107 protein-coding genes, 10 tRNA genes, 3 rRNA genes and 1 pseudogene (1 of these 121 cut by a window edge) are annotated in these 115,343 nt (G+C 47.1%); 69 read left to right on the top strand and 52 right to left on the bottom strand.

Annotated features, from left to right (window positions below; all coding sequences use genetic code 11):
- The 6 genes from TPET_RS04070 to TPET_RS04045 all read left to right on the top strand — a co-directional run.
- Window positions 1-240: the final stretch of an MFS transporter gene (locus tag TPET_RS04070; RefSeq protein ID WP_011943381.1), read on the top strand. 915 nt of this gene lie to the left of the window's left edge; the window shows 240 of its 1,155 coding nt (coding positions 916-1,155); the start codon falls outside the window, past its left edge; its stop codon occupies window positions 238-240.
- 216 nt (window positions 241-456) lie between these two features.
- A complete protein-coding gene (locus TPET_RS04065; protein ID WP_011943380.1) occupies window positions 457-1,233 on the top strand; it encodes a flagellin in 777 nt (258 codons plus the stop codon).
- 1 nt (window position 1,234) lies between these two features.
- On the top strand, window positions 1,235-1,819 hold the full coding sequence (locus TPET_RS04060; RefSeq protein ID WP_011943379.1) for an isochorismatase family protein: 585 nt from the start codon (window positions 1,235-1,237) through the stop codon (window positions 1,817-1,819).
- A complete protein-coding gene (locus TPET_RS04055) occupies window positions 1,780-2,574 on the top strand; it encodes an NAD(P)/FAD-dependent oxidoreductase (RefSeq protein WP_011943378.1) in 795 nt (264 codons plus the stop codon). The genes TPET_RS04060 and TPET_RS04055 overlap by 40 nt, the downstream gene beginning before the upstream one ends.
- The gene (locus tag TPET_RS04050; RefSeq protein ID WP_011943377.1) at window positions 2,571-3,143 is read left to right on the top strand and encodes an MBL fold metallo-hydrolase; all 573 of its coding nucleotides are present in this window, start codon (window positions 2,571-2,573) and stop codon (window positions 3,141-3,143) included. Before TPET_RS04055 ends, TPET_RS04050 begins: the two co-directional genes overlap by 4 nt.
- Before the next feature lie 5 nt (window positions 3,144-3,148).
- Window positions 3,149-4,084, top strand: a complete 936-nt coding sequence (locus TPET_RS04045; RefSeq protein WP_011943376.1) for a radical SAM protein — start codon at window positions 3,149-3,151, stop codon at window positions 4,082-4,084.
- 22 nt (window positions 4,085-4,106) lie between these two features.
- Here TPET_RS04045 and trpA read toward each other — a convergent pair whose 3' ends face one another.
- The 7 genes from trpA to TPET_RS04010 are packed head-to-tail and all read right to left on the bottom strand — an operon-like array spanning window position 4,107 to window position 11,724.
- Window positions 4,107-4,826, bottom strand: coding sequence for a tryptophan synthase subunit alpha (trpA, locus tag TPET_RS04040; protein WP_011943375.1), 720 nt, complete (start codon window positions 4,824-4,826; stop codon window positions 4,107-4,109).
- Window positions 4,823-5,992: a tryptophan synthase subunit beta gene (gene trpB, locus TPET_RS04035; protein ID WP_011943374.1), complete on the bottom strand. Its 1,170-nt coding sequence runs from the start codon at window positions 5,990-5,992 to the stop codon at window positions 4,823-4,825. Before trpB ends, trpA begins: the two co-directional genes overlap by 4 nt.
- Before the next feature lie 2 nt (window positions 5,993-5,994).
- Window positions 5,995-6,612, bottom strand: coding sequence for a phosphoribosylanthranilate isomerase (locus tag TPET_RS04030; protein WP_011943373.1), 618 nt, complete (start codon window positions 6,610-6,612; stop codon window positions 5,995-5,997).
- Window positions 6,600-7,358, bottom strand: coding sequence for an indole-3-glycerol-phosphate synthase (locus tag TPET_RS04025; RefSeq protein ID WP_012896140.1), 759 nt, complete (start codon window positions 7,356-7,358; stop codon window positions 6,600-6,602). The genes TPET_RS04030 and TPET_RS04025 overlap by 13 nt, the downstream gene beginning before the upstream one ends.
- Complete coding sequence (locus TPET_RS04020; RefSeq protein ID WP_238374331.1) at window positions 7,333-8,964, bottom strand: bifunctional anthranilate synthase component II/anthranilate phosphoribosyltransferase; 1,632 nt, start codon at window positions 8,962-8,964, stop codon at window positions 7,333-7,335. Before TPET_RS04020 ends, TPET_RS04025 begins: the two co-directional genes overlap by 26 nt.
- Window positions 8,965-8,969: 5 nt before the next feature.
- Window positions 8,970-10,343 (bottom strand): anthranilate synthase component I family protein, encoded by a 1,374-nt coding sequence (locus tag TPET_RS04015; RefSeq protein WP_011943370.1) that lies wholly within the window; start codon window positions 10,341-10,343, stop codon window positions 8,970-8,972.
- A gap of 28 nt (window positions 10,344-10,371) precedes the next feature.
- Window positions 10,372-11,724 (bottom strand): GGDEF domain-containing response regulator, encoded by a 1,353-nt coding sequence (locus TPET_RS04010; protein WP_011943369.1) that lies wholly within the window; start codon window positions 11,722-11,724, stop codon window positions 10,372-10,374.
- A 99-nt stretch (window positions 11,725-11,823) separates the two neighbouring features.
- Here TPET_RS04010 and TPET_RS04005 point away from each other — a divergent pair.
- Both TPET_RS04005 and TPET_RS04000 read left to right on the top strand, forming a co-directional pair.
- Window positions 11,824-11,900 (top strand) — tRNA-Pro (locus TPET_RS04005).
- Window positions 11,901-11,946: 46 nt separating this feature from the next.
- The gene (locus TPET_RS04000; protein WP_011943368.1) at window positions 11,947-12,174 is read left to right on the top strand and encodes an FmdB family zinc ribbon protein; all 228 of its coding nucleotides are present in this window, start codon (window positions 11,947-11,949) and stop codon (window positions 12,172-12,174) included.
- On the opposite strand, the gene tsaD is transcribed toward TPET_RS04000, so the two are convergent.
- The 7 genes from tsaD to TPET_RS03965 are packed head-to-tail and all read right to left on the bottom strand — an operon-like array spanning window position 12,171 to window position 18,249.
- Window positions 12,171-13,154, bottom strand: a complete 984-nt coding sequence (tsaD, locus tag TPET_RS03995; RefSeq protein WP_011943367.1) for a tRNA (adenosine(37)-N6)-threonylcarbamoyltransferase complex transferase subunit TsaD — start codon at window positions 13,152-13,154, stop codon at window positions 12,171-12,173. The genes TPET_RS04000 and tsaD overlap by 4 nt on opposite strands.
- A complete protein-coding gene (clpX, locus tag TPET_RS03990) occupies window positions 13,151-14,371 on the bottom strand; it encodes an ATP-dependent Clp protease ATP-binding subunit ClpX (RefSeq protein WP_011943366.1) in 1,221 nt (406 codons plus the stop codon). The genes tsaD and clpX overlap by 4 nt, the downstream gene beginning before the upstream one ends.
- A 13-nt stretch (window positions 14,372-14,384) precedes the next feature.
- The gene (gene rsfS / locus TPET_RS03985; protein WP_011943365.1) at window positions 14,385-14,717 is read right to left on the bottom strand and encodes a ribosome silencing factor; all 333 of its coding nucleotides are present in this window, start codon (window positions 14,715-14,717) and stop codon (window positions 14,385-14,387) included.
- Window positions 14,718-14,734: 17 nt separating this feature from the next.
- Complete coding sequence (gene glmS / locus TPET_RS03980; protein ID WP_011943364.1) at window positions 14,735-16,555, bottom strand: glutamine--fructose-6-phosphate transaminase (isomerizing); 1,821 nt, start codon at window positions 16,553-16,555, stop codon at window positions 14,735-14,737.
- A complete protein-coding gene (plsX, locus tag TPET_RS03975; protein WP_048810865.1) occupies window positions 16,527-17,510 on the bottom strand; it encodes a phosphate acyltransferase PlsX in 984 nt (327 codons plus the stop codon). The genes glmS and plsX overlap by 29 nt, the downstream gene beginning before the upstream one ends.
- Window positions 17,511-17,514: 4 nt before the next feature.
- On the bottom strand, window positions 17,515-17,697 hold the full coding sequence (gene rpmF, locus TPET_RS03970; RefSeq protein WP_004082761.1) for a 50S ribosomal protein L32: 183 nt from the start codon (window positions 17,695-17,697) through the stop codon (window positions 17,515-17,517).
- 3 nt (window positions 17,698-17,700) lie between these two features.
- Window positions 17,701-18,249 (bottom strand): YceD family protein, encoded by a 549-nt coding sequence (locus TPET_RS03965; RefSeq protein ID WP_011943362.1) that lies wholly within the window; start codon window positions 18,247-18,249, stop codon window positions 17,701-17,703.
- Window positions 18,250-18,806: 557 nt separating this feature from the next.
- On the opposite strand from TPET_RS03965, the gene TPET_RS03960 reads away from it, so the two are divergent.
- Window positions 18,807-19,454 (top strand): lactate utilization protein, encoded by a 648-nt coding sequence (locus tag TPET_RS03960; RefSeq protein WP_008193985.1) that lies wholly within the window; start codon window positions 18,807-18,809, stop codon window positions 19,452-19,454.
- Window positions 19,455-19,477: 23 nt separating this feature from the next.
- On the opposite strand, the gene TPET_RS03955 is transcribed toward TPET_RS03960, so the two are convergent.
- On the bottom strand, window positions 19,478-21,349 hold the full coding sequence (locus TPET_RS03955) for a DUF4914 family protein (protein ID WP_004082768.1): 1,872 nt from the start codon (window positions 21,347-21,349) through the stop codon (window positions 19,478-19,480).
- A 197-nt stretch (window positions 21,350-21,546) separates the two neighbouring features.
- Between TPET_RS03955 and pheA the strand changes: the two genes are divergently transcribed.
- Entirely contained in the window at window positions 21,547-23,205 is a 1,659-nt protein-coding gene (gene pheA / locus TPET_RS03950) for a prephenate dehydratase (protein ID WP_004082770.1), read from the top strand.
- A 16-nt stretch (window positions 23,206-23,221) separates the two neighbouring features.
- On the opposite strand, the gene TPET_RS03945 is transcribed toward pheA, so the two are convergent.
- Both TPET_RS03945 and TPET_RS03940 read right to left on the bottom strand, forming a co-directional pair.
- Entirely contained in the window at window positions 23,222-24,526 is a 1,305-nt protein-coding gene (locus TPET_RS03945) for an alkaline phosphatase (RefSeq protein WP_004082772.1), read from the bottom strand.
- Window positions 24,527-24,618: 92 nt separating this feature from the next.
- Complete coding sequence (locus tag TPET_RS03940) at window positions 24,619-25,068, bottom strand: flavin reductase family protein (RefSeq protein WP_004082774.1); 450 nt, start codon at window positions 25,066-25,068, stop codon at window positions 24,619-24,621.
- Window positions 25,069-25,119: 51 nt separating this feature from the next.
- Here TPET_RS03940 and TPET_RS03935 point away from each other — a divergent pair, with 51 nt between their 5' ends.
- Both TPET_RS03935 and lgt read left to right on the top strand, forming a co-directional pair.
- Window positions 25,120-25,365 (top strand): DUF370 domain-containing protein, encoded by a 246-nt coding sequence (locus TPET_RS03935; RefSeq protein WP_004082776.1) that lies wholly within the window; start codon window positions 25,120-25,122, stop codon window positions 25,363-25,365.
- On the top strand, window positions 25,362-26,243 hold the full coding sequence (lgt, locus tag TPET_RS03930; protein ID WP_011943360.1) for a prolipoprotein diacylglyceryl transferase: 882 nt from the start codon (window positions 25,362-25,364) through the stop codon (window positions 26,241-26,243). The genes TPET_RS03935 and lgt overlap by 4 nt, the downstream gene beginning before the upstream one ends.
- Here lgt and rdgB read toward each other — a convergent pair.
- The gene (gene rdgB, locus TPET_RS03925) at window positions 26,191-26,781 is read right to left on the bottom strand and encodes an RdgB/HAM1 family non-canonical purine NTP pyrophosphatase (protein ID WP_004082779.1); all 591 of its coding nucleotides are present in this window, start codon (window positions 26,779-26,781) and stop codon (window positions 26,191-26,193) included. The two genes, lgt and rdgB, sit on opposite strands and share 53 nt — an antisense overlap.
- A gap of 117 nt (window positions 26,782-26,898) precedes the next feature.
- On the opposite strand from rdgB, the gene TPET_RS03920 reads away from it, so the two are divergent.
- The 5 genes from TPET_RS03920 to TPET_RS03900 are packed head-to-tail and all read left to right on the top strand — an operon-like array spanning window position 26,899 to window position 32,161.
- A complete protein-coding gene (locus TPET_RS03920; protein WP_004082781.1) occupies window positions 26,899-27,444 on the top strand; it encodes a bifunctional nuclease family protein in 546 nt (181 codons plus the stop codon).
- The gene (locus TPET_RS03915; protein WP_011943359.1) at window positions 27,425-28,243 is read left to right on the top strand and encodes a polyprenyl synthetase family protein; all 819 of its coding nucleotides are present in this window, start codon (window positions 27,425-27,427) and stop codon (window positions 28,241-28,243) included. The genes TPET_RS03920 and TPET_RS03915 overlap by 20 nt, the downstream gene beginning before the upstream one ends.
- Window positions 28,240-30,555 carry an alpha/beta fold hydrolase gene (locus TPET_RS03910; RefSeq protein ID WP_011943358.1) on the top strand — a complete coding sequence of 772 codons (2,316 nt, stop codon included), beginning with the start codon at window positions 28,240-28,242 and terminating at the stop codon, window positions 30,553-30,555. Before TPET_RS03915 ends, TPET_RS03910 begins: the two co-directional genes overlap by 4 nt.
- Complete coding sequence (locus TPET_RS03905; RefSeq protein WP_011943357.1) at window positions 30,534-31,370, top strand: tetratricopeptide repeat protein; 837 nt, start codon at window positions 30,534-30,536, stop codon at window positions 31,368-31,370. The genes TPET_RS03910 and TPET_RS03905 overlap by 22 nt, the downstream gene beginning before the upstream one ends.
- 2 nt (window positions 31,371-31,372) lie before the next feature.
- On the top strand, window positions 31,373-32,161 hold the full coding sequence (locus TPET_RS03900) for a DUF368 domain-containing protein (RefSeq protein ID WP_012896146.1): 789 nt from the start codon (window positions 31,373-31,375) through the stop codon (window positions 32,159-32,161).
- On the opposite strand, the gene ruvA is transcribed toward TPET_RS03900, so the two are convergent.
- From ruvA to TPET_RS03885, 3 genes are read right to left on the bottom strand one after another with little or no spacing between them, the layout of a single operon-like run.
- Window positions 32,138-32,704 (bottom strand): Holliday junction branch migration protein RuvA, encoded by a 567-nt coding sequence (gene ruvA / locus TPET_RS03895; protein ID WP_011943355.1) that lies wholly within the window; start codon window positions 32,702-32,704, stop codon window positions 32,138-32,140. The two genes, TPET_RS03900 and ruvA, sit on opposite strands and share 24 nt — an antisense overlap.
- Window positions 32,701-33,993, bottom strand: coding sequence for a bifunctional folylpolyglutamate synthase/dihydrofolate synthase (locus tag TPET_RS03890; RefSeq protein ID WP_148186749.1), 1,293 nt, complete (start codon window positions 33,991-33,993; stop codon window positions 32,701-32,703). The genes ruvA and TPET_RS03890 overlap by 4 nt, the downstream gene beginning before the upstream one ends.
- Before the next feature lie 11 nt (window positions 33,994-34,004).
- Window positions 34,005-35,177, bottom strand: coding sequence for a phosphopentomutase (locus TPET_RS03885; protein WP_011943353.1), 1,173 nt, complete (start codon window positions 35,175-35,177; stop codon window positions 34,005-34,007).
- 91 nt (window positions 35,178-35,268) lie between these two features.
- On the opposite strand from TPET_RS03885, the gene leuS reads away from it, so the two are divergent.
- The 17 genes from leuS to TPET_RS03800 all read left to right on the top strand — a co-directional run bounded on the left by leuS (window position 35,269) and on the right by TPET_RS03800 (window position 56,261).
- Window positions 35,269-37,743 (top strand): leucine--tRNA ligase, encoded by a 2,475-nt coding sequence (leuS, locus tag TPET_RS03880; protein WP_011943352.1) that lies wholly within the window; start codon window positions 35,269-35,271, stop codon window positions 37,741-37,743.
- A gap of 9 nt (window positions 37,744-37,752) precedes the next feature.
- The gene (locus TPET_RS03875) at window positions 37,753-38,379 is read left to right on the top strand and encodes a redox-sensing transcriptional repressor Rex (RefSeq protein WP_011943351.1); all 627 of its coding nucleotides are present in this window, start codon (window positions 37,753-37,755) and stop codon (window positions 38,377-38,379) included.
- A gap of 1 nt (window position 38,380) precedes the next feature.
- Window positions 38,381-38,602 (top strand): DUF4911 domain-containing protein, encoded by a 222-nt coding sequence (locus TPET_RS03870; RefSeq protein WP_004082801.1) that lies wholly within the window; start codon window positions 38,381-38,383, stop codon window positions 38,600-38,602.
- Complete coding sequence (locus tag TPET_RS03865; RefSeq protein WP_011943350.1) at window positions 38,599-39,054, top strand: YqeG family HAD IIIA-type phosphatase; 456 nt, start codon at window positions 38,599-38,601, stop codon at window positions 39,052-39,054. Before TPET_RS03870 ends, TPET_RS03865 begins: the two co-directional genes overlap by 4 nt.
- Window positions 39,051-40,265: an adenosylhomocysteinase gene (locus tag TPET_RS03860; protein WP_011943349.1), complete on the top strand. Its 1,215-nt coding sequence runs from the start codon at window positions 39,051-39,053 to the stop codon at window positions 40,263-40,265. Before TPET_RS03865 ends, TPET_RS03860 begins: the two co-directional genes overlap by 4 nt.
- Window positions 40,262-43,570, top strand: a complete 3,309-nt coding sequence (gene rgy / locus TPET_RS03855) for a reverse gyrase (RefSeq protein ID WP_238374330.1) — start codon at window positions 40,262-40,264, stop codon at window positions 43,568-43,570. Before TPET_RS03860 ends, rgy begins: the two co-directional genes overlap by 4 nt.
- 3 nt (window positions 43,571-43,573) lie before the next feature.
- Window positions 43,574-45,745 (top strand): sodium-translocating pyrophosphatase, encoded by a 2,172-nt coding sequence (locus TPET_RS03850; protein WP_011943347.1) that lies wholly within the window; start codon window positions 43,574-43,576, stop codon window positions 45,743-45,745.
- 58 nt (window positions 45,746-45,803) lie between these two features.
- Window positions 45,804-46,070 (top strand): acyl carrier protein, encoded by a 267-nt coding sequence (locus tag TPET_RS03845; RefSeq protein ID WP_012896156.1) that lies wholly within the window; start codon window positions 45,804-45,806, stop codon window positions 46,068-46,070.
- A complete protein-coding gene (locus TPET_RS03840; RefSeq protein WP_011943345.1) occupies window positions 46,051-46,932 on the top strand; it encodes a damage-control phosphatase ARMT1 family protein in 882 nt (293 codons plus the stop codon). The genes TPET_RS03845 and TPET_RS03840 overlap by 20 nt, the downstream gene beginning before the upstream one ends.
- Before the next feature lie 24 nt (window positions 46,933-46,956).
- Window positions 46,957-47,808, top strand: a complete 852-nt coding sequence (locus TPET_RS03835) for a YitT family protein (protein ID WP_011943344.1) — start codon at window positions 46,957-46,959, stop codon at window positions 47,806-47,808.
- 1 nt (window position 47,809) lies between these two features.
- Complete coding sequence (gene priA / locus TPET_RS03830; RefSeq protein ID WP_011943343.1) at window positions 47,810-50,020, top strand: replication restart helicase PriA; 2,211 nt, start codon at window positions 47,810-47,812, stop codon at window positions 50,018-50,020.
- A 230-nt stretch (window positions 50,021-50,250) separates the two neighbouring features.
- A 16S ribosomal RNA gene (locus TPET_RS03825) occupies window positions 50,251-51,810 on the top strand.
- Window positions 51,811-51,852: 42 nt separating this feature from the next.
- A tRNA-Ile gene (locus TPET_RS03820) sits at window positions 51,853-51,929 on the top strand.
- Between the two features lie 5 nt (window positions 51,930-51,934).
- Window positions 51,935-52,010 (top strand) — tRNA-Ala (locus TPET_RS03815).
- Window positions 52,011-52,050: 40 nt separating this feature from the next.
- Window positions 52,051-55,768 (top strand): 23S ribosomal RNA (locus TPET_RS03810).
- Window positions 55,769-55,810: 42 nt separating this feature from the next.
- Window positions 55,811-55,927, top strand: a 5S ribosomal RNA gene (gene rrf / locus TPET_RS03805).
- Together the 16S, 23S and 5S rRNA genes with 2 tRNA genes alongside form the textbook arrangement of a ribosomal RNA operon.
- A 55-nt stretch (window positions 55,928-55,982) precedes the next feature.
- The gene (locus TPET_RS03800; RefSeq protein WP_008193941.1) at window positions 55,983-56,261 is read left to right on the top strand and encodes a CPF_0552 family protein; all 279 of its coding nucleotides are present in this window, start codon (window positions 55,983-55,985) and stop codon (window positions 56,259-56,261) included.
- A 27-nt stretch (window positions 56,262-56,288) separates the two neighbouring features.
- On the opposite strand, the gene TPET_RS03795 is transcribed toward TPET_RS03800, so the two are convergent.
- Complete coding sequence (locus TPET_RS03795) at window positions 56,289-56,858, bottom strand: hypothetical protein (RefSeq protein WP_008193938.1); 570 nt, start codon at window positions 56,856-56,858, stop codon at window positions 56,289-56,291.
- Window positions 56,859-56,940: 82 nt separating this feature from the next.
- Between TPET_RS03795 and holA the strand changes: the two genes are divergently transcribed.
- The 4 genes from holA to glmM are packed head-to-tail and all read left to right on the top strand — an operon-like array spanning window position 56,941 to window position 61,126.
- Entirely contained in the window at window positions 56,941-57,915 is a 975-nt protein-coding gene (gene holA / locus TPET_RS03790; protein WP_008193936.1) for a DNA polymerase III subunit delta, read from the top strand.
- A complete protein-coding gene (locus tag TPET_RS03785; protein ID WP_008193935.1) occupies window positions 57,884-59,077 on the top strand; it encodes a TIGR04013 family B12-binding domain/radical SAM domain-containing protein in 1,194 nt (397 codons plus the stop codon). The genes holA and TPET_RS03785 overlap by 32 nt, the downstream gene beginning before the upstream one ends.
- A complete protein-coding gene (locus TPET_RS03780) occupies window positions 59,058-59,840 on the top strand; it encodes a carbon-nitrogen hydrolase family protein (RefSeq protein WP_337998347.1) in 783 nt (260 codons plus the stop codon). The genes TPET_RS03785 and TPET_RS03780 overlap by 20 nt, the downstream gene beginning before the upstream one ends.
- On the top strand, window positions 59,837-61,126 hold the full coding sequence (glmM, locus tag TPET_RS03775; protein WP_011943340.1) for a phosphoglucosamine mutase: 1,290 nt from the start codon (window positions 59,837-59,839) through the stop codon (window positions 61,124-61,126). Before TPET_RS03780 ends, glmM begins: the two co-directional genes overlap by 4 nt.
- On the opposite strand, the gene TPET_RS03770 is transcribed toward glmM, so the two are convergent.
- Genes TPET_RS03770 through TPET_RS03760 form a run of 4 tightly spaced genes read right to left on the bottom strand, consistent with a single transcriptional unit; the run spans window position 61,106 to window position 63,977 of the window.
- Complete coding sequence (locus tag TPET_RS03770) at window positions 61,106-61,555, bottom strand: SRPBCC family protein (protein WP_048810864.1); 450 nt, start codon at window positions 61,553-61,555, stop codon at window positions 61,106-61,108. The two genes, glmM and TPET_RS03770, sit on opposite strands and share 21 nt — an antisense overlap.
- A complete protein-coding gene (locus TPET_RS03765) occupies window positions 61,482-62,588 on the bottom strand; it encodes a cyclic di-GMP phosphodiesterase (RefSeq protein ID WP_011943338.1) in 1,107 nt (368 codons plus the stop codon). Before TPET_RS03765 ends, TPET_RS03770 begins: the two co-directional genes overlap by 74 nt.
- Complete coding sequence (locus tag TPET_RS09595; RefSeq protein ID WP_238374320.1) at window positions 62,563-62,808, bottom strand: ATP-binding protein; 246 nt, start codon at window positions 62,806-62,808, stop codon at window positions 62,563-62,565. Before TPET_RS09595 ends, TPET_RS03765 begins: the two co-directional genes overlap by 26 nt.
- Entirely contained in the window at window positions 62,805-63,977 is a 1,173-nt protein-coding gene (locus TPET_RS03760) for an ATP-binding protein (protein WP_238374319.1), read from the bottom strand. The genes TPET_RS09595 and TPET_RS03760 overlap by 4 nt, the downstream gene beginning before the upstream one ends.
- Window positions 63,978-64,270: 293 nt before the next feature.
- Here TPET_RS03760 and TPET_RS03755 point away from each other — a divergent pair.
- The 5 genes from TPET_RS03755 (at window position 64,271) to TPET_RS03735 (ending at window position 67,724) form a co-directional block, all read left to right on the top strand.
- Window positions 64,271-64,346, top strand: a tRNA-Ala gene (locus TPET_RS03755).
- Window positions 64,347-64,401: 55 nt separating this feature from the next.
- A complete protein-coding gene (gene tsaA, locus TPET_RS03750) occupies window positions 64,402-64,833 on the top strand; it encodes a tRNA (N6-threonylcarbamoyladenosine(37)-N6)-methyltransferase TrmO (RefSeq protein WP_004082829.1) in 432 nt (143 codons plus the stop codon).
- A gap of 4 nt (window positions 64,834-64,837) precedes the next feature.
- The gene (locus TPET_RS03745) at window positions 64,838-65,914 is read left to right on the top strand and encodes an iron ABC transporter substrate-binding protein (protein ID WP_011943337.1); all 1,077 of its coding nucleotides are present in this window, start codon (window positions 64,838-64,840) and stop codon (window positions 65,912-65,914) included.
- The gene (locus tag TPET_RS03740; RefSeq protein ID WP_011943336.1) at window positions 65,908-66,942 is read left to right on the top strand and encodes a FecCD family ABC transporter permease; all 1,035 of its coding nucleotides are present in this window, start codon (window positions 65,908-65,910) and stop codon (window positions 66,940-66,942) included. Before TPET_RS03745 ends, TPET_RS03740 begins: the two co-directional genes overlap by 7 nt.
- A gap of 5 nt (window positions 66,943-66,947) precedes the next feature.
- Complete coding sequence (locus TPET_RS03735; protein WP_011943335.1) at window positions 66,948-67,724, top strand: ABC transporter ATP-binding protein; 777 nt, start codon at window positions 66,948-66,950, stop codon at window positions 67,722-67,724.
- A 54-nt stretch (window positions 67,725-67,778) separates the two neighbouring features.
- Here TPET_RS03735 and TPET_RS03730 read toward each other — a convergent pair whose 3' ends face one another.
- The 7 genes from TPET_RS03730 to TPET_RS03700 all read right to left on the bottom strand — a co-directional run bounded on the left by TPET_RS03730 (window position 67,779) and on the right by TPET_RS03700 (window position 69,941).
- The gene (locus TPET_RS03730) at window positions 67,779-68,042 is read right to left on the bottom strand and encodes a stage V sporulation protein S (protein WP_004082838.1); all 264 of its coding nucleotides are present in this window, start codon (window positions 68,040-68,042) and stop codon (window positions 67,779-67,781) included.
- 70 nt (window positions 68,043-68,112) lie between these two features.
- Window positions 68,113-68,189: transfer RNA gene (locus TPET_RS03725), tRNA-Arg, on the bottom strand.
- A 5-nt stretch (window positions 68,190-68,194) separates the two neighbouring features.
- Window positions 68,195-68,270: transfer RNA gene (locus tag TPET_RS03720), tRNA-His, on the bottom strand.
- A 10-nt stretch (window positions 68,271-68,280) separates the two neighbouring features.
- A tRNA-Arg gene (locus TPET_RS03715) sits at window positions 68,281-68,357 on the bottom strand.
- Window positions 68,358-68,368: 11 nt separating this feature from the next.
- A tRNA-Gly gene (locus TPET_RS03710) sits at window positions 68,369-68,444 on the bottom strand.
- Between the two features lie 88 nt (window positions 68,445-68,532).
- A complete protein-coding gene (locus TPET_RS03705) occupies window positions 68,533-69,321 on the bottom strand; it encodes an ABC transporter permease (protein WP_011943334.1) in 789 nt (262 codons plus the stop codon).
- Window positions 69,321-69,941: an ABC transporter ATP-binding protein gene (locus tag TPET_RS03700; RefSeq protein WP_011943333.1), complete on the bottom strand. Its 621-nt coding sequence runs from the start codon at window positions 69,939-69,941 to the stop codon at window positions 69,321-69,323. The genes TPET_RS03705 and TPET_RS03700 overlap by 1 nt, the downstream gene beginning before the upstream one ends.
- A gap of 54 nt (window positions 69,942-69,995) precedes the next feature.
- Here TPET_RS03700 and TPET_RS03695 point away from each other — a divergent pair.
- Both TPET_RS03695 and TPET_RS03690 read left to right on the top strand, forming a co-directional pair.
- Window positions 69,996-70,085, top strand: a tRNA-Ser gene (locus TPET_RS03695).
- A gap of 13 nt (window positions 70,086-70,098) precedes the next feature.
- Window positions 70,099-70,175: transfer RNA gene (locus TPET_RS03690), tRNA-Arg, on the top strand.
- Between the two features lie 15 nt (window positions 70,176-70,190).
- On the opposite strand, the pseudogene TPET_RS09700 reads toward TPET_RS03690, so the two are convergent.
- A pseudogene (locus TPET_RS09700) lies at window positions 70,191-70,958 on the bottom strand (Ppx/GppA phosphatase family protein); the annotation flags it as partial.
- Window positions 70,959-71,019: 61 nt separating this feature from the next.
- Between TPET_RS09700 and TPET_RS03680 the strand changes: the two are divergent.
- Window positions 71,020-71,511 (top strand): adenosine-specific kinase, encoded by a 492-nt coding sequence (locus TPET_RS03680; protein WP_011943331.1) that lies wholly within the window; start codon window positions 71,020-71,022, stop codon window positions 71,509-71,511.
- 8 nt (window positions 71,512-71,519) lie between these two features.
- Here TPET_RS03680 and ttuA read toward each other — a convergent pair whose 3' ends face one another.
- The gene (gene ttuA / locus TPET_RS03675) at window positions 71,520-72,434 is read right to left on the bottom strand and encodes a tRNA-5-methyluridine(54) 2-sulfurtransferase (RefSeq protein WP_011943330.1); all 915 of its coding nucleotides are present in this window, start codon (window positions 72,432-72,434) and stop codon (window positions 71,520-71,522) included.
- A gap of 214 nt (window positions 72,435-72,648) precedes the next feature.
- On the opposite strand from ttuA, the gene TPET_RS03670 reads away from it, so the two are divergent.
- The 7 genes from TPET_RS03670 to TPET_RS03640 all read left to right on the top strand — a co-directional run bounded on the left by TPET_RS03670 (window position 72,649) and on the right by TPET_RS03640 (window position 81,667).
- Window positions 72,649-75,111 carry an ATP-dependent Clp protease ATP-binding subunit gene (locus TPET_RS03670; protein WP_011943329.1) on the top strand — a complete coding sequence of 821 codons (2,463 nt, stop codon included), beginning with the start codon at window positions 72,649-72,651 and terminating at the stop codon, window positions 75,109-75,111.
- The gene (radA, locus tag TPET_RS03665) at window positions 75,108-76,433 is read left to right on the top strand and encodes a DNA repair protein RadA (RefSeq protein WP_011943328.1); all 1,326 of its coding nucleotides are present in this window, start codon (window positions 75,108-75,110) and stop codon (window positions 76,431-76,433) included. Before TPET_RS03670 ends, radA begins: the two co-directional genes overlap by 4 nt.
- Window positions 76,411-77,469, top strand: coding sequence for a DNA integrity scanning diadenylate cyclase DisA (disA, locus tag TPET_RS03660; protein ID WP_048810863.1), 1,059 nt, complete (start codon window positions 76,411-76,413; stop codon window positions 77,467-77,469). Before radA ends, disA begins: the two co-directional genes overlap by 23 nt.
- 97 nt (window positions 77,470-77,566) lie before the next feature.
- On the top strand, window positions 77,567-79,315 hold the full coding sequence (locus tag TPET_RS03655; RefSeq protein WP_011943326.1) for an NADH-dependent [FeFe] hydrogenase, group A6: 1,749 nt from the start codon (window positions 77,567-77,569) through the stop codon (window positions 79,313-79,315).
- Window positions 79,316-79,359: 44 nt separating this feature from the next.
- Window positions 79,360-80,262 (top strand): ABC transporter substrate-binding protein, encoded by a 903-nt coding sequence (locus TPET_RS03650; RefSeq protein ID WP_011943325.1) that lies wholly within the window; start codon window positions 79,360-79,362, stop codon window positions 80,260-80,262.
- Window positions 80,259-80,990: an ABC transporter permease gene (locus TPET_RS03645; protein ID WP_011943324.1), complete on the top strand. Its 732-nt coding sequence runs from the start codon at window positions 80,259-80,261 to the stop codon at window positions 80,988-80,990. The genes TPET_RS03650 and TPET_RS03645 overlap by 4 nt, the downstream gene beginning before the upstream one ends.
- Window positions 80,975-81,667, top strand: a complete 693-nt coding sequence (locus TPET_RS03640) for an ABC transporter ATP-binding protein (protein ID WP_011943323.1) — start codon at window positions 80,975-80,977, stop codon at window positions 81,665-81,667. Before TPET_RS03645 ends, TPET_RS03640 begins: the two co-directional genes overlap by 16 nt.
- Here TPET_RS03640 and recG read toward each other — a convergent pair.
- The 5 genes from recG to pfkA all read right to left on the bottom strand — a co-directional run bounded on the left by recG (window position 81,651) and on the right by pfkA (window position 87,565).
- The gene (gene recG / locus TPET_RS03635) at window positions 81,651-83,942 is read right to left on the bottom strand and encodes an ATP-dependent DNA helicase RecG (protein ID WP_048810862.1); all 2,292 of its coding nucleotides are present in this window, start codon (window positions 83,940-83,942) and stop codon (window positions 81,651-81,653) included. The two genes, TPET_RS03640 and recG, sit on opposite strands and share 17 nt — an antisense overlap.
- 98 nt (window positions 83,943-84,040) lie before the next feature.
- Entirely contained in the window at window positions 84,041-84,553 is a 513-nt protein-coding gene (gene hpt, locus TPET_RS03630) for a hypoxanthine phosphoribosyltransferase (protein ID WP_011943321.1), read from the bottom strand.
- Window positions 84,553-85,179, bottom strand: a complete 627-nt coding sequence (locus tag TPET_RS03625; RefSeq protein WP_011943320.1) for an MBL fold metallo-hydrolase — start codon at window positions 85,177-85,179, stop codon at window positions 84,553-84,555. The genes hpt and TPET_RS03625 overlap by 1 nt, the downstream gene beginning before the upstream one ends.
- A 12-nt stretch (window positions 85,180-85,191) precedes the next feature.
- Window positions 85,192-86,592 (bottom strand): pyruvate kinase, encoded by a 1,401-nt coding sequence (gene pyk, locus TPET_RS03620; protein ID WP_011943319.1) that lies wholly within the window; start codon window positions 86,590-86,592, stop codon window positions 85,192-85,194.
- A gap of 13 nt (window positions 86,593-86,605) precedes the next feature.
- A complete protein-coding gene (gene pfkA, locus TPET_RS03615) occupies window positions 86,606-87,565 on the bottom strand; it encodes a 6-phosphofructokinase (protein WP_011943318.1) in 960 nt (319 codons plus the stop codon).
- A gap of 155 nt (window positions 87,566-87,720) precedes the next feature.
- Here pfkA and TPET_RS03610 point away from each other — a divergent pair, with 155 nt between their 5' ends.
- Genes TPET_RS03610 through glyS form a run of 8 tightly spaced genes read left to right on the top strand, consistent with a single transcriptional unit; the run spans window position 87,721 to window position 95,406 of the window.
- Window positions 87,721-87,930, top strand: coding sequence for a putative signal transducing protein (locus tag TPET_RS03610; RefSeq protein WP_008193898.1), 210 nt, complete (start codon window positions 87,721-87,723; stop codon window positions 87,928-87,930).
- Window positions 87,927-89,021: a glycine cleavage system aminomethyltransferase GcvT gene (gene gcvT, locus TPET_RS03605; protein WP_011943317.1), complete on the top strand. Its 1,095-nt coding sequence runs from the start codon at window positions 87,927-87,929 to the stop codon at window positions 89,019-89,021. Before TPET_RS03610 ends, gcvT begins: the two co-directional genes overlap by 4 nt.
- Window positions 89,018-89,392, top strand: coding sequence for a glycine cleavage system protein GcvH (gene gcvH / locus TPET_RS03600; protein WP_128080917.1), 375 nt, complete (start codon window positions 89,018-89,020; stop codon window positions 89,390-89,392). Before gcvT ends, gcvH begins: the two co-directional genes overlap by 4 nt.
- Window positions 89,393-89,420: 28 nt before the next feature.
- Window positions 89,421-90,734, top strand: a complete 1,314-nt coding sequence (gcvPA, locus tag TPET_RS03595; protein ID WP_011943315.1) for an aminomethyl-transferring glycine dehydrogenase subunit GcvPA — start codon at window positions 89,421-89,423, stop codon at window positions 90,732-90,734.
- Entirely contained in the window at window positions 90,731-92,155 is a 1,425-nt protein-coding gene (gene gcvPB / locus TPET_RS03590) for an aminomethyl-transferring glycine dehydrogenase subunit GcvPB (protein WP_011943314.1), read from the top strand. The genes gcvPA and gcvPB overlap by 4 nt, the downstream gene beginning before the upstream one ends.
- Window position 92,156: 1 nt before the next feature.
- Complete coding sequence (locus TPET_RS03585) at window positions 92,157-92,543, top strand: RidA family protein (protein ID WP_011943313.1); 387 nt, start codon at window positions 92,157-92,159, stop codon at window positions 92,541-92,543.
- 3 nt (window positions 92,544-92,546) lie between these two features.
- Window positions 92,547-93,407: a glycine--tRNA ligase subunit alpha gene (locus tag TPET_RS03580; RefSeq protein ID WP_011943312.1), complete on the top strand. Its 861-nt coding sequence runs from the start codon at window positions 92,547-92,549 to the stop codon at window positions 93,405-93,407.
- Entirely contained in the window at window positions 93,388-95,406 is a 2,019-nt protein-coding gene (gene glyS, locus TPET_RS03575; protein ID WP_011943311.1) for a glycine--tRNA ligase subunit beta, read from the top strand. Before TPET_RS03580 ends, glyS begins: the two co-directional genes overlap by 20 nt.
- Here glyS and fliI read toward each other — a convergent pair.
- Genes fliI through fliF form a run of 4 tightly spaced genes read right to left on the bottom strand, consistent with a single transcriptional unit; the run spans window position 95,383 to window position 99,981 of the window.
- A complete protein-coding gene (fliI, locus tag TPET_RS03570) occupies window positions 95,383-96,699 on the bottom strand; it encodes a flagellar protein export ATPase FliI (protein ID WP_048810861.1) in 1,317 nt (438 codons plus the stop codon). The two genes, glyS and fliI, sit on opposite strands and share 24 nt — an antisense overlap.
- Window positions 96,659-97,369 (bottom strand): FliH/SctL family protein, encoded by a 711-nt coding sequence (locus TPET_RS03565; protein WP_011943309.1) that lies wholly within the window; start codon window positions 97,367-97,369, stop codon window positions 96,659-96,661. The genes fliI and TPET_RS03565 overlap by 41 nt, the downstream gene beginning before the upstream one ends.
- A gap of 1 nt (window position 97,370) precedes the next feature.
- The gene (gene fliG / locus TPET_RS03560) at window positions 97,371-98,378 is read right to left on the bottom strand and encodes a flagellar motor switch protein FliG (RefSeq protein WP_011943308.1); all 1,008 of its coding nucleotides are present in this window, start codon (window positions 98,376-98,378) and stop codon (window positions 97,371-97,373) included.
- Between the two features lie 4 nt (window positions 98,379-98,382).
- On the bottom strand, window positions 98,383-99,981 hold the full coding sequence (gene fliF / locus TPET_RS03555; protein WP_011943307.1) for a flagellar basal-body MS-ring/collar protein FliF: 1,599 nt from the start codon (window positions 99,979-99,981) through the stop codon (window positions 98,383-98,385).
- A 49-nt stretch (window positions 99,982-100,030) separates the two neighbouring features.
- On the opposite strand from fliF, the gene ecfA2 reads away from it, so the two are divergent.
- Together ecfA2 and TPET_RS03545 are read left to right on the top strand one after the other, a co-directional pair.
- A complete protein-coding gene (gene ecfA2 / locus TPET_RS03550) occupies window positions 100,031-100,831 on the top strand; it encodes an energy-coupling factor ABC transporter ATP-binding protein EcfA2 (RefSeq protein WP_011943306.1) in 801 nt (266 codons plus the stop codon).
- Window positions 100,828-101,061: an RNA-binding S4 domain-containing protein gene (locus TPET_RS03545; protein WP_011943305.1), complete on the top strand. Its 234-nt coding sequence runs from the start codon at window positions 100,828-100,830 to the stop codon at window positions 101,059-101,061. The genes ecfA2 and TPET_RS03545 overlap by 4 nt, the downstream gene beginning before the upstream one ends.
- Here TPET_RS03545 and TPET_RS03540 read toward each other — a convergent pair.
- Window positions 101,030-101,725 (bottom strand): biotin--[acetyl-CoA-carboxylase] ligase, encoded by a 696-nt coding sequence (locus tag TPET_RS03540; RefSeq protein ID WP_011943304.1) that lies wholly within the window; start codon window positions 101,723-101,725, stop codon window positions 101,030-101,032. The two genes, TPET_RS03545 and TPET_RS03540, sit on opposite strands and share 32 nt — an antisense overlap.
- Window positions 101,726-101,777: 52 nt before the next feature.
- Here TPET_RS03540 and TPET_RS03535 point away from each other — a divergent pair, with 52 nt between their 5' ends.
- The 6 genes from TPET_RS03535 to TPET_RS03510 all read left to right on the top strand — a co-directional run bounded on the left by TPET_RS03535 (window position 101,778) and on the right by TPET_RS03510 (window position 106,964).
- The gene (locus TPET_RS03535) at window positions 101,778-102,716 is read left to right on the top strand and encodes a pyridoxal-phosphate dependent enzyme (RefSeq protein ID WP_011943303.1); all 939 of its coding nucleotides are present in this window, start codon (window positions 101,778-101,780) and stop codon (window positions 102,714-102,716) included.
- Window positions 102,716-103,390 carry a DUF554 domain-containing protein gene (locus TPET_RS03530; RefSeq protein ID WP_011943302.1) on the top strand — a complete coding sequence of 225 codons (675 nt, stop codon included), beginning with the start codon at window positions 102,716-102,718 and terminating at the stop codon, window positions 103,388-103,390. Before TPET_RS03535 ends, TPET_RS03530 begins: the two co-directional genes overlap by 1 nt.
- A 67-nt stretch (window positions 103,391-103,457) precedes the next feature.
- Window positions 103,458-103,931 (top strand): NADH-quinone oxidoreductase subunit NuoE, encoded by a 474-nt coding sequence (gene nuoE, locus TPET_RS03525; RefSeq protein WP_011943301.1) that lies wholly within the window; start codon window positions 103,458-103,460, stop codon window positions 103,929-103,931.
- Entirely contained in the window at window positions 103,928-105,565 is a 1,638-nt protein-coding gene (nuoF, locus tag TPET_RS03520) for an NADH-quinone oxidoreductase subunit NuoF (RefSeq protein WP_011943300.1), read from the top strand. The genes nuoE and nuoF overlap by 4 nt, the downstream gene beginning before the upstream one ends.
- A 59-nt stretch (window positions 105,566-105,624) precedes the next feature.
- Window positions 105,625-106,482 carry an AEC family transporter gene (locus tag TPET_RS03515; protein WP_011943299.1) on the top strand — a complete coding sequence of 286 codons (858 nt, stop codon included), beginning with the start codon at window positions 105,625-105,627 and terminating at the stop codon, window positions 106,480-106,482.
- A 5-nt stretch (window positions 106,483-106,487) separates the two neighbouring features.
- Window positions 106,488-106,964, top strand: coding sequence for a metallophosphoesterase (locus TPET_RS03510; RefSeq protein ID WP_011943298.1), 477 nt, complete (start codon window positions 106,488-106,490; stop codon window positions 106,962-106,964).
- On the opposite strand, the gene murC is transcribed toward TPET_RS03510, so the two are convergent.
- Genes murC through TPET_RS03475 form a run of 7 tightly spaced genes read right to left on the bottom strand, consistent with a single transcriptional unit; the run spans window position 106,916 to window position 115,336 of the window.
- Window positions 106,916-108,289 carry a UDP-N-acetylmuramate--L-alanine ligase gene (gene murC / locus TPET_RS03505; RefSeq protein WP_011943297.1) on the bottom strand — a complete coding sequence of 458 codons (1,374 nt, stop codon included), beginning with the start codon at window positions 108,287-108,289 and terminating at the stop codon, window positions 106,916-106,918. The genes TPET_RS03510 and murC overlap by 49 nt on opposite strands.
- Window positions 108,286-109,305: an undecaprenyldiphospho-muramoylpentapeptide beta-N-acetylglucosaminyltransferase gene (gene murG, locus TPET_RS03500; protein ID WP_011943296.1), complete on the bottom strand. Its 1,020-nt coding sequence runs from the start codon at window positions 109,303-109,305 to the stop codon at window positions 108,286-108,288. Before murG ends, murC begins: the two co-directional genes overlap by 4 nt.
- A complete protein-coding gene (locus TPET_RS03495) occupies window positions 109,302-110,396 on the bottom strand; it encodes an FtsW/RodA/SpoVE family cell cycle protein (RefSeq protein ID WP_004082928.1) in 1,095 nt (364 codons plus the stop codon). The genes murG and TPET_RS03495 overlap by 4 nt, the downstream gene beginning before the upstream one ends.
- Entirely contained in the window at window positions 110,393-111,685 is a 1,293-nt protein-coding gene (gene murD / locus TPET_RS03490) for a UDP-N-acetylmuramoyl-L-alanine--D-glutamate ligase (RefSeq protein ID WP_011943295.1), read from the bottom strand. Before murD ends, TPET_RS03495 begins: the two co-directional genes overlap by 4 nt.
- A complete protein-coding gene (mraY, locus tag TPET_RS03485) occupies window positions 111,682-112,590 on the bottom strand; it encodes a phospho-N-acetylmuramoyl-pentapeptide-transferase (RefSeq protein WP_011943294.1) in 909 nt (302 codons plus the stop codon). The genes murD and mraY overlap by 4 nt, the downstream gene beginning before the upstream one ends.
- The gene (locus TPET_RS03480) at window positions 112,587-113,867 is read right to left on the bottom strand and encodes a UDP-N-acetylmuramoyl-tripeptide--D-alanyl-D-alanine ligase (protein WP_011943293.1); all 1,281 of its coding nucleotides are present in this window, start codon (window positions 113,865-113,867) and stop codon (window positions 112,587-112,589) included. Before TPET_RS03480 ends, mraY begins: the two co-directional genes overlap by 4 nt.
- The gene (locus tag TPET_RS03475; RefSeq protein ID WP_011943292.1) at window positions 113,864-115,336 is read right to left on the bottom strand and encodes a UDP-N-acetylmuramoyl-L-alanyl-D-glutamate--2,6-diaminopimelate ligase; all 1,473 of its coding nucleotides are present in this window, start codon (window positions 115,334-115,336) and stop codon (window positions 113,864-113,866) included. Before TPET_RS03475 ends, TPET_RS03480 begins: the two co-directional genes overlap by 4 nt.
- Window positions 115,337-115,343: the final 7 nt, after the last annotated feature.

The raw sequence follows: 115,343 nt of genomic DNA, 5'->3' as shown, positions 1-115,343 counted from the left end.
ATCGGTATGGGAGCGCAGGAATCGATCATGAGAGCGGTTGTAGCGAAGATCGTACCTGCAGAAAAGCGTGGATTCGCTTACGGAATGTTCTTCACCGTGTACGGTGTTTTCTGGTTCTCTGGATCGTGGATCATGGGAACGCTCTACGATATCAACCGGTTCTATCTGATACTGTTCTCTTTCGTAATACAGTTTGCAGCGGCTCTGCTCCTTCTTAGAATGAAAAGATACGAATGGTGAACCATCCTGCCTCTTATGAGGCAGGGTTTTCTGCTTCAACCCGTGATGGCTCGTAGACCCTTTTTAGGTTCCGCCGCCAGAGCACGGTCAACGGGCATGAACTCGGACAGCTCCCGCCCTACTCAACGATCGTGATTTTTGGCCGCAATTTCATTATGGCGTATTAAGGTGGAGCCTTAGTCTGATAAAATTCATTATGGAAAGGGGGGATTCAGGATGAGGGTGAACGATGTAAGTCTGATGCGGTACATTCAGCAACTCAGCCTTGAAAGAAAAGCCCCCACACCGGGAAGTTTTCTCTTCAACACAGTATCCGAACTTACCATTCAGCAGAAATTGAGAGGACAGATAGAAGGATACAAAACGACACTTTCACAAATATACAACGGAATAGGTCTTCTGAACACGGCCGATTCGGGACTTGAAAGCATATCAACATCGCTTCAGAGGGCAAGAGAACTCGCCGTTCAGGCTTCGAACGCTACTCTCACAGACGTAGAAAGATCCATGACACAGAAAGAATACGAAGAAATAATGCGCGGTGTGAAAAGGATTATCCAGCAGACAACTTACAACGAACAGAGGGTGCTCGCTGGAGACGTTCGAAACCTTGTGATCCAGACGGGACCCAATGAAGGACAGAACGTAACGGTGAACATACCAAACCTCGAAGAGACTCTCTCCGAACTGTTTGAAGTGGACCTTTCCACCTTCGAAGGAGCACAAAGATCTCTTGAAACCATAGATCAAGCTCTGGAAAACATCTCTCAGATCAGAGGAAACGTTGGATCCTGGATGAACAGGCTGGAGTCTTCAGCGAGAAGTGTGATGAACAGCTACACGGAGCTCTTCAAAACAGAAAGCCTTTTCGAACCGAACGTGGCAGAACTTCTCCTCGAGTCAACGAAGGAAGACATTTTGAGACAGACGGCACTGACCGGAATTCTCTTCAGAATGGAAAATGCGGGAAACGTACTCAAACTCTTGATGTAGTATGTTTTATTTCCCAGAAAGAGAAAAGAAAAGATTCACTTTGAAAAGGCCAGCACTTCTCATCATCGATCTTCAAAGTTATTTCACCTCTCCTGACTCCCCAGCATACCTCCGGGGAGTGGAGGTTGCTATCGAAAACATCAGAAAACTGAAGATCTCCTTCGAAAGAGCGAAACTTCCCGTGATAGCCACAGTCCACGTAGGAGCGTCCCCGATGATGAAGAAGTGGTGGGGAAACGAAGTGGATAAAAGGTGGGCCGTTCCCGTTTTTTCCGATGTTCTTCTTTTTGAAAAGAACACGTACGACGCGTTTTATTCAACGAAACTCGAAGAGGAGCTCAGATCAAGAAACGTCAACCAGCTGATCATAACAGGTGTGATGACACATCTTTGCTGTGAAACTACAGCCCGAAGCGCTTTTGTGAGAAACTTCGAAGTGATAATGGTGGAGGACGCGCTGTGGGATAAAAACGAATGGTACCACTTCTCTTCACTGAAAAACCTGGCACATGGAGTCGCGTACATCGCAAAGACGGAGGAGATCCTGTGCGCGTTGGAATCGTTGGAGCAGGGCCAGCAGGAGTAGCAGCCGCTGTGTTTCTGAGGAGGTACAACGTTCACGTTACAGTGTTCGAAAAAAACAGGGTGGGGGGACTTTTGCGGAACGCCCATCTCGTTGAAAACATCCCGGTTTTGCCTCCAGCCCCCGGTGAAGAGATCTGCAAAACACTGGAGAAAAGATTATTTGAATCTGGTGCTGAACTCATAAGGGAAGAAGTTGTAAAGGTGGAAAACGAAAAGATTCTGACAGAAAGAGAAACTTATTCGTTCGATTACGTGATCGTTGCAAGTGGCACGATTCCAAAGAGGATTCCAGAGTTCGAAGTATCTAAGAATGTGGTCTATGAATTCATCGATCTTCCAGAATTCGAGCAACTCGCAATCTATGGAGCAGGAGACGCTGCATTCGACAGCGCTTTGAACGCTCTCAGGAGAGGAAAAGAGGTACATCTTTTCAACAGAGGCAGCAGAATCAGAGCGCTTCCCCTCCTGGTCGAGAGAGCGAAAAAATACGAGAAATTCTATTATCATGAAAGATGCCCCATCCTCAAGGTGGAAGAAGAGGGCAAAATGGTTAAACTGAAAACAGAACACGGTGTTTTCACCTTCGACGCTCTCCTTTTGTCTGTGGGCAGGGTCCCAAATACTTCTTTCGTTGAACCTGGAGAAAGAACTTTCATTGTTGGGGATGCGAGAGGTGGTTTCAGACAGACATCGATAGCGATGGGCAGTGCCATCGAAACAGCGATGGAGATCCTGAGAAGAGAGGGAACAGTATGAAAGTCAGCAGATACACAACTTCGCCGCCGTTCGATGTGAACACCTACGTGTTTGAGATTGATGGTACTCTCTACGTGATAGATCCAGGAGAAGGGATCTCTCAATTCGTCAGCAAGCCAGTCGTTGTCCTCGTCACACACGGCCACTGTGACCACATATCGGGAATCCTGGAACTGGATGTGAGAGGTCTTTTCATCTCTCCCGAAGACGCCTTCACGCTGACAGATCCTGCCGCGAACCTTTCCAGTGATTTCATGGACCATTCGGTGATCGTCGATCTTCCATGGGAGAACATCGATCTTCATTTCAGAACCCTTAAGGTGCCAGGTCACACAAAAGGGTCTCGATTCATCATCTTCGACGGAGTGGTTTTCACCGGAGATACGGTCTTTGCCGACACGATCGGAAGAATAGACCTTGGAGGATCGGAAGAGAAAATGAAAACCACGCTGAAAAAGGTGAAAGAGTTCTTCAAAAATCTTCCAGAGGACTGGCTCGTGTGTCCGGGCCACGGCGAGATCACAACTGTGGGAGATCTTCTGAAAAGGAACATATTCCTGGGGAGGTAAAAGCTGTGAAAATTCTCAAGAGAGTGGGAAAAGAAGAAGTCGCATACGTGTATCTTGGAGAAACTTCCAGAGGGAATCTGGTGGAATTCGTTGAATCGATTCAGCCGCCCATTCCCCGCGAAAAGAAATGGGTTCTTATTGTTTCAACACTCGCTGGATGTCCCGTGGGATGTCTCATGTGCGACGCAGGAGGTTTTTACAAAGGTAAACTCTCCGCCGATGAAATCTTCGAACAGATCGATTTTCTGGTGAAGAGCAGGTACCCAAACGGAAGGATCCCTTCGGAGAAGTTCAAAATACAGTTTGCAAGGATGGGAGAACCCGCCCTAAACGAAGCCGTTCTCGATGTTCTGAAGGAACTTCCAGTAAGGTACGAAGCGCCTGGACTGATGCCTTCGATTTCCACAGTCGCCCCTCACGGGACGGATTCTTTCTTCGAAGAGCTTCTTAAAATAAAGGAAAAACACTATAGAGGTAAGTTCCAGCTTCAGTTTTCCATTCACTCCACAGACGAGAAAGAAAGAGATCGGATCATTCCCGTAAAAAAATGGTCTCTCGACAAGATATCAGAGTTCGGAAAGCGGTTTGTGAAAGAAAACGACAGAAAAATCACCTTGAATTTCGCTGTGGCACAAGAGTACTCGCTGGACCCGGAAGTGATCATAGAAGTCTTCGATCCTGAGAAGTTCCTTGTGAAAATCACACCGGTGAACCCTACCTATCGTTCAAAGGAGAACAATCTGAATTCAGATGTTGACGTCGAAAGAAAAGGACTTCTGAAGCATCAGAACTTCATAGAAGAGCTCAAAAACGCTGGTTTTGAGGTGATCCTGAGTATCGGTGAACTCGAGGAGAACAAGATCGGCAGCAACTGCGGTCAATACGTCCAGAGACACTTGATGAGCGAAAAAAAGATCGTGGATGGTTACCAGTACGTGTGAAAACCCCGCGCAGGCGGGGTTTTTATTTTCCGAGGAGTTCTTTCACTTTCTCAACAACCTTCTTAGGAATCTCATCCTTCGGACTTTCTTCCATTATTCTCACAAGCGCGCTCCCGACGATCGCACCGTCGGCGATCTCCCACACCTTCTCCACCTGTTCGTGCCTGGAGATTCCAAAACCCACGAAGAGAGGAAGTTTTATTCTTTCTTTCACCCTCTTTATGTGATCCGCGAAAGGAAGGTCTTCCCTCTCACCTGTGACGCCGTACCGGGATATGTAATAGACGAACGGAGCCTGAACGGAATTGATAAACTCTATTTCCTCATCTTTGGTGTTCGGTGCAACGAAGGGAACTATGGGATACGCTATATTGACGTTCTTTACCTCCCTCAAGGGCAGGTCAGGTATGATCAAGCCCTTCACACCGAGTTTTTTCAATTCATCGAGGAGTTTTTCTTTTCCCTCTGGATAGTTCACTATCGGATTCAGATAACTCATCAGGTAGAGATCGTAATCAACAGATATTTCACCCAGCATCTCCAGGATCTTCTTCATAGTGACTCCATTTCTCAGAGCCACGCTGTGGGCAAGCTGAATAACAGGACCGTCAGCCACCGGATCGGAGAACGGAACTCCTATCTCCACACCTGTGATGCCGAGTTCGTTGAGAGCGATAAGTATTTTCCTTGTGGTTTCAAGATCGGGAAATCCAGCGGGGATGTATGCAATAAAGCCCTTCATCCTATCCTCTCCCTGACGTACGGATGGTTCAAAACTGATTCTAAATCCTTGTCGCCGCGCCCTGAAAGGTTCACAACGACGACCTTACCCTTTATATTGATCTTCTTCAGGTAAGCCAGTGCGTGAGAGCTTTCGAGTGCTGGAATGATCCCTTCCAGCCTTGAAAGTTCGATGAAGGCATCGAGAGCTTCTTCATCCGTCACCGCATCGTACAGAACTTTTCCAGTCTCCCTCCAATAAGCGTGTTCAGGCCCCACACCGGAATAGTCCAGTCCCGCCGAAACCGAGTGTGTCACCTGAACCTGGCCCCAGTCATCCTGAAGAACGAAGGTCTTACTTCCGTGTAGGTATCCAATTTTCCCTTTGAGAAGAGAAGCTGCGTGCTTTCCGGTTTCGAGGCCTTCTCCACCGGCTTCCACTCCGATCAGCTTCACACCGGAATCTATGAACGGGTAGAAGATACCGGCAGCGTTGCTTCCTCCTCCAACACACGCAACGATGTAATCCGGCAATCTCCCTTCCTTCTCAAGGATCTGCTTTTTTGTTTCCTCACCAATCACCTTCTGAAAGTTTCTCACTATGATCGGATACGGGTGAGGTCCCACGACGGATCCGATAACGTAGTAGGTGGTCTGAAGGTTCGTGATCCAATCCCGAAGGGCTTCGTTTATGGCGTCTTTCAGCGTTCTGCTTCCGCTCTTCACGGGAACCACTTTCGCGCCGAGGAGTTTCATTCTCTCAACGTTGGGTTTCTGTCTGATCGTGTCTTCTTCGCCCATGTATATGACGCACTCCATTCCAAAGAGCGCAGCGGCCGTCGCGGTGGCAACGCCGTGCTGCCCCGCTCCTGTTTCCGCTATTATTCTTGTTTTTCCCATCCTCTTCGCGAGAAGCACCTGACCTATGGCGTTGTTTATCTTGTGAGCACCTGTGTGAAGAAGATCTTCACGCTTCAAATAAATCCTGGCGTTGTACTTTTCACTCAACCTTCTGGCGAAGTAAAGAGGAGTGGGGCGTCCAGCGTAATCCCTTAGAAGGTCGTTGAACTCTCTCCAGAACGATCCATCCTTCATGATTCCCTCGTAAGCCGCCTCGAGTTCTTCAAGGGCAGGCATGAGAATCTCGGGAACGTACTGACCTCCGTAAGGACCAAAGTAACCTTTCATTCTCACAACCCCTTTGCATTTTTAATGAACGTCTTTATTGAATCGTGATCTTTCTTTCCCGGAAAGGCCTCAACACCGGAAGACACATCCACCGCGAAAGGCCTAACCATATCTATCGCACTTCTGACGTTATCAGGATTCAAACCTCCCGATAGTACAAGATACCTGAACTGGTCTCTGTAGGGGAGGATCAGAGACCAGTCGAACGTTTTTCCACTTCCCCCATACTCCGGTGTCTTCGTATCGAGAAGAACCGGAAACTCCCTGTAATTCAAAGCACGCTCTATATCCCTTTCGTTCGAAATCCCAACCGCTTTTATCACCAGGATTCTCTCCGCTATTTTTCTGCACAGTTCGATCGGTTCTTCTCCATGTAACTGGACCGCGTTCAGCTGAACATAAGAGGCCACATCCAGAATCTTTTCTGGTTCTTCGTTCACAAAGACCCCCACACGAAAAACGAAAGGAGGTAATTCAACAGAAATCCTCCTGGCATCTTCAGGAGAGATGTACCTTTTGCTCTTCGGATAGAAAACGAATCCCACAGCGTCAGCGCCACTCTCCACAGAAAACAGCGCATCTTCCAGATTAGTTATCCCACAGATCTTCACTCTGACCATGCTCTCATCTCTTCCAGAAATCTTCTTGGATTCTCGGCTTTCATGATGGATGTACCAACGAGAACAGCGTTCACCTTCCCCCGCAGATCCTTGAGTTCTCTGGGATCTTTTATGCCACTTTCAGCGACCACAACCGTATCATCCGGCACGAGTGGTAGAAGTTCCCACAGCACATTCTTCCTTATCTCGAAAGTGTCCAGATCTCTCGTGTTGATACCGATTATCTTCGGTCTGATCACCGAAAAGACCTTCTCCAGATCTTCTCTGGAGTGGACTTCTACGAGACTGTCCATTCCGAGCTCTTCCGCCGCTTCATAGATCTCTTTTATCTGCTCTGCAGTGAGTATTCGGGCGATAATAAGAACGGCGTCTGCTCCCACACTGGAAGCCAGTTTCACCTGGACCTTGTCTATGTAGAAGTCCTTAGCGAGAATGGGTCTGCAGGTCAAGGCCCTCGCTGCTTTTACGAAAGAAATATCTCCTTTGAAATAATGCTTTTCCGTGAGGATGCTGATCGCATCCACCAGCTCGTCGTACATCCTTATGAAATATTCCAGAGAAGCATCAGCGTTTATATCTCCAGCAGATGGAGAAGCCTTCTTGAATTCCGCTATGATCTTTACTTTCTCTTTTCCCGACAGAACCTCCAGAAATCTGTGGTTTCTTCTTTGAACGATCAAGTTCTCGCCGTCTATCTCCAGAATATCTTTCTTTTTGGCTTCAACTATTTCCCAGAGTCTTCTGATAGTCCATTACCTCCCTCAATTTTTTGTAGGCCTCACCCGTTCTGATGAGATCAAGTGCCTTCCCGACACCGTCCTTTATAGTGTCACATTCACCCACCAGCCAGAAAACAACCCCTGCGTTCAAAGCCACCGTCTCCACCTGTGTTCTGCTGGCTTCTCCTTTCAGAACACTTTCCATCATCCGGTACGCCTCTTTGGGATCGGAAGGACCTTTCAGCTCCTTGGGATCTCCCCTCTTCAATCCGAGTTCTTCGGGATCCAGCGTCATAGGTACGATCTCTTCCTGGGTAACGAGGAGTACGTTGTTCTTACCACACGTGGTGAGTTCGTCTGTGAAACCTCCGTTGACCACTGCCGAGCGTTCCGTACCAAGACGTTGAAGGGCCGTTGCAAGTTTGGAAGCGAAAGAAAGATCGAAGACCCCCACCACCTGGTACTTCACCCTGGCAGGGTTCGTTATGGGACCAAGAAGGTTGAAAGCCGTTCTTATCTTCAGCTGTCTTCTCGCGGGCATCACGTGCTTCATCGCTGGATGAAGAAGCGGTGCGAAAAGGAAAGAAAAACCAGTCTCTCTGAGCTCTCTTTCCATCTCCTCCGGTGTCTTTTCAAGTTTGTACCCACCGGCTTCGAGAACGTCGGCACTCCCCACCTTGCTTGAGACAGATCGGTTACCGTGTTTTGCAACGGGAATACCAGCCGCAGCAACGACAAAGGCCGTTGTCGTTGAAATGTTGAACGTGCCAAAACCGTCTCCACCGGTTCCACAGGTGTCGACCGTTCTCGGAGAAGGTGCTCTTATATGAACCGATTTCTCTCGCATGACGCTGGCCATTCCACCGAGTTCGTCTCCCGTTTCTCCTTTCATTCTGAGTGCCACAAGGAAACCTGCGATTTGAGCATCTGTGGCATTCCCAGACATGATGAAGTTCATCACCTGACGGCTCTCTTCAAAAGTGAGATCTTCAAACTCTACGAGTTTTTTGAGAGCGGAAACGATGTCAATTTCCACTTCTTCGGAAACTTTCTTTTTCTGAATATCCTGGATGTTCAGGAAGTTCTTTATGATTCTCTTTCCTTCTTCGGTCAGTACGGATTCTGGATGAAACTGAACTCCAAAGGTTGGGTGTTCTTTGTGCTGGAGTCCCATGATCTCTCCATCGTCACTTTTGGCGGTGATTTCCAGAACCTCAGGAAGGGATGCCTCCTCAACGACGAGTGAATGGTACCGCGTAGCAACGAGTGGATTTTTCACACCAGAGAATACACCCTTTCCGTTGTGTACGATCTTCGATGTCTTTCCATGAAGAATCCTCTTTGCATGCACGATCTTTCCACCAAAAGCGTAGCCAATCACCTGGTGTCCAAGACACACACCGAGTATTGGGACCTTCCCGCTGAAGTGCCTCACAACATCGACGGAGATACCCGCTTCTTCAGGTCTTCCGGGACCAGGAGATATAACTATGTGAGTAGGATTTTTTCTCTCTATCTCTTCAATCGTTATCTCATCGTTTCTGAAGACTTCGATTTCACAGCCCGGTTCTACCTCACCGATGTACTGAACGATGTTGTAAACGAACGAATCGTAGTTGTCTATAACGATCACTCTTTTCAAAACAATCCCCCCTGGATCTTCTGCGCAACTTCCAGGCTTCTGAACAACGCCCTGAGTTTGTTCAGAGTCTCCTGATACTCACGCTCCGGAACGGAATCGTAAACGATACCCGCTCCTGCCTGGAGCCATCCCTGTTTACCTTTGAAGAAAAAGGACCTGATGGTGATAGCAGAATCCATGTTCATCTTTCCTTTATCATCGGGGAAAGAGAAATACCCGACGGCTCCAGCGTATGGCCCTCGTGGGGTGGGTTCGAGTTCTTCTATGATCTCCATTGCCCTCACTTTGGGTGCGCCAGAGACTGTCCCCGCAGGGAAAGTCGCTTCGAACACATCCACAGCATCTTTATCGTCCTTCAATTCACCGCTCACCTGCGAGACTATGTGCATAACATGGGAGTACCTTTCGATAACCATCTTCTTCTCCACTCGCACGGTTCCTTCTTTACAGACTCTTCCAAGGTCGTTTCTTCCAAGATCCACAAGCATAACGTGCTCTGCTATCTCTTTTTCGTCGTTCAAAAGTTCTCTCTCCAGCTTCAGATCTTCTTCAACAGTTCTTCCCCGCGGTCTGGTGCCGGCAATTGGCTTCACAGTGGCCTTGTCTCCTTCCACCTTCGCCATGGTTTCGGGAGAAGATCCCAAAACGACCGTGTCTCCGAACTTCAGATAAAACATGTAGGGAGAAGGATTGATCATTCTGAGCGCCCTGTAGATGTAGAACGGATCCAGCGTCGTTTTGAATGTGAAAGCCTGAGAGAGAACCACCTGGAATATGTCACCTTCTACAATGTACTTTTTGGCCTTTTCAACCACTTTGTAGAACTGCTCTCTTTCGAAGTTCGATTCCGGTTCTGTCACAAAAACGTTCTTCTCTGGTTCCTCTTCAAAAGGGCTCAAGACCTTCGATGCAAGTTCCTCAGGACTATCGCTGATGATGAAGACGTTGTTCTTCAGGTGATCGAATATTATGAGATGCTCAGGCACCACGAAATAAAACGTGGGAAACACAGAGGCTCTGACTTTGACTTTCTCTATGTAAGAAATGTAGTCATAACTGACGAAGCCAACTGCTCCTCCCCTGAACGAAGGGAGTTCGTCGTGTTTGACGTTGTATCTATAGACCTCAAGCCAGTCTTTTATCGCTTTGAGAGGAGAGGAAGTATAATCGAGCTGCTGATTCGAAGTTCTCAAGATTCCCTTTTCGAAAACGAGCACGTCTTTTTTTCCTATACCTATGAAGGAATGCCTTCCGAAAGCGGAACCGAGCTCCACGCTTTCAAGCAGGAAAGCGAATTCTTCTCCTCTGGAAACCTTCATAAAAGTGGAAACCGGTGTTTCCAGATCCGAAACGAGCTTCAGCACGTGCATGCTATCACCCACTGTGATTTTTCAGTTATTATATCACGTAACGATCTTTCCCAGAACGCTTAGCTGTGTAAAGTTTTTTGTCTGCTTCCTCTATCAATTCCACCGGTGAGGACTCTTTCTTTGAAAACGCAACTCCTCCACTCAAAGTTACTTTCTTTTCACTTCCGAATATCTTCTGCCAGTCGAAGTTTCTGATGTTCTCCATGATGCTATTCATCGTTTTTACCACCGCGTCTCGTTCACCTGTTTCAAACACCACCATGAACTCCTCTCCACCGTATCTTCCCACTTTTCCGCTTTTCACAGTTTCCCTCAGTATGTTTGCCACCGCCCTCAACACTTCATCTCCCACAGGATGGCCGAACGTGTCGTTTATCTTCTTGAAATCGTCTATATCCATCATAGCCACTGCGATATTCTTTCCGCTTCGAAGAACCTCCTCCAGAAATCTCATGATGGCCCTCTTGTTGAACAAACCCGTCAGTCCGTCTGTTTCTGAAGCGATCACGTAATCTCGAAAGTCGTTCAGATTTCTGAAAAGAACCATGAGACTCGAAAGAGAATCTTCTAAAGCATTTCTCAAGAGGAATGGATTTTCAACATCTTCGAATAGGACAACCCCGAGTTCTGTTCCGTCATCTTTCACGACTGCAGAAATGTTATCATCCGAAATCGAGCCCTCACCGAAAACACCATGAAAGGACCAGAAAGATGGAGATGTCGGTTTTTCCAGTTTGGAGATCAAAAACTTTCTGAGAACTTCTTTATCAACCGGCTTTCCAAAGGAGTAAATCCTTCCTTCACTCGTGGAAATAAGAAGCGCTCTGAAGCTTCCAAACAGAGAGAAATTTCTGAACAGCATAACAAGAAGGGAAATCACGTATCTCTCGTCACGGGAGTACTTGAGATAAGAGAGAATTTCTTTCTCAAGAATCTCCCTTTTCAATCGCTTTTCAACGATATGAAAAACGTTTCCAGATTCGCTGCTCTCATAGTTTTTGAGAGACTCGTATGGAGTGTTCAGAAAAACCTGAAGTTCCTTCTCGATTTCCTCTTTTTTTCCTTTGTTTATGAACAGATTCGCTCCACTCTTTTTCGCCCAGAAGGGATTGATCGTGTCAGAGGATGCCGTTAATATGACTATTCCTGAGTCTTTGAAAGCTTTCATTTCTCTCAAAACAACAGAAAGATACAGCCCAGAAAAATCAGGCATGTTGTAATCGATGATGAAGTAGTCGGGTCTGTGATTCAAAGCCTTCTGTAACCCGTCCATTCCACCCTCTGCGAGGAGGATCTCTACGTCTTTCTTGATGTTTTTTACGATATCAGAAACGACAAGCCGCCAGAATTTGCTGTCGTCAACGATGAGAACTTTCTTCATCAATCTCCACCCTATCCCTGAGTTTTCATAATAATATATTATCAGAAGAAAAAGCGAGTTGAACTGGCGACAGATTAATGGTATCATTTAAAAATGGATCGGGGCGTAGCGCAGGTGGCTAGCGCGCCTGCCTTGGGAGCAGGAGGTCGCTGGTTCAAGTCCAGTCGCCCCGACCATTTTTTTATCGAAGAAGACAAAGCATTATTGAAGGAGGTGAAAGACATGCCAATCTATAGATACGTGTGCGAAGAATGTGGATACGAAACAACGGTTATGCACGGCATAAACGAATCACCGGAGGTTATCTGTGAAGAGTGTGGTGCTAAAATGAAAAGAACGATAGGAAGAGTGGGAATTATTTTCAAAGGAAGCGGTTTTTACATAACAGATTCGAGGAAGAGTGAGAAAAAGAAAGAAACGGCGTCCGCTTCAAGCGAAAAGAAAGACTAAACATTCAAGTTGGGATCGGCGTTCAAATTCAAGGGGGAAAACATCCCCCTTTTCGCTTTTTCATAGCCCGCCTTTGCGACCATCAGAGCGTTGTCCGTGCAGAGTTCTAACGGTGGGAAGAAAACCTCGTAATTCCATCTTTCCGCCCTTTTCCGTACCTCTTCTCTCAACATAGAATTCGCGGCAACTCCTCCGACGAACGCTATTTTTCTGATTCCAAGATTTCTCGCCAGTCGGAAGGTTTTTTCAACGAGAATATCAACGACCGCCTTCTGGAAAGAAGCCGCAACATCTTCTACCTTGTAGTCTTTTTCCCTCTGAAGGAAATAGAGAACAGAAGTCTTCAAACCCGCAAAGCTGAAGTTGTAACTGTCATCATCCAGCATTGGACGAGGGAAGCTGTACTTTTCAGGATCTCCTTTCTTTGCCACTCTGTCGATCACAGGACCTCCAGGATATCCGAGTCCGAGGAGGCGAGCTACCTTATCGAACGCCTCTCCCGCTGAATCATCGAGAGTCTCCCCCAGTACTTCCATAGAATAGTCCTCATTCACTTTCATCAGCTGTGTGTGCCCACCTGAAACCATCAAAACAACGAGGGGTGGTTTCAGATCAGGGTTTGCCAAAAAAACCGCCTGCACATGAGCTTCTACGTGATTCACTCCAACAAAGGGTTTTTCAAGCGAAATGGCGAGTCCTTTTGCTGCGGACAGACCAACGAGGAGGGCACCGATTAGGCCAGGTCCATAGGTGGCCGCAACGACATCTACTGTTTCCGGTGGGACTTTTTCAAAAGCTTTCTTCAAAAGAATGGGTAAATTTTTGAGGTGGTGCCTGGCCGCCACTTCAGGCACCACCCCTCCAAACTTCTGGTGGATTTCTATCTGAGAAACTGTGAAATTCACAACAACGTTTTTACCATTGTCCAGAACAGCGACCGCCGTTTCATCGCAGGACGTTTCTATTCCAAGAACTCTCATGCCGATTCCCTCATAACAACGATGGGTTTTTCCTTTCCAAGAGCAACTTCTTCCGTGATAACGACCTTTTCCACGTTCTTCAAATTTGGAAGTTCAAACATCATATCTATCATCATTTCCTCAAACACGTTCTTCAGAGCGCGTGCACCTGTGCCTCTCTTGATCGCCTTCTTCGCTATGATCCTGAGGGCTTCGTCCGTTACTTCCAGTTTCACACCGTCGATCTCGAACAGTTTTTGATACTGCCTCACAACGGCGTTCTTCGGTTCTTTCAGTATCCTAACGAGATCGTCTTCCGACAGATCATCGAGCGTCGCTATCACAGGAAATCTTCCAACAAATTCTGGAATGAGACCGTACTGTACCAGATCGTCCGGTGTTACATGTTTCAGGATCTCTCCAAGTCTCATCTCTTTTTTGCTCTTTATCTCCGCACCGAATCCCATGGTGGTACTCTGAATACGCCTCTTTATAATTTCCTCAAGACCGTCGAACGCTCCTCCGGCTATGAAAAGGATGTTCCTTGTGTCCACCTTTATGAACTCCTGGTACGGATGTTTCCTTCCACCCTGTGGTGGAACGTTCGCTATCGTTCCCTCCAGTATCTTGAGGAGAGCTTGCTGCACTCCTTCACCGGAGACATCTCTTGTTATCGAAGGATTTGGGGATTTCTTGGCTATCTTGTCGATTTCATCTATGTAGATGATTCCGTACTGTGCTCTCTCAATGTCGAAGTTCGCTGCTTCCAGCAGCCTGAGAACAACGTTTTCCACGTCCTCTCCCACATATCCTGCCTCTGTGAGAGGTGTTGCATCGGCTATGGCGAATGGAACATTGAGAATTTTGGCGAGAATTCTCGCAAGATAGGTTTTCCCGGTGCCTGTGGGACCAATGAGAAGAACGTTCGATTTCTCTATCTCCACATCGTTAGAATCCAGGTTTGAGAACACCCGTTTGTAATGGTTGTAAACAGCCACAGAAAGGACTTTCTTCGCCCTTTCCTGTCCTATTATGTACTTGTCGAGTTCGGCCTTGATTTCCGCAGGTGTTGGAATTTCTTTTATTTCGTTTTTTATACGGACTTTTCTATCGCTTCTCAGAAGATCGTGAAACAGATCGATACACTCGTTACATATGTAAACGTTGTTGGGACCAGCAATCAGCCTTTCCACCTGCTGAATATCGCGTCCACAAAAACTACAGAACTTTCCTGCCATCCTCTCATCCTCCTCAAACACTTATCCTGTCCGCGTCTATCCAGAGTCCTTCAAGGTCGTAGAAATCTCTTCCTTTCTCCGTGAAGATGTGGATCACAACACTGCCTGCATCTATGATCAACCATTCGTATTCTTCGCCTTTGTCATAGTAGATCAAGGGTAGCGACAATTCCTTTATCAGATCGATCAGTTCGTCCCTCATCGCCCTCATATGAGTGTAGGAATTCGCCGTAAAAATCACAAAGTAATCCGTTGGAACAGGTGTTTTTCTCATATCAAGCACAACCGGGTTCTCTCCGCCTTTCTCAGAGATCTTTTTCAGGATTTTCTTCAAAACATCTATCACCTGGTTTCACCTCCAGATCACTCCACAGTGACACTCTTTGCAAGATTTCTGGGCTTATCCGGATCCAGTCCTTTCAAATCCGCTATATGATAAGCAAACAGCTGTATAACCGGAGCCATCATGAGCGGATAGAGACTCTCATGGGTTGGGGGAACATGAATGATATCACCTGTGATCTCTTCGAGACTTCTGTTACCCTCCGTTCCCAGAACAATCACAGGTGCATTCCTCGATTTAGATTCGATCACGTTGCTCTTGGTTTTGAAGAACAGACTATCGTCCGGCATCACAGCGAAAACTGGAAAATCAACATCCAGAAGGGCTATGGGACCGTGTTTGAGTTCGCCTGCTTGATAAGCTGTGGCATGTATGTACGTTATTTCCTTCAGTTTCAAAGCGCCTTCCAGTGCAGTGGGATAACCGTATCCTCTTCCTATGTACATGAAGTTCCTGTAATCTTTGTATTTTTCAGAAAGCTCCCTTATTTGAGGATCCTTTCTCAGCACGTTCTCCAGAAGTTCTGGCATACGAACGAGCTTGTCCAGAATCTCTTCTGCTTCCCTATCCCAGTAGCCGTTTATCTCCATTACTTTCAGTCCAAGAAGGTACAGCACAGCGAGTTCAGCCACGTAGGTTTTCGTCGCGGCAACTCCTATTTCGGGCCCCGCGTTCATGAAGAGCGTCACATCGGATTCTCTATCGAGTGTGGAACCCACCACGTTCACAATTGAAACGATCTTTGCACCGTGCTTTTTAGCGAGTCTAACGGATTCAAGGGTATCGGCCGTTTCCCCAGACTGTGAGATGGCTATCAGAACATCCCCTTCCTTTATGTGAGGCCTCTTGTATCTGAATTCAGAAGAAACCTCGACTTCAACATCTATATCCGTGTGATTTTCCAGAAAATATTTGAACACCAACCCTGCATAGTAACTGGTTCCACACGACACCACACGGATTCTATCTGCATCCTTTAGAAGCTCTTCGTAGTACTCGAGCTCTTCAAAAAATGGTCGATCGTTTTTCACTCTTCCAACGAGTGCATTCACAAGAGCTTGCGGATCCTCCATTATTTCCTTGTACATGAAGTGTTTGTATCCACCCTTCTCTGCCGCTTTTTCATCCCAGTCAACGTGGTAAACCCTTCTTTGCTGCTTCACCCCGTCCGTGTTGTAAACTTCAAATCCATCCTTTCTTAAAACCATCACGTCGCCGTCTTCCAGAAAAACAACGTCTTTCGTAAACCTCAAAAGAGGAGTCACATCCGACGCGAGAATCCCTACACCGCTTCCAATCCCAGCAACAAGGGGGCTGCCTTTCCTTGCAGCAACGATGGTGTCAGGAACATTTTTATGAACAACTGCGATTGCGTAGGCTCCTTTCAATTTCTTGACGGCTTTCAGAACGGCATCAAGCAGATCACCTTCGAACTCTTCCTCCACAAGATGAGCGATCACTTCGGTATCCGTTTCCGATGAAAAAACGTGTCCTCGTTGTTCCAAAAACTCCCTTATCTCTCTATAATTTTCAATTATGCCGTTGTGAACCACCGCGATTTCTTCTTTGCAATCCATATGAGGATGGGCATTCATGTCGTTCGGCTCACCATGTGTGGCCCATCTCGTGTGAGCGATTCCGACGAAGAATCTATCGTTCAGCTTTTGTTTGAGTCCGTTCTTTAGAACATCTATCCTTCCCTTCTTTTTGTACACTCCGAAACTATCACCCAAATAAGCGATACCCGCTGAATCGTAACCTCTGTATTCGAGCTTCTGAAGCGATGTCACAAGATCTTCGAGTTTCAAATTCTCACCGACCATCCCCACTATTCCGCACATGGGAGATCCCCCTCTCTATCTCCTGAACGATGTTCATTCTAATACCCTTCTCCGCGACTTTTATAGCATGCTTTATGGCCTTTGCATCTGAAGATCCATGCGCTTTCACAACGATTCCTTTCACTCCCAATATAAAAGTACCTCCATAGGACCTGGGGTCGAGCTTCTCTTTCATCTTGTCAAAACTTCTCTTCATGAGAAGCGCCCCAAGGAGGGAAAGAAAACCTCCATCCTTTATAGACTCCTTCAACACACTCGTGACCAACTTTGCAGTACCCTCCATGGTTTTCAACGCGACGTTCCCTGAGAAACCATCAGCCACTACAACATCAACGGTGCCAAGGTTTATATCGTGGCCTTCAATGTTTCCAAAAAACGTATCTCCGAGAAACTCCTTCAAAAGCTGATAGGCTCTTTTGATATCATCTGGTCCTTTGTTCTCTTCAGATCCCATATTCAGAAGACCAACTCTTGGGTTTTCTGCTCCCAGAACCTTGGAGTAAGCGATTCCCATGAAAGCAAAATCAACCAGATGCTCTGGTCTGACCTTGGCGTTCGCCCCCGCGTCGATGAGAACGGTAGCTCCCTTGAGCGAAGGCACAGCTACTCCAAGTGCGGGTCTTTCGATGCCTTCCAGTTTACCCACGATTGAAGTGGCACCAAGAAAGAGAGGACCAGTGGCACCAGCGCTCACAAACGCATCCACTTTTCCCTCGGAGAGCAACTTCAAGCCCACATGCATCGAAGAGTTCTTTTTTCTGAGGACTTCCAGAGGAGGATCGTCCATTTTAACGATTTCAAAGGCAGAAACAAAGGGAAGACCTTTGTTCCTCACTATTTCTTCGGGTCCGATGAGTACTATCTCTCCCTCAACTTCTTTTGAAGCCAAAAGAGCGCCCTTCAAAATTTCATCGGGCGCTCTGTCACCACCCATCACATCGATCGCTATCTTCACTCTATCACTCCGATATCTCAAGCACCTGTTTTCCTTTGTAGTAACCGCAGTGCAGGCAAACTCTGTGTGGCATCTTGTATTCTCCACAGTTTGGACACTTTTCAAGAGGTACGCTTATCGCTCTGTAGATCTTCGCTCTCTTGTGATGAGTTCTCGATCTGGATCTCTTTTGCTTTGGAACAGCCATCTTCTATACCTCCTCGTTTTTGAGTTTATTTTTTAACTCAGCAAGGATCTCGAATCTGCTGTCAGCCACAGGAATTTTATCACATTTATGATCGGGCTCTTCATTCAAGTTGGCACCGCAGTAGGGACACAACCCTTTGCAGTCCGGTTTGCACAGAACTTTTTCTGGAACGGCGACCACTATTGCTTCGATGATTCTTTCCGACAGATCGAATTCCGTTTCATGATAGTATATGATGTTTTTCAAAGATTCAAGTTTCTCTTCTTTTACATTTTTTCTCATGCTTTCCGGTAGATAAAGAGCTTCTATAACTCCACTTATTTCGACACGAGCGGGTTCAAGACACCTGGCACAGGGATGTTCTATTGCCGTGTGAACGTATCCACCGACTGTGAAACCATCTTTTGTCTTTGCAACGACCATTTTCACTCGAACAGGTTCCAAGAATCTGCAGAAACCCACATCGAGTTCTATACCGTCCTTATCAAAGATGCCTTCTAGAAAGAATCGCTTCTTTTTTTCTATTTCCGAGAGCTCTACCTTCCAGTTCATTTTTTTACCACCTCTTTTCAGATCAATTATACTGCTATTATTAGTAGTAGTAAATAATAGGGGACGCAGGTGGTAGGTTTCGAGTATTGAAATTTTTGAACAAGCTTCTGATGAGGTTTTTAATAATGTCTGCAACTTACCACCCGGGTGGTAGGTAAGTGGTAGGTAAGTGGTAGGTTTCTCTGAAATCGGCTTGGATACTGGATTTTAGGTGGTAAGTTTTCTGCAACGCCCATTAAAACAGCGTTGTAGAATCTTGAATCTGAACGGTAATATTGTTTGTAAAGACTAAAATAGTCTATTGATGAGAGCTTCAGAAACCTACCACCCTGAAGTTGTCCTAAAATGGTCAATACAGAGTTTGGTGGTAGGTTTGTTTTGCATATATTCAATTCCATGCAATTGTTCGTCAATTTAATACAATATACGGTATGTAATTAAAAATCAGATACTACAAAATGTACACAAAACCTACCACCAAACCTACCATTTTAGTTTCAGTTAATAAGATTTTCTCTATAAATCACACAAATTCGACAAAAAGGAGGTATAGAGTTATGAGCTTGAGAGAGGAACTATGGCTATGGAAAAAAGAGAAACTCGCAGAGCACGTGGCTAACAACTTAAGAAAAAAGAAACATGAGGTATGGATTGCTCGTGATCGTGAAGAAATTCTTGAGAGAGTGAAAGAGCTTATCCCGGAGGGTGCAACGGTATCGGCTGGTGGTTCCCTCACTCTGGCAGATACAGGTGTGATTGAACTTTTGCGCAGCGGCAGGTACAACTTCCTTGACAGGGCAGCTGCCAAAACGAGGGAGGAAGTGGAGGAGATATACAGAAAGAGTTTCTGGGCTGACTATTACTTCACCAGTGCGAATGCCATAACGGAAGATGGAAAATTGGTCTTTCTCGACGGGAACGGTAACAGGGTAGCCGCCGTTGTTTTTGGACCAAAAAACGTGGTTGTGATAGCGAGTGTGAACAAGGTGGTGAAAGACGTAGAGGAGGCGAGAGAAAGGCTGAGATACATCTCTCCGATGAATTCGAAACGACTGAATCTGGAAACACCGTGCACAAAAACAGGATTCTGTGCAGACTGTTCTTCTCCTCAGAGGATCTGTGACTACTTTCTGGTAGTGGAATCTGGGGTGAGACAGCCGGGAAGGTTCAAGGTGATTCTGACGCTGGAAGACTTCGGACTTTAAAAAAGCGGGGAATTCTCCCCGCTTTAAAAATTCATCGGTATGATCTTGAGATAGTCATCGAGAGATCCGTCGTCGAGACAGCACTGGATGATTTCTCTTCCCACGGGATTCAGGTCTTCGGTCAGGAATTTTTTCAGTTCTCTCTTGAAGAAGTCTTTCAACTCTTGGGCACCTTTTTCGTAAGCTTCCTCACCTACTTCGGATTGCAAGTGTGGCTGCAGAAGTTCTTTCGGAATGGTGTTTCCTTCGATCTTCATCTCTTTGAGAGAAAAACCGAGGAGCGAACATTTCGATGGAACGAGCTGGTCTGGTCTGAATCTGACGCCGCCCCTCCTTGAGAGATACTCTCTTGCAATCCACTCCGGCATGAACCCTACTTTGTAAGCGCCGATATACTGATTTGGTACGAGGATGTATCTTGTCTCTGGTGTATCTATGATCTGTTCGAGAAGAATGTTAGCGAGTCTTACCATTTTTCCAGAAGAGAAGGGCCAGAAGGATCCTACTCCTTCGCTGGTCATACCTTTGGTGCTGACAATGCTTGGATTTGCGTGTCCTCTTGGTGCTACCAGTCTCCAGAGCCATGCCAGCGCAGGGGGCAGAATCTGCATCAAACCCACGATCCCGTACGTTGGTTTTTCTTTCGTGCAAGGAGGAGTTCTCACTCCAAAGCTTCTCACATCCACTTTCACGGGTTCGGAAACCGCGTTCTTCATAAAACGTTTCGGTATGATGACACGCGGGTTCGGACATGGTTTTCCTGGTTCATCTTCGATGTGTTCCCAGATCAATGCGGTTGAGTTTGGAACGGCGTAGATGTTGAGGAATATGAGCGGTTCAGGCGGATGTATGGTCAGCCTTTCCAGATCCGGAGCGCTTCCGTATTCTGTTATGTGGTCGACCCTTATGAACCATCCAGCTTCCGCGTCTTTGGCCACGAGTTTCTTTCCCGTCTGGAGCTTTGGATGGCACATAAACATGTCATCCGCTACAGGCATGAGAACACAGGATTGTTTCAGTTCCATATAGAATTTTTCACCGGTCACAATGTTTTCGGCGAGCTTTATTCTTCCATCCGGTTCTCTGTGTATCTCTTCGAGGATTTCACTCTTTCCTCCTCCACTTGCCCCTTCATGCATGATCACGAGCTCGTTTTCGTAGGGTGTGATAACCTTCACTGCAGATGCGTGCGCGGTGACCCATTTTTCTTTCTCGCCTACGTGGAGAAGAAATCCATAGACTCCTTTCTTGGCGCTGGGACCTGGATAAAGATTGTAGGAGAAGATCTCATAGTGGGAGTTGTGTCTGTAGTGGACGACCACCTGTTTGCCGTCGAAGTGTGTGTGTCTGAAAGGCGGGGCTAAGAACATGTAGAGTTTGGGTTTGAAATTCTCGGGGACTTCGCTGGCCGGTACGAAGAACTGGAGATCGGCAAGACCGCCAACGAAGAACCCGGCGTTTTTGGGGGCTATCAGAACGGCAGGATATCCGTAATCGTATCCACCGGCCATGAAAGGTAGCAGGATCAACTCCTGTTTTTTCAGCCACTCGAAGGTTTCCTGTCGAATAGGTTCGAATTCTTTTCCGAATCTTTCTCTGAAACGCGGCTTGTCCGTTTCCAGATTGTCACCAACTACGAGTGCGTTTGGGTCTCTTCGTCTCATGTACGGTTCGGGGTAATTGACCACCAGACCATTTTTACAGCGGGTAACTGTTGCTTCGACTACGAAGCCTTTGCCAGGAACTTCGTAGCCTACTTCGAAAAGGTCTCTACCGGCTATGGCAAGGTCAAGTATTTCTTTCCTGCTCTCTGGTATTATTATCTCGGGGGCGTTTTCTATGATATCTCTAACTTCGTCAGAAAACACGAATCTGTCGAGAATAGCTGTTTTCACTTTATCACCCCTCCACGATATGGTGTTCAAGCCAGATTATACCACGCGTCATTATGTAATAATTATGTGTGAATTCAAATTTCCTTATACGTAATTTGAATTTTCCTTTAATAGAACCAACGAAAAAGCGATTGATGATTAAAAATTCCGTGTTGTAGAATATTTTGAGAGATCAGAGTTCAAGGAGGTAGGATAATTTGAAAGTTTATGTTTCCGGGAAAGGAACTCTTATGGACGCTTTGAGAAAGGAACTGGAAGATTCAGAGTGGCAGCTTTCCGAATCGATTGAAGACGCGGATCTCATCGTCTCGAGTGAGATTCTCGAGATATTATCTTCGAATCAGAGAATCGTTGATCTCTATCCCATCAAGGAAAAATCAATTCCGTTTTATAAGGAAAAATCGATTCGCTTTGCAAGCATCTTTCCGGTCTTTCACGGAGAATTCGCTTACTCTGAGTTTTATGTTGTTGAGAAGGTCTCCGATGAAGCAATCGAGAACTTTCTTGATTTTCTGAGAAAATTGGGTGTTGTGTTAAAGGACGTGTTATGGGATGATTATGTGAAACTTCTGGACAGGTCGTGTGCTGTTTTCTACCTTGGTTCAGCGTTTCGGGATCCCTTTTTGATCGATCACGTTTCTCATCTTCTTTCTTGGGAGGAAGAGAAGGAATCGTTTCTGAGACGGGGGAAAGAAGTCATTGCAAACCTCAGCGAAGGAAGCACTCCTGAAGAGACACCCAACATCGTCTCAAAAGTCCTCGCTGCTTTGAGAGATCCTTCCGATATCACTGAGATGAGGCACAAAATCAGGTTGATAGATTTCATACTGCTCAGGTTTATCGAAGAGAGAATGAAAGTGGCAAGAGATGTCGCAAAGGAAAAGAAAAAGACAGACTCTCCCATCGTTATAAGGGATATAGAAGAACAGAAGATAAAGGAGATTCTGGACAGGACAGATCTCAATCCTGTTAGAATGAGACGCATATTCGAGGAAATAATGAAGCTTGCCAAAGAAGAGGAGTACAGATTACTTGGAATTTCCAAGACGGTGGCCGTGCTGGGGCCCATGGGAAGTTTCAGTGATGAGATGGCCATGAAACTGATAGGTTCAAGAATACCCCTGAAGTACTGTTCCACAACTGACGAGATCATAGAAATGGTGGAAAAAGGTGAGGTAGATTATGGAATCGTGCCTATTGAGAATTCCACCTATGGAACGGTCATCCCTGTACTGGACGCCTTGCTCAACCACGAAGTGGAGGTGTTTGGTGAGGCAAAGCTCGAGATACACCACTGTCTCGTGGCAAAGAAAAAACTGGATCTGAAGGAGATAAAAAGGATCTACTCTCATCCCCAGGCCATATCTCAGTCTCTTGGATTCATCAACACGTACCTTTCGCACGCTGAGATTCGGTACACTTCTTCGACGAGCGACGCTGTAAACCTCCTGGATGACGAATCCGCTGCCATCATGTCAGAGAGTGCCGCAAAGATGTATGGGTTACTCATACTGAGGAGGAGCATTCAGGACTTGAAAGAAAAGAATATAACGAGGTTCTACATCATAAGAAGGAAAACAGGAAAGATGGAAGGAAAATACACCTCCCTTTTCTTTGGAGTTCAGGACAGACCGGGCTCTTTGAAGGCAGTTCTGGATATCTTCGCAAGCAGAGGAATAAACCTCAGAAAGCTGGAGTCAAGGCCCGCAAGGACGTTCTTGGGAGATTACGTGTTCTTTGTGGAAGTTGAGGCACCTTTGAAAGAAGAGGATATTAGGGACCTGGAAAGGGTCACGGCGTTTTACAAGATCATAGGTGTGTTTGATGAGGTAGAAGAGCTCGATGTGTTCAAATGAGGGGGCAGATCGCCCCTCATTTCGTTACGGGTTCTTTCAGAAGTGGATACTGAAGAGAGTACCCTGTGAGTTTCATTATGATCCTTGGAATCTCGGTGTTGTCGAGAAATCCGGTGAAGTTTTCGGCACCCGGACCAAAAGCGAAGATGGGAACGGGAGTTCCTGAATGTGTTGTGGTGGTCCACCCAACGCTAACCTTTTCTCCCAGGATCCTTCCAAGTTCGATCTTTGGATTTTTGGACATGGAAATCCTGTTCAGATCCTCATCAGAAAGAGTCAAACCGAAATACTCTTCGATGGCCTTTTTGAATTTCTCCCGATCTTTTGGCGAGTAATTTGCCATGATCCAGTCCGTTGTTTTTTTGAAGTTTCTGATTTTGTCCACATCTACTCTGTAGTCGCCCGAAGAAAGCCCTAATCCACCCGTTTCGTGGTCGGCAGTTACGATGACGAGGGTGTCTCCCCTCTTGAGGGCGAAATCGAGCGCCACCTGAACGGCTTTGTCGAATTCCACGACTTCTTTCCAGACCCCGTAGATGTCGTTATCGTGGGCTTCCCAGTCTATCTGGGAGCCTTCCACCATGAGGAAGAAGGGTTCATCATCTTTCGACAGTATCTCGAGCGCTTTTTCCACCATTTCATAGAGCATCGGCTGCTCCTTTCTGCTACTTGCAGGATCCAGGTGACTTGGTGCAAAGAGAGCGAGTATTTTATCTGAATCCGCGGAGATTTTTGAGAGTTCCTCTCTGGTTTTCACGTATATATACCCTTTTTCTTTTGCAAGTTCAATCAAGTTGAGGTTGTCATCTCGTTTTCCACCGAGATCCTTGGGAAGAAAGTTTGCCCAACCTCCCCCCATCACCACATCGACTGTTTCATTCTCAACGAGTTGTCTTGCTATTTCGTTCTCTTCATCTCTACTTTTAACGTGTGCGTAGAAAGCAGCCGGCGTCGCATGTGTTACTCTGCAGGTAACAACGATACCCGTTCGAACTCCGTAGGTCTTTGCCACTTCGAAGATAGTGGGTACCACCGTTCCATCGGGGAGAATGTTGATCATACCGTTGTTCGTTTTGAACCCCGATGCCAGCGCTGTGCCCGCTGCTGCGGAATCAGTCACCCAGCTGTTTGCGGAGTGTGTCTTCACAAGTCCGATGTAAGGAGTCTTCATGAACGAGAGGGGTCTTCCTTCGAGCATGCTGGTGAGATAGACTTGAGAAAGACCCATACCGTCTCCAATGAGGTAGATAACGTTCTTCACCTGAGAAAAAGCGAGCGCGACCAGCAGGGAAATCAGTATCAGTGTAAAAAGCCTTTTCATCCTCGATCACCTCCCGCCTCCAGTGTACGGGGACTTTTTTCGAGCTGTTTTAAGAAACGTGAAAAAATAAAGGCAGGGGCGAGCCCTGCCTTTCACAACAGTTCGTGTTCTCCGAATATGAGAGGAGGCTCATCTTTCAGTACTTTCTGCCTTCGCACAGTTCCGATGTAGACGATGTGATCCCCCGCTTCAAACTGTCCAGTCTTGTCGCACTCAATGTAAGCGATTGTTCCTTCTGGAATGGGAAGGTTCCCTTCGCTCATCGTGTAGGGATATTTTTTGAATTTGTCTGTGTTTCTGCCAGAAACAGTTCCGAAGTATTCAGCTATTTCTTTTGCGTCTTTTCCGAGAATGCACACAGCAAAGGAATCTGTCCTGTCCATGAGTTCTCTTGTGTATCTGGTTTTTCCTATCGAAACGGCCACCATGGGAGGTTGCCAGGAAACTCTCGTCACCCACGCTACAGTGATCCCGTTGAGTTTCCCTTCCACGTTCACGGTTACTATAGCGGTCGAGGTGTAAAGTTTTCCCAGAGCATCCATTATTTCACCCCCCTAAAAAATGGTATCATACTCACTGTGGGGGGTGGAAAAGTGAGTTTTGTTTCCTTTGGAAGAAAGGTGTTTCTTCCAAGAGAAAGAGTGATAGCCGTTATGCCTATCAGTACTTCTGTGGAAAAGAGGCTCAAGAACGTGGATTTTTACGCGAACAAAATAATAAACGCGACGTTTGGAAAACAAGCAAGAACCGCGGTAGTTATGGATAGTGGACATGTTGTACTCATTCCTACCAGATACAAAATAGCACTGAGGGTTATCTGGGGGCGGAGAAGAAAATGAAAAAAATCCTCGCCTTTCTCTCAATTGCTGCTGGATCGACGCTTTTCTTCGTTTTTCTGTTTATTTTTCTATCAAAGGTTTTCAGCGGAGAAATTCTGCTCAGCAGGTACATATTTCGAATCGGCGGTTTTGAACTCAGATGGTATTCCACTTTGATCCTCACGGGCTTTTTGATCAGCTACTTTGTGGCAAGAAAGAGAGCGAAGAATGAAGGCATAAACTTGGAAGAATTCGATGAGCTCATTTTCTATGGAGTGATAGCCGGTATTGTTGGAGCGCGCCTTTATTATGTCTTGTTCAATTTGAAGTATTACAGAAGTTTGTGGGATGCTTTGAAGATCTGGGAAGGAGGACTTGCCATACATGGAGCTGTGATTGGTGCTCTTCTCACAGGCTTCTTGTATGTTCGATTGAAAAAGCCTTCCTTCACTTTTTTGCAGGCAACAGACTTGTTCACCTCCGTATTGCCGCTGGGGCAGGCGATAGGAAGATGGGGAAACTTCTTCAACTACGAGGCATTCGGTGTTCCCACGAACCTTCCGTGGAAAATGTTTGTGCCAGAGCCCTACAGACCCGTTGTGTACAAAGATTATTCCTTTTTTCATCCTACGTTTCTTTATGAGTCCATATGGGATCTGCTGGTGTTTTTCATGTTGAGTGTTTATTTCAAAAGGTACAGGAAAAGGCACGGCGAAGTAACGTGCCTCTATTTTGTCCTCTACTCACTTGGAAGAATCGTGATAGAGAGATTGAGGGTCGATAGCCTCATGATTGGAAACATAAAAGCTGCTCAGCTGCTGAGTGCCGTGCTGATTCTCCTGGGATTCACCGGTTTTCTGATTCTAAGATCTTCTCAAGAACCGAAAAGAGCTTTCTGAAGGCCTTTGATCTGTGACTGATTTTTTCTTTGAGATGAGGAATTTCGCCGAAGGTCTTATCGTATCCATCCGGTATGAAGAACGGATCGTATCCGAAACCGCCTGTCCCTCTTATTTCGTTGGCTATTCGGCCTTCTACTCTGTCTTCAACAGAAATAAGGGTGTTTTCCACAGGATCGAAAAAGGTAGCACTGCACACGAAAGCAGCTCTTCTATCTTTTCCTTCAAGCATCTTCAGTATGGTTCTCATCTTCTCTTTGTAGGAATGTTCCTCCATGAACCGGGCAGACATGACACCGGGGAATCCTCCCAGGGAATAGATGACCAGTCCGGAATCGTCCGCCATCACAGGATGTTTGAGTTTTTTCCCGTAGACCACGGCCTTTTTCACGGAGTTTTCCAGAAACGTTTCACCGTCCTCGACTACTTCGATTTTTTCGGGAGAGGGCAGAATCTCCATCCATTCTGGAGCGATCATCTTTATTTCTTCAACTTTGTGCGGATTCGTCGTTGCAAGGTAGACGGTCAGTTTTTTCATGTTCTCTTCCCCCTTTCAAATAGGATTCTACAGGAACTGGTTGGTTCCTTTTTCGTATTGAAATTTAGTTGTAAAATAAAGTCTGGTGCGGAGTGTTTCAGAAAGGAGGGAACTGTCTTGAGGAAGGCATGGGTGAAGACTCTGGCGCTCGATAGAGTGAGTAACACGCCAGTAGTTATTCTCGGCATTGAAGGTACAAATAGAGTGCTTCCCATCTGGATAGGAGCGTGTGAAGGGCATGCTCTGGCCCTCGCGATGGAGAAGATGGAGTTTCCGCGTCCTCTGACTCACGATCTCCTTTTGAGTGTTCTTGAATCTCTCGAAGCACGCGTGGATAAGGTGATCATTCACTCTTTGAAGGATAACACCTTCTACGCAACCCTCGTGATAAGAGATCTCACGTACACGGACGAGGAAGATGAAGAGGCTGCTTTGATAGATATCGATTCCAGACCTTCCGATGCGATCATACTCGCTGTGAAGACCGGGGCACCCATTTTCGTATCGGACAATCTGGTGGAGAAACACTCTATCGAGTTGGAAGTAAACGAAACACAGGACGAGGAAGAGGAATTCAAGAAGTTCGTTGAAAATCTGAACATAGATACGTTCAAACAGATGATAGAAAAGAAGAGGGAAGAAGATGAAGAAGGAGAAAGTTGAAGAAAGAATACGCGAGATTTTGAGGCCTGGATGGGATCTTCTCACAGAAGAAGCCATGCTGTACTCCGCGACGGTTGGAGGAAAGAGGATCCGTCCTCTCCTCGTCTTGACACTGGGTGAGGATTTGGGAGTGGAAGAGGAAAAGCTTCTCGATGTGGCGGTGGCCGTTGAACTCTTTCACACGGCTTCTCTGATACACGATGATCTTCCCCCAATAGATAACGCGGATTTTCGAAGAGGGAAGCCTTCTTGTCATAGGACCTATGGTGAAGATATCGCCCTTCTTGCGGGAGATGGTCTGTTCTTCCTCGCTTTTTCTCAGATATCTAAAATCGGAAATTCAAAGATTTTTGAAGAGTTTTCGGAAACGGCCTACAAACTTCTTTTGGGGGAAGCGATGGATGTGGAATTCGAAAGAAGAAAGATGGAAATCTCGCAGGAGATGGTGGAGAGAATGTACGCTTTCAAAACGGGAGCGCTATTTGCCTTCTGTTTCTCAGCTCCATTTATCCTGAAAGAAAAGGATCACACCAAGATGAAACTCCTCGGAGAGAAGTTCGGGGTGGCTTTCCAGATATACGACGATCTGAAAGACATTCTTGGATCTTTCGAAAAGGTGGGAAAGGACCTCGGAAAAGACACAGAAAAAGTGACGCTTGTGAAAAAGGTGGGGATTCAGAAAGCTCGTGAGATGGCCGATAAGTATTATGAAGAAGTTTTGAAAGGTATCGAATCAGAAGGTCTCTTTCGCACGCTGTTTCTTCTGAAAGAACTCAAACAGATGGTGGAGGAGAGATGAGTTTTTTAAAAAAACTCCTAGAAATTGTTTTGAAAAGGAAGATTCTGTTTTTTACCCTGGTGTTTATAAGCATAACGGTGTTTTTCCTTCTGATCTTTTTTCAAAAAGAAGGCTCCTTGAAGATTGGAAAAGAAGGAGCGGAATCTGGTTTTATCAATTTGAGGGTGGAGATACCACCTGGAGCTTTTGGAAAACAAAAGGTTTTGAAAATCACGAGGCTTTCCGATGAAGAAAGAAAGCTTTATCCGGATGTGTTTGTGGGAGATCTTTACAGGGTGGAATTTGCGGACGGCGTAGATGAGTTTGCTCTGAAACCGATACGTCTCAAATACTATTTCGACGCCAAATACCTCAGAGGGGAGAATTACAACAATCTCACCTTTGCGTACGCGACAGAGGATGGTGGATACCGTATCATTCCCGGATCGATGATAGGAAAGGACGAAAGAGGATATTATGTGGAGGCCTTCACGTACCATCTTTCCGTTTTTGGAGTGGTTTTGAGATCGGCCGGTTTTCAAAAACATGGGATAAGGCTTCTGAGGGAAGCTGTGAACAGCTCCGGGCCAGCTGTTCTTCTGGTACCTGGAGAAGATCCTACCTTTGAAGGTGTCGTTAAGGACAATAACATATGGGAGACGATTTTCCCCGACAGAACGATCATGACGTACGAATACGCTCTTTATGAACCGCGTTCCCTGGCTTACAGCGAGATGTACAGGAGTTTCATAGAAAAGGAAGGAAGAAGAAGCTTCATTGACTTCGAATCGGATTTTCTCTCCCAAGAGATCTTGAAGTACTCACAGTACGAGTTCGACATCCTTGCACATGGAACAGGTGGACTGATCGTCTTGAGGATGCTACAACGTCATCCTGAGGTGAACAACGTCAGAAAAGTCGTTCTTCTTTCAACGCCGGTTCAGGGTACCAACGTGGTGAATCCCCTCTACTTCTCTTCTATCTTCTACGGCAAAGACCCAGAGGTGTTGGAAGACATATTCGGAATAGAGTGGACGAAGCTGAAGATGTTGACATTGCACATCAGAAATCTCATAGACACCCTGGGTGAGGTGGTGCAGGAAATCCTTCCGGATTCTCAACTTGTGAAAGAACTCAGGGAATTTGCAAGAAACGATGTGGAAATAGTATCCATCTGTGGAGACACACCGCCTTACGGAGTTGATGTGTCCGGAACGGAACTCGAAAGGTTCTATCCGGAGTTCGTAAAAGGAAGGGGAGATGGTTTCGTTTCCATTCAGTCCTGTCGGGTGGGTAAAGTTGAGCAGTTGAGCGGGAATTTTTACGATCTCTATTCCCGTGAGGAGAACGTAGCCTACATAAGAAAACTTTTGAAGTACGAGGTTCAGGTTTTTTCCGGTTTCAGGAGCGATGATTACGAGGAATACCTTCCATCGAAAAACCCGGAGCTCTCTGAGGAAAGTGTTCAAAAGGTTGTTGAAGCTAAAGAGACGAAAGGTACTGAACTTTCTGTGCTGCCAGTTAAGATTCTCTTTGAAAACTTTTTAGAACGGATCAGGTCTCTGGAGCTTTCTTCCTATTTGTCTGGAGCCCTGGTGGGTAAGGAAGTCTACATCGCTACCGAGTCGGGAGTTTTTGCCTGGGACAAGAAAGTTTTCGACAAGAAAATAGAGTTTTTTAAAAAGGTAGAAGATTACGCGTCGTTCGTAGATGAAGGCGACATTTTCATAGTGGACAACATAGGAATAAAGAAATACGCACCCTTTCCTCTTGTCGGTGATATCAGTGATGCTCTGATAACAAGGAATGCGATTATCTATGCCAGAGTGGTTCCGGGTGGTGTGAGGTACTATCTTTTCAGGAATGGAGCGGAAAAACTTCTCGCTACCTCTCCCGGTACAACGGTTCGAATGAAATCAGAGAATGGAAACTACCTTCTCATAACGGATGGAGAGGTTGTTGCAATAGGTTCGGATTTCAAGGAGAAAGGAAGAGTGTTAAGTTCTCTGTTCGGAGAGAAGGTGAAAATAGTAGATGCTTCTTTCAAAGACGATGCGTTCTATATTTTGCTCAACGATGGATCTATCGCCTTCGTTTCCAGCAGCAGATCGGAAACAAAAAATTACGGTCTCACTGTTCCAAAAAAGGTCCTGAACTTTCAGGGCAGGATACTGGTTGTTTACGATGGCGTCATTCTGGATCTTTCTGCTGGAAAAGCTCAGCGGTTCGACAGGGGAATTATCGATGTGTTCTTGGGGAACGAGGGTCTTTTCATTGTGTTCGATGAGAAGGTGAGAGTATCGGTAGAAGAGTGGCGGTTGTCAAAGGATTGATTTTGATTTTCATCTTGCTTTCTCTTGTTTCTGTTGCCAATGATCTCTATTCCAATGCTTTGAGTGCATACCTCGAAGGTGACTACAGAAGGGCACTCGAACTTTTTGAGAATGCGCTTCGAGAGGATCCAACCATTGAAGAAAGAGATTCCCTTGTGAAACTGAAAATGGGAATCTGTGCCTACGCGATAGGTGACTACGAGAAAGCCCGTGCTTACCTTTCGAATTTTCCGGATAACGTAGTGGCACAAGAAATTCTGAAAAGATTGAGTGTCCCGGAAGAGGTCTGGAAAAAATATATAGAAACCGAGAAGGCAGGTTCTGAATCAAAAAAGGTTGAAGCTACAAAGAGTATCCCTTTCTGGCTGCCGATGGTTGTTTCTGCTGCCACCTTCTTATCAGTTTTCTTTCTTCAAAGGTTCTTGACGAAACGCCTGGCGATGCGCTCTGAGAAGAAATCCAGTGTTGCTAAAGAGATTCCAGGAGTTGTTGAGGAACTGCCAGAGGGTACCGTCGAAGAGATTCCGGAGGAGAAACCAAGTGAAGCCTTTGCGGAAAAACTCGATTTTCTGGAAGAACTCCTCGGTAAAGTTCAGAAATCTAATCGCGAAGAATATGTGGATGTCGATGAGGTGAAAAACAGAGCCAGAGAAATTCTCGAAAATTCAGAGGAGATACCAGATGATCTCACGGCAGAAGAAGTGAACCTTGATGTGGAAGAGGTCATCAAAGAGTTGGAAGAGAAAGAAGCGTACGATGAAGAGGATGCAAGGAAGCTAGTTCTTGTGGCCAAGAATAAACTCAGGGAGGAATGAAGGTGTGGTTCTTCTTTTCAGGTGTTCTTATGGGAATAGCGAACGTGGTACCGGGTGTCAGCGGTGGTACAATCGCCGTTCTCATGGGTATCTATGAGAAACTGATAGAATCGGTGAATTCTTTTTTTCATGGAAATTCGAAATCTCTGAAGGTGCTGATACCTGTGGGAACAGGTGTTTTGGTGGGAATATTTGGTATAGCACGTTTCTTAGAAATCTCCCTTTCGAAGTATCCGATTCCAACACATTTCTTTTTTTTGGGACTCGTCATCGTTAGCTTTGTGAAAACAAAGGAGTATTTCTCGATCAAACCTGTGAACATATTTTTCGTCTTGCTTGGGATGTTTTTGATTTTTATGTTGCATTTTTCAGGTGGAACAACTGCAAAAGAAAACATGTTCCTTCTCGTCTTGGCGGGTTTCGTAGCGGCGATGGCCATGGTAGTGCCCGGTATCAGTGGTTCGCTGATCCTTCTGATTTTCGGTGTTTACGATTACGTTCTTTATCTGGTTTCGCACCTGATAATTGGTGAGCTTCTGATATTCTCCATCGGAGTTGTCGCCGGAATTCTCGTCTCTGTGAAGATCATGAACTTTCTTTTGAAAAGATTCCGGGAGGAAACTTACAGTTTCATCGGTGGAATGATTCTTGCGTCTCTCTACGAGGTTCTTCCAAAAAAGATGGATACAAACGTCGTTCTGCCATCTGTTTTGAGTCTTGTACTCTCATTAACTCTTGGATTCTTTCTGCTTTACATTGAAAAGAAACTATCTTTGACTCAGAAACTTTAAAGCTTCTTTTATCAACTCGGATGTTTTCATTCCCTCTCTGTACACGTGTTTCACCGCTTCTCTTGCCTGTTTCTCCGGGTATCCCAGTGATATCAGGGCCTCTAAGGATTCATGATAGATCCTCATGTCTTTTATTCCAGCACTTTCGAATTCATCTTTCAGTTCCATCACGATCCGTTCTGCTGTTTTCTTACTGATGCCGGGAAGTTTTGAAAGGCCTTCCACGTCCTGAGAGGCGATCATTGTCACCAGTGTTTCCGCATCTTCGTTCGAGATGATCTTCAAGGCCGTTTTTGGCCCAAGCCTGGAAACCTTTGTGAGAGAAAGGAAGAGTTCCTTTTTTCTCTCATTTGAAAACCCGTAGAGGGTGATGCCATCCTGTGAAACGCTCAAAAACGTGTGGAGAAAACATTCCCCGCCTTCTTCCACTTCCTCACTGGTTTGAACATCGCAGACGATTTCAAAAACGACTCCAGATTTTGTCTCTACGAGGAGAACGTTTCCACTCTTTTTCAAAACCCTTCCAGAGATTCCCGCTATCATAGTTTCCACTCCTCATTTATCTTTCCGGTTGTCAGGAACTCCCTTACGTATCCCACCAGAAACAGTGATCCTGTAACAACTGTGTCTCCCTCACTGGATTCGATCGCTTCCAGGGGATCTTCTATGACTTCCACGTTTTTGAAGAATTTCTTTGCCGTGTCAACAAGGCTGTTCATGTCTTTCATACGAGGTGAAGGAACACAGGTGACTATGACCCTTTCGAAGATTCCGGTGTACTTTCGAAGAATGTCCTCCCGGTTCTTGTCGTCCAGAATGCCTATTACCAGGTTCAAGGGTTTGTCGTTGAAGTACAATTTCAAGCTTCTGACAAGGCTTTCCGCTCCGTGAGGGTTGTGCGCTCCATCGAGGATGTACGTCTTTCCATCTTTCTCCAGGATTTCAAATCTTCCCAGATTTTTCGCATTTTTCAAGCCTTCGCGTATTGCTTTCTCGCTCAACGGAAGTCCTGTTGCTTCAAGAGTCTTCAGGGCAACACCGGCGTTTTCTATCTGGTGAGGACCGTTCATGGTCAGGACGAGATCTTCGAAGGTGTTTTCCCCACAGTAATCGAATCTGTTTTCGTGAAGTTTCAGAGATTTAACCTTAACGGAAAAATCCTTGTCGATGACGTACATCCTTGAGCTCTTCTTTCGGGCAACATCTTCCATCACTTTGAGGGCTTCTCTTTTTCTTTCCCCTGTCACAAGGGGAACTCTTTCTTTTATTATTCCGGATTTTTCCCACGCGATCTGTTCTATGGTGTATCCCAGCGTTTTTTCGTGATCTCTGTCCACCGTGACGATGGTGGAACAAAGAGGGAACACCACGTTCGTTGCGTCCAGCCTGCCTCCAAGACCAACTTCCAGGACGGCGATGTCAACGTTTTTTTCCGCAAAGTAGAGGAAAGCCATCGCCGTTACAACTTCAAAAAAGCTTGGGGAGAATATTTCTTCTTTGTCGAGCTCGTTCAGAATCGGCTCCATTTTTTCGTAGATCTTCACCACGTCCTCTTCGGATATGTACTCTTCGTTTAACCTTATCCTTTCTCTGAACGTGCTCAGATGAGGGGAGTAATAGGATCCCACTCTGTACCCTTGAGATATCAAGATATGACTTATCATGTTCGTTACGGAACCTTTCCCATTCGTGCCACCTACGTGTATGCTTTTGTATTTCAGATGGGGATTTCCCAGTTTTGAAAGTAGCATTGAGATCCTCTCAAGACCTGGTTTCACCTTTCCCATAGGTCTTTTGTGATAGAGATATTTGAGAACTTCGAGGTATGCCATGGTCTCATCTTTCACTCCCATATGAGGTTTTTGAAGGAGGTTCCGTTTTCAAGAGGGGGAACTCCGAAGATATCGGCGATGGTTTGGCCCAGGTCGGCAAAGGTTTCCCTGATGCCAACGTAAACGTCTTTTTTCAGTCTTCCTCCGTATCCAAGGAGGGGGACCATTTCCCGGGAATGGTCCGTTGAGGGAGTCGTGGGATCACATCCGTGATCTGCCGTGATGAAAAGAACGTCATCCTCTTTCAGATTCTGAATGATCTCAGGCAATCTCACGTCGAATTCTTCGAGGGCTCTGGCATAAGAAACGGGGTCGTTTCTGTGGCCGTATTTGGTGTCAAAATCCACAAGATTTGTGAAGATCAGACAGTCATGATTTTTCTCCTTCATGAGTGAGATCGTTTTGTCTATTCCATCGTTGTTATCCTTCGTCTTGTAATTTTCCGTCACGCCTCTTCCAGCGAATATATCTGCGATCTTGCCAACACCGTAAACGGGTATTCCATTCTCTGTGAGGACATCGAGAAGTGTTTTACCTTCCGGTTCGAGCGAGAAGTCTTTCCTTTCGGGTGTTCGAACGTAGTTGGGCCACTCTCCTGTGAAGGGTCTTGCGATAACCCTGGCAACTTTGTATCCCATCTCGTCCAAAAGTTCCCTGGCGATTTTGCAGTACCTGTAAAGTTCCTCTACGGGAACGATCTCTTTCTTTGCCGCTATTTGAAACACACTGTCCGCTGATGTGTACACGATCAGAGCACCGGTCTTCTCGTGGATCGGACCGAGTTCTTTTATGATTTCCGTACCGGATGCAGGTTTGTTACCTATGACTTTTCTCCCCGTTCTTCTCTCAAATTCTTCTATCAGTTCCTTAGGAAAACCATTTGGAAACAGGTCAAACGGCTTCTTGAGGATGACTCCCGCTATTTCCCAGTGTCCGGTCGTCGTGTCTTTACCGGGGCTTTTTTCCATCATTTTCCCGTAGATGCCTTCTGCGGGTTTCACAGGCTCAACACCTGGTATGTCGTCGAGGTTGCCGAGACCCAGTTTTGCCATATTTGGAAGGTGCAATCCACCTACCGCTTTTGCGGTGTTCACAATGGTGTTGCTCCCTTCATCGCCGTACAGATGAGCGTCGGGCATCTCACCTATTCCCACGCTGTCCAAAACTATCAGTACCACCCTCATACTTCCAGCCCCTTTCCGAAAAATTCTATCACAAATGGCTGAAAAATCTGATATTATTAACTTTGAGAAGGAAATATCAGGAGGTGTAGACATGAAGGAATACAGACCACAGGAAATAGAGAAAAAATGGCAGGAAGTATGGGAAGAAAAGAAGGTCTTCTATACACCTCAGAGGTCTGAAAAACCCAAGTATTACGCTCTCGTGATGTTTCCGTATCCCTCTGGAACTCTCCACGTAGGGCACGTGAAAAACTACGTCATAGGTGACATAGTCGCAAGATACAAGAGGATGAGAGGATACAACGTCCTCCACCCGTTTGGATACGACGCATTCGGACTTCCCGCCGAGAACGCCGCGATCGAAAAGGGAATTCATCCTGAAGAGTGGACGAGGAAGAACATCAACACTATTCGGGGACAGGTGAAAAAACTCGGTATAAGCTACGACTGGAGCAGAGAAATCGCGACCTGCGACGAGGAGTACTACAAATGGACCCAGTGGATATTTCTCCAGCTCTACAAGAATGGTTTGGCCTACAAGAAGAAGGCAGCTGTCAACTGGTGTCCCAAGTGTAAAACTGTTCTTGCGAACGAGCAGGTGAAAGACGGAAAATGTGAAAGATGTGGAACCAGCGTTACCATAAGGCACCTCGAACAGTGGTTTTTCAAGATCACGGATTACGCGGAAAGGCTGCTGAACGACCTGGACAAGCTCACAGGATGGCCGGAGCACGTCAAGACCATGCAGAGAAACTGGATAGGAAAGAGCACCGGTGCGGAAATAGATTTTCCTGTCGAAGGATCGGATACAAAGATCAGGGTCTTCACAACCAGGCCCGACACACTCTGGGGTGTCACTTTCATGGCCCTTGCACCGGAATCCCCTCTTGTCGAAGAGCTCGTTCTTGAGGAGAAAAAAGAAGATCTTCAGGAATTCCTTGAACGTGTAAAGCAGCAGGACAGATTCAGAAGAACCTCTGTCGAGGCCGAAAAAGAAGGGTTCTTCCTGGGAAGGTACGCCATAAACCCCGTGACCGGCGAGAGGATACCGATCTACGTGGCAAACTACATCCTCATGGAGTATGGAACGGGTGCCATCATGGGAGTTCCTGCCCACGATCAGAGGGACTTTTCCTTCGCTAAAAAGTACGGAATCCCGATAAAGGTTGTGATTAAACCAGCAGACAGAGATCTCGATCCAGAGAAGATGGAAGAAGCCTACGAAGGCGAGGGTATCATGGTGAACTCCGGACCGTTCGATGGAACACCGAGCAGCGAAGGGATAGAAAAAGTCATAAATTGGCTCGAGGAAAAAGGCATTGGAAAGAGGTCGGTCCAGTACAAGTTGAGAGACTGGCTCATATCGAGGCAGAGATACTGGGGCGCTCCAATCCCCATCATCTACTGTGAAAAATGCGGTGTTGTACCCGTTCCAGAAGAGGACCTTCCCGTGAGACTTCCAAAAGACGTGGAATTCCTTCCAACGGGTCAATCTCCTCTTTCTTTCCATGAAGGTTTCAAGAGGACAAAGTGTCCCATCTGTGGTGGAGAAGCCCAGAGAGAAACGGACACCATGGACACTTTCGTTGATTCTTCCTGGTACTTCCTCAGATACGTGAATCCTCACCTGGAGGACAAACCGTTCGAGCCCGATGATGTGAACTACTGGTTACCGGTGGATCAGTACATCGGAGGGGTGGAACACGCCGTACTGCATTTGCTGTACTCCAGATTCGTAACCAAGGTACTGCACGATCTGGGTTATCTCAATTTCGACGAACCCTTCACCAACCTCTTCACACAGGGAATGATTTACAAAGACGGTGCCAAGATGTCCAAGTCGAAGGGGAACGTGGTGTCCCCGGATGAGATGATAGAGAAATACGGGGCGGATACCTTGAGAATGTACATACTCTTCATGGCACCTCCAGAGAAAGACGCCGAATGGAGTGACGCCGGTATCGAAGGTGTTCACAGGTTCATCAAAAGGCTCTGGAACACTTTCTACACGGTTCTTCCGTTTGTGAAAGAAGAAAACACGGAGAATCTTGTGTTGAAAAACTCCACAGAAAAGGAACTCAGAAGAAAGCTTCACAGTATTATCAAGAAGATAACGGAGGATATAGAAGGTGGATTCAAGTTCAACACCGCTATAAGTGGTCTGATGGAACTCGTGAACCACCTGAGCCAGTACTTGAACAGTGTACCGCAGGAGGAATGGAACAGAAAACTCCTGCGAGAGATAGTAGAAAAACTCACACTCGCTCTTTCACCTTTCGCACCGCACCTTGCAGAGGAGTTCTGGCACGATCTCGGAAACGATAGTCTTGTTGTCCAGCAGGCCTGGCCTTCCTACGATCCAAAAGCGCTCGAAGTGGAGGAAGTCGAAATCGCCATCCAGATAAATGGAAAGGTGAGAGACAAAGTGGTTGTGCCTGTGGATATCTCTGAAGAGGCTCTGAAGAGGATCGTCCTCGAAAGAGAAAGGGTCAAGGAATACGTCGATGGCAAACCAATAAGGAAATTCATTTACGTGAAGGGAAGAATCGTAAATATCGTGGTATGAGGTGATAGAATGGCGGAAAAGATACCGAAGCCTGTTTCAAAAAGGTTGGTAAGTTACTACATGTGCCTTGAAAGGCTCCTCGATGAGGGTGTAGAGGTGGTATCCTCGGAAGAGCTCGCAAGAAGGCTCGATCTCAAAGCGAGTCAGATAAGAAAGGATCTGTCATATTTTGGAGAGTTTGGAAAGCGCGGGGTTGGCTACAACGTGGAACACCTTTACGATGCGATTGGCGAGATCCTCGGTGTAAAGAAAGAGTGGAAGCTGGTCGTTGTGGGAGCTGGGAACATAGGAAGAGCCGTCTCAAACTATGCCGTAATGAGAGAGAAAGGTTTTAAAATAGTGGGTATTTTCGATAGCGATCCGTCAAAGATGGGAAAGGAAGCAGCCCCTGGCCTTACTGTGAGTGATGTGAGTGAGCTCGAAAAATTTGTTGAAGAACACGGCGTCGAAATAGGAGTGATCGCTGTTCCCGCTGAACACGCTCAAGAAATAGCTGAAAGACTGGAAAAAGCAGGCATCATGGGTATTTTGAATTTCGCCCCCGTGAAGATAAAGGTGTCCGTCCCGGTGGAGAACATAGACATAACCGCTTCTCTGAGAGTTCTCACCTTCGAGATCGTGAGGAGGAACAACTGACATGGAATACGACGTTTACGTGAGGGTTTCAAAGGAGGATGTTCACCTTCTGAACTATCTTCTCGAAGTGGAAGAGCATATGTTCAACATCAGAAAATATGAAGATGGAGTTTTAAAGATAATCACTCCTTTTCCCGAGGAGGCCATAAAGCTCCTTGAAGGATGTAAAGAGATGGTGGATCTTGAAATCCTCGAGGTAAAGGAGAATCCCGGCGAGGCATGAAAGTCGAAAGAGTTGAAAAGGTCGAAGATATAGACTTCGAAAGTCTTTTGAAAGAAGGCTACACCTGTTTCTTTTTCGATTTCGATAACACCATTGTTCCGTGGAAAGAGAGCAAACTTGAAGAGAGTAAGAGAAGATTGTTGATCGAACTGGCAAAAAGAGCTCGTGTGATTGTTGTTTCTAATGGAAAACCAAGAAAGGTCGATCTTCCAGTCACGTTCATCTGGAGGGCGGGGAAGCCTTTCAGTCTGAAACTCTGGAGATTCTTGAAAAAGGAGAGAATCGATCCAGAGCGATGCATGATGATAGGAGATCAGATTTTTACAGATGTGCTCACTGGTAAGATTTTCGGATTTCGTGTGATAAAAGTAAAACCGATCAGTGAAAGAGAGTTCTTTGGAACAAAGATTCTGAGATTTTTTGAGAAAATACTGGAGGGAAAAGAGCGATGAAAACTGGCGAAATGAAGATAAACTGGGTTTCAAGATACATGCCTCTTTTGAACAAAATCGCTGAGGAGTATTCAAGTGAAAAACCGCTGTCTGGTTTCACCGTTGGAATGAGCATACACCTTGAAGCAAAAACGGCTTATCTTGCGATTACTCTGTCGAAGCTTGGAGCGAAAGTGGTGGTTACAGGAAGCAACCCACTTTCAACACAGGATGATGTAGCGGAAGCGCTCAGATCGAAAGGAATAACCGTTTATGCGAGAAGAACACACGACGAGAACGTCTACCGTGAAAATCTCATGAGGGTTCTGGATGAAAGACCGGATTTCATAATAGACGATGGAGGGGATCTCACGGTTATTTCTCACACCGAAAGAGAGGACGTTCTCGAAAATCTCAAAGGAGTTTCTGAAGAAACCACGACAGGCGTGAGACGTTTAAAGGCATTGGAAGAAACAGGAAAACTGAAAGTGCCTGTTATCGCTGTGAATGATTCCAAGATGAAGTACCTTTTCGACAACAGATACGGAACGGGTCAGTCCACATGGGATGCCATCATGAGAAATACGAACCTTCTCGTTGCTGGAAAGAACGTTGTGGTGGCGGGATACGGATGGTGCGGAAGGGGGATCGCTCTCCGTGCGGCAGGACTTGGGGCCAAGGTGATCGTGACAGAGGTCGATCCTGTAAAGGCTGTCGAAGCAATCATGGATGGATTCACAGTTATGCCTATGAGGGAAGCCGTTAAGATTGCTGATTTCGTGGTGACAGCCACAGGAAACACCGACGTCCTCTCAAAGGAAGATATTCTTTCACTCAAAGACGGGGCAGTTCTGGCAAACGCGGGGCATTTCAATGTGGAGATCCCGGTGAGAGTGCTGGAGGAAATTGCGATTGAGAAGTTCGAAGCGCGACCGAACGTAACAGGGTACACTCTGGAGAACGGTAAAACGGTCTTTCTGCTCGCGGAGGGAAGGCTGGTCAACCTGGCAGCGGGGGATGGCCACCCAGTAGAAATAATGGATCTGTCCTTTGCGCTTCAGATCCTCGCCGTGCTTTATCTTCTCGAAAATCATGGAAAAATGTCACCGAAGGTGTACACGCTCCCAGATGAAATAGACGAAAGAGTGGCCAGGATGAAACTGGATTCTCTAGGAATAAAGATAGATGAGCTGACAGAGAAACAGAGGAGGTATCTGAGAAGTTGGCAGTGAATTCCAAATACCATCATTCCTGTATCAACTGTGGGGGATTGAACACCGATGAAAGAAACGAAAGGGGACTTCCTTGTGAGGTTTGCCTTCCCGAGGAGTCCCCTTCTGACATTTATGGGGCCCTTCTTGAAAGAAAGACTCTGAAGGAGTATCGTTTCTACCACGAATTCTGGAACGAGTATGAAGATTTCAGGAGTTTCTTCAAGAAAAAATTCGGGAAGGATTTGACGGGTTATCAGAGGTTGTGGGCAAAGAGGATCATTCAGGGAAAGAGTTTCACAATGGTCGCACCAACCGGTGTAGGAAAGACGACTTTTGGGATGATGACAGCCCTGTGGTTGGCAGAGAAAGGAAGAAAATCTGCCCTCATTTTCCCAACCGTTGCCTTGGTGAAACAAACTCTCGAAAGACTTCAAAAGTTTTCCGATGGAAAAGTGAAAATCCTCGGTTTTTATTCCTCGATGAAAAAAGAAGAAAAGGAAAAGTTCGAGAAAAGCTTTGAGGAAGACGATTACCACATTCTGGTTTTCTCCACTCAGTTCGTTTCGAAAAACAGAGAAAAACTCTCCCAAAAAAGATTTGATTTTGTTTTCGTGGACGATGTGGATGCTGTTCTCAAGGCCTCCCGGAACATAGACACGTTGCTCATGATGGTTGGAATACCGGAAGAGATCATAAAAAAGGCTTTCTCGGCTATAAAGCAGGGAAGGATTTACGAAAGGCCAAAAAACCTGAAGCCAGGTATTCTTGTGGTTTCTTCTGCCACCGCCAAACCGCGTGGTATAAGGCCCCTTCTCTTCAGAGATCTCCTCAATTTCACCGTCGGAAGGCTGGTTTCGGTAGCAAGAAACATCACCCATGTCAGGATCTCCACCAGATCGAAAGAGAAATTGATAGAGCTGCTGGAGATTTTCAGAGATGGAATATTGATCTTCACACAAACTGAAGAAGAGGGTAAAGAGCTTTATGAGTACTTGAAAAGATTCAAATTCAATGTTGGGGAAACATGGTCTGAATTTGAGAAGAATTTCGAAGATTTCAAAGTTGGAAAACTCAACATTCTGATAGGTGTTCAGGCGTACTACGGAAAACTCACAAGAGGTGTCGATCTTCCCGAAAGAATAAAATACGTGATCTTCTGGGGAACTCCTTCCATGAGATTTTCACTGGAATTTGACAGAGCACCGAGGTTTGTTCTTGCCAGGGTTTTAAAGGAAATGGGTTTGATAAAAGCTCAGGAGAACCCAGATGTCGAGGAGCTCAGAAAGATAGCGAAAGAGCATTTAACTCAAAAAGAATTCGTTGAGAAAGTGAAAGAAATGTTCAGAGGAGTGGTTGTTAAAGATGAAGACCTGGAGATGACCATCCCAGATGTTTACACATACATACAGGCGTCTGGGAGATCCTCCCGAATACTGAACGGTGTACTGGTCAAGGGTGTTTCTGTGATCTTCGAAGAAGACGAAGAAATTTTCGAATCGCTGAAAACAAGGCTCCTTCTCATCGCAGAAGAAGAAATAATAGAGGAGTCCGAAACGAACTGGAAAGAACTGGTTCACGAGGTAGAGGAAAGCAGAAAAAGAATTGAAGGGGAACTGACCGACACATCAAAATCTCTCCTGATCATTGTGGAGTCTCCGACCAAAGCCGAGACGCTCTCCAGGTTCCTTGGAAGAGCTTCTTCTCGGAAAGAGAGAAACATAATTGTCCATGAAGCGGTGACAGGCGAGGGAGTGGTACTCTTCACCGCGACGAGGGGACACGTCTACGATCTTGTTACAAGGGGAGGAATCCACGGAGTAGAAGAAGAAGATGGAAAATTCGTTCCCGTGTACAACTCTCTGAAAAGATGCAGGGATTGTGGATATCAGTTCACGGAGGATAGGGATGAGTGTCCTGTATGTTCTTCGAAAAACATAGATGATAAGACAGAAACGCTCAGAGCCCTAAGAGAGATTTCTCTGGAGGCAGACGAAATCCTTGTGGCAACAGACCCGGATGTTGAAGGAGAGAAGATATCCTGGGATGTGACTCAGTATCTTCTTCCGGCCACCAGATCTTTGAGGAGAATAGAAATGCACGAAATCACAAGATACGGTTTCAAAAAAGCGAGGGAAAACGTCCGGTTCGTTGATTTCAATCTGGTGAAGGCACAGATCGTGAGGAGAGTGCAGGACAGGTGGATAGGGTTTGAACTCAGTGGAAAACTGCAGAAAAGATTTGGAAGATCGAATCTCTCGGCAGGCCGGGTGCAATCCACCGTTCTGGGATGGATAGTAGAGAGAGAAGAAGAATACAAAAAGAGCGAAAAGGATTTCACTCTCCTTGTTCTGGAAAACGGTGTGAATCTGGAAGTCGAAGGGAAAATCGCAGATGACGTGGTAACCGTTGTAGAACTACAGGAAGTCGAAGAAGAAAGAAATCCGCTACCACCCTACACAACGTCTTCGGCACTATCAGAGATTTCACAAAAATTGCGGCTCGGTGTTCAAGAAGTGATGGACATCCTTCAAGATCTTTTTGAAAAAGGTTTCATCACCTATCACAGAACGGATTCAACAAGGATTTCTCTTGAAGGTCAGAACGTCGCGCGAACCTACCTCAAGAAGATAGGAAAAGAGGATATATTCATGGGAAGAAGCTGGTCAACAGAAGGTGCTCATGAGGCGATAAGGCCCGTGAAGCCTATAGATGCCAGGGAACTCGAGGAGATGGTCGAGGAAGGTTTGATAGCCGATCTCACCAAGAAACATTTGAGAGTTTATGAACTCATCTTCAACCGCTTTCTTGCCAGTCAATCCGCGGCTGTGAAGGTGAAGAAACAGATCGCAACGGTCGAATTGAATGGCAAACGGTTAGGAATAGAACAGATAATCGAGGTTTTGAAAAACGGCTGGAATCTCTTCGTGCCGTTAACAGTTTCTCCAAGATTTGAACACAGAAACTACAAGATAAAAGAAAAAAAGTTTTACAAAAAACACACCGTTCCTCTCTTTACTCAGGCTTCTATTGTGGAAGAAATGAAGAAAAGAGGTATTGGAAGACCTTCTACTTATGCAAAAATAGTAGAGGTGCTTTTCAGAAGAGGCTATGTGTACGAAGACAAATACAAAAGAGTTCGACCAACCAGACTTGGTGTAAAGGTTTATTCCTATCTGAAAGAGCGTTATGAGAAATACGTCACAGAAGAGACCACACGAAGATTAGAGGAGATCATGGATAAGGTGGAAAGGGGAGAGGAAGATTATCAAGCAACTCTGAGGCTTTTATATGAAGAAATAAAATCTCTCATGGAGGAGGGGTAATGTATGTGGCTGCTCTTTTTAATTCCGCTTGTTGCACTCGGTTTTGCTGCCGCAAACTTCGCAGCCGTCGTCAGAAAACCAGAGGGGACCGAGCGGATGAAAGAGATTTCCTCTTACATCAGAAGTGGAGCAGATTCCTTCCTTGCACACGAAACAAAAGCCATTTTTAAAGTTGCCATCGTCATAGCGATACTCCTCATGATCTTCACAACCTGGCAGACGGGTGTGGCGTTTCTCCTGGGAGCCGTTATGAGTGCATCTGCTGGTATTGTGGGAATGAAGATGGCCACCAGGGCAAACGTCAGGGTGGCGGAGGCTGCCAGAACCATAAAGAAGATAGGCCCCGCTCTGAAAGTGGCGTATCAAGGTGGAAGCGTTATGGGTCTTTCCGTTGGTGGATTCGCTCTGCTTGGACTCGTTCTGGTGTATCTGATCTTTGGGAAGTGGATGGGACAACTGGACAATCTTAATATATACACGAACTGGCTTGGAATAAACTTCGTTCCTTTCGCGATGACCGTTTCTGGATACGCCCTTGGATGTTCAATCATTGCCATGTTCGATAGGGTCGGTGGAGGAGTTTACACGAAGGCCGCTGATATGGCAGCCGACCTCGTTGGAAAAACCGAATTGAACCTCCCGGAAGACGATCCCAGGAATCCGGCAACGATCGCAGACAATGTGGGAGACAACGTGGGAGACGTTGCGGGGCTCGGAGCGGACCTTTTGGAGAGCTTTGTTGGAGCGATAGTTTCTTCCATAATCCTCGCTTCTTACATGTTCCCGATCTACGTTCAGAAGATAGGTGAGAATCTGGTACATCAGGTACCAAAGGAGACGATACAGGCGCTCATAAGCTATCCTATCTTCTTTGCTCTTGCCGGTCTCGGCTGTTCGATGCTTGGAATACTGTACGTGATCGTAAAGAAGCCATCTGATAATCCTCAAAGAGAACTCAACATCAGCCTCTGGACATCTGCGCTGCTCACAGTTGTCCTCACAGCCTTTCTGACGTATTTCTATCTGAAAGATCTTCAGGGACTCGATGTAGTTGGATTCCGATTTGGAGCCATCTCACCTTGGTTCTCAGCGATCATAGGTATCTTCTCGGGAATCATCATAGGATTCTGGGCCGAGTATTACACGAGTTACCACTACAAACCGACCCAGTTTCTGAGCAAATCTTCTATCGAAGGGACCGGAATGGTCATTTCGAACGGACTTTCACTTGGTATGAAGAGCGTGTTTCTCCCCACTCTAACACTTGTTCTTGGTATCCTCTTTGCTGATTATTTTGCGGGTCTCTACGGTGTGGCAATTGCCGCGCTTGGAATGCTTTCGTTCGTTGCAACATCCGTCTCTGTTGACAGCTACGGTCCCATTGCGGACAACGCGGGTGGAATAAGCGAAATGTGTGAACTGGATCCCGAGGTCAGAAAGATCACGGATCACCTCGACGCGGTCGGTAACACCACCGCAGCCATAGGAAAGGGATTCGCTATAGGATCCGCTATATTTGCAGCGCTTTCACTCTTTGCGTCTTACATGTTCTCCCAGATCAGTCCTTCTGATATTGGGAAGCCTCCTTCACTCGTGCTTCTTCTGAACATGCTCGATGCGAGGGTCATAGCAGGCGCCCTCCTTGGTGCAGCCATCACATATTACTTCAGTGGATATCTTATTTCGGCAGTTACCAAGGCAGCTATGAAGATGGTGGATGAGATCAGAAGACAGGCTCGAGAAATCCCAGGACTGCTGGAAGGTAAGGCCAAGCCTGACTACAACAGGTGTATTGAGATCACCAGCGACAACGCTCTGAAGCAGATGGGTTACCCTGCGTTCATAGCGATTCTCACACCACTTGTAACAGGTTTCCTCCTCGGGGCAGAGTTCGTTGGAGGAGTGTTGATAGGAACGGTTCTCAGTGGTGCAATGCTCGCAATTCTGACGGCCAATTCTGGAGGAGCCTGGGACAACGCGAAGAAGTACTTGGAAGCGGGTAATCTGGAAGGGTACGGAAAAGGTTCTGAGCCACACAAGGCACTGGTCATAGGAGACACGGTTGGAGATCCTCTCAAGGACACCGTTGGACCTTCCCTTGACATTCTCATGAAGATCATGTCGGTAGTTTCGGTGATAGCAGTTTCCATATTCAAACACGTTCACCTGTTCTGATTGATGGGGGCTTCGGCCCCCTTTAAAATTGTGATAGGATTTCATGGGGGGACTTCACGTGGAGAGGAAAGAGCTCATTGCGAAATTTGTCGAAATCGCGTCAGAAAAGATGGGAAAAGATCTTGAAACGGTCGATGAGGAAAGCACTTTCGAAGAGCTTGGATTCGATTCGATAGATGTGATAGATCTTGTGATGTTCTTCGAGGATGAATTTGCCCTGAGAATAGAAGATGAGGAAATATCGAAAATCCGAAAGGTTAAGGATCTGATCGATATCGTTATCAGGAAGCTGGAGGAGATCGACGATGAGGTATCTGAGAGCTGACGAAAGATGTTTGATCTGCAGTCTCAGACAGGCGGAGAATCTTCTGAAAAAAACCATCACTTCTCCCGAAAAGAGATGGGTGATCTTCAGAGAAGTTTTCAGGATTATGAGTGAGATGAAGTGGGGTATGAAGCCTCTCGAAGTGAACGGAGAGGTTCACAGGTTCATAATGGAGTACATAAAGGAAAGGGATCCATTCAAAGAGGAGAAAAGAAGATCAAACGATATGGCCATGAAACTCGTCGAAATGTTCAGACCAGAAATTTTGAACTCCCCCGATCCTGTGTATTCCGCCGCAAAACTCGCCGTTTCGGGAAACCTGATAGATCTCGGGATCCCGGGATGGAGTGTTGATGAAGTTTTTGAAAAACTACACGAGGCTTACGAAAGACCGTTCGACAGAGAAGACTTCGAGGATTTCAGGAACGCGATAATGAGCGCTTCAACACTGTTCTATGTGGCTGACAACGCAGGGGAAATCGTGTTTGACAAATTCTTCATAGAAGTTCTGAAGATGGAAAATCCATCGTTGGAGGTAGTTGTGGCGGTTCGTGGCAAACCCATTATCAACGATGCAACCATTGAGGATGCGAAATACATCGGTTTGGAAGAAATCGCAACTGTTATTAGCTCCGGGGTGGATGAGCCTGGTGTCATGCTTGACAAAGCGAGTGAAGAGTTCAGAAAGGCGTTTTTCGAGTTCGATGTCGTGATCTCCAAAGGGCAGGGAAACTTCGAAGGTCTCTACGAAGAGGAGAAAAAGAATCTCTTCTTCCTCCTGACGGCAAAGTGTGATTTCGTTGCCGAAGTACTGAACGTTCCTCTGGGTGGTAAGGTCTTCATCTCTTCTTCCTCCCTCTGATTTTTCTCATGGAGGTGAAAGAAGTTGATAGAAAAAATCAAAGAGTACGTGCTGAGTACTCTTGGAACGTTGATCACTGCCGTTGGACTCGTTGTTTTCCTCATACCGAACGATATAGCAGCCGGTGGGGTGAGCGGTCTTTCGATGATACTTCACAGTTTCGTACCGATCCCCGTTGGTGTGTGGATGTACATACTCAACGGTTTGCTCTTTTTGATAGCTTTCTTGACGATAGGATTCGATTTCAGTGCGAAGACCATTTATTGCACTTTTGTTTTTAACTTCTTCGTGGATTTTTTCGACCGCATCATTCCCCTTCCAAAGTACAACGGTGACGATCTGTTTCTTGCCGTGTTTTTTGGGACCATCCTCACAGCTTCCGGCCTTGCCATAACTTTCTCTCAGAACGCTTCCACGGGAGGAACGGATATTCTGGCCAGAATTCTGAACAAGTACTTCTGGATATCGATGGGAACGGGGTTGCTCATGGTGGATGTTGCGATAGCGGTACTTGCAGGACTTGTTTTCAGTGCCAGAACAGGCATGTACGCACTTCTTGGAGTTATTTTGAACGGTATAATGGTGGATTTCATGATGAGAGGTATTGAGCAGTCGAGTGAGGTGATCATTATCTCTGAAAAATGCGACGATATAAAAGACTTTGTGCTGAACGTTCTTCAAAGAGGGGCTACTTACATTCCCGCAAAGGGAGCTTACACCGGCAAAGAAAGGAAGATACTTCTGGTGGTGGTGAGGAGAAGGGAATTGAACGAACTGATCAGGTTCATAAAGAAGGCTGATCCAAAAGCCTTCGTCATAATCAAGGAAGTGAGGCAGGCCCTTGGAGAAGGGTTCAAAGAACTGGAGGAGTTGTGAGATGTACTACAAGGTGGCTGTCTCCGGTTCGGGAAAAGTGCTTAATGTTTTCTCTTCAGAAGAGCTTTTGACTGGTGAAAGAGTGTGGTTGAAGTGGCGAAATGAAAAAGTCAAGGGCTACGTACTGGAACGATCATTTTCACACGAAAACGAAGCAACGCTCAGTGAAAGGGACGGTAAAAGTTTTCTAAGCGAAGGACATGTGAAAATAGCAGAATGGGTGTCTGAAAGGTTTTTCTCACCTGTAGGAATGGTTTTCGATCTGTTTTTCCCACAGGGTATCGACGATTACAAGGAGGAAGTGGTTGTTTCGGAGAGTCCGTTTCTGGATTTCGACAGGATGACTCTGCGCGATTTTCTTGAAACTTTCGGGGAAAAAGCTCTGAAAGAAATGGTGAAAAAAGGCCTGGTGAGGGTGGAGAAAAATTTCTATGTGAAAGAGCCAAGACCTCGTGTGAAAAAACGATTGTTTCTGAAAAAGGGAATAAGTGAAATCGTTCGAGAACATCTAACTGTGAAGCAGAGAATGGTGGTGGAATACCTTCAATTCAACGATGGGGTCCCTCTTGAGGAGCTGCTGGAGGATCTGGAGGTTTCAAAGAGTGTGATTGAAACTCTTCAAAGGAAGAATATAGTAGAAATAGTGAGTGGTGACGTTCTTCCAAAAAAGAGAAGGATCCTTCGCGGTGATTTCAAAGGAAATATCTCGAAGGAAAATCTTTTTTTTGGTCCTACTGGAAGTGGAAAAACCGAGGCTTTGTTCGAGTTGATCGATGTGTATTCGAGGAAAGGAACTGTGCTTTTCCTCGTACCGGAAGTTTCTGTTCTCACCCACACGCTTTCACGTCTGAAGGGAGCCTTCCCGGACTTGAAAATAGGGATTTATCACAGCTACCTTTCCAGAGCGAGGAAAAATCTGGAATGGTACAGGGCGGTTAGCGGAAAAATCGATGTGCTTTTGGGAACACGCAGTGCTGTTTTTGTTCCAGTTAAGAATCTTTCCCTCTTGATAGTCGACGAAGAACACGATGAGAGTTTTTATCAACACACTCGACCTTCTTACGATGCCATCGTGGTTGCAAGGAAAATCTCTGAAGTTTTCGATGTTCCCATAATTCTGTCTTCTGCAACACCGGATTTGTGGACCTACAGAGAGGCAAAAGAGGGTCGCATCAGGACGTTCAATTTTACGAGAAGGTTCGGGAGTTTGTCTGTGGAAGTTGTCGATATGCGAAATGAAGAGAAGATAGGAAGTTTTGCGAAAAAGACCCTTGACAGAATAGAGGAGACCCTCGAGGAAGGCAAGAGAGTTCTCATCTACGTAAGGAGAAAAGGTTTCTGGGGTCGTGTCCAGTGTGAAGTGTGTGGGTACGTGCTCAAATGTGAGAATTGTGATGTGTCTCTGGTGTACCATTCAGATACGCATTCCTTGAAATGTCATCAATGTGGGCGTGAGTACGGATTGGTTGAATCCTGTCCTCGCTGTGGAGGGCGTCTCGTCGGAAGAACAGCGGGAACAGAAAGAGTGGAAAGGGAACTGAAAAGGTACTTTCCGACTCGCAGGATAGCGAGAGTCGATAGAGAGGTTGTCGATAACATCATGGAGCTGGAAAGTTACATAGACAAATTGATCAGAGGCGAGATAGATATACTCGTTGGAACCAGGTTGATCACAAAGAGTCTCAGTGTACCCGAAATAGGTCTCGTATGTATCATGGATGTGGATTCTTTGATCTTCAACCCTGATTATTCGTCTTCGCTTCGTACGTTTCAGTTGGTCGTTCAGGCACTTGGGAGAGCATCAAGAGGAGATCAGGGGAAGGCGATTATCCAGACTTACAACCCGGAGGACACGATCATCAGAAAAGCTCTGGAAGAAGATGTGAACGGTTTTTATGCCGAGGAACTCGAAAGAAGAAAAGCCCTTGGTTATCCTCCATATCGTCACCTCATTCAGGTTGCTGTGAAGTCCAAGAATCCGGAAGTTGGAAAGAATTCTCTGACTTCTCTAAAAGAATTTCTGAAAGGCGAGGAGGTTCTTGGACCCGTTGAGCACTGGGTTTTCAAACTGAGAGGATTCTACAGGCACCATCTCATTGTGAAAACAGAAGACTTGGAGAGAGTACTTCCAAAACTGGAAAAAGCGTTGAGAATACTGGGAATCGATGCGATTGTTCGGGTCGATCCACCCACGCTCGAGGTATCAGATTAATCTTGATGTTACTTTATCGTATCTTTTTCTTAATTGAAAGAGGTTGAAGGGGGTGCTATTATTAATCTCGGCGACGTTGAGATGAAGGGTCTTCAGAAAGCAGAAAAGAAGAATAGAACCCGGAAAGAGAAGTTACGAACTCAGAGCCGAAGCAAACTTCAAGGTTTTTGTCCCCGGGTCATTGAAATATGGATAGCAGCCCCCCAGTTTGTTGAGCCTGGATCGAATCTTATATGGAGGGTTTGATCCTGGCTCAGGGTGAACGCTGGCGGCGTGCCTAACACATGCAAGTCGAGCGGGGGAAACTCCCTTCGGGGAGGAGTACCCAGCGGCGGACGGGTGAGTAACACGTGGGTAACCTGCCCTCCGGAGGGGGATAACCAGGGGAAACCCTGGCTAATACCCCATACGCTCCATCAACGCAAGTTGGTGGAGGAAAGGGGCGTTTGCCCCGCCGGAGGAGGGGCCCGCGGCCCATCAGGTAGTTGGTGGGGTAACGGCCCACCAAGCCGACGACGGGTAGCCGGCCTGAGAGGGTGGTCGGCCACAGGGGCACTGAGACACGGGCCCCACTCCTACGGGAGGCAGCAGTGGGGAATCTTGGACAATGGGGGAAACCCTGATCCAGCGACGCCGCGTGCGGGACGAAGCCCTTCGGGGTGTAAACCGCTGTGGCGGGGGAAGAATAAGGTAGGGAGGGAATGCCCTACCGATGACGGTACCCCGCTAGAAAGCCCCGGCTAACTACGTGCCAGCAGCCGCGGTAATACGTAGGGGGCAAGCGTTACCCGGATTTACTGGGCGTAAAGGGGGCGTAGGCGGCCTGGTGTGTCGGATGTGAAATCCCACGGCTCAACCGTGGGGCCGCATCCGAAACTACCAGGCTTGGGGGCGGTAGAGGGAGACGGAACTGCCGGTGTAGGGGTGAAATCCGTAGATATCGGCAGGAACGCCGGTGGGGAAGCCGGTCTCCTGGGCCGACCCCGACGCTGAGGCCCGAAAGCCAGGGGAGCAAACCGGATTAGATACCCGGGTAGTCCTGGCCGTAAACGATGCCCACTAGGTGTGGGGGGGTCATCCCTCCGTGCTGAAGCTAACGCGTTAAGTGGGCCGCCTGGGGAGTACGCCCGCAAGGGTGAAACTCAAAGGAATTGACGGGGGCCCGCACAAGCGGTGGAGCGTGTGGTTTAATTGGATGCTAAGCCAAGAACCTTACCAGGGCTTGACATGCCGGTGGTACCTCCCCGAAAGGGGTAGGGACCCAGTCCTTTGGGACTGGGAGCCGGCACAGGTGGTGCACGGCCGTCGTCAGCTCGTGCCGTGAGGTGTTGGGTTAAGTCCCGCAACGAGCGCAACCCCTGCCCCTAGTTGCCAGCGGTTCGGCCGGGCACTCTAGGGGGACTGCCGGCGACGAGCCGGAGGAAGGAGGGGATGACGTCAGGTACTCGTGCCCCTTATGCCCTGGGCGACACACGCGCTACAATGGGCGGTACAATGGGTTGCGACCCCGCGAGGGGGAGCCAATCCCCAAAACCGCCCTCAGTTCGGATCGCAGGCTGCAACCCGCCTGCGTGAAGCCGGAATCGCTAGTAATCGCGGATCAGCCACGCCGCGGTGAATACGTTCCCGGGCCTTGTACACACCGCCCGTCACGCCACCCGAGTCGGGGGCTCCCGAAGACACCTGCCCCAACCCGAAAGGGAGGGGGGGTGTTGAGGGAGAACCTGGTGAGGGGGGCGAAGTCGTAACAAGGTAGCCGTACCGGAAGGTGCGGCTGGATCACCTCCTTTCTAGGAGATGAACGGGGGCTGCTATCCATATTCCAATGGCTCGGGCTCGTAGCTCAGCCGGTCAGAGCGCACGCCTGATAAGCGTGAGGTCGGTGGTTCAAGTCCACCCGAGCCCACCATTGGTGGGGACGTAGCTCAGCTGGGAGAGCGCCTGCTTTGCAAGCAGGAGGTCAGGGGTTCGAATCCCCTCGTCTCCACCAAGGTGAAGGGTCATTGAAAACTGCATAGGGGAAAGTAGGAGGTCAAGGTACTAAGGGCACGCGGTGGATGCCTTGGCGGCGGGAGGCGATGAAGGGCGTGGCAAGCTGCGATAAGCCCGGGGGAGCCGCAAGCAGGCGTTGATCCCGGGATTCCCGAATGGGGAAACCTGGGTGGCCGTTGAGGCCACTCGCCGCCGAAAGGCGGTGCGATACCGGGGGAAGTGAAACATCTCAGTACCCCGAGGAAAAGAAATCAACCGAGATTCCCCTAGTAGCGGCGAGCGAACGGGGAGGAGCCCAAACCAGCGTGGTGTCAAAGCCCGTGGGCGTTGCCACGCTGGGGTTGCGGGACACGGCCGGGCGAGGCCACGGACTCGCCGGGGAGTTACAAATCCCTCCTCTAGCCGAACCACCTGGGAAGGTGGGCCGGAGAGGGTGACAGCCCCGTAGGCGAAAGGGGAGGGACTCCCTGGGCCGTGCTCCCGAGTACCGCGGGACACGTGGAATCCCGTGGGAAGCTGGGGGGACCACCCTCCAAGGCTAAATACTACCCGCCGTCCGATAGTGCACCAGTACCGTGAGGGAAAGGTGAAAAGCACCCCGGAAGGGGAGTGAAAGAGGACCTGAAACCGCGTGCCTACAAGAAGTCGGAGCCCCCATTTGGGGGTGACGGCGTGCCTTTTGATTAATGAGCCCGCGAGTTGCCGTCGGTGGCGAGGTTAAGCCGATGAAGGCGTAGCCGCAGCGAAAGCGAGTCCGAACAGGGCGTTCAGTCACCGGCGGCAGACCCGAAGCCGGGTGAGCTACCCCTGGGCAGGGTGAAGGTGGGTTAAAACCCACTGGAGGCCCGAACCGGTGGACAGTGAAAAGTCCTCGGATGACCTGGGGGTAGGAGTGAAAAGCTAACCGAACCCGGTGATAGCTGGTTCTCCCCGAAATGCATTGAGGTGCAGCCTCGGGCGGTCTGTGCAGGGGGTAGAGCACTGATGGGGCTAGGGGGGTTTCCTCCGAACCCCGTCAAACTCCGAATTCCTGCACACAAAGCCCGGGAGTGAGCCCGCGGGGGATAAGCTCCGCGGACGAGAGGGGAACAACCCAGACCGCCGGCTAAGGGCCCGAAGAGGTGGCTAAGTGGTAAAGGATGTGGAGTGCCTAAGACAGCTGGGATGTTGGCTTAGAAGCAGCCATCATTTAAAGAGTGCGTAACAGCTCACCAGCCGAGGCGCTCTGCACCGAAAATGTAACGGGGCTCAAGCCACCCCCCGAAGCCGCGGGTCAGTGCCTCCGGGAGGTACTGGCGGTAGGGGAGCTTTCCGCTGTAGGGTGAAGGCGGACCCGCGAGGGCCGCTGGACGAGGCGGAAGTGAGAATGCGGGCATGAGTATACGAAAGGAGGGTGAGAATCCCTCCCCCCGTAAGCCCAAGGGTACCTGGGGAAGGGTCGTCCGCCCAGGGTTAGCCGGGACCCTAAGGTGAACCCGAAAGGGGTAGCCGAAGGGAAGCCGGTTAATATTCCGGCGCCATCTGCGGTCGATGGTACGAGGGGTGACGCAGGAGGGTAGGCGCCGGGGGCAAGTGGCATGCCCCTCCAAGCGGTTAGGGCGATGACGGGCGTAGGTAAATCCGCGCCCCGAGCCTGAGCCGTGATGGGGAGGTCCCTTCGGGGACCAACGGCGCTGACCCCACACTGCCGAGAAAAACCTCGCGTACCGCTTGAGACCGTAGGTGCCCGTTCCGCAAACCGACACAGGTGGGCGGGCTGAGAAGGCTCAGGGGAGCGGGTGAACCCTCGCCAAGGAACTCGGCAAATTGGCCCCGTAACTTCGGGAGAAGGGGTGCCGCGTTAGGGTGAACCCAGGGGAAGGGGCAACCCGGAAACTGGGGGAGCCCGAGGCGGTCGCAGTGACAAGGCCCTGGCGACTGTTTACCAAAAACACAGGTCTCTGCTAACTCGGAAAGAGGAAGTATAGGGACTGACGCCTGCCCAGTGCCGGAAGGTTAAGGGGAGGGGTGAGGCTCCTCTTGTGGGAGCGTAGCTCCGACCCGAAGCCCCGGTAAACGGCGGCCGTAACTATAACGGTCCTAAGGTAGCATTCGCTGCCTGCCCACAGGGAAACCTGTGGGGCAATACCCGGCTGTATGCGGGGAAGCCCTTAGAGCCCTTCTTACCTGGGGGCTGCGGCCAGCCCAGGTAAAAATGGAAGGGATTGGGTAATCCGCAGGAAACCCCGTGAGGGGGATCCTCAGAGACTGTACGCCGGGCATCCAGTCCCCGTGAGAAGGGGTGGAAATCTTGGATCTCAAACCTGATTGGGTTGTTGGATTCGTCGATGGTGAAGGCTGTTTCTATGTGGGTGTTAATAGAAATCGCACCATGAAAACAGGTTACCAGGTTCTCCCTGAATTCAGGATCGTTCAACATGAAAGAGATATACAGGTTTTGTACGCATTGAGGAAGTTTTTCGGATGCGGTGTTGTTCGAAGAAACCACGATGATCGATACGAGCTTCGGATCCGGAAGAGATCTTGCTTGAAAAAAGTAGTGGAGTTTTTCGAAAAACACCCTCTGAAAACGAAGAAGAACGTCGACTTCAAGAAATTCAGAAGGATAATCCTGATGATGGAACGGGGAGAACACCTGACGAAAGAAGGTCTCATCAAGATCCTGGAAATAGCCATGGAAATAAACACAGGTAATCACGAGAGACTACGACGAGTCCTTGAAGAGATCCGGGGACTGGATGAAGATACAGTCCACCCCCATTCCGAAAGGATGGGATAAAGGTGAGCGAAATTCCTTGTCGGGTAAGTTCCGACCTGCATGAATGGCGTAACGACTGGGGCACTGTCTCGGCGGGGGGCCCGGTGAAATTTCAGTCTGGGTGAAGATGCCCAGTACCCGCGGCTAGACGGAAAGACCCCGTGGAGCTTTACTGCAGCCTGGTATTGGGCTCCGGTGCATCGTGTATAGAATAGGTGGGAGGCTGTGAAGCCGCCTCGCCAGGGGCGGTGGAGCCGCCAGTGGAATACCACCCTCGGTGCACTGGAGTTCTAACCTGACCCTGTGAAGAGCAGGGTGGGGACAGTGCCAGGTGGGCAGTTTGACTGGGGCGGTCACCTCCTAAAAGGTAACGGAGGTGTGCAAAGGTCGGCTCAGGTGGGTTGGAAATCCACCGCAGAGTGCAAGGGCATAAGCCGGCCTGACTGCGAGGCCGACAGGCCGAGCAGGGGGGAAACCCGGCCCTAGTGACCCGGCGGTCCCGTGTGGAAGGGCCGTCGATCAACGGATAAAAGTTACCCCGGGGATAACAGGCTGGTCCCGCCCGAGAGTTCACATCGACGGCGGGGTTCGGCACCTCGATGTCGGCTCATCCCATCCTGGGGCTGAAGCAGGTCCCAAGGGTTGGGCTGTTCGCCCATTAAAGGGGTACGTGAGCTGGGTTCAGACCGTCGTGAGACAGGTCGGTCCCTATCTGCCGCGGGCGTAGGAGGCTTGAGGGGGGTCCTCCCTTGTACGAGAGGACCGGGAGGAGGGGGCCTCTGGTGTACCGGCTGTCGCGCCAGCGGCATACGCCGGGTAGCTATGCCCCTAAGCGATAACCGCTGAAAGCATCTAAGCGGGAAGCGCGCCCCAAGATTAGGCCTCCCATCCCGTTAAGGGAGTAAGGCCGGTCCGAGAAGAGGACCTTGATAGGCCAGGGGTGTAAGCGCCGCAAGGCGTTGAGCCCACTGGTACTAATCGGCCGAGGCCTTGACCTCCGAAATCCCCTATGCAGTTTCCAGTGACCCTTCGAAGTATCCCCGGGTGCCGATACTGGGGCGGGAAACACCCGGTTCCATTCCGAACCCGGCCGTTAAGCCGCCCTGGGCCGATGGTAGTATGGGGGTAGCCCCATGCGAGAGTAGGTAGCGCCCGGGGATTTGTTTTTTTATAGATCACCTTTTGTTATAATAGTAACAAGGGGGTGATATCGTGGCGGAAAAACTTCCTATAAAAACTGTGATGGCAATCCTTGTGGAAAACAGAAGAGAAACAGCAGAGAAAGTTCAAAAGATTCTCACGGCTTGGGGCTGTCTGATCAAGACAAGACTCGGCCTCCATGATGGTGTTCTCGACAACTGTTCAGAAGCGGGTCTCATAGTTCTTGAACTTGTGGGAAGTCCTGAGCAGCACAGAGAACTCTGTGACAAACTCAACAAACTTCCAGGTGTGAAAGCAGACTACATGGAACTTTCATTCGATGAAGAATGAAGCCCCTCGAAAAGAGGGACTTTTGTTTTACCAGGCGGTCCAGGTGACCCAGAGCCTCACGTTGGTGATGGTGACCGTGACGGTGGCATCAGTGGTGGACTCGTATTCGTTTTGACCAAAAATCACCCATAGAGTGACATCTTCGCCGTTGTTTATCTTGTCGAGTGCTGCTTTCAAGGCGCTTGAGTCGTTGGCGGAGATGGAAAGAGAGTATTCGGTTTTTTGAGAAGTATCTATATCGATATTCACATCTCCAGTCTCTGGAATGGACGTTGGTTCTTCAAGTGAAAAATCTATGAAACCATTAAATGTGAGGCTTCCTTCAACTGTGATCTTTCCAGACACTTCGATGTTGTGGAAATGTACTGTTCCAGGAACTCCCGCACTTTGCTGCGCGCTTTTCACATCTTCTGCTTTGATCGTGAAGCTTGTCCACCTTGCTTCTAGTGTAGTAGAACTTCCCGCTGGTACTTCGAACACCTGAGGTTCGATACCGGGGTTCCCAAGGTCGATGGGGATAGGCACCGGGATACATCCGGAAACCAGCATGAGAATACCAGCTGTGATCAGAGCCAACCAGGTGAGCACCTTTTTCATATTTTCACCTCCTTCTCTCTGAATGATAACACTTTGAAATTGTTTCTCAAAGCGTGTTAAAATCACCATGAGAGGTGATTGTATGCCGGTCACGTTTCTCACAGGCACTGCAGAGACTCAGAAAGAAGAATTGATAAAGAAACTACTGAAGGATGGAAATGTGGAGTACATAAGGATCCATCCGGAGGATCCTGACAAGATCGATTTCATAAGGTCTTTACTCAGGACAAAGACGATCTTTTCCAACAAGACGATCATTGATATCGTCAATTTCGATGAGTGGAAAGCGCAGGAACAGAAGCGTCTCGTTGAACTTTTGAAAAATGTACCGGAAGACGTTCATATCTTCATCCGTTCTCAAAAAACAGGTGGAAAGGGAGTAGCGCTGGAGCTTCCAAAGCCATGGGAAACGGACAAATGGCTTGAATGGATAGAAAAGCGCTTCAGGGAAAATGGTTTGCTCATCGATAAAGATGCCCTTCAGCTGTTTTTCTCCAAGGTTGGAACGAACGACCTGATCATAGAAAGGGAGATTGAAAAGCTGAAAGCTTATTCCGAGGACAAAAAGATAACGGTAGAGGACGTGGAAGAGGTCGTTTTCACCTATCAGACTCCGGGATACGATGATTTTTGCTTTGCCGTTTCCGAAGGAAAAAGGAAGATCGCTCACTCTCTTCTGTCGCAGTTGTGGAAAACCACAGAGCCCGTGGTGATTGCCACTGTCCTTGCGAATCACTTCCTGGATCTCTTCAAAATCCTCGTTCTTGTGACAAAGAAAAGATACTACACCTGGCCTGATGTGTCCAGGGTGTCCAAAGAGCTGGGAATTCCCGTTCCTCGTGTGGCTCGTTTCCTCGGTTTCTCCTTTAAGACCTGGAAATTCAAGGTGATAAACCACCTCCTCTATTACGATGTGAAGAAGGTTAGAAAGATACTGAGGGATCTCTACGATCTGGACAGAGTCGTGAAAAGCGAAGAAGATCCAAAGCCGTTCTTCCACGAGTTCATAGAAGAGGTGGCACTGGATGTATATTCTCTTCAGAGAGATGAAGAATAACTGGTACAGCCTCGCGGCCCTTCTCTCAACCATATACAGCAGGCACCTCGATGTGGAAGCAAGACCTGTGAAGTTTGAGGAAATAAAGAAGTTCCCTCCAGAAAAGACCATCGTTGCCTATTCCTTCATGAGTTTTGACCTTGATACCGTCAGAGAGGAAGTCAAAACATTGAAGGAAAGGGGATACACGCTCATCGCGGGAGGACCGCATGTGACAGCCGATCCAAAAGGCTGCTTGAGAATGGGATTCGATCACGTTTTCACGGGGGATGGAGAGGAGAATATTTTGAGGTTCTTGATGGGGGAGAGAAAAAAGATCTTCGATGGTATCTCAAAGAGAGTCAACTTGAACCACTACTCACCTTTCCTACCTTCGAAAGGAATCTACATGCCCATCGAAATCACGAGGGGATGCCCGTTTTCTTGTGCGTACTGTCAGACACCGATCATCGCTGGAAGACAGGTGAGACACCGTGATGTGGACGTCGTTGTTCACTACGCGAAACTCGGTGTGAAACACGGAAGGAAGCTCGCTCGTTTCATAGCTCCCAACTCCTTCGGCTATGGTTCGAAGAATGGAGTAACACCCAATGTAGAGAAGATAGAAGAACTCCTGTATGGACTCAAAAGGGTTGGTATCGAAGAAATATATTTCGGAACGTTTCCTTCCGAAGTGAGGCCAGAGTCTGTGACCGACGAAGTACTCAAAGTGGTGAAAAAGTACGTCAACAACCGTTCCATAGTGATAGGTGCCCAGAGCGGAAGCGACAGGATCTTGAAGATCATAAAGCGTGGCCACACGGTTGAACAGGTAGAGGAAGCGATAGAAAAGATCTCTCTTCACGGTTTTATTCCACACGTTGATTTCATATTCGGCTTCCCGTTCGAAACGGAAGAGGATGTGGAGAAAACTTTCAGCTTTATTGTTAAAATAGTGGAGAGATACGGCGCAAAGATCCATGCGCACACCTTCATGCCGCTTCCCGGGACGGAACTTTTCAATGCTGGGCCCGGAAGACTCACAGAGGTTCATTACAAATTTCTGGGGAGGCTCGCTTCAAAGGGTATTCTCGACGGTTACTGGATGAAGCAGGAAATGCTTGCGAGGAAGGTGTACGAAATTGCGAGTGGCGGCAGTACAGATGTTACCAGCGATCGGTGACTTCGAAGGAAATCTGGAGAGAATAGAACAGTTCATAGAGATGGCTGTTTCGGAAGGAGCCGAAGTCGTTGTCTTTCCGGAGCTCACAATCAGTGGGTACACCTGGGACGAGGCGATTCTGAAAAGGGGAGCCTTGTTTTTTTCAGAAGTCGCAAAGAAAAAGCTCTTGAAGCTTTCAAGGGAAGGACAGATACTGATAGCTGTTGGTACACCAAGGATCGTTCTGGGAAAGCTCAGAAACTCGCTTGTGATTTTCAAGAAGAAAAAGGAATTGCTTTTCTACGATAAAACACATCTCTTTCGTGGAGAGAAAAACGTCTTTGAACCTGGGGAGTATTTTCTTGTGTTTTCTTACAGAGGGGTAGTTTTTGGCACGTTGATCTGTTATGAGATCGGCTTCCCTGAAATATCACGTATTTTAACATTCAAAGGGAGTAAAGTGATTCTCTCAGCCTTTGCTTTTGGGAAGGCTCGGGGGCACACGTACGATGTTGCCACGAGATCCAGGGCAGTTGAGAACGGAGTTTTCCTTGTGGCATCCTCCATGTGCGGCGAAGGTTTTGTGGAATTCGTCGGAAGAACGAGGATAGTGGGTCCAAACGGAAAGGTTATGAACGAGATAGAGAGCGGTGAGGGTTTGATATGTGAAAACCTGGATCCGGATGCTGTTTATCATTACAGATACAGCGAAGAAGGAGATTCTCACGCATACCTTAGAAACTACATGTCTCATCTTTACACGCTTCAAAAAGGGAGGTTATGAGGGTGAAATACTTTGGAACCGACGGGATAAGGGGAGTCTTTGGTGAAACGCTCACGGACGAGCTGGCCTTCAAGGTGGGCAAAGCGCTGGGAGAGATTGTCGGAGAAGGAAGAGTCATTGTGGGAAAGGACACGAGAGTTTCGGGGGATTCGCTCGAGGCGGCTATTTCCGCTGGCCTCACGTCTATGGGGGTGGACGTCCTTCTGTGCGGCGTCCTTCCGACGCCCGCGGTGGCTCTCCTCACGAGGATCACCAGGTCGTTCGGTGTTGTCATTTCGGCTTCTCACAATCCTCCAGAATACAACGGTATAAAGGTGTTGAAAGGTGGATACAAGATACCAGATGAGATGGAAGTGAAAATAGAAGAAAAAATAGAAAGCGGCTATTTTCCAGTTCGCTCGGTTGTCGGCAGGACAAAATCGTTCAGAGAAGGAAGAGACATGTACATCGGAGCGGTTCTTGAAATATTCAGGGATCTCGATCTCACGGGTGAGATGGTATCCCTTGACCTTGCGAACGGTGCCACCACGACAACGGCCAAAGAGGTTTTTGAATTCCTTGGAGCGAAGGTAGAGGTGTTCAATGACTCCCAGGACGGACTTCTCATAAATCAAGGGTGTGGCGCCACTCATCCCAGGTTTTTGGCTGAAGAGATGAAGAACGGGAAGGTAGGATTCACCTTCGATGGTGATGGAGACCGTGTGATAGCTGTAGACGAAGAAAGAAACGTTGTGAACGGAGATAGGATCATAGGAATCCTCGCAGTTGGGTTGAAAGAAGAGGGGCGTCTAAACAGCGATACCGTGGTGGGTACCGTTATGACGAATGGAGGTCTCGAAGATTTTCTCAAAGAAAGAGGAATAAAGCTTCTTCGAACGAAGGTTGGAGACAAATACGTCCTTGAGAAGATGATCGAAAGTGGAGCGAATTTGGGAGGAGAGAGATCCGGTCACATAATAATCCTCGACAGAAGCACTACGGGAGATGGTTTGATAACCGCTTTGGAGCTGATGAGAGTTCTCAGGCGATCAGGAAGAAATCTTTCTGATTTTGCGAAGGAGATACCAGATTATCCGCAGATCACAAAGAACGTAAGGAGAACGGAGCGAATGTCTCTCGAAAATGAGAATCTGAGAAAGATCGTTGAAGAGAGCACTTCCAGGGGCTACCGTGTGGTGATAAGACCGTCCGGTACAGAGCCCGTTGTAAGAATCACGGTTGAAGGGAAAGACAGAGAGGAGATAGAAAAGATCGTGGAGGAGATTTCAAGGGTTCTCGAGAGTTGATATCCCGTATTCTATCCATATCTTCGCGAGGGTCAACATTTCTCCCCATCCGACCGCGCATTCGAGCTTTATTTTCATGTCCTCTTCGCTGAGGACTATTGTGTGGTCTTCTATCTGAATCCAGGTACCGTTGTAGCTGGAAGGAAAGAACTCCATCTTGACACGGGATCTGAATCCATCTTCGTATGTGTTCCAGGAGAACTCTATGAGATTTGGAGGTTCTAACCTATGGATGATGCCTTCGTCCGTCACTTCCTCCCCGAACGTTTTTCTGAACCACCTGAAGAAGATCTTTCCCCCTTCTTTCAGCTCCATCTTCATGCCATCAGTGAACCAGCCGTCCCAGCCGTTTTCGTTAACGAATACCCTCCACACCTTCTCCAGAGGAGCTCTGATGTGAACGCCTGCCGTTGTTGGAGGTATCTTCATCCTTCTCCCTCCTGTAGACATCAGTTATTTCTTTTTCCAGTTTCAGGAAGGCTTCGACTACTTCTGGTGAATAGAGCTTTCCGGAGAGGGATTCTATCTCTCTGAACGCTTCTTCAAGTGGTTTTGGGTTTTTGTAGGGTCTTTTGGAAACCATGGCGTCGAAACTGTCCGCCACCGCTACGATGAGACCAGAAATGGGTATTTCTCTTCCTTTCAGTCCTCTGGGATATCCGGACCCATCCCATCTTTCGTGGTGTGTGAGAGCGATTTCTGCTCCAAGTTGAAGAATAGGGGAGTTGCTCCGGCTGAGGATCTTGAATCCGATGGTGGTGTGTTGTTTCATGATTTCGAATTCTTCCGGTGTGAGGATGCCAGGCTTCAGCAGGATTCTATCGGGTATTCCGATCTTTCCAATATCGTGGAGAGGAGCGGCAAACTGTATCTCTGTGACGAAAACTTCGCTCATCCCCATCTCTTCAGCGATCCTTCCTGAGAGCCATCCAACCCTCTCTGTGTGTCTGTGTGTTTCCATGTCTCTGTATTCGGAAAGCATGTTCAATATTTCCAGAACCTCAAAGAGGAAGTCTTCGTATTCTGTGAAGAATTCCTCTGCGGTCTTTTCCAAAAGAAAGAGTTTTTTCTTCAACGATTTCAGGTAGCTGTTTCTGTACAGATGGAAGACTCTGTTTCTGAGTGCGTGGGTTATTTTCAGTCTCAACAGTTCGAGATTGACAGGTTTTTTAATAAAATCGTCGGTTCCCACCTCCACACATTTTTTTATTATTCCGGTGTCGTCATACGCAGTTACGACGAAGACCACACAGGATGGATTCTTCGCTTTTATCTTGTTCACCACTTCTATTCCACTCATCCCTGGAAGCATCACATCCACCAGTGCGACATCGACGTCTTTCGAAAGTTCGACGGCTTTCTCTCCGTTTTCTGCTTCGATCACGTCGATGCCTGAGAGTTTCAGATACTGTCCCATGGCTTCCCGCGTGATGTCATCATCCTCTACGATCAGTACTGTCATTTTTATCCCTCCTGAGGGGAAGGGTTATTATGAATGTGGTACCATCCTTTTTTATGACCTCCATCGAACCGTTCAGATAGTTCACCAGTTTCTTCACTGTGAATAGTCCAAATCCGTTCTGTTCTTTCAGCCCCGGTCCTGTGTCGGAAACACGCAAGTTGATTTTATCATTTTTCTTTTCTATTTTGAGAGCCACTCTTCCGGAGGGAGTGTACTTCACCGCGTTCGAAAACAGGTTCGTGACCAGTGGAAAGCATCTCTGTCGATTTCGAGTTCGTCGAATTCCATTTCGATATCTGTTTCGAGGTTCTTGAGCCGAGCCATTTCCAGAAGCGGCTCCAGGGCTTTTTCCAGGTCATCTTTTCTCAGAACTTCGTTTCTTCCTATCGACGCTTTGAGAATCCTTTCTATCTCTTCTGTCATCTCGTGGCAGAGTTTTTCTATGTTTCTAACCACGGGCGAGGTCTCCGGGAACTGTCGTTTCAAGAGCTGAGCACTCACGTAAATGGCATTCACCGGGTTTTTCAAATTGTGTGCGAGGTTTTTGGTGAGTACAACGTACATGTCCTGGAATTTTTGTTTTTCTTCCAGGAAAGATACGTACTCCTCAACAAAGTTTGAAAAAGTGTCTCTTAACTCTGGAAAGCAAGAGGACAATTCTTGCGAAAAATATTTGTTGAAGATCTCTCTCACTCTGTTTTGATCTTCCTCACGCAAAATTTCCGGTATGATTCGCAGGACTTCGATGAGAAAATTGTAAAGGTTCGTGACGACAGAAGAGATTCGTTCGGGAGGGATTCCGAGTTCCTTTGAGAGCTTTTCCGCTTCTTTTTTGGGTGTCTCCACGTACTTTTTCACGAAATGCCACATCAAAAAGATGCTGCCCGATGTTACATGATAGGGGTATGCACTTCTGAAAAAGTAAAAGAAGATCGAGGAAATGGAATAAAGAAACAAACTCACTGAAAGGAGTGTTGCCTGCGGTTTTTTGATGAGGAGAAGGAGTGAAAAAAGAGCGAGCGAAACACTTTCAAAGTAGAAAACCAGATTGAATCTCAAAACTGATACAGCGAAAAGAATAACAAATGTGAGAACAACGAGCCATTTGAAATAATTCTTTTTCTTCCCGATCAGGAAGAGAAAGGAACCTTCAGCGAGGATCAGCTTGGAGCTACTCAAAAACATCCACGCGTTTTCTGGATTCATGAGGAAAACTCGAAGAAAAAAGAGAGAAAACAGAGAGGAAAGCAAACACGAAAAAGTGAGGACGTTCAAATCCTCGTCTTTTCTTGAGCTGGTGTAGTGTGTGAAAAACGAGAGAAAAAGCGCTACAAAATTCAGAACGGAAACGACCACCACGTTTGTCGTTTCAGGAAAGAAAAAATACATAACGACCATACCAAAAAGCGAAACTATGATAAAGGGTCCATACTATCTATCCCCTGATTTAATCTAACATATAAAACCGGGGTATGTCAACAAATATTATAAACTATCGTTTTTTTGATTATTATAAAACTCATTTTAATTGTTGATTCTTTATCATAACGAATTCAAATATGTTTTTATGCATAATATTTACAGAGTACGATGATTCCCCAACCAAAGTTTTATTTCTATAAAAATCTCCGAGCGAAGACTTGAATAAAGGGAAGAGATCGAGTATAATAAATCACGGATGTGGGGCCGTAGCTCAGCTGGGAGAGCGCTACCTTCGCACGGTAGAGGTCGTGGGTTCAAATCCCATCGGCTCCACCAAAGAGCCCCTGCGTGTGCAGGGGGTTATTTTTTTAATTTAAAGGGGGAATTGAGGATGTTTCTGTTGAAACAGATTGGTGTGATTAGATCTCCTTTCAAAAGTCCTTCCGAATGCCCTTTCCAAGGGAGATTTTCTCAGGAAAGATTTACGATTGAACTCTTTCCTGAATACGAAGAAGGGTTGAAGGACATCGAAACGTGTACACATCTGATCGTTCTTTACTGGCTTGACAGAGCGAACAGAGACAGATTGATCGCCATTCCACCGTTTGACAAACGTGAGCATGGTGTCTTCGCGACGCGCTCTCCCCACAGACCGAATCCCATCGGTTTTTCTGTTGTGAAACTTTTAGAAGTGAGAGGTAGGGAGCTGGTTGTGGAGGGACTGGACGCTGTTGATGGAACCCCCGTCGTCGATATCAAACCGTATTCTTCGAAAATAGACTGCGTAGAGAACGCCAGAATTGGATGGTTCGAGGAGGTGTAGAGAAATGAAATTCAAGGTTTTCATCTCTGTTTTTCTGATTCTCTCGATCGTGTTGTTTTCGGAAGGAATTGTGATAAAGGATCTTCTTGGAAGAGAAGTAGAAGTTCCTTCGAACGTGAATCGAATCGTGGCGGTGGGTCCCGGGGCGCTCAGGTTGATTGCGTATTTGAAAGCCACCGATATGGTTGTCGGTGTGGAAGACTTTGAGAAACTCAGACCTTACGGGAGGCCTTACATAGTTGCGTATCCGGAGCTCAAGGAACTTCCGAGTGTTGGCCCTGGAGGACCAGGAAAGCTTCCAAATCTGGAGTCTTTGATAACTCTGCAACCCGACGTTGTCTTTATAACGTACGTTGACAGAAAGACGGCGCAGGACATACAGGAGAAAACGGGGATTCCCGTTGTCGTACTCAGTTACGGAGATCTCGGGACATTTGAAGACGAGGATCTCTTCAGATCGCTCGAACTGGCGGGAAAGATTCTTGGAAGAGAAGAAAGAGCCCATGAAGTGGTTGATTTCATAAAGAAAGCGCAGGAGGATCTCTCGACTCGATCTGAGGCTGTCGAAAGTCCTACTGTCTACGTTGGTGGAATCGGATACAAAGGAGTTCATGGAATCGATAGCACGGAGGCGAAGTATCCTCCTTTCGTGGTCCTACACGCGAGGAACGTTGTGCACGGGTTGGGAGAAGGACACAAATTCATAGATCCTGAGAAGCTACTCGTTTGGGATCCAGAGTACATTTTCATCGATGAAAACGGTTTGAGCCTCGTACTGGACGATTATTCGAAACACAGAGAGTTCTATGAGAGTTTAAACGCTGTTAAAAGAGGGAAAGTCTACGGCATTCTCCCTTACAATTACTACACCACCAACATCGGAACGGCTCTGGCCAATGCGTACTTCATCGGAAAAGTCCTCTATCCCGAACGTTTTGCCGATATCGATCCGGAGGAAAAGGCGGATGAAATTTATGAATTCCTTCTCGGAAAAAGGGTTTACGAGGAGATGGCTGAGCAATTTGGAGGATTTGGAAAGATAGATCTTTCTTCAGGAAAGATCCTCCGTGGAACATGGTGATTTACAGAAATTACGTTGCGAGAAGAATTTTCACGATTCTACTTTTATCGTTTTTGCTGGTGCTTGTAGGGATCTATTCTCTATCACATGGCGGCTATTCTCTGTCGTTCAAAGATATTATCGGCGCATTTCTGGGGAAGGGTGACAGGAAAGCACAACTTGTGATCTGGAGCGTCAGATTTCCAAGGGTGGTCGCTGGTATCCTCGTTGGTGCTTCCTTGGCAGTCTCCGGAGCTGTTATGCAGGGAGTTTTGAAGAATCCTCTTGCCAGTCCCTTTACAACGGGTACATCTCATGGTGCTATGTTCGGCGCTTCCTTAGCCATCGCACTGGGAGCGGGGTATTCTGAGAGTACTGGTAGTGTCACACTGAACAATCCCTACACTATTGCTCTCTTCGCTTTTCTCGGGGCGATGAGTTCTTCTCTCGTCATTTTTTTGATGGGAAAACTAAAAGAAATCACTCCGGAAGCGATGGTGCTGATGGGCGTTGCCATGGGTTCTCTTTTCACGGCTGCCACCGCGTTGATCCAGTACTTTGCCGATGATCTGGAACTCGCCACGATGGTTTATTGGAGCTTTGGAGATCTTGGAAGGACAACCTGGAGAGAAAACATCATACTTCTGGTGGTCTTTTTGACGGTTTTCGCTTACTTCCTCTGGAAGGCGTGGGATATCAACGCGATGGTTGTGGGAGATGAAATCGCAAAGTCGACGGGGATTGAAGTGGAAAAAGTGAGATTGATTCTGGTAGTGCTTTCTACTTTGCTGACAGCTATCAGTGTGGCGTTCGTCGGTATAATCGGTTTCATAGGACTGCTGGCACCCCACATGATGAGAATCTTCTTTGGGGAAGATTACAGATTTTTGATTCCCCTCTCAGCGCTGTGTGGTAGTGTTTTGCTGTTATCGGCCGATACTGTGGCACGTGTTCTTCTCTCTCCTACAGTTCTTCCTGTGGGGATTGTGACTTCTTTTCTCGGGGCACCTCTTTTCATCTATCTGCTCCTTCAAAGTAAGGAAAGGTGACAGAGATGCTTCGAATAATGAACCTCTCGTTCAGTTACAGAAGCAAAAAAGTTCTGGATAATGTCACTTTTAGCGCGCGGAAGGGAGAGCTCATCGCTATCTTGGGGCCAAACGGTGCGGGAAAGAGCACGTTGTTGAAGTGCGTAGCGGGTATCTTGAAGTGCCAGGGTGTAGAGATTTTTGGTAAACCTCTCGAGCACTACACCAGAAGAGATCTGGCTAGGATAATAGGGTACGTTCCACAGCGATTCGATCCCGGTATGTTGAACGTTTACAATCTGATCCTTCTCGGAAGAAAGCCATACGTAAGCGTCAGCCCTTCAAAGAGGGATATCGAAGTTGTAAACAGAGTGGTTGAACGATTGAATCTCCAACATCTGGTGTTTCAGAGAGCGAAGAATTTGAGCGGTGGTGAGCTTCAAAAAGTGAATATTGCCAGGGCACTCGTTCAGGAGCCGGAGATCCTTTTACTGGATGAGCCGACGAACAACCTCGATCCAAAAAATCAGATCGAGATCATGGAGATAGTTCAAGATTTCGTGAAATCAGGAAAGATTGCACTAGTCGTGATGCATGAGATAAACCTGGCTCTGCGATTTGCTGATAGGTTCATTTTCATGAAAGATGGAAAGATCGTAAGCGACGGTGAAAGAGCGATTTTGACACCTGATCTGTTCTGGGAAGTGTACGGGGTGAACGGAGTTGTGAGGGAGATTCTCGACACACCTGTTTTTGTTCTGAGGGGCAAAGAATCTCCGGGACCCCGTGAAAACACTGACTAACAAAACAAAAATCCCCGCACTTGCGGGGATTTCGTTCGTTTTTCTCGTCAGAGTTCAATCTTTTGGGAAGACAATGAACTTGATTGCCGTTCTGGTTTCTCCGTTGATCTGAACTTCTGCAAAGGCGGGAACGCAAACAAGGTTGATCCCACTTGGAGCAAGATAACCTCTTGCGATGGCTATAGCTTTCACGGCCTGGTTAACAGCACCCGCGCCAATTGCCTGAAGTTCGGCCTTCCCCTTTTCTCTGATAACTCCTGCGAGAGCTCCTGCGACTTTGTTGGGGTTGGAATTAGAAGCAACTTTGAGTACTTCCATGTGTTCCTACCTCCTCTACGGTGAGTGTTCTTCTATGCTTTTCAGCGACATTGGTTTATTGGTTTTCGAGTGGCGCGCCCGGCAGGACTCGAACCCGCAACCATCGGATCCGAAGTCCGACGCTCTATCCAGTTGAGCTACGGGCGCGTCTCTGGGGTGACCAGCGGGACTCGAACCCGCGACCACCTGATCCACAGTCAGGCGCTCTACCAACTGAGCTATGGTCACCACGAAAAAATGGCGCGCCCGGCAGGACTCGAACCTGCAGCCCTCGGATTAGAAATCCGATGCTCTATCCTGTTGAGCTACGGGCGCACCAGAAACGTTGGAGCGGGCGACGGGACTCGAACCCGCAACCCTCGGCTTGGAAGGCCGATGCTCTACCAGTTGAGCTACACCCGCCCTTCAAAGACCCTCCAAGCACTAAAAATATTATCATAACTCTCTGGGAACGTCAAGTGGGGTGTACAATGCATGAGTTTTGTTGACATTAAACGATCAGCTGATCTTCTCTGTTGAAGAAAGCTTTGTATCCCAGATAGAGAAACACACTCACACTGATCGTGACTCCACCGAGTATTCCAAGCATTATTGCGATCTGATACTTTATCGCAGTGATCGGAGAAGCTCCAGAGAGGATCTGTCCCGTCATCATGCCTGGGAGAAACACGATACCCATGCCAATCATGGAGTTGAGAGTTGGCAGTATCGCCGAATCGAACGCCCTGTCACTGAACATTCTCACAGCGTCTTTTGGCCTTGCCCCCAGCATCAAAGCGGCTTCCACAATATCTTTTTGAATTGTTATTGACTCAGAGAGTGTCTTCACTCCTAGTGAAACACCGGTCATGGAGTTTCCGATGATCATACCCGCAAGAGGGATCACGTACCTCGGATCGAACCAGGGAGAGATCCTGACTACCACATACAGAAAGTACACAAGGCTGAGAAGCGTTCCCGTACTCACAGAGATCGCTATGAAGAACTCCAGACGTTTTTTCACCTTCGATGGAAGAGAAAGCCTTGCCCTTTTGTAAACGTTGTAGATGGCGAATATCTCCATAACGAGAACTGCCAGAACTGTGTAGAGAGGTGAAGGATGATCGAGTATGTAACTCAGTACAAATCCTGCCAGCACCAGCTGGAAAGTCATCCTGATGGATGCCACCAGAACTTCTTTTTCCCGCGGTATCCTTCTTATTCTCAATATGAACATCAGAATCACAACGAAAATGTAGGCGCTCAAAAGCTGTATCAGGCCGATATCAACTGGTCCCATCACAAAACCCTCCCGTTTTTGAGTTCGATCAACACATCTGCGAATTTTTTCAATTCCGGGTTATGAGTCACTATGACAAGCGTTTTCTCCCGATTTTTTGCAAAGTTAGACACTTTTTTGATGATTTCAATGCCGGTTTTTTCGTCCAGAGAGGAAGTGGGTTCATCGAGGAGCAGCACCTCAGGATCCATGAGAAGAACCCTTGCCAGAGCGAGTCGCTGTTTTTCGCCTCCGGAGAATTTTTCTGGATCATCGTTCAGGTCTTTTTCGAGCATAACGAACTTTAAGATGTTTCTCAACTCTTCATCGTGTGGTATCTTTTTTCCAGAAAATTTCAAGCCTAAGATAAGATTTTCCTTCACGTTTCCGGGAAACACAACAGGAAACTGAGGAAGCATCACCACTTTCCGTCTGAGTTCAACCGAATCGATCTCTTTCAATGGTGTGCCTTTGAAGAAAATCTCTCCACTATCCGGTGAAATAAGTTTGTTCAGCATCTTCAGAAGAGTTGTTTTTCCTGTGCCGCTCTTTCCTGTAATAACGGTAATTTTTCGTGGCGGAATGTGGAGTTCTTCAATGTTTAATATGTCCTTGTATTTCACATTCTTTAAAACAAACACGATTTTTCCTCCCCTTGAATATTCATGAATATGTTGCTATAATAGATGACAGGTGGAGAGGTGGCCGAGCGGCCGAAGGCGCTTGCCTGCTAAGCAAGTGTGGGGGTTTCCCCACCGTGGGTTCGAATCCCACCCTCTCCGCCAGTTTTTTGTATATGTGCCCGTAGCTCAGTTGGATAGAGCGCCAGACTGCGGATCTGGAGGTTGGGGGTTCGAATCCCCCCGGGCACGCCACCTTTTCTCAAGGATCTCCCACACTATTCCGTATCTGTAACCCCTAGTGCTCACTGTCATCTTCGGCGAATATTTTCTCAAAAGAGCAACGGTTACGATTCCTCCTGCGAGTATTGTTTTCTCTCGTCCTACGGGAAGCACATTCAAATTCTTCACGTCTTCAAAACTCAGCCTTTTGATCTTGTCCACGAGTCTTTCAACCTCTTCTAATTTTAAAACGCTTCCGTGAAGAATTTCCAGGTCCCATTTTCCTTTCATCAATGCAGCGAGCGCGACAAAACTTCCTCCAACTCCAAAAAGTTCGTCCTTTTTTACCTTGGGAAGTCGCTTCATCACGTATTCAACTATTCCGTCCACCGATTCGATGTATGGAAGCGTCAAGGAAAAAGTGCGATTCAGTACATGTGTTCCAAGTTCTAAACTAACGTATCCGTCTTTCCAGGCGAGTTCGAGGCTACCTCCACCGAGATCAGCCACCATGATATCCCTTTTCCCGAAATCTTTCGCCACAGAAATATAAGAGTAGTACGCTTCTTTTTCTTCCGGTAAAATCTCTCCCCGGTCCCCTGTTATCTGTTGGAAGATGTCGGGATGCCTTCTGAAAAATGCCGTTCCAAATACGTGAAGTTCCGCCCCCATTTTTTCAGCTTTTTCCACACATTCTTTGAACACCTCTTTCGCCTTCTCGAGGTTTCCGGAGGCTATTCCGACTTCGTAAACCTCTTCAAGAACGGTCTTCCCTTTCTCCGAAACGACAAGGAGAATGAAGGAGTTGCTCCCCATATCCAGCACTGCGATCATTTCCCCACCTCCTGGTGTTAGAATATTCCTGGGAGGTGAAAGCGTGAGTATACAGCTCGAGGTCGTGGACGTTGCCATTCCGGAAAATGCCAATATTATTCTGGGACATTCTCATTTTATCAAGACGGTTGAGGATCTGTACGAGGTGATGGTGACAACGAATCCAAACCTCAAGTTCGGTATAGCCTTCAACGAAGCGAGTGGGCCGTGTCTCATCAGGCACGAAGGAAACGACGAAGAGTTAGTGAATCAGGCGATCGAAACGGCGAAGAAAATAGGTGCCGGCCACACCTTTGTGATCTACATAAGAGGTGGTTATCCCATCAACATCCTGAACCAGATCAAGAACGTTCAGGAGGTATGCAGGATATACACGGCAACAGCGAATCCTTTACAGGTGATCGTGGGTATCACTTCTCAGGGAAGAGCGGTACTCGGAGTGGTTGACGGGTACTCACCCAAAGGTGTGGAAGGCGATGAAGACAAAAGGAAAAGACACGCGTTTCTCAGGGAGATCACAAAGTACAAAAAATGATCCCCCGCTCATGCGGGGGCCTTGTTTTTTCTTTTCTCTACCTGTTTTCTGAGTCTGCAGAAGGAACACACCTCTGCCGTCGTTGGATAACCACATTCTTTGCATTCCCTGAGTCCTTCCACTTCGAATTTTGGCTCTTTTTTTCTTTTCAAAAACCCAAGATAGAAATTCAGCGTGATTCCGGGTTGTTCTTCTTCGAGTTCCCGCAGGATCTTTTTGTATACGAGTGAAGTTGCTCCCACGGAGAATGGACAGGCCATCTCGAGGTGTGGTATCTCGTTCAGAGTTGCGTACAGTTTTATGTCTTCTTCGTAGTTCAAAACGAGTGGTTTGGCCTTTGGAACGAGTTTTTCATGGGTTTTTGGAAGGAGCGGCCACTGCCTCTCCAGATATCCTTCCTGCCAGTGAAGGATGTTTCCCAGCAAAACGGACGCTTCATCGTTCAGGTTGTGCCCCGTGACCACCACATCGTAACCGTTTTCGTAGGCAAATTTGTTCATGAGATACCTTCTCACGACCCCACAAATAGAACAAACAGGTCTCCTCAACATAATGGAGATTTCCTGAGTGGAAAGGCCTCCGAAGTATTCCGTTGCATCGACTATGTGAAGTTTAGTGTTGAGAAGCTCTGCGTTTTTTTCAACGATTTCCTGAGCTTTCTGGACCATTCCGCTTTTTCCGGCTCTGATGAACAGTGCGTCCACCTCGTAGCCAAGTTTTTTCAACATGTGCCACAGGGAAACACTGTCCTTTCCACCGGAAACAGCTATCAATATTTTCGAATTTCTGCCGAACATTTTGAACTTTTTTATCGCTTTCTCCACCCTTTGTTCTATGAATTCGTTGAAGTGTTCTTTGCAGAGCTTTATGTTGTAGTGTCTCAACTTAACCGAGGCGGGTTTTCCACACTTGGTACACTTCATTTTTTCCCTCCTTTCGAGAAAAGTGTCGTTTAAATTCGGTTCGATTAAATTGTATCATGGATATTTCACCGGTTGTAGATCCGTACGAAAAATCGAATTTGGTGAATCTAATTGTTACCTTTTGCTTTACTTCTGAGAGAACTTTGAACATTTCTGAAAGATGTTATGTCCATAAGGGTGATATAATGAAATTGGAAGACCCGGAGGTGATACTATGTTTGATAAGTTCTCGGAGAAGACAGCTCAGATATTTGTAACAGCCCAGGAGGAGGCAAAAGAACTCGGGCATTCGTACGTCGGAACGGAGCACCTTCTGCTTGCAATTCTAAAAGTAGATAGAAGCCCGGCCGTCGAACTCCTGGAAGAAATGGGAGCCTCGTACTCCAAGGTGAGATCCGAGATCATCTCCATGGTTGGCATGGGGATGAGAGGCTTTGTCCCTTCTCCTCAGATGACTCCAAGAGCCAAAAGAGTGACCGAACTCGCATACGAAGAGGCGAAGATTCTTGGAAGTGACAAGATAAACCCGGAGCATCTTCTCCTTGGTATTCTGAGAGAGGGAGAAGGGATTGCAATACACATTCTGAGGAAACTTGGAGTAGATATCGCCACTCTGAGAAGAGAGATCATTGATATCTACTCTTACTCCTCGAACAAAAGCCTGGAGTACGAAGAAGAAGAGGATTACACTTACAGAAGTGTGAAACAACTTGAAGGCTTCGGTGTGAACCTCACGGAACTTGCAGCTAAGAAAGAACTCGACCCAGTTATTGGAAGAGAAGAAGAAATAGAGAGGGTGATGCAGGTTCTTGTCAGGAGGAAGAAAAACAATCCTGTCCTCATAGGAGATCCTGGGGTTGGAAAAACAGCGATAGTTGAAGGTCTGGCCCAGAGGATTGTTGCCGGAGATGTGCCCGAGATCTTGAAAAACAAAGTGATCTTCTCTCTTGATGTGGCAGCGCTGGTTGCGGGAACCAAGTACAGAGGTGAATTCGAAAAGAGGATGAAAAAGCTCCTTCAGATAGTGACCAAGGATAAGAACATCATCCTCTTCATAGACGAGATACACACCATAGTGGGTGCTGGATCGGCTGAGGGAGCGATCGATGCTGCGAACATTTTAAAGCCCGCTCTCGCACGTGGGGAGATAAGCTGTATAGGTGCCACTACACCGGACGAATACAGGAAGTACATTGAAAAGGATGCAGCTCTGGAGAGAAGGTTTCAGAAGATATACGTGAAAGAACCAACCGAGGAAGAGACGCTTGAAATACTGAAAGGTTTGAAGAGAAAATACGAGTCGCATCATAAGGTGATTTATACCGACAAGGCTCTGGAGGCGGCCGTTTATCTTTCCAAGAGATACATAACTGACCACTATCTACCGGACAAGGCGATCGATGTGATAGACGAGGCAGGTGCCAGAGCGAGATTGAAGGTATTTGTGCTTCCTCCAGAACTGAAGAGTATGAAATTAGAACTGGAAAGGATAAGAAGTGATAAGGAGCTCGCTGTTCTGAACCAGGATTACGAAAAAGCGGCCCAACTGAAAGAAGAGGAAATGGAGCTGGAAGCGGAATATAGAAAGAGGTACGCGGAATGGAGAAGACACGCGGAAACGGCCGTAGTGAGGGTAGACGTGGATGACGTGGCCGAGGTGGTGTCTTCCTGGACGGGCGTTCCTCTCAAAAAGATCGAAGAAACGGAAGTCGAAAAGCTTCTCAATCTCGAAGAGGCTCTCCACCAGAGAATCGTTGCTCAGGACGAAGCCATAAAAGCTGTAGCCAGGGCCATAAGAAGAGCAAGAAGTGGTTTGAAGGATCCAAGAAGGCCGATAGGTGTGTTCCTGTTCCTCGGTCCAACGGGTGTTGGAAAGACAGAGCTTGCAAAGGCGCTCGCAGAGTACCTGTTCGGGGATGAAAGGGCCCTCATCAGGTTCGACATGAGCGAATACATGGAGAGGTTCTCCGTTTCAAGGCTCATAGGAGCACCTCCAGGGTACGTGGGTTACGAAGAAGGCGGTACTCTCACGGAGAAAGTGAGAAGAAGACCGTTCTCGGTGATCCTGTTCGACGAAATAGAGAAGGCACATCCGGACGTGTTCAACATACTGCTTCAGATAATGGACGATGGAAGACTCACGGATTCTCAGGGACGTGAAGTTGATTTCAGGAACACGATCATCATCATGACCAGTAACATTGGAAGCTCTTACATCAACAAGTCCAAGAGAACACTCGGGTTTGTAGGTGACAACAACGAAGAGAAGGAATTCGAGAAAATAAAGGATCTCGTTCTGGAAGAGGTGAAAAGAACGTTCAGACCGGAGTTCCTGAACAGGATCGATGAAACGATCATCTTCCATCCGTTGAATAAAGAACACATCGAACAGATCATCGATATACTCTTGAGAGATCTAAGGAAGAGACTCTCGGAGAAGAACATGAAGCTTGTACTGACAAAGAGTGCAAAGGAGTTCTTGGTTGAAAAGGGATTCGATCCGGTTTACGGAGCAAGACCTCTGAAGAGAGCGATACAGAGATACGTGGAAGATCCTCTCTCTGAAGAGATCCTGAGAGGTAAGTTCAACGAAGGAGATACGATCGTCTGTAGGGCTCGCAAAGATGCTCTTCGATTCACCAGAAAGGGTGAAAAGAAGGAGAAGGTGGTCCAGTGAAAAAGTTCGTCTGTTCCAACTGTGGCTACGTTTCTCCAAAATGGTTCGGAAGGTGCCCTCAGTGCGGTGAATACGATACAGCAGAAGAAGTGGTTCAAAGAAGGAAAAACAGGGAGGGAAGCCCCTCCCTGTTTTTAAATTTAGAAGACGCTGGAGAAATTTCCCTTGAAAGGCTATCCACGGGTTTTTCAGAACTGGACAGGGCTTTCAGGGGAGGAATTGTTCCCGGACAGGTGATCCTGCTCTCCGGTGAACCCGGGATAGGAAAGAGTACGATAGCGCTTCAGATCGCTGAAAGGTTCGCTGAAAGGGGACTGGTTGTTTACGTTTCTGGTGAAGAATCCCCCCAGCAGTTGAAATTGAGAGCGGACAGGCTTTTGTTGAAGAGGAAAAAAAACATCCTTTTGACCTTAGAGAACGACATCGATGAAATAATATCCTCTCTGAGAAATGAAAGAGTGAGTTTCATGGTGGTTGACTCCATTCAAACGGTTTTTTCCTCAGACCTTGGAAGCAGCCCCGGAAGTATCTCTCAGGTGAAAAACGTGACGATGAAAACAATTGACTTTGCAAAGAAAAGAGGTGTGCCGGTTCTCTTAGTGGGACATGTGACGAAAGAGGGGGAAATAGCAGGACCGAAACTGGTGGAACACATGGTGGACACTGTAGCATATTTTGAGGGAGACAGGCGTACAGGATTGAGACTCTTGAAGATCACAAAGAACAGATTCGGACCTTCCGACGAAGTGGCGGTCTTTGAGCTCAAAGAAAACGGTTTCGTCCAGGTGGAGAATCCTTCCTTTACTGAAGGAGATGCGGATCTTCCAGGAAACGTCCTCACGTGTGTCTTTGAAGGCACAAAACCCTTTGTTGTACAGATACAGGCACTCGTCTCCAAAAACAGAACGTTTTCTCCCAAGAGGGTGTGTAAAGGTGTAGATGTGAACAGGGTGATGCTTCTGATTGCCGTGATCAGCAAATATCTGAGGCTTCCCATAGAAACGCACGACGTTTATGTCAACGTTGTGGGGGGACTCAGGATAACGGATCCTGCGGCGGATCTCGCGATAGCTCTTTCCATTGTGTCTTCCTATCTGGAAGTTTCTCTACACGATACGGCGGCCGTTGGTGAAATTGGTTTGGATGGAAGGGTGAGAAAGGTTTACAATATTAATAGAAGATTGAACTCTTTGAAGAATTCGGGGAGGATAATAGTTCCTCCGATCGAAGAAGAGCAAAAAGGAGTTTTTGAGGTGCGTGACCTCAAAGAGGCCGTCTCTATAATTGGGGGTGAAATCCTTGGTACCCCAGGAGCTGATTGAAAAGATAAAACTCATATCACCGGGAACGGAGTTGAGGAAAGCGCTGGATGACATAATCAATGCTAATTTTGGTGCGCTTATTTTTCTTGTTGATGATCCAAAAAAATACGAGGATATCATTCAAGGAGGATTCTGGCTGGACACCGATTTCTCTGCGGAGAAACTGTACGAGCTTTCAAAAATGGATGGTGCGATAGTTCTCTCTGAGGATATTACAAAGATATACTACGCGAATGTTCATCTCGTACCGGACCCCACGATACCGACCGGAGAAACCGGTACAAGACACAGAACAGCGGAAAGGTTGGCGAAACAAACGGGGAAAGTCGTGATAGCAGTTTCGAGGAGGAGAAATATCATATCGCTCTACTATAAAAATTACAAATACGTTGTGAATCAGGTAGATTTTCTCATATCGAAAGTGACACAAGCGATCAGCACTTTGGAAAAATACAAAGATAACTTCAACAAACTTCTTTCGGAACTTGAAGTTCTAGAACTGGAAAACAGGGTAACTCTCGCTGACGTGGTGAGAACACTGGCAAAAGGGTTCGAGCTTTTGAGGATAGTAGAGGAAATAAGACCCTACATAGTAGAGCTCGGCGAGGAAGGAAGACTCGCAAGGATGCAGCTTAGAGAGTTGACAGAAGACGTGGACGATCTTCTAGTTCTTCTCGTAATGGATTACTCTTCTGAAGAGGTGGATGAAGAGGCGGCGCAAGACATCATGCAGGACTTTGTTAAGAAAAGAGATCCCTCTCCCATTTCAATTTCGAGGGCCCTGGGATACGATGTACAGCAGGTTGCACAGTTGGATGATGTGCTCGTTTCCGCGAGAGGTTACAGGCTCCTCAAAACCGTGGCGAGAATTCCACTCAGCATTGGATACAACGTGGTTAGAATGTTCAAAACACTCGATCAGATCAGTAAAGCCTCTGTTGAGGACTTGAAGAAAGTCGAGGGAATAGGAGAAAAAAGAGCGCGGGCCATTTCAGAAAGTATCAGTTCCTTGAAGCATAGAAAAACTTCCGAGTAGTTGTGGTAATATATCCCAATGAGGAGGTTCTTTTAAAAATAATTTGAGAAATTTATCACAAAATGGTGAAAACGATCCTGCGAGGAGGTGCTTTGCCTTGGCGGATGTAAGGATTGTTATAAATGGTAGAACGCTTACAGTACCTGATAACCTGACGGTCATCGAAGCCTGTGAGAAGGCAGGAATAGAGATTCCAGCTCTGTGTCACCACCCAAGGCTTGGGGAATCAATAGGTGCGTGTAGAGTCTGTGTCGTTGAGGTGGAAGGAGCGAGAAACCTCCAGCCTGCGTGTGTGACAAAAGTGAGAGATGGCATGGTGATAAAGACCTCCTCTGATAGGGTGAAGACGGCCAGGAAGTTCAACCTTGCACTTCTTCTCTCTGAACATCCCAACGATTGTATGACGTGTGAAGCGAACGGAAGGTGTGAGTTCCAGGATCTGATCTATAAATACGACGTGGACCCCATTTTCGGATACGGTACCAAAGAAGGACTATTCGACAAAAGCAGTCCCGCTATAGTCAGAGATCTTTCCAAGTGTGTCAAGTGCCAGCGCTGTGTTAGAACATGTTCCGAACTTCAGGGAATGCACATCTACTCTATGGTAGAGAGAGGTCATAGAACTTATCCTGGAACTCCTTTCGACATGCCCGTCTATGAAACAGATTGTATAGGTTGTGGTCAGTGTGCTGCGTTCTGTCCAACGGGCGCTATAGTTGAAAATTCGGCAGTGAAAGTTGTCCTGGAAGAACTGGAAAAGAAAGAAAAGATCCTCGTTGTTCAAACCGCACCATCGGTGAGAGTGGCGATTGGCGAAGAATTTGGATACGCTCCTGGTACCATTTCTACTGGCCAGATGGTTGCTGCTCTTAGAAGACTCGGCTTCGATTACGTCTTCGACACGAACTTTGGGGCAGACCTTACCATAATGGAAGAAGGAAGTGAATTTCTCGAAAGACTTGAAAAAGGCGACCTTGAGGACCTTCCCATGTTCACTTCTTGTTGTCCTGGATGGGTGAACCTTGTGGAAAAGGTCTATCCCGAGCTCAGAACGAGGCTTTCCTCTGCCAAGTCACCCCAAGGTATGCTTTCTGCTCTGGTGAAAACCTACTTCGCGGAAAAACTCGGAGTGAAACCGGAAGACATTTTCCACGTATCCATCATGCCCTGTACCGCGAAGAAGGACGAGGCTTTGAGAAAACAGCTCATGGTGAACGGTGTTCCAGCGGTGGATGTTGTTCTCACCACGAGAGAACTTGGAAAACTCATAAGGATGAAGAAGATACCGTTTGCGAACCTTCCAGAGGAAGAATACGACGCACCGCTTGGAATCTCCACGGGAGCGGCGGTACTCTTTGGTGTTACGGGTGGTGTGATGGAGGCCGCTTTGAGAACTGCGTACGAACTCAAAACGGGAAAGACACTACCGAAGATCGTTTTTGAAGATGTGAGAGGACTCAAAGGTGTCAAGGAAGCCGAAATAGATCTGGACGGCAAAAAGATAAGGATCGCTGTGGTTCACGGTACAGCCAACGTGAGAAATCTGGTGGAAAAGATTCTGAGAAGAGAAGTGAAGTATCATTTCGTTGAAGTGATGGCGTGTCCCGGTGGATGTATCGGAGGCGGAGGCCAACCTTACAGCAGAGATCCGGAGATCCTCAGAAAGAGGGCAGAAGCCATCTACACCATCGACGAAAGAATGGTTTTGAGGAAATCCCACGAGAACCCTGCCATAAAGAAGCTGTACGAAGAGTACCTCGAACATCCGCTCAGTCACAAAGCTCACGAGCTTCTTCACACCTACTACGAAGACAGGTCAAGGAAGAAAAGACTTGCGGTAAAATAAACAGGGAGGGGAAACCCTCCCTTTCTTTTTCAGGAGGTGATTAGGTGAAGAAAGCAGCGAGCGTGGTTTTGCTCCTGACGATATCCATTCTTTTCGGAGAAACACTTTTGAATCCATTCGGGCCTGCATTGATACCCGTTGTTCCTATCATGGACGGGAAGATACCGACGGATGTGAAGATCGAAATCTGGAAAAATCCAGAGGAAGCGGTTGCGAAGATAGTTTCAAAAGAGGTTGATTTCGCTGTTCTTCCCGTGACCGTTGGTGCGAATCTATACGGAAAGGGAGTAAGGATAAAACTCGTGGGTGTACACGAGTGGAAGGTGTTCTATCTTGTTGCATCTGACGATGTTACTTTCGATGGATGGGAGAGTCTTCGAGGGCAGGAAGTTTACACACCTCACGGAAGAGGACAGACGGTGGATGTTCTGATGAGGTACTTTTTATCAAAAGCAGGACTCACTCCCGACAGAGATGTGAAGATACTCTACGCACCTCCCCAGGAAATAGTCGCACTCTTCAAATCTGGAAAGGTGAAGTACGCAGCTCTCCCCGAGCCATTCGTTTCCATGTGTCTTGATCGGGGAAAAGTGGTTCTTGATTTTCAGAAAGAGTGGGGAAAGGAACTGGGAGTACCTGAGAGGATTCCGATTGCCGGTCTGTTCGTGAGAGAAGGCGTGGCCGAAGAAACCGTTGAAAAAGTTGAGAAAGCCCTCGTAGATTCTATCAGGTGGATGAAAGAAAATCTCGATGAAACCGTTCAACTTTCTTCTGAAAAATTAGGTATCCCCGCAAAGATTCTGAAATCGTCACTGGAGAGAATAGAATTCGAATACTTACCCGTTGAAGAGTGTAAGGAAGAAGTCGAGGCCTTTTTGAACAAACTGAACGAACTCTATCCCGAAGGTCTTGAAAAGGTACCAGACGAAGGATTCTACTGGAAATGAAAGCGGTTTTTGGAATACTTCTTGTTCTGATAGTGTGGCACCTCCTGCACTTTCTTTTTCCATCTTCTCTCATACTGCCGGGCCCTGTGGAAACCTTCGAAGTCTTCGTTAAAATTTTGAATCGTGAAACCTTCGAGGCCCTTTTAAGCACACTCTTGAAGGGCCTCGTTACCACTTTTATCGTCATCGCTGTGGGACTTCCCGTTGGTTTCGTCATGGGTATCAGCGACAGGATGTACGAATTTCTACGTCCTTTGGTCACGGTGGTGCAGGCGGTACCCGTTGTTTCCTGGCTTGTCGTCGTGATCTTTCTGTGGGGAATAGGCTGGCAGGGGCCTGTTGTCATCTCTTCCCTTTCCCTCATTCCAGTTGCCGTTTTCACAACGGTTTCCGGGGTAAGAAGTGTGGACAGAAAGCTGTTGGAGGTGATGAAGGTCTACAGAGTACCTCGGAGAACGATTTTGAAGGAGGTGTATCTTGGTTCGATCTGGCCCTTCGTTCTCTCGATTCTGGAGGTATCTTCTGGAAACGTATGGAAAGCGGTTGTCATGGGGGAGTACCTTTGTGGTGATAGAGGGCTGGGAGTTCTGATATCTTGGGCAAGGCAGTACGTAGATGTCCCGCGGGTGTACGCACTCACCATTTTCACAGTGGTTCTGGGGATATCTTTTGAAAGATCTGTGAAGGTTCTTGCAAGGAGAGTGTGGAAGAAGTGGAGGTTATCCTGAGGGTAGAAGGATTGAGAAAAGATTTCAACGGTATGAAGGTGATAGAAAACTGGAGCTTTTCAGTTGGTAAAGGTGATAGGGTGACTCTTCTTGGACCGTCTGGCTGTGGAAAAACAACCTTCTTGAGGATTGTATCAGGTCTTGAAGACTTTCAGGGGAAGGTGGAGGTTTTCACGGATAAGATTGGATACGTGTTTCAGGAACCAAGGCTGATTCCGTGGAAAACGATAACGGAGAATTTGATGTTGATCAGAAGAGATCCAGACAAAATGGCATCTCTTCTCGAAAAGGTAGAACTGAAAGGTTTTGAAAACCACTACCCATGGCAACTCAGCGAAGGAATGAAACAGAGAGTAAACTTTGTGAGGGCACTCCTTGTGGATCCTGAGCTTCTCCTTCTCGACGAACCTTTCGACGCACTGGACTTGAAGACAAAGATGAAGGTGATGAACTTGCTGGTTGATTTGTGGCAGAAGAGGAGATTCTCCATCGTTTTTGTGACACACAACGTGAAAGAAGCGGTTTTTCTGTCGGAAAGGATCTTTCTCTTATCGGGAAGGCCTTCAAAGATACTCGACGAAGTGGAGCTGAAAGAGAAAGCCAGAGATTTCACTGATGAGAAATTGTTCGGGCTGGAAAAGATGGTGATTGAAAGGCTCCTCAGCCTACTTCGATGAGTTTTATCTCTTCCGGGAGTTCTATTCCTTCCACGTCGATTTCCTGGACATCTTCTCTTGCCCATTCCAGGAGCTTCAGATCTCTGTATAGATCGGCCACTTTAAAGCCGCTCAAACCGTGCTGTTTCACACCGAAGAACTCTCCAGGGCCCCTCGTTTTCAAATCGTACTCGGCTATTTTGAAGCCATCCGTGTTGAGTGTGAAGAATCTCAACCTTTCCATCGCTTCCTCTCCCACGTCTCCAACAACGAGGAAGCAGTAAGCCTCCTGACCTCCCCTTCCCACTCTTCCACGAAGCTGGTGGAGCTGGGCAAGGCCAAACCTCTCTGGGTTTTCTATCACCATCACGTTCGCTCTCGGAACGTCTATCCCGACTTCTATAACCATTGTGGAAACGAGGATGTCGTACCTTCCTTCGGCGAACTCTAACATGACTCTGTCCTTTTCCTCCTGAGAAAGCCGTCCGTGCATGAGACCCAGTTTGAACTCCGGGAAGACTTCTTTCGAGAGGTATTCGTACATCTCCACAGCGGATTTCACGTTCAGTTTGTCCGACTCTTCGATGAGCGGATAAACGATGAAAGCCTGTCCTCCCTTCATCACTTCTTGCCTCACGAACTCGTAGATTTCGTTCACTCTATCCATCGGAACGAGCATGGTCTGCACTTCTTTTCTTCCAGGAGGCATCTCGTCTATCACTGTGACATCGAGATCCCCGTAGAAGGCAAGGGCCATACTTCTGGGAATGGGAGTGGCACTCATCACCAGTGTGTCCACCATCTTTCCCTTGTTCATGAGGGCTTCTCTTTGTTTCACACCGAAGCGGTGCTGTTCGTCGATTATGACCAGTCCCAGGTTCTTGAAATGAACGTCTTCCTGTATCAGTGCGTGTGTTCCTATCACCACGTCTATTTGACCGTTCCTGAGGCCGGATTTTATTTTCTCCTTCTCTGAGGGCGTGGTTGCTCCTATGAGGAGTGCCACGTGGATGTTGAATTTCGAAAAACTCTCGATGGTTCTTCTGTAGTGCTGGATCGCGAGGATCGAGGTTGGCACCATGAAGGCCGTCTGGAAACCCGCTTCGTAGTTGTCGAGTATGGCGAGCTGTGCCACGACGGTCTTTCCAGAGCCCACATCCCCTTGAAGGAGCCTGTTCATCGGTTTTTCAGAGATCATATCGTTTCTTATCTCCTGATGAGCTCTCTTTTGAGAATTCGTCAGCTTGAAGGGAAGGGACTTTATAAACTCCTCTGCGAGTTTTCCTTCTATTTTCTTTGGAATCCCTCCGTGCTTTTCCCGCTCTTTTCTGATCTTCTGGAAAGCCAACTGAAGTACGAAAAGTTCTTCGTAGGCAAGCCTCTCCCGGGCCTTTTCGAGGTGATAGAAGGTTTTGGGAAAGTGCATTCCGTAGTACGCGTCTTTCACACCAAGCAGTTTTCTCTTCTCAAGAATCCTTTCTGGAAGGGTTTCTTTCAACGAACAGCAGAGAGATGGGATGTTTTCCTCGAAGATCTTTCTCATTTGTTTTTGTGAAATTCCCGAGGTCAAACGGTATATGGGAAGTATCCTTCTTGCGTATTCCCCCTCTTTCGGTGTTACCTCGGCGTTGTGAATTTCGTACTGGCCCGTGTACGCGTTCGATTTCACGGTGCCGGTCACGAAAACTTCTTTTCCGGTGAGCTGTTTCAGATAGGTCTGGAGGTATTCCTGGTTGAACCATTTCAAAAGAACGTGCACCAAACCGTCAGACAGAACGGCAGTCAAGATGTTCATGTTCTGGAATCTTTTTGTCTCAACGCTCACGATCTTTCCCTGGGTTGTCACCTTTTCACCTGGAAGAAGATCGTTCAGTTTGAAGATCTTCCTTCTGTCTTCGTAATCCCTTGGGAAAAACTCGAGGAGGTCTCTCAGCGTTTCTATTCCGAGTTTTTTTAGTTTCTTTTTTCTGTTGGGTCCCACTCCTTTTGCGTACTGGATATCCGTTGAGAGATCGACCTCTTCTCCAGAACATTCTAAGTAGTCTATGAGAAACCAGCTTCTCAGCTTTTCTATCATTTCCAGAGATTTCTGGATTCTGTACCTTTTCCTTACTTCCGGAAGGTTGGGAATTTCTTTCGCGTAGTCGAGAAAAGCTTGAAGTTTCTCTTCGAGGTCTTTGTTGTCCAGTAAAGGATCATCCAGCTCCTGAAGGAGCTGGTAAATTCTCCGTGTGTTCACCTGATTTTTGAGCATTTTCTCGACTTCGTTGAGGAATTCTTCTAACAGTATCGGCAACGCTTCACCCCACAAGGAAAGAGAGGATGTAAAGTATCTGGAACACAATGAAAGACACCATCATCAAAACGATGAGGGCGAAGACGAACACAAACCCTTTATTCCACATAGCCTATGTAGGGAAGATTTCGGTATTTTTCATCGATGTCGAGTCCGTAACCGACCAGGAACTTATCGTCCACTCTGAATCCCACGAAATCCAAGGGAACTCCGTGATCGTGAACTGTTTTTTCTATGAGACTCACTATCCTGAAATCTCTTGGGTTGTATTTTTTCAGGTATCGAACTATGTACTGCAAGGTGAGGCCGGTGTCAACGATGTCTTCCACAAGGAGCACGTATTCATCGTGTATCGACTCATCGATCCAGGATTTCACTCTGATCCTTCCCGTTGAAGAGGTACCTTGATAGCTCGAGACATGAATGAAGGAGTATTTGACATTCAGTTTTCTTATGTTCAACATGAGGTCGCTGAAGAAGTGTACGGAGCCCTTCAGGATACATACGGCGTGTATGGTGTCTGTTTTGCCCAGGTAGTAATCTTCTATTTCCCCTGCCAGTTCTTTGATTCTCTTCTTTAGAGTCTCTTCGTCTATCAACACTTTTATCATCACTGCACCTCCATGACAACAACTTTTCTTTCTTTCGGCTTTTCAAAGAGTTCAAGGATGTTTCCCACACGTTCGTATGAATCGAAGAGTTTCAAAAAATCATCGACGGAGAGAAGATTGAATTTCAGGTACTTCGTTCTGTAGTGCATCGGAATGATGACTTTCGCGTTCAGCAAATCCGCTACTTCCTTTGCCTCCTTCGGTCCAATGGTGTAAGTCCCTCCGACGGGTACCAGTAAGACATCAACCTCACCTATTTCTTTTACCTGAGCAGGAGTAAGTACGTGTCCAAGGTCTCCCAGGTGGCATACTTTTATACCTTCCCCTTCGAATACGAAGACGATGTTTTTACCCCTTTCTCTTCCATGTAATGGATCGTGAAAGGTCTCCATACCCTTTATCCTTACACCGTTCACGGTGTAAGTACCAGGTCTGTCTATTACACGGGAGTTTCCCTTCACAAGATGATGTGCGTTGTGATCGAAATGCTGATGACTTTCCGTTACGACATCAGCGGTTACGTTTGGTATGGGATATCCCACACTCTCATCGAAAGGATCTGTAACGATCGTTTTCCCTTCCATCTCCAGAGCAAAACATGCGTGTCCAAACCAGGTGATCTTCATAGCGATCCCCCCTCAATCCACCCTCAACACCCGTATGGTGTTCGTCGTTCCCACCTTCCCTGGAACGCCGGAAGTGAGAACCACCAGATCCCCTTTTTCTGCTAAACCCATTTCTTCCACTTTCTTCAATCCTTTTTCGATGAACTCCAGCTCCTGAGAGCACTTTTCGGCGAGAACGGGTATCACTTTCCTCACGAGAGAAAGTCTGTAGTAGGTTTTCTCTTCTGGTGTCAGAGCCACAATGGGTTGAGAAACGTTGTACTTCGAGACACGAATGGCGGTACTCCCGGATATGGTGGGTGTGATGATCAGCTTCGCGTTTAGAGATTCAGAGAGCTGCCAGCAGGCGTGTGATATGGCCTCAGATATGTCGCTGGTATCGTATTCTATCGTTCTGAAAAATTCCAGCTTTTTTTCGGCCTCTTCTGCTACTTTGCTCAACACTTTTATGGCTTCCAGGGGATGTTTTCCAACCGCTGTTTCCGCTGTGAGAAGCAGGGCGTCCGCTCCATCAAAGATGGCGTTGGCTATGTCGGTGACCTCTGCCCTCGTGGGAAACGGATTTTCTATCATCGATTCGAGTATTTGAGTTGCGACTATAACTGGTTTGGAGTAGTACTTGGAGAGTTTGATGATTTCTTTTTGAACGATAGGAACTTCTTCTATGGGTATCTCCACTCCCAGGTCACCGCGTGCGACCATGATTCCATCGCTTACCTTTATTATCTCTTCGAGACGTTCCAGGGCCTTTTTCGTTTCTATTTTAGAGATTACAGGTATTTCGCTTCCGTGTTTTCTGATCTCTTCTTTTGCCTTGAGCACGTCCTCTGGTTTTCTCACAAAAGAAAGAGCGAAAAATTCAACATTGTGCAATGTTCCGAGCTTTATGAATTCTCTGTCTCTGTCCGTTATGGATTCCACCGAGAGGTCGGCTGTTGGTACGTTCACACCTCTCCTGTGTGTGATCTTTCCACCGACTTTCACCACTGTTTTCACTTCTGTATCGGTCGTTTCAATTACTTCAAGCACTATTTCTCCATCGCTCAACAGAATGGTGTCTCCTTTTTTCACGTCCTGTGGAAGAGAACTGAGGTTCACCGAAACCATATGTTCGTTTCCAAGTATTTCCTTTGTGGTGAGAGTGAAGATCTGGCCCTCTTTCAATTCTACAAACTCTTTTTCGAGATATCCAGTTCTGATCTTCGGACCCGCAAGATCGATCAGAACGGCTACGGGTTTTTTCTTTTTCTCTCTCAACTCTTTGATTTTGAGTATTTTCTGTTCCTGTTCGTTCCAGTCGCCGTGTGAGGTGTTTATTCTGAAGACGTTCACTCCAAGATCTATCATCTTTTCTATCATTTCGTAGCTGTCTGTTCTTGGTCCAACCGTACACACGATCTTTGTATTTCGCACGATTTCACCCCGTTCATGAAAGCATATAGGCTATTTCGTAGAGTTTCTTGTCGATCGTTTTTTTCGTAGAGAGCGCTTCCATTATGGGGACTCTCACGAGCTTGTTACCCTGAAGAGCTATCATCACATCTACCTCTCCGTCCAGAAGGGCATCGACCGCTTCAACTCCCATACTTAGTGCCAATCTTCTGTCGGAAGCCGTTGGAGAGCCACCTCTCTGTACGTGTCCGAGGATGGTAATCCTCGTTTCGTAGCCTATCCTGTATTCAAGGTGTCTTGCAACGGTGTAGGCACTCGCTGCACCTTCAGCGACTATGATTATGCTGTTGATCTTTCCTCTTCTTCTTTCTTCGAGGATCCTATCGGCGAGCTGTGAATAATCCACAGGAATCTCTGGTACTATGATGGCTTCTGCACCAGTCACCAGTCCCGCCATGAGAGCGATGTAGCCGGAGTGTCTCCCCATGACTTCCACAATGAAAGCTCTCTCATGCGAACTGGCAGTGTCTTTGAGCTTTTGAACAGCGTCCATCACCGTGTTCAAACACGTGTCCACACCTATGCACATGTCGGTCAATCCGATGTCGTTGTCTATGGTCGCTGGGATACCGACGACGGGTATTTTGTGCTCTTCGTAAAGGAGATGAGCGCCGGTGAGACTCCCCTCACCACCTATGACAACAAGTCCTTCTATACCATGTTTTTTTATCTGTTTCGCAGCGAGTTCTCTGCCCTCTTCTGTCTTGAACTCCTCACATCTGGAAGTTCTCAGAATTGTTCCACCCTTTTCTGTGATTCCTGCCACATCTTTGTATTCGAGTTTTACAAAGTCACCGTCGATGAGGCCTGAGTAACCTCTTCTCACACCTATCACTTCCAGCCCATGCCTGACGCCGTACCTGACGACCGCCCTCACAGCTGCGTTCATTCCAGGTGCGTCTCCACCGCTTGTAAGAACTGCTATCTTCTTCAAGGCAATCAGCCTCCCCGTAAACTGTTTGTTCTCTTCAATGAGAGTTTAGCATATGCGTCAAAAGTGATAAAATGTACATGGGTTCCCTATGTCAATTTACCACTTCTCTGTGATATTAACAAACTCTGAATCTTGGTGTAAGGAGGATTAAAATTTTGAGGTGGGAAACTTTAATTGAGGGAAGTGAACTGGAGGTAAAGATGATCGAAGATATATTGAAAGAAAACGAAATACCTTACGTAGTTGAAACGTGTGATGATGTTACACCGAGAGCGATTTTTGGTTCTTCAGCCCTCATGGTGATAAAAGTACCAGAGGAATTTTTAGAAGAAGCAAAGAGAATTCTGGAGGAGATGCGGGAATGAAGAGAACACCACTGTTTGAAAAGCACGTTGGACTCGGTGCGAAAATGGTGGATTTCGCGGGGTGGGAGATGCCTCTTTATTACACATCCATATTCGAAGAAGTGATGGCGGTCAGAAAATCGGTGGGGATGTTCGATGTCTCTCACATGGGGGAATTTCTCGTTAAGGGACCCGAGGCGGTTTCTTTTATTGACTTTCTTATAACGAACGACTTTTCTTCACTTCCGGATGGTAAAGCGATTTACTCTGTCATGTGCAATGAAAACGGTGGAATCATCGATGATCTTGTTGTGTACAAGGTGAGTCCTGATGAAGCTCTCATGGTGGTGAACGCGGCAAACATTGAAAAGGACTTCAACTGGATAAAATCCCATTCGAAGAATTTCGATGTCGAAATATTGAACATTTCAGATACAACCGCCCTCATAGCGTTTCAGGGCCCCGAGGCACAGGAGACCCTCCAGGAGCTAGTTGAAGACAGTCTCGAGGAAATTGCCTATTATTCTTTCAGAAAGAGTATTGTAGCCGGTGTAGAGGCTCTTGTCTCAAGAACGGGATACACAGGTGAAGACGGTTTCGAACTGATGCTTGAAGCGAAGGATGCACCGAAAGTCTGGGATGCTCTGATGAATCTGCTCAGAAAAATCGACGGCAGACCCGCAGGTCTTGGGGCGAGGGACGTTTGTCGACTCGAAGCAACCTACTTGTTGTACGGTCAGGACATGGATGAGAGTACGAATCCTTTAGAAGTGGGGCTTTCCTGGGTTGTAAAACTGGACAAAGACTTCGTGGGGAAGGAAGCGCTATTGAAAGCGAAGGAAAAAGTGGAAAGAAAACTCGTGGCACTTGAGCTCTCAGGAAAAAGAATAGCAAGAAAAGGCTATGAAGTTTTAAAGAATGGAGAGAGAGTGGGAGAGATCACAAGTGGTAACTTCTCTCCAACTCTTGGGAAGTCGATAGCGCTGGCTCTCGTTTCAAAATCGGTGAAAGTTGGAGACCAATTGGAAGTGGCGTTTCCTGGTGGAAAGCTTGTAGAAGCTCTGGTAGTAAAAAAACCATTTTACAGAGGCAGTGTGAGGAGGGAGGTTTGAAGATGAAAAAGTACACGAAAACTCACGAATGGGTGGTAGTTGAGGACAAGGTAGCAACGGTTGGAATCACGAATCACGCTCAGGAACAGCTCGGTGATGTGGTCTACGTGGATCTTCCTGAAGTCGGCAGAGAGGTGAAGAAAGGGGAAGTTGTGGCGAGTATAGAATCCGTGAAAGCCGCGGCGGACGTGTACGCTCCTCTCAGTGGGAAGATCGTGGAAGTGAACGAGAAACTCGATACTGAACCAGAACTCTTGAACAGGGATCCAGAGGGAGAGGGCTGGCTTTTCAAAATGGAAATATCCGATGAAAGTGAACTCGAAGATCTTCTGGATGAACAGGCTTATCAGGAATTCTGTGCTCAGGAGTAGTTTCTCATAGAAATCCGGAGGTGTCTCAATGAACTATCCTTACATTCCACACACGGATGAAGATATCCGTGCTATGTTGGAGTTCATAGGAGTTTCTTCCATAGAGGATTTGTTTTCTTCAATTCCCGTTTCTGCCAGGTCGTCTCTGAATATTCCGGAATCCAGAGATGAGTTCAGTGTTTTCAAGCGGTTGAAAGAGATTTCTGAGGTGAACGCTTCTCTTGAAGACTACGCTGTCTTTCTCGGAGCTGGGGTTTATAAAAGGTACGTTCCTACGGTCGTTTACGATCTTGCGATGAAGCCCGATTTTCTCACCGCTTATACACCGTATCAGGCGGAGGTATCCCAGGGAACCCTCCAGGCTCTGTTTGAATACCAGACCATGGTATGCGAACTAACGGGAATGGAAGTGGCGAACGCATCCATGTACGATGGAGCCACCGCTCTGGCGGAAGCGGCTCTGATGAGTTTTAGACTCACTGGAAAAGAGAAGGTTGTTGTGGCAAGGTCCGTTCATCCTGAGTACAGGGCAGTCTTGCGAACCTATCTCGAAAAAAGAGGTTTCACTGTAGTAGAAGCCGGATACGACGAAACGGGAAGGGTCTTGTTAGAAGAGGTCGATGAGGAAACAGCGGCGATAGCCATTCAATATCCCAATTTCTTTGGAATCATAGAAGATCTCGATTATGTCAGAAGCCGATCGGGTAACGCTCTGCTGATAGTGGTTGTAGAACCAGTTTCGCTCGCTCTTTTAGAACCACCGGGAAGCTACGGAGCAGACATCGTGGTTGGTGAAGGCCAGTCGTTGGGACTTCCCATGTGGTTCGGAGGATACTCTCTTGGGATCTTCGCCACAAAAGAAAAATACGTGAGGCAAATGCCAGGAAGATTGATCGGACAGACCGTAGATCAGGACGGCAGTGTAACCTACACCATGATCCTTCAGACCAGAGAACAGCACATAAGGCGCGCCAGAGCTACTTCGAACATATGTTCCAACCATGCCCACGCTGCTCTGATAGCGGCGGTTTACATGAGTGTGATGGGGCCTGACGGTCTGAGGGAGGTAGCCAGGCGTTCTTACAGCGCCGCTCATTACCTCCAGGAAAGATTGGAAGATATGGGATTCAAACTGTGCTTTTCGGGAGAATTTTTCAGCGAGTTCGTTTTCAACGTGCCGGAGGATTATCCTGAGCGGTGGAAGTGGATGATGGCGAAAAAGATCCTTGGGCCTTTGCCTCTGAAGGGTTTTTACCCGGAACTTGGAGACACAGCACTCGCATGTGCCACAGAGGTGATTTCCAAAGAGGATATAGAAAAGCTCCTGGAGGCGATGAAATGACGATATTCGAGAGGTCCAAAAAGGGAAGAAAAGCATTCCGGCTTCCCGAGAGCGATATTCCAGAATATTCTCTTCCGAATCGATTTCTCAGGAGGACCCCTCCAGAACTTCCCGAAGTGAGCGAGCCTGATGTGGTGAGGCACTACACCGATCTCGCCAGAAAGAACTACTCTGTGGATCGTGGAATCTATCCCCTCGGTTCCTGCACTATGAAGTACAATCCCAAATTGAACGAAAAAGTTGCGAATCTCGAAGGATTCAGAGAGATACACCCGTACCAACCTGCTGAAACTGTTCAGGGCAGTCTTCGGCTCATGTACGAACTGAAAGAAATGTTGTGTGAGATAACGGGAATGGATGACATGACACTTCAACCCGCTGCTGGAGCTCACGGGGAGCTCACAGGAATGCTGATAGTGAGAGAGTACTTTAAAAGCAGAGGGGACACCGGAAGAAAGAAAGTTCTCGTACCGGATTCTGCACATGGTACCAACCCAGCATCCGCTTCGATGGTCGGTTTTGAGGTGGTGGAGATAAAGAGCAAAAACGGTATGGTGGACGTGGAAGATTTGAAAAAACTACTGGATGAAGAAGTGGCTGCGGTAATGCTCACAAATCCAAACACGCTTGGGCTCTTCGAAAAGGACATACTGAAAATAGCAGAAATGACGCATGAGTGTGGTGCCCTTCTCTATTACGATGGTGCGAACCTCAACGCGGTCATGGGTAAAGTGAGACCAGGAGACATGGGGTTCGACATCGTCCATTTGAACCTGCACAAGACGTTTTCCACTCCCCACGGAATGGGAGGGCCCGGATCTGGGCCAGTTGGTGTGAAAAAGCATCTGGTGGATTTTCTGCCCTTCCCCCAGGTAAGGAAGAACGGAGAACTTTACGAACTCTTCGTTCCTGAAAAGACCATAGGACGTGTGAGGAGTTTCTTTGGAAATTTCCCAGTTCTCGTAAAAGCGTACACGTACATTCTCACGATGGGAAGAGACGGCCTTGAAAGAGTGAGTGAAATGGCCGTTTTGAACGCGAACTACTTGAAGAAAAAAATTGAGAAGTTCTTGGAGATTCCATACAACGGGTTCTGCATGCATGAGTTTGTAGCGAGCGCGGAGAAAGTGTTCAGGGAAACCGGTGTGAGGACACTGGATATTGCGAAGCGAATACTGGACTTTGGTGTGCATCCTCCCACAGTTTACTTTCCACTCATCGTTCTGGAAGCACTCATGATAGAACCAACTGAGACTGAAAACAAAGAAACGCTGGATAAGTATGCCGAAATCCTCGAAAGAGTAGTAAAAGAAGCCTATGAGAATCCCGATGTTTTGAAAAACGCTCCTCACAACACACCGGTTCGAAGAGTCGACGAAGTGCTCGCTTCGAAGAAACCCGTGTTCAGGTGGAGGGGGTAGTATGAAGCGCTTTATCGAAACCGATAAGGCTCCAAAGGCCATAGGTCCGTACTCTCAGGCGGTCGTTGTCGGAAACATGATGTTCGTTTCTGGTCAAATTCCCATAGATCCAGAAAATGGTGATCTCGTTCAGGGCACCATAGAAGAAAAGACTGAGAGAGTTCTGGAAAATCTGAAAGCAATACTGGAGGCGGGCGGTTTCTCCCTGAAGGACGTTGTGAAGGTAACGGTGTTTACGACCAGTATGGACTACTTCCAGAGAGTCAACGAGGTGTATTCCAGATACTTTGGAGACCACAGGCCCGCCAGGTCGTTTGTGGCGGTTGCTCAACTTCCGAGAAACGTAGAAATAGAAATAGAAGCGATCGCTGTGAAGGAAGGGGAGTGAAGGATGTATCTTCAGGATGTGATAATGAAACTGAACGATTTCTGGGCGTCTAAAGGTTGTCTTTTGGAACAACCTTACGATATGGAAGTCGGTGCCGGAACGTTTCACCCCGCCACGTTCTTTGGAAGTCTGAGAAAAGGTCTATGGAAAGTGGCCTACGTTCAGCCGAGCAGGAGGCCGACCGATGGTAGATATGGAGAGAATCCCAACAGATTGCAGAGGTACTTCCAGTACCAGGTGATCATAAAACCCTCCCCTGAAAACTCTCAGGAACTGTATCTTGAGTCCCTGGAGTACCTCGGTATAAACCTGAAGGAACACGACATCAGATTCGTGGAGGACAATTGGGAGTCTCCCACCCTCGGAGCGTGGGGTGTTGGTTGGGAAGTGTGGTTAGACGGCATGGAGATAACCCAGTTCACATATTTCCAGCAGATTGGTGGAATTTCTCTGAAGGACATTCCTCTCGAGATAACCTACGGGCTGGAAAGGATCGCCATGTATCTTCAGGGAGTCGATAACGTTTACGAGGTACAGTGGAATGAAAACGTGAAATACGGTGATGTGTTCCTTGAAAACGAAAGAGAATTTTCGGTTTTCAACTTCGAAGAAGCCAACGTAGGACTCCTTTTCAGGCATTTCGATGAATACGAGAAGGAGTTTTACAGACTTGTGGAAAAAAATCTCTACCTCCCTGCTTACGATTATGTGTTGAAATGTTCTCACACGTTCAACCTTCTCGATGCACGCGGAGCGATAAGTGTTTCTCAGCGACAAACCTACGTGAAACGTATTCAGGCGATGGCAAGAAAGGTTGCGAGAGTTTTTCTGGAGGTGCAGGTTAATGAGAACAGCCCTGCTTGAAGTGGGACTCGAAGAACTTCCCGCGAGCGAATTCCACAGTATTCTGAAACAGCTCGAGGAAAGGTCGACTGAACTTCTCAAAGCGTACAGAATTTCTTCCGGATCTGCTGAAGTCTTCGTTGGAAGCAGACGTTTTGGTGTGATTCTCAAGAATCTCCCGGAGAGACAGGAGGATTTTACAGAAGAGAAGAAAGGTCCACCACTGAACGTTGCCTACGATGAAAACGGTAAACCGACCAAAGCGCTCGAAGGGTTTTTGAGGAACAACAACGCTTCCCTGGAGAACGTGGTTCACAGGGAGGGGTACATCTATTTATCGCGAGTTGTTGAAGGAAAGCCTGTCGAAGAAGTTCTCCCAGATCTGTTCAGAGATCTCGTTCTTGGTTTGAATTTCAGGAAACCCATGAGATGGGGTTCCGGTGAACACGAATACATCAGACCTGTTCACTGGATTGTGGCGATGGTTGATGGAAGAGTTCTTGACCTAGAAATCTTCGGTCTTAGATCGTCCAGAATCTCTTACGGCAAAAGGTATCACGCTGGATCGATCAAAATTCCAGATCCGGAAAGGTACTACGAATCTCTCAAAAAGGGATTCGTGATTTCTTCCCATCTGGAGAGAAAAAAATTCGTCCTCGAACAGATCGATGAATTTGAAAAGAGAAGTGGTATGAAGATTGAACGCGATGAAGAACTCATCGAAGAGATAGTGGCGATAACGGAGTATCCCAGAATCGTTGTTGGGCAGTTCGACCGAAAATATCTCGAACTTCCAGAAGAGATTATAGTGACCGCCGTGAAACATCACCAGCGCTCTTTTATAGCACATAAAGAGACCCTGACGAACACCTTTGTGGCTTTTCAAGACGGTCCACAGCCACCGGAGAACGTGGTTAAGGGATACGAGAGAGTCATAAACGCTCGATTGGAAGACGCGCGATACTACTTCCAGAAGGATCTCGAGACTCCGCTGGAAAAGATGAATGAAAAGCTCAAAGAAATCGTTTTTCAGGAGAAACTCGGAACACTCTACGACAAGGTGGAAAGGATAAAGAAAATATCAGAGAGGCTATGCGAAGATCTGAAACTTCCAGAGTCGTTCACGCAGAAGGTCCTGGAAGCCGCTTCTATATGCAAAGCAGACATCGCTTCGAAGGTGGTCTACGAGTTCCCGGAGCTACAGGGCGTTATGGGCAGGATCTATGCCCTGAGAGAGGGAATAAACGAAGAAATAGCAACGGCCATAGAGGATCATTACTCCGAAGAGCCACAGACAGTGATAGGTTCCATTCTTGGAATAGCGGATAGAATCGACACCATTGTGGGAAATTTCGCCATAGGCAACGTTCCCACGAGTTCTAAAGATCCGTATGGTCTGAAAAACAAGGCTGACGCGATCTTCAGGATCATAAGGAAAAACGAGTGGGATATTTCTCTGGAAGAGCTCCTCACTTTCGCTTCTTCACTGGTGGGGTACCGTCTTTCTGAAGAATTGGAAACGTTCTTTGCGGGCAGGTTCTATCAGTTTCTGGTCAACGAACTTGGAATATCTTTCGACGTGGCAAGAGCGGTGAATCACCTGTGGAAGAGACCCCTTCGCGGGATCCTCTCTGCGGAAGCCCTCCAGGAGATATCTGAAAAACCCGAGTTTCAAGACCTGTTTGTTGGATTTGAGCGAGTCCACAACATAACGAAGAATCACGACTCTGTCAGATTCGACGGAGCCCTCTTTGAGAAAGAAGAAGAGAAAAAATTGATGAACAAGTTCTACGAAGTCAAAGAAAAAGTTTTGAAAGCTCTGGAGAGGTTGAATTACCGCGAGGCACTTCAATATCTGATCGAACTGAAACCCTACATAGACGAGTACTTCGACAACGTCTTTGTGATGGTGAAGAGGGACGACTTGAGAGTGAACAGGCTGGGCTTTCTGAAAAACATCGACGAACTCTTCATGATGGTAGGAGACATGACTTACTTAGTCAAGAGATCTCAGGTATAGATCCAGAAGTTTTTGAAGGGTTTCCTCGAATGAAGATTTTTCAAAGACACCCTGTTTCAGAAAAGAATCGATCTCGTCTTTCATTTCCACGGCTTTGTCAACGAGTGGATTGGTTCCGCTCTTGTAAGCGCCGATTTCAATCAGATCTTTTGCGGATTCATAAGCCGACATCAGCGATCGGAGGCGGTTCGCCGCCTCCCTGTGTTCTTCAGTGACGATATCGTTCATCAATCGGCTCACACTTGCAAGAACGTCGACTGCTGGGTAGTGATTCGATTCGGCAAGTCTCCTCGAAAGAATTATGTGTCCATCTACGATGGATCTGACAGTGTCGGAAATGGGTTCGTTGAAATCGTCCGCTTCGACGAGCACAGTGTAAATCGCTGTTATGCTACCTTTGTCTGAGTTTCCTGCCCTTTCGAGTATCTTTGGAAGGCCGGCAAAAACACTTGGTGGATACCCCCTGGTGGTGGGAGGCTCTCCCACTGCGAGTCCCACTTCTCTCTGGGCCATGGCCCATCTGGTGAGAGAGTCCACCATCAGAAGAACATCGTATCCCAAATCTCTGAAGAATTCCGCTATACTGGTGGCGGTGAGAAGAGATTTCACTCTGGCAAGGGCAGGCTGATCGGAGGTTGAGACCACCAGTATGGACCGCTTCAGCCCCTCTTCTCCAAGGTCCCTCTCTATGAATTCTCTGACCTCTCTTCCGCGCTCACCGATGAGAGCCAGCACGTTAACATCCGCCGTTGTGTTTCGTGCAATCATTCCAAGAAGTGTGCTTTTCCCAACACCGCTACCCGCGAAAATCCCTATTCTCTGGCCCTTGCCCACTGTTATGAGGCCATCTATCGATCGTATGCCCACTGGTAGAGGATCTTTTATTCTTCGTCTTTTCAGAGGGTTTGGAGGGTTGTTGGTCAGAGGGTATCTGTCTTCCGGGACGAAAGGTTTTCCATCTATTGGACGTCCCAGGCCATCGAACACCCTTCCGATCATCTTTCTGCTGACACCGACTTCGAGTACTTTGTTAGTTCTGATGACTTCACAGCTCATCTTCAATCCGGAGACATCCTCGTAAGGCATGAGAATAACGCTTTCTTCCCTGAAACCAACCACCTCTGCGAGTGCGTTCTTGCCGTTTTGAAGTGAAATTTTACACATTTCTCCAAGAAAAGCGTCTGGTCCTTTTGATTCCACGGTGAGCCCTACCACTCTTGTGACCCTTCCGTTGAATTTATTGAAATCTTCTTCACTCAACTTCTTTTTCAGTTCTTTCAGTATATCCTTCAAATCCTACCACCTCTTCGAAGATATCCTCCACGAGTTCCCATTGATGAGAGAACGTTTTGTCCAGGATTCCAAAATCTGTCTCGACGATGACGCCGCCTCTTTCTACATTGGGATCCGGTATCAAAGTTTCTTTGCTGACTTCACTGAGGTCCAGTTTTTTTGCATCTTCTGGATTTATCCTGATCTTCACATTTTTGATGCCCACTAATTTTGATAAAGCGCTCCTCAACTTTCTTTCCACTGCTGACTCGTCCATTTCCTTTTCAAGGATCTTTTTGAAGAGGATCTTGAGTATATCGAGAAGCTCTGGAAGTATCTCTTCTATTCTCTGGTTTACTTGTTTCTGGATCTTTTCCTTCAAAGCAAGAATGTATTTCTGGAAATCGTCCTTCATTGTTTTTGCTTCTTCTAAGACTTTCTTTGCTTCAAGCTTTAAAGCTTCAGCCTCGTTGTAGGCGTTGCTTAAGATTTCCTCTGCGTCTTTTCTGGCACCTTCAATGATTTTTCTGGCCTCTTCCTGAGCTTCGGAGAGGATTTTTTCTCTCATTTCTTTGATCTTTTGGATTTCCTCTGACGTGTTCTCTTTTGTTTTTTCTTCTTGCACTTTTTCTTCTTTTTCTATTTTCCTTGGAAGGTCTATGTAGAAGACCTCATCTTTTCTGAGAAGCATACTACATGATCAGCTCCTCTCCTCCACCTCTCGCGATGACGATTTCGCCAGCCTCTTCCAGCCTTCTTATGATGTTTATTATCTTCTGCTGGGCTTCCTCCACATCTTTGAGTCTCACAGGACCCATGTATTCGAGTTCGTCTTTCAGCAACGCGGCAGCTCTCTTTGACATGTTCTTGAATATCTTCTCTTTCAGCTCGTCGGAGGCTCCTTTCAAAGCGAGGGCCAGATCCCTCGTGTCCACTTCCCTCAGCACAAGCTGTACCGATCTGTCATCGAGCTTCAGAATGTCTTCGAAGACGAACATCCTTCTTCTTATCTCGTCGGCCAGTTCGGGGGTCTCCTGAACCAGCTTGTCCATGATCTTCTTCTCAGTGGTTCTGTCCAGGCTGTTCATTATCTCTGCAGCTGTATCGATTCCACCTACCTTGCTGAACGTTCGGCTCACGAATCCAGAGATCTTTTTCTCCAGGTTCCTTTCTATCTCTTTAACAACTTCTGGAGAAGTGCGTTCGAGCAGGGCTATTCTCTTCAGAACTTCTGTCTGAAGCTCTTCGGGAAGCGCTCCAAGAATCTGAGCCGCGACAGGGGGATCAAGGTAACTCAGAACAACCGCTATAGTCTGCGGATGTTCGCTTTGGAGAAAGTTCACGAGCTGGACGGGATCTGTGTCTCTTACGAAGCTGAAAGGTTTGACCTGCAAGGAAGAGGTTAACCTTTCTATGATTTTTCTTGCTCTTTCAGGCCCGAATGCTTTTTCCAGAACTTTTTTTGCGTACTCTATACCACCTTCTGATATCATTTCTTTTGCTTTGGCGAGGCTCAGGAATTCTTCCAAAACCTGCTTTTTTTCCTCTGGAGAAACCCTTCCAATATTTGCGATTTCCACCACCAACTGTTCCACCGTTTCCTCATCAAGGTGTTTCATCACCTGGGCTGCTTTTTCGGGTCCAAGGGCCACCAGAAGGACTGCGGCCTTTCTTTTACCATCAGTCTTTTTCTCGGGCATATCCTCATCCCCTTTCAAAGAACCACAGTCGGACTATCTCGGCGATGTCGGAAGGTGAACGGGAAAAGATGTTCTCCAGCTCTTCTACAAGTTCGAGCAGTTCCTTTTCTTCTGGCGATACCTCTTCCTCCTTCAATTCTTCCTGGAGGATTTCTTTCACCTCTTCTTCCAGTTTTCTTCTCCGTTCTTCTGCGAGTCTTCTTGCCCTTATTCTTCTTATTTGAACGATCACAAGATAGATGAGTATGAACGTGAGAAATCCAAGCAGGGCTATTCCCACCGAGTACAGGATGAACCTTCTTCTCGTTTCAATCTGTTTCAACTCTTCCTGAAGAGCTCTTTCGATGGAGCGATCGAATGGCAAAAAGGCAACCGCGACGCTGAGAGAGGCGGAAGACGTTATGGAGCCCACCCCTTTTTCCACGAGATCGTTTATCACACCGCTCCAGTCACTGCTGTTTTGCAGGACAGAAGAAGAGGCATCGATTATGACGGCGACGGAAAGCGAGGAGATCTCCCCTTCGCGGTTCTGTATTATCTTCTGATACACTTCGTTCAATTCGTAGTTGGTGATGGTATGGGTTCGTTCGTAGGTACTCGTTCCTTCGGATGTGGCTGATGGATAGGTGAGAGGCGGTATGTTCGAATCCGTTCCCGCTGGTCCTCCGGTTGGAGAAAGGTTTTGGCTCTTCTCCACCTGCGTCTCCTGACTCCTCACCAGACCTTCTCTTCTGGCAGGTGCTTCGTACTTTTTCATCTCCGTTTCTATCTTGGACCAGTTGATGGATATGTCTGGTATTACCTCCACCCTTCCAGGGCCGAAGACACTTTCCAGTGCTTTCTTTATTTTGCTTTCGTAGTATTTTTCAAGCTGTTGTTTCAATTCCAGTTTGCTGGAGGCAAGGAAAGTTCCTTCGTCTGTTTCTAACATATCGCTCAGCGATCTGGAGTAGTTATCCACTACCCTCACGTTCTCCGGTTTCAACCCTTCAACGGCTCCTGAGACGAGCTCAACGATTCCTCTCACCTGTTCGCGGGTGAGTTCTGCACCGGGTTCCAAGACTACGAGAACTGATGCTCGAGGTTCTGCCATCTCACCACGAACGTAATAGGTGTACTTCGGAAGGACCAGGTGAACTCTTGCATCTTTCACACCTTTTATCGTCATGATGCTTCTTTCGAGTTCCTCCTGTAAAGCGATCTGATATTTGACCTGCTTGTCGAAGCTCGTGGCCCCGAAGGAGTTTTCGTTGAGTATCGAAAAACCTTTCCTTGAACTTCCAAGAACCCCTTCAGACGCCAGTTTCATTCTGAGTTCATAGACGTTGTAACTGTCGGGAACGTATATATCTCCCCCAGGGGATACTTTGTAAGGAATGTTCATCTCCTCGAGCTTCTGGATGATCACACCTGCCTCGTCTTCGTTGAGGCCAGCCACAAGGAGTCTGTAGTGAGGAACGGACGCTACAACGGCGAACAGAACGATCGTTATTACAAGGGCAATCCCTATTCCTCCCACGAGGAATTTCCTTTCTCGAGACATAGAATTCCATAATTCTACAATCTTTTTCCAGAGATCTCTCAATCGTTCAACAATGTTCATAGAGTCATTCACCTCTCGTTAAATTTTACCACGTGATATAATTTTCAACATGAGAATAGAAGTAGTCAACGTCTCTCATATCTTTCACGGAGGAACACCTTTGGAAAAAAAAGCACTCGAAAATGTGAGTCTCGTTATCAACGAGGGAGAGTGTATCCTTGTTGCTGGGAATACAGGATCTGGGAAGTCGACCCTCCTTCAAATTGTAGCAGGTTTGATCGAACCCACCTCAGGTGCTGTGCTTTACGACGGAGAAAGAAAGAAAGGTTACGAGATAAGAAGGAACATAGGAATCGCTTTTCAGTACCCTGAGGATCAGTTCTTCGCGGAGAGAGTTTTTGACGAAGTGGCTTTCGCCGTGAAAAACTTCTATCCAGATAGGGATCCTGTTCCCCTGGTGAAGAAAGCGATGGAGTTCGTGGGACTGGATTTCGACTCTTTCAAAGACAGAGTGCCGTTTTTCCTGTCCGGCGGTGAGAAGAGAAGAGTAGCGATCGCTTCTGTGATCGTTCACGAACCGGATATTCTCATCCTCGATGAGCCTTTAGTGGGGCTGGACCGGGAAGGGAAAACGGACCTTCTGAGAATTGTGGAGAAGTGGAAGACCCTTGGAAAGACGGTCATCCTCATTTCTCACGATATCGAAACAGTTATAAATCACGTGGATCGTGTGGTGGTACTCGAAAAGGGAAAGAAGGTCTTCGATGGAACCAGGATGGAATTCCTTGAAGAATACGACCCTCGCTTTTTCACAAGCAAGATGCTGGTTATGAGAGAGTTGGTTTTGAAAAGAGAAGACCCCTTCTCAATGAGCGACGATGAGCTTTTGGAAAGGGTGTGCAATTCATGAGATTAGATTTGTTTCTCAAGATCTCGGTGGTGAAGAGAAGAACGATTGCCCAGAAACTGCTGAAGGGGCAGAGGGTCCTGGTGAACGGAAGACCCGCGAAAGCCTCGTACGAGGTAAAGGACGGAGACATCGTGGAGGTGTTCTTACCAACCAAGAAAATAACCCTAAGGGTTGTGGGAAACGGAGGCTACGAAGTCCTCAGTGAGGAGAGAGTGAGTAAACCTTTTTGATCTCTCCGTCGAAGTCTATTAACAGACTATCAGGGTTTATCTTTACGATCTTTCCTTTCTTTCCTTCCAGAGATATGATATCTCCTTCTTTCTGAAGAAGGTATCTTTTCCAGATCCTCGTCAGAGCTTCTTTTTTCTTTGAATACTTTCTGAAAATCACGCGTGCGTTCTTCAATATCGACTCTATGAGTTTCACAACGCTGATTTCTTTTCCCGTGATTTCCTTCAGACTGATCGCTCTTGTTTTCAACTCGGCTGGGATTTCGTTGTTCACGTTCATCCCCACTCCCACGACAACGGCGAGAGGTTTTGCACCTTCAAAAATTCCCTCTGAGAGAACTCCTGCGAGCTTTCTCCCGTTTATGTACACGTCGTTGGGCCACTTTATGTTCGCGTGTATTTTCATGTTTTCAAGAGTCTTCACAACCGCTACTGAGAACACCCTTGTGTAAAACGAAAGCTCCAGTGACTTTCTCGGTTTGAAAAGCACAGAGAACCATAGTCCACCCCTTGGAGAGTGCCAGTGTCTTCCGTTTCTTCCGTATCCTGAGGTCTGCTCCAACGCAACCACTACCGTGCCATCGGGATAGAAGCGGTAATTCTCTTTCAAGAAACGATTCGTGGAGTCTATGGATTCGAAAGAAATGATCTTTTCTCCTATCAATCTCTCTCCCTCCCGTGCTACAATTCTAACAAACAAAAAGAGGGGGAGACGAATGAGAATCGATCTTTCCCTTAAACCCACACCTGTTCAGTTTCTCAAAAGACTCTCGGAAGAATACGGGTTCAACATCTACGTTAAAAGAGACGATCTCACAGAGCTTGTGGGATCGGGCAACAAAATCAGAAAGCTGGAGTATCTTCTCTGGGAAGCTCTTAAAAAAGGAGCAACAACTGTCTTCACCTGTGGAGGTCTTCAGTCGAACCATGCCAGAGCAACGGCATACGTTTCGAGAAAACACGGTTTGAAACCTGTTCTCTTCCTCAGAAAAGGAGAGAAGGTTCTGAACGGAAATCTTCTCCTCGACATTCTCCTCGGTGCTGAAATAGTGGAAGTTTCCCAGGAAGAGTACGAACGCATCGATGAGATCTTCGATGTTCACAAAAAGATGAGAGAGAAGAAAGGTGAAAAGGTGTACGTGATACCCGAAGGGGGATCGAACTCCCTTGGGGCCTTTGGCTACTTCAATGCGGTGCTGGAGATGAAAGATCAATTGAACCTCGAATCTTTCGATGCTATCGTGTGTGCTGTTGGAAGTGGTGGAACCATAGCGGGTTTGTCAGCTGGAATTTCCTTTCTGGAATATCACGTACCTGTGGTGGGTGTGAACGTCACCACGAAAAACTCGGATTATTTTGTGGGGAAGGTGAAAAGAATAATTAGTGGTATGGAAGAGCATGGTCTGAAGATCAACGAAACTGTTTTCAAAGTGGTGGACGATTACAGAGGGCCGGGATATGCGATTCCGTCCAGTGAGGATGTGGAGATCTTGAAAGAAGTAGCTTCGATAGAAAGTATCATCCTCGATCCGGTCTACACGGCAAAAGCCTTCAGAGGAATGATCGAAATGTTCAGAAATTCAGGAAAGAACGTTCTTTTCATCCACACGGGGGGAATATTCGGTCTGTTCGCGCAGAGCGGGAGGTTGGTATAATGTTTCACTACGCTGTTCTTCTGAACGCACTTGGAGTTTTGATCGGTGCGTCCGTGGGTTTCCTGTTCAAAAGAAAGATTCCTCAGAGATTACACGACATCCTTTTCACGGTGATAGGACTCACCACAATGGGTATAGGTATCCGGATGGTCACGCAGGGTGATGATTTTTTGATGATTCTCCTCGCACTCGTTGCAGGCGGCATCATCGGAGAGTTGTTCAGAATAGAGGACAGAATAGAAGGTATTGGGAAGAAGTTCAGTAATTCTCAGGGGTTTGCGGAGAGTTTTCTCACTTCTTCGCTTCTCTTTCTGGTTGGTCCCATGACCATAGTGGGATCCATAAACATAGGACTCACGGGAAACGCGGATTTGATACTCGTGAAAACGGTGCTAGACACAGTGTCAGCCACAGTGCTCACGGCAACCTTAGGAACAGGGGTTTTTCTCTCGGCAGTTTCTGTGTTCCTCGTTCAGGGACTTCTCGTTGTTTTCGCAAAGAGTTTGACTTTTCTCACAGGTGATGCGTTTATCTCCGATTTTGTTGGCACAGGTGGTGTCATGATTCTGGGTCTTGGAATAAGGATTCTTAAACTGAAAGAGGTAAAGGTTGGGAACCTACTTCCGGCGCTGGTTTTGATTCCTATTTTTGACTGGTTGAAAAACCTTTTTTAAATGGCACAGAAAAAGTGGTATAATTTTTCGTGAATAATTGTGAAATTTTTGACGAGGGGGAGTGAAGATGAGGGAGGTAATAGTAGAGATCGTCCAGAAAGCTAAAGAGACAGCAGAAGAGAGAGACGTTTTGATAAACACCCTGCACGAGATACAGAAGCGCTTTGACAACTTCATACCACCGGAGGCTGCTGAGATCGTGGCTGAAGAGCTTGGCGTGCCGCTCTCCAGAGTGTACGAGGTGTTGACGTTCTACACCATGTTCTCGACAAAACCGAAGGGAAAATACGTGATAAGGGTTTGTGAGAGTCTTCCGTGTCATGTTGAAAACGGGAGAGAAGTGGTCAAAGCCCTCAAGGAAATTCTGAAAATCGACTTTGGCCAGACCACTTCTGATGGTCTTTTCACACTCGAAATGACGAGTTGTCTGGGCCTTTGTGGTGTTGCACCGGTGATCATGGTGAACGACGAGTATTACGGTAATATGACACCTGGTCGTGTGAAGGATCTCATAGATAGACTGAGAGGTGAGTCGCTATGAAACCGATAACAGTTCTGGTCTCAGTTGATTCGAACAGTGTGTTGATGGGTGCTCGTCACTTTCTCAATTACTTCAGGGATCTTGTGAAGGAACACAATCTCGAAGATACCGTCGATGTACTGGAAACGGGTAGCATGGGAATTTATCCAGAAGGAGTGATTGTTTCCGTTCTTCCCGACGGTGTTTTCTACGTTGTGAGGAATGAATTGGATGTGAAGAGGATCTTCGAAGAGCACATTCTCAAGGGAAGGAGAGTGTTCGATCTTGAAGTTCCCGAGAGTCAAATAAAAGGAACCGTTGAGGTAGAGAAGGTGGCCGAAGAAACTCGTATCGTTCTAAAGAACGTAGGAGAGATAGATCCCACTCGTATAGAGGAATACATCGCAAGAGACGGTTATTTTGCCCTCGCCAAGGCACTCCAGATGGAACCAGGAGAGGTAATCGAAGAGATAAAGAGAAGTGGGCTGAGGGGAAGAGGTGGAGCCGGTTTTCCAACAGGTCTGAAATGGGAATTCACCTACAAAGCTTCTGCCGACCAGAAATATGTTCTGTGCAACGCCGATGAAGGAGAACCCGGTACCTTTAAAGACAGGCTCATCATGGAGGGTGATCCTCATTCTTTGATAGAGGGCATGATCATAGCGGGGTACGCGGTTGGTGCAACGAAGGGTTACATATACATAAGGGGAGAGTATCACAGTTCGATAGAAATCTTGAAAAAAGCTGTAGAACAGGCCTACGAGTACGGATTCCTCGGTGAGAACATCCTCGGAAGTGGATTCAACTTCGATCTGAAAATAAGGCTCGGGGCGGGAGCTTACGTGGCGGGAGAGGAGACGGCGTTGATAGAGTCCATAGAGGGGAAACCCGCTCGACCCAGGCTGAAACCTCCTTACCCTCCCACCTTTGGTCTCTTTGGAAAACCCACCGTTGTGAACAACGTGGAAACTTTTGTGAACGTTCCAAGGATAATAATGAACGGTGCGGAGTGGTTCAAAAAGTTCGGCACCGAGTCTTCTCCTGGGACGAAAGTGTTCTCCCTCGTGGGTAATGTGGTGAGAAAGGGAATCGTGGAAGTGCCAATGGGAGTGACGGTGAGAGATCTCATCTTCAAATTTGGTGGGGGGATTGAGGGTGGCAGGAAGTTGAAAGTGGTGCAAACGGGTGGTAGTGCAGGAACGTTCATCGGACCAGACAAACTCGACGTTCCACTCGATTTTGATTCTTACGCAAAGTACGGAGTTTCCCTTGGATCAGGAGTGATTCTCGTTGCTGACGAGACTCACTGTGTGGTGGATCTCGCACTCACCGTTATGAGGTTCTTCGAACACGAGTCGTGTGGGAAGTGTACACCGTGTCGGGAAGGTACAAGGATGATCGTCAATATTTTGGAGAGAATAAGCAGAGGCGAAGGCAAAAAAGAGGATCTCGATACGTTGAGGGAGATCGCTCGAAACGCAGGGGAAACTTCTTTCTGCGGACTGGGTCAAAGCATTCCGGTTCCTCTGCTCTCGATCGTTGACAACTTCGAGGAAGAATTCAGAGCCCACATAAGCGCTGATAAATGTCCGGTGGGTGTGTGTGAGTTCAAGAAAAAGAAGGAAAAGAAGAAAATTGGTGTTAGAAAACCATAAAGAGGGCGTCAAAGAGACGCCCTCTTTTTCTGGTAGAATTCCTCTCAGGGGTGCACTGAATGGAATTTTCGGTCATCATACTGATCGGTTATCTGACGAAGAAATTTTTCGAAAGAGATACTGGTAAGGTCCTTTCGAAACTGGTGGTGAATTTCACACTGCCTGCGGCGATCTTCTACAGTTTTTCCACTTCGCGTTTTCACTTTTCGAAGTTCGCCTTCACTGCAACGGGTATTTTGAGTAACCTTCTTCTCATCTTTCTTGCCTTTCTGTTTTTCTCGAGAATAAAGGATCCAAGAGTGAGAATTCCGATCGTTCTCTCTTTCGTTGGTTTCAACACAGGTTTGTTCATGTATCCTCTGGCGGAAAGCCTCTGGGGAGAAGCATCGGTGGTTAACTTCGCCCTGTTCGACCTGGGGAATTCTTTCTTCATATTTGGTGTGGGGAAAGCAGTAGCTGAGCGGAACAAAAAGGGAATACTGAAGGTTTTCACCTTTCCACCGTTTCTGTTCCTCCTTGTCGGAATAACGATGAACAGCCTCAAAGTGGTTCCACCTGGTATTGTTCTCGATGTTGCGCGGACGATAAAGAACGCTAATGCCTTCCTCGTGTTTTTTCTTGTGGGATACTATCTCAGCTTCAGATCGGTTTACGACAAATTCCGTCTGATTTTAATGGCGGGACTCGTAAAGTATGCCGCCGGGTTGCTTGTTGCTCTGATCGCAGTGAAGATCTTCTCTCTTTCTTCTTTCGAGGAAATGAACCTGTTTCTTTCACCGCTTCTTCCTTCTGCCATCATGACACTCGTGTACTCGGTTGAAAAGGGTTACGATGCGGAACTCGCGAGCGGGCTCATCACTTTCTTCACGATCGTTTCAACGTCCATAATCATGGCGGTAAACTATACATGGGGGTGATGCGAATGTGGCTGATACTCAGTGACACTCACGATAACATGGAGGTTCTGAAAAAGGTGGAAGAACTTCTATCTGAGAAGAATATAGAAAAAGTTTTTCACTGTGGAGACTTCGTTGCGCCGTTCACACTTGGAAGATTGATCAAAGAAGGGGTAGATTTCTACGGTGTTTTTGGAAACAACGACGGAGAGGTACTGCTGTTGGACAAAAGATCCGGCGGAAGAATCAAAAAACCACCCATTTCCCTGGAGGTCGATGGTTTAAGAATAGCGATGATGCACGAACCCATTCTTCTGGATGCGATCGTTCGCTCCCAGGAGTTCGATCTGATTCTCTACGGGCATACTCATAGAGTAGATGTGAGAAAAGAAGGAAAAACTCTCGTGGTGAATCCTGGAGAAGCGTGTGGTTATCTTTCCGGTAAGAGCACCGTCTATTTGTTCGATCCCAGAACACGTGAAGGAGAACTTTTGGAACTCTGATAACGTTCCACGAATCTTCTGGAAGAGTGGATGATATCTCCGGCACCGACGAAAAGAAAGACGGTGTTCTCACTCACGGGGATTACCTTTTCCAGTTCTGGAAGCTTCTCAACGAAATACGCCTCTTTACCGAGCGACTTGAGAGAGTCCCAGATCATCTTCCCTGAGATGCCGTTTTTCCTCTCTTCGAACGCATCGTAGACTTCTGTGACCACAACTTCATCCGCCAGCTGAAGCGCTTTTGCGAAGTTTCCATCTTCCCTTTCCAGTCTGGTGTATCGGTGCGGCTGGAATATCACCACGATTTTTTCGTTTTCGAAGACTTCTTTTGCTGTCTGAAGAAGGTTTCTTATCTCATCTGGTGTGTGGGCGTAGTCGTCTATCACATAGATGTTCGTTTCCGGATCGTGAAACGCGATGGAGAAGCGCCTGTGAACTCCCCGGAATTCTTCCAGTGCTTCAAGCACTGGCGCCAGATCGTACCCGAGCGAGTCGAAGAGTGCTATCACTGCCAGTGCGTTCAAAACGTTGTGAAAACCGGGAACCTTGAGTTTGAGTTCGAGATATCTCTTTCCATTTTTCTCCACCACTGCTTTTTGTTCGGCGCGAGAAGCGCTTCTCATTTCAAGGGTGTACGTGCCTTTCTTCACGCCAAAAGTTACATCACCCAGATGGGATGTGAGTTCGTCCTCTGCGAAGGTGACTACCAGATCGGTGTTCCTGCTGATCTTTTCGAAGGCCGATCTGTATCTGGACAGAGAGTTGCCGTAGTTTTCCAGATGATCTCCTCTGGCGTTTGTGATTATGAGATAGTTTGGGGAGAACTCTGAGAAAAACTCTTCGCTCTCGTCGAGTTCGTAAACTACGGGCCCGTTTCCTTTCTCGTAGTTTCCGTGTTCGAGGGAATCCATTATGCCTCCAAGGAACACCGTTGGAGACTTTTTCAAATGTTTCAAAACGTGCGCAACCATAGCGGTTGTTGTGGTTTTTCCATCGGTTCCGGTTACAGCGAACTCTTCCTTTTTCTCCCGTTTCAGAATGTCTCGGAAATAATGCAGTCTATTTTCTACTGGGACCCTTTCCATCCTGGCGCGTACTATCTCCGGGTTGTCGTCACGAACAGCGGGGGTTTTTATAACCAGATCGGGATCGTACCAGTTGTCTGCGGAGTGTGGCACAAAAATCGGAATTCCTAATTTTCTTAAATAAGCGGTTCTTTCTGTTTCCTCTATATTTGAACCGTAAACATCGTTTCCATTCAAGAATTCGTGTAAAGCCACGGCACTCATTCCAATTCCACCAATTCCTACGAAATGAATTTTCACATTATCTCCCCCAGTATTTCCTCAGATATTTTGGAAGCAGGGTTTTCTTTCATCTTCTCTATTTTACCTTTTTTCACCACTTTATCAATAGACTCGATTATTTTTCGGGGTGACGCCTCGTTTTCTCTGATAACGATACCATACCCCAGCCTTTCCGCTTCCAGAGCGTTTTCAAGCTGGTGTGATTCGGCGGAACTTTCCCACGGTATCAGTATTCCGGGAACACCGTAGTACATCATCTCTGCGATTGTACTCGCCCCTGCCCTTGAAATGGACGCGATCGCTTTCTTCCAGTAGGCTCCCATGGGGTCTATGTAAGTGAGTGCTGTTACATTTGGAAAAACGGAAAGTCTTTCTGTCCAATCGTCTGACCCTGTGGAATGTACGAATTGAGTTTCCTGAAGTTCTGGATACACCTTTTCCATCAACTCGTTTATCGCTTCGCTTCCCAAACTTCCACCGAGAACGAGCACGAAATCCTTCAGAGGTGCTTCTTTTTCCGTTTCTCTCACCGGACATCCAGTGACGACGATTTTATCCTGCCATTCTCTCAGATAATCTCGGGTTCTTTCGAAAGAGACGAAAACTTTCTTCGCGTACTGTGAGAGAACTTTCACTGCGAGTCCTGGAACGACGTTTTGTTCGTGAACAAAGATGGGTATCCCAAGATCCTTAGCGGCTAGCCCCACAACTCCAGATATGTATCCACCCGTGAGAACCACTAAATCCGGTTTGAAGCGCTTCAAATGTTTCTTTACTTCGATCGTAGCAATTCCTATCTTCAAGGTTCTCCACAGGTTTTTTGGATGATGGAGTGGCCTGAGCAAACCTCTGACATCGATTGAAACTGTTTCGAACTCTGGATGATCTTTTCTCACAACTCTCTCATCGATTTTGCCTTTTACAGCGAAGAACAGGACCTTCACGTCAACTCTTTTCGCGAGCGTCTCGAGGATGGCCAGAAGTGGATAGAGATGTCCACCAGTTCCACCGCCAGCTGCAGCGACCTTTATCACTCTCTTTCACTCTCCAGAATCATATTTCCGACTATTCCAAAGCCTATCATGATAGAAAGAAGTGAACTCCCTCCATAGCTTACCAGAGGAAGAGTTACTCCCGTGACTGGAAGAATTCCGGATATGACACCAACGTTCGTCATCACCTGAAGCATTATCAAAATAGCGAAACCGGAGATGAACGTTCTGACTGATGGAACCGTATGCATTTTCGTAGCGACCTTCACAAGGCTGTGAACCAATCCGTAAAATGAGAACAGGACAACTCCCAGTCCTATGAAGCCAAGCTCTTCTCCCACTATAGCTAACACGAAGTCGCTTGTCACCACAGGCACGAAGAGCTTTTCTTCACCGAGAACTAATCCTTTGCCAAGCGTACCACCGTTTCTTATAGCGTTCACTGCTTCAACAACCTGTTCTGAAACGTTCCCTCTCAGATACGATATGAGTCTTTCCATCTGGTAATTTTTCATGAAATGTTCCAGAACACCGGTTTTATACATGGAAATAAAAAGAGAAATTATCACCAGAAAGAAACTCAGCACGTAAATCCCGCGAGTTTCAGCAGCGTAGAGTGTGAGGATAACCATGAAAACAAGAAGCACAAAAGTACTGAAATCGGGTTCTATCAGAACAAGGAAGAGTAGAGGAGAAACAAGAAGAATCGGCTTCAAAAATCCCCTGAAGAATTTTTTCATGAACAGGGAGTTTTTTTCGACGTACCACGCGAGAAACAGAAGAATGTAGATTTTGACCAGTTCGGATGGCTGGAATGAAAAGCTACCAAGATCTATCCACCTGTGTGCACCTCTCTCACTCGAGGGGAGGAACAGCACGACCGTCAGAAGGACAAGGGAGAGGACGTATCCCCCTATGATGATTTGCTTTGAGAAGAGCAATCTGTGGTCCGTGTAGAGGAAGACAACGAAAAAAGCGATGGCCACCGCGAGCTTCATCAAATGGTTCAGCACCACGTGTGCGGTGTCTCTGACCGGTTTCACATAATCCCGAACTATTTCAAAACTGCTGAGAGATATGAACCCCACGCACAGAAGTACGATGACAAAGAACACGAGAGATTTTTCGTTCAAACTTCATCCCCTCCGTGTCGTTTGAAGATCTCTCTGAAGTGTTCACCTCTTTTTGCGTAGTTTTCGTACATGTCAAAGCTCGCTCCTCCCGGGCTGAGAAGAATCACATCACCTTTTTCAGAGACTTCCATTGCTTTTTCAAAGGCTTCTTCCATATTTTCAACGATGCTGTGAGGAATTTTCCCCACAAACGGAGCGAGTTCTTTCGATATCTCTCCGAACATGATGAGATGTTTCAGCTTTGGACTGGCTTTTTCCACGAAGAGAGAGTAATTTTCTTTTTTACCGATTCCACACATTATGAGAACTACCTTGTCGAAGTTGGAGAGCGCACCCAGTACCGCGTGTGTCGACGTGGCTTTCGAGTCGTTGTAAAAATGCCTTCCATCTATTTGACCCAGGTATTCCATTCTGTGCGGGAGCGGTTTGAAATCTCTGAGAAGTTCCAGAAAACTTTCCAGTTCGTTGAACATTTCCATGTAAAGAACGGAAACTGCCAGTACGTTTTCCCTCATCTGATACGGATAGTTTCCAGGAAGTGTGTATCTCTTCCCGCGAACGATCAGTTCCTTTTCTGTAGCAAAGTTTTCATCCGTCCAGAAAGGGATTTTTCTGGATCTCACACCTTCCAGATCTTTCAAGCGCTCTATGTGCTTGTTGTAGACGAACAGATCTCCTTCTGTCTGGAGAAAAACCGGTTTCAACTTTGAATCAACGTATTCTTCGAAAGAGGAGTGCCAATCCAGATGATCTTCGGATATGTTCAGAACGAGGAAATTTGAAAGATACGGTCTTTCGCTCCAGAAAAGCTGGAAACTGCTCATTTCCAGTACGTAATAGTCGTACTCTCCTTCCAGGGCTTCCACAGCCGGTGTACCAAAGTTTCCACCAAGGAAAGATTTGAATCCCCTTTCGGAAAGCACATGATGCATGAGGGCGGTAGCGGTGCTTTTTCCGTCAGTCCCCGTGATGCCCACGACCTTTTTTGGATCTACATTGTCCAAGAAAAACTGAAGTTCTGTGGATAGTTTCGCACCTCTGGAAGAGAGGAGTTCGATCATGCTCGTGTCTGGTTTTATTCCGGGACTCACGTAAACAACATCGCACTCCAGGAGTTTTTCGGTGTGGCCTCCTTCTTCGTATTCCACGGAGTGTTCTTCCAGAAATTTTTTCGTTTCACCGTCCAGAGTTTTTGCTTCGCTCACGAAAAATTTCGCTTCTTGATGCTTCAAAAGATATTTCAGAAGGGACCTGTTGCTCTTTCCAAAACCCAGAAAGCCTATTCTCACGCTATCACCCCGAAGATCTCAAGAACGACAAGAGAAGATATCAGATTGAAAACGGTGAACACTGCCACGATTTTTTCCTCGCTCCATCCGATCAATTCGAAGTGATGGTGCAGAGGAGACATTCTGAATATCCTGCGTTTGAAGATCTTGAAAGATCCCACCTGAAGAATAACGCTCAATGTTTCGATGACGGGGATCAAAAAGAAAAGCACCAGATAGAACTCCGTTTTCGTTAGAACGGAAACAGTTCCCAAAACCCCACCGAGTGTGATAGAACCTGTGTCTCCCATGAAGATCTTTGCGGGTTTCGAATTGAACACTAGAAAGGCAAGAACACCGGCTCCAAGGATCAGCAGAATGTCCTCTGAGACTCCCCTTTCTTTGAGGAAAAACCAGTAAGGGATGCTTCCGCTCACGTATATCCAACCGGCCAGCCCATCCAGTCCGTCCGTCAGGTTCATGGCGTTCGAGCTTCCCACGATGACCAGGAGCGCGAAGAGGTAATACCACTTTCCCATCTCAATCGTGAAGCCAAAGAAATCGACGTTCGTTTCAGGACGTATCAGAAGCAACATAATGAGGGCTGATAGAGTCTGAAGCAGAGCCTTCTGATAAGTTTTCAACCCCGTGGAGTCTTTTCTTACCACACTGAGAAAGTCATCCAGAAAACCGATGAGGAAGAAGAGAAACATGCCGAGCAACACCATCGTAGTTGTCTTCGAAATCATTCCAAACAGAAAACCGGTCAGAACGAACAGAATACCTCCCATGGTGGGGGTACCCTCTTTGTAGCCGTGAAGGTCTGGGCCTTCTTTCCTTATGTACTGCCCGATTCTTCTTCGTCTGAAGAGTTTTATGAGGATCGGATAAAGAAAAAGGTTCAGAAGAAAATTTGCTGCTATCATTTTCTCTCCAGCTCCTTTTCAAACATTTCCAGAACTTTTTCTATTCTCACCGCTCTTGAAGCTTTGAAGAGAACCACATCCCCTTCTGTTACCCTGGAAGCAAGATCTTTCGCTATCTTTTCGGGATCGTCTGACTTCAGAATGATCTTCTTGGACTTGATCCATTCCGCTTCGGGTTCTGACAAGAAAATGTACACCCCATCCAGAACGTTCAATCTCTCTCCGAGCTCTTCGTGAAATTCCTTCGACCTCTCCCCAAGCTCTTTCATTGCTCCAACAACGGCGAATCTCCTTCCAGGAAAGCGAAGAAGCGCCTCTATAGAAGTTTGAAACGCTTCAGGGCTTGCGTTGTACGTATCGTCCACGATCAGCACATCTTTTTTTTCTCTCACATTGAAACGGCCGGGAACTGTTTTCAGGCTGGCAAGATCGAAGATATCCACAGTTTCGCCCAAAGCTCTCATGACACACAGAGAAGCGGCGATGTTCAAGAGTTGCCCTCCGTTCCAGTATCCGGAGAGTTTCACTGTAAAAAGAGAATCAAAAGCTTCGAACTCTGCGATCGTGGAACCCTCATAGTACCACCAATCCTTTAGAACCGAGTCACCGCCTTCTTTGCCGAAGAACAACGTTTTTCTGTAACAAGGTACTTCCCTTCTCAAATCGGGATCGTCAAAGAGTGTTACGGCTGTTGCATTTTCTTTCGAGTGCTTGATGATCTCCATTTTGGTTTCCATGATTCTCTCTCGTGTTCCAAAAAACTCGAGATGGGCGTTTCCAACGTTGAGGAGAACGGCGACATCCGGAGGAGCGATTTTACACAGGTGAGCGATATCACCGGGCCTGCTCGCGGCCATTTCGAGAACCAGGATTTCCTCTCCTTTGTAATCGTTGAGGATGGAGAGTGGCAACCCGTACTCCGTGTTCATGTTTCCCGGTGTTTTGAAAACACTTCTTTTGTTCTTGAGAAGGTTGTACAATATTTCTTTCGTAGTGGTCTTTCCTGACGAACCCGTTATACCGACGACCGTGCCAGAAAAATTTCCGAGCTTTTCTCGGGCCAGTTTTGCAAGTGCGTCAACGGAACTTTCTACGAGAAATATTCTATCGGAATTCACTGTTTTTCTCTCAGCGATAACTGCATAAGCACCATTCTTGAGGGCTTCATCTATAAAATCGTGACCATCGAATCTTTTCCCTTTCACGGCAACGAACACGTCACCTTCTCTCACTTCTTTCGAGTTCAGAACGAAGCGCCTTGTGAGGAGATCTTTCATTGTGCATATTTCCTCCCTTTCAGCTTGTCTCTTATGATCTCTTCCACAACTTCTCTGTCCTGGAACGGTACCTTCTTTTCTTCATCGATTATCTGGTATCTTTCGTGACCTCTTCCCGCTATGACAACAGAATCTCCTCTGTTAGCGATAGTTAGGGCCGTTTCAATGGCTTCCCTTCTGTCAAAGAGCACCAGATACGGTTTGCGTTTATCAATACCCTTTATCAAGTCTTCCATTATCTGTTCCGGGTCTTCTCCTCGTGGGTCATCGGTTGTGAGGATTACAACATCAGCGAGTTTTGAAGCGACCTCAGACATCATGGGACGTTTTCCTCTGTCGCTGTTTCCCCCGGCCCCGAAGACAACTATCACTCTTCCCTGAGAGATCTTTCTGACATTTTTCAAGAGCTTTTCCAGTGCGTCTGGAGAATGGGCGAAGTCGACAACAACGTTGAGCCCAATCTTCTTTGCTCCACGTACTACCTCGAATCTTCCCTCGACCCCCGTGAACGTTTCGAGGGAACTCGCCAGGTCTTTTGGATCGTATCCGAGCTGGTGAAGAGCAGCAATGGCGGCCGCGGCGTTGTAAGCGTTGAAATCACCTATCGCCTTTGTGAAAACCCTCAATAAACCATCGGGAGTTTCCAGAACGAACCGTGTCCCCTCCCAGTTCACCTCTATATTTCCCAGCCTGTAATCGGCGTTTTTCGATGTTCCGAAGGTGATTTTTCTCGATTTTCGATTGAAAGTGTCTGCCAATGATTCGTTCAGAATGGCTATCCCGTCATCTTTCAACAGATCGAAGAGATGAAGCTTTGCTTTCAGATAGTTCTCGAATGTACCGTGAAAGTCGAGGTGATCGCGTGATATGTTGGTGAATATACCCACATCGAATCTGACTCCCTCGACTCTTTTTTGAACCAGTGCGTGAGAAGAAACTTCGAGGGCGAAGAACTTTCCTCCACCTTCCTTGTTCTCTTTCATGGCGGAAAGGATGGTGATCGCATCCGGTGTGGTGATGTCGTCGTAGTAGGAGCTTCCAAGAATTCTCTTCACAGCGGTGGTGAGAACGCTTCCTTTTTCTCCAAGGGAGGTGAGCATGTGGTAGATCATCATGGTTGTTGTGGTTTTGCCGTTTGTTCCTGTGACTCCAAAGGTTAAAACGTCTTTCCAGGGGTCTTCGAAGAAGAGGCTGGCTACCTTTGCCTCAAAATAGCGAGAATCGAAAACCTGAATGTGGGGAAAATCCAGATCTATCTCTTTTTCGACGACAACAGCCACTGCTCCTTTTTCCATCACTTCGGGTATTATCTCGTGGGAATCGAACTTTTCCCCTCTTCTGCAGATGAAGAGATCTCCTTTTTTTACCTTAGAAGAGTGGTTGGACACACCTGTTATTTCGAGATCGTAGGGTGCACGAACTTCTAAAATGAGATCCTTTAAATTCGACACGATAGTTGATATATTCATAGTAGAA

The organism is Thermotoga petrophila RKU-1, assembly GCF_000016785.1.
Taxonomy (GTDB): domain Bacteria; phylum Thermotogota; class Thermotogae; order Thermotogales; family Thermotogaceae; genus Thermotoga; species Thermotoga petrophila.
The sequence above is the reverse complement of the archived record's forward strand: the minus strand, read 5'-3'. Positions and strand labels throughout refer to the sequence as shown.

Coding starts and splice junctions, on each gene's coding strand:
- mraY (WP_011943294.1), bottom strand. CDS start 112,590: ATGATAGCAGCAAATTTTCTTCTGAACCTTTTTCTTTATCCGATCCTC.
- fliF (WP_011943307.1), bottom strand. CDS start 99,981: ATGAACATTGTTGAACGATTGAGAGATCTCTGGAAAAAGATTGTAGAA.
- TPET_RS03865 (WP_011943350.1), top strand. CDS start 38,599: ATGAAAGTCGAAAGAGTTGAAAAGGTCGAAGATATAGACTTCGAAAGT.
- priA (WP_011943343.1), top strand. CDS start 47,810: ATGTACTACAAGGTGGCTGTCTCCGGTTCGGGAAAAGTGCTTAATGTT.
- TPET_RS03780 (WP_337998347.1), top strand. CDS start 59,058: ATGTTACCAGCGATCGGTGACTTCGAAGGAAATCTGGAGAGAATAGAA.
- TPET_RS04030 (WP_011943373.1), bottom strand. CDS start 6,612: ATGGTCAGAGTGAAGATCTGTGGGATAACTAATCTGGAAGATGCGCTG.
- ecfA2 (WP_011943306.1), top strand. CDS start 100,031: ATGAGAATAGAAGTAGTCAACGTCTCTCATATCTTTCACGGAGGAACA.
- TPET_RS03670 (WP_011943329.1), top strand. CDS start 72,649: ATGTTTGATAAGTTCTCGGAGAAGACAGCTCAGATATTTGTAACAGCC.
- TPET_RS03510 (WP_011943298.1), top strand. CDS start 106,488: ATGTGGCTGATACTCAGTGACACTCACGATAACATGGAGGTTCTGAAA.
- TPET_RS03795 (WP_008193938.1), bottom strand. CDS start 56,858: ATGAAAAAGGTGCTCACCTGGTTGGCTCTGATCACAGCTGGTATTCTC.
- glyS (WP_011943311.1), top strand. CDS start 93,388: ATGAGAACAGCCCTGCTTGAAGTGGGACTCGAAGAACTTCCCGCGAGC.
- TPET_RS04010 (WP_011943369.1), bottom strand. CDS start 11,724: ATGAAGAAAGTTCTCATCGTTGACGACAGCAAATTCTGGCGGCTTGTC.
- fliG (WP_011943308.1), bottom strand. CDS start 98,378: ATGCCCGAGAAAAAGACTGATGGTAAAAGAAAGGCCGCAGTCCTTCTG.
- TPET_RS03840 (WP_011943345.1), top strand. CDS start 46,051: ATGAGGTATCTGAGAGCTGACGAAAGATGTTTGATCTGCAGTCTCAGA.
- TPET_RS03565 (WP_011943309.1), bottom strand. CDS start 97,369: ATGCTTCTCAGAAAAGATGAGGTCTTCTACATAGACCTTCCAAGGAAA.
- nuoE (WP_011943301.1), top strand. CDS start 103,458: ATGAGGGAGGTAATAGTAGAGATCGTCCAGAAAGCTAAAGAGACAGCA.
- TPET_RS03580 (WP_011943312.1), top strand. CDS start 92,547: ATGTATCTTCAGGATGTGATAATGAAACTGAACGATTTCTGGGCGTCT.
- TPET_RS03940 (WP_004082774.1), bottom strand. CDS start 25,068: ATGGATGCTCTGGGAAAACTTTACACCTCGACCGCTATAGTAACCGTG.
- ttuA (WP_011943330.1), bottom strand. CDS start 72,434: ATGAAGTGTACCAAGTGTGGAAAACCCGCCTCGGTTAAGTTGAGACAC.
- TPET_RS03645 (WP_011943324.1), top strand. CDS start 80,259: ATGAAAGCGGTTTTTGGAATACTTCTTGTTCTGATAGTGTGGCACCTC.
- TPET_RS03760 (WP_238374319.1), bottom strand. CDS start 63,977: ATGTATTTTTTCTTTCCTGAAACGACAAACGTGGTGGTCGTTTCCGTT.
- TPET_RS04060 (WP_011943379.1), top strand. CDS start 1,235: ATGTTTTATTTCCCAGAAAGAGAAAAGAAAAGATTCACTTTGAAAAGG.
- TPET_RS03745 (WP_011943337.1), top strand. CDS start 64,838: ATGAAATTCAAGGTTTTCATCTCTGTTTTTCTGATTCTCTCGATCGTG.
- TPET_RS03770 (WP_048810864.1), bottom strand. CDS start 61,555: ATGAAGATACCTCCAACAACGGCAGGCGTTCACATCAGAGCTCCTCTG.
- leuS (WP_011943352.1), top strand. CDS start 35,269: ATGAAGGAATACAGACCACAGGAAATAGAGAAAAAATGGCAGGAAGTA.
- clpX (WP_011943366.1), bottom strand. CDS start 14,371: ATGGCAGGAAAGTTCTGTAGTTTTTGTGGACGCGATATTCAGCAGGTG.
- TPET_RS03545 (WP_011943305.1), top strand. CDS start 100,828: ATGAGATTAGATTTGTTTCTCAAGATCTCGGTGGTGAAGAGAAGAACG.
- TPET_RS04050 (WP_011943377.1), top strand. CDS start 2,571: ATGAAAGTCAGCAGATACACAACTTCGCCGCCGTTCGATGTGAACACC.
- TPET_RS04065 (WP_011943380.1), top strand. CDS start 457: ATGAGGGTGAACGATGTAAGTCTGATGCGGTACATTCAGCAACTCAGC.
- holA (WP_008193936.1), top strand. CDS start 56,941: ATGCCGGTCACGTTTCTCACAGGCACTGCAGAGACTCAGAAAGAAGAA.
- TPET_RS03850 (WP_011943347.1), top strand. CDS start 43,574: ATGTGGCTGCTCTTTTTAATTCCGCTTGTTGCACTCGGTTTTGCTGCC.
- nuoF (WP_011943300.1), top strand. CDS start 103,928: ATGAAACCGATAACAGTTCTGGTCTCAGTTGATTCGAACAGTGTGTTG.
- TPET_RS03875 (WP_011943351.1), top strand. CDS start 37,753: ATGGCGGAAAAGATACCGAAGCCTGTTTCAAAAAGGTTGGTAAGTTAC.
- TPET_RS03625 (WP_011943320.1), bottom strand. CDS start 85,179: ATGAAGATCACCTGGTTTGGACACGCATGTTTTGCTCTGGAGATGGAA.
- tsaD (WP_011943367.1), bottom strand. CDS start 13,154: ATGAGAGTTCTTGGAATAGAAACGTCCTGCGATGAAACGGCGGTCGCT.
- hpt (WP_011943321.1), bottom strand. CDS start 84,553: ATGATAAAAGTGTTGATAGACGAAGAGACTCTAAAGAAGAGAATCAAA.
- TPET_RS03535 (WP_011943303.1), top strand. CDS start 101,778: ATGAGAATCGATCTTTCCCTTAAACCCACACCTGTTCAGTTTCTCAAA.
- trpA (WP_011943375.1), bottom strand. CDS start 4,826: ATGAAGGGCTTTATTGCATACATCCCCGCTGGATTTCCCGATCTTGAA.
- glmM (WP_011943340.1), top strand. CDS start 59,837: ATGAGGGTGAAATACTTTGGAACCGACGGGATAAGGGGAGTCTTTGGT.
- TPET_RS03515 (WP_011943299.1), top strand. CDS start 105,625: ATGGAATTTTCGGTCATCATACTGATCGGTTATCTGACGAAGAAATTT.
- trpB (WP_011943374.1), bottom strand. CDS start 5,992: ATGAAAGGTTACTTTGGTCCTTACGGAGGTCAGTACGTTCCCGAGATT.
- glmS (WP_011943364.1), bottom strand. CDS start 16,555: ATGTGCGGAATAGTGGGGATGGTCGGTGAGAATTTGAAACTCGAAGAT.
- ruvA (WP_011943355.1), bottom strand. CDS start 32,704: ATGATAGCGGGAATCTCTGGAAGGGTTTTGAAAAAGAGTGGAAACGTT.
- gcvT (WP_011943317.1), top strand. CDS start 87,927: ATGAAGAGAACACCACTGTTTGAAAAGCACGTTGGACTCGGTGCGAAA.
- TPET_RS03960 (WP_008193985.1), top strand. CDS start 18,807: ATGAGCTTGAGAGAGGAACTATGGCTATGGAAAAAAGAGAAACTCGCA.
- TPET_RS03860 (WP_011943349.1), top strand. CDS start 39,051: ATGAAAACTGGCGAAATGAAGATAAACTGGGTTTCAAGATACATGCCT.
- TPET_RS03910 (WP_011943358.1), top strand. CDS start 28,240: ATGAGTTTTTTAAAAAAACTCCTAGAAATTGTTTTGAAAAGGAAGATT.
- TPET_RS03480 (WP_011943293.1), bottom strand. CDS start 113,867: ATGAAAGATCTCCTCACAAGGCGCTTCGTTCTGAACTCGAAAGAAGTG.
- TPET_RS03915 (WP_011943359.1), top strand. CDS start 27,425: ATGAAGAAGGAGAAAGTTGAAGAAAGAATACGCGAGATTTTGAGGCCT.
- gcvPB (WP_011943314.1), top strand. CDS start 90,731: ATGACGATATTCGAGAGGTCCAAAAAGGGAAGAAAAGCATTCCGGCTT.
- rpmF (WP_004082761.1), bottom strand. CDS start 17,697: ATGGCTGTTCCAAAGCAAAAGAGATCCAGATCGAGAACTCATCACAAG.
- TPET_RS03890 (WP_148186749.1), bottom strand. CDS start 33,993: ATGGCATACCTCGAAGTTCTCAAATATCTCTATCACAAAAGACCTATG.
- TPET_RS03765 (WP_011943338.1), bottom strand. CDS start 62,588: ATGACAGTACTGATCGTAGAGGATGATGACATCACGCGGGAAGCCATG.
- TPET_RS03885 (WP_011943353.1), bottom strand. CDS start 35,177: ATGAGGGTGGTACTGATAGTTTTGGACAGCGTGGGAATAGGTGAGATG.
- tsaA (WP_004082829.1), top strand. CDS start 64,402: ATGTTTCTGTTGAAACAGATTGGTGTGATTAGATCTCCTTTCAAAAGT.
- TPET_RS03530 (WP_011943302.1), top strand. CDS start 102,716: ATGTTTCACTACGCTGTTCTTCTGAACGCACTTGGAGTTTTGATCGGT.
- TPET_RS04000 (WP_011943368.1), top strand. CDS start 11,947: ATGCCAATCTATAGATACGTGTGCGAAGAATGTGGATACGAAACAACG.
- TPET_RS04015 (WP_011943370.1), bottom strand. CDS start 10,343: ATGCACGTGCTGAAGCTCGTTTCGGATCTGGAAACACCGGTTTCCACT.
- gcvPA (WP_011943315.1), top strand. CDS start 89,421: ATGAACTATCCTTACATTCCACACACGGATGAAGATATCCGTGCTATG.
- TPET_RS03585 (WP_011943313.1), top strand. CDS start 92,157: ATGAAGCGCTTTATCGAAACCGATAAGGCTCCAAAGGCCATAGGTCCG.
- TPET_RS03965 (WP_011943362.1), bottom strand. CDS start 18,249: ATGAACTGGAAGGTAGAGCTCTCGGAAATAGAAAAAAAGAAGCGATTC.
- rdgB (WP_004082779.1), bottom strand. CDS start 26,781: ATGAAAAAACTGACCGTCTACCTTGCAACGACGAATCCGCACAAAGTT.
- TPET_RS03740 (WP_011943336.1), top strand. CDS start 65,908: ATGGTGATTTACAGAAATTACGTTGCGAGAAGAATTTTCACGATTCTA.
- TPET_RS03705 (WP_011943334.1), bottom strand. CDS start 69,321: ATGGGACCAGTTGATATCGGCCTGATACAGCTTTTGAGCGCCTACATT.
- TPET_RS03475 (WP_011943292.1), bottom strand. CDS start 115,336: ATGAATATATCAACTATCGTGTCGAATTTAAAGGATCTCATTTTAGAA.
- TPET_RS03735 (WP_011943335.1), top strand. CDS start 66,948: ATGCTTCGAATAATGAACCTCTCGTTCAGTTACAGAAGCAAAAAAGTT.
- TPET_RS03945 (WP_004082772.1), bottom strand. CDS start 24,526: ATGAAAAGGCTTTTTACACTGATACTGATTTCCCTGCTGGTCGCGCTC.
- lgt (WP_011943360.1), top strand. CDS start 25,362: ATGAAAAAAATCCTCGCCTTTCTCTCAATTGCTGCTGGATCGACGCTT.
- TPET_RS03730 (WP_004082838.1), bottom strand. CDS start 68,042: ATGGAAGTACTCAAAGTTGCTTCTAATTCCAACCCCAACAAAGTCGCA.
- TPET_RS03785 (WP_008193935.1), top strand. CDS start 57,884: ATGTATATTCTCTTCAGAGAGATGAAGAATAACTGGTACAGCCTCGCG.
- TPET_RS03870 (WP_004082801.1), top strand. CDS start 38,381: ATGGAATACGACGTTTACGTGAGGGTTTCAAAGGAGGATGTTCACCTT.